The following is a 112,015-nucleotide window of genomic DNA, read 5'->3' on the forward strand; positions in this document are numbered from 1 at the left end:
GTGCGGGCCCGCTCAGGCGCGCTCGACGCGGACCGGACCACCGGGCCGGACGGTGCGCAGCACCCGGGCCTCCCCGTCCAGCGCGCCGAGGACGTTGCAAGGGCCGGCCAGCCGGCACTCGCCGTCGCGCGAGATCGGCGTCGGCCCGTACGGCAACGCGAGGCTGTCGCCGTCGGTCCAGAACGCGACCGTGCCCGGCTCGACGACCTGCCGGGCGTCGGCCTCGCACGGCACGCTGACCGGCGTGCCGAAGTAGACCTCCTCGCCCCAGGTACTCGCCGAGGAGCTGATCGGCAGCTCGGCCCAGAGCGCCTCGGCGGTGGGTGTGCCCGCGAGCGTGGCGGTGGTCTGCCCGGCCGGCCACAGAATGCGAATCCGCATGGTCTTCCTTCACCGCGACGGGTCCGATCACCGATCGGACCCGGTCGTGCCGGAAGCAGCGAACCGCCAGATTCAACAATTTGTCAACGGGCTCCCGAGGGCTGGACCACCCCGGAGCTGGACTGCCTGAGGCTGGACTGCCTGGGGCTGGACCAGCCGGCGCCCGGCGGCTGGGCCCTCAGACCGCCACGGACTCGACCGAGACCGGCCAGCTCATCCGGATCAGGCCACCGTCCGCACCGTTGGTGACCTCCAGGTCCTCGACCAGGCCGGTGATCACGGCGAGGCCCAGGGTGTCCTCGTCCGGGTCCACGCCCTCGGCGGCACCCGCGGCCGGGACGGCGGCAGGGCCGGCCTCGTCCTCGACCTCGATGAGGAAACGCTTCTCCTGATCGGTCAACGCGACCCGGACCGTGCCGCCGATGCCGCCGCGCTGGTGCAGGCCGACCGCGCGGGAGCACGCCTCACCGACCGCGAGCCGCACCTCGTCGAGCACCGACTCGTCGACCCCGGCCCGTCTGGCGACGGCCGCGGCGACCAGCCGAGCCGTTCGCACGTGCTCCGGAAGCGCGCTGAATCGAAGTTCGACGGTTGCCATCTCTCCCCCTCGGGGTGTTCCGACCGGGGCCGGCGATGCGGCCCCTGCGGGCCGGTGGAACCGGCCCTGGAGCGGCCGGGAAGCACCGGGGCCCGCAGGCCCCGGCACCCGGACGCGTGGAGCGAACGGGCCGACCACTGCGGGCCGGCCCGGCCGCGTCAGTCGGTCGCGCTGACCGCGTCGTCCACCGAGGTGTGGATCGGGAAGACCTTGGTCAGGCCGGTGATGCGGAAAATCTTCAGGATGCGCTCCTGGTTGCAGACGAGGCGCAGCGAACCCTCATGGGCACGCACTCGCTTCAGACCGCCCACCAGCACACCGAGCCCGGTCGAGTCCAGGAAGTCCACGCCTTCCATGTCGACGACCAGGTGGTACTTGCCGTCGTTGACGAGCTCGACCAGCTGCTCCCGCAGCTTCGGGGCGGTGTACACATCGATCTCGCCGCCAACCTCGACGACCGTACGATCGCCGACTGAACGGGTCGACAGGGACAGGTCCACGGAACCTCCAGCACCTTGCCTTGCTACGTCATGTGCGATCCTCGGCCGGCCGGCCGCCACCGCATGGTCGCGGGCCCGGGCGCGCCCAGCCACGCGTGGCAAGCCTCGGCGCTGCGACCCACGGCCATCCGGCCGTCACGGCCACATTCAACCACCTGCGACCACGCCTGCACGATGGCTTACGACGATTCTCCGTCACGCCGGTGACACACTGGGTCCTCATGCCGCCCCGACACAGCCCGCCCGAGGCACTGCTCACGACCCTGTCAGCCAGCCGGGGGCGGTCCGACCGGCTCACCCATACGGAGCACCTTCCCGCTCGACCTGCGCGTTATGCGCCATGGCCCGAGTCGATCCGGCCCGAGATCGTGGCCGCCGCGCTCGACGTCGGGGTGGAGCGGCCCTGGGCGCACCAGGCAGAAGCGATGAAACTGGCCAAAAGCGGTCAGACTGTGGTGATCGCCACAGGCACCGCCTCGGGCAAGTCGCTCGGCTATCTGGCCCCGGTGCTCAGCGATCTGCTGGACGGCACCGAGGCCCGCAACGGCCGCGGCGCCACCGCGCTCTACCTCGCCCCGACCAAGGCGCTCGCCGCCGACCAGCGCCGCCGGGCCGCCGAACTCGCGCCGCCCCGGGTCCGGGCCGCCCTCTACGACGGCGACACCCCGCCCGAGGAGCGCGAGTGGGTCCACCAGTACGCCTCGTACGTGCTCACCAACCCGGACATGCTGCACCGCGGCATCCTGCCCGCCCACGCGCGCTGGGCCTCCTTCCTCAAGGTGTTGCGCTACGTGGTCGTCGACGAGTGCCACAGCTACCGGGGCGTGTTCGGCTCGCACGTCGCCCAGGTGCTGCGGCGGCTGCGCCGCGTCTGCGCCCGTTACGGTTCGTCACCCACCTTCCTGCTCGCCTCCGCCACCACCGCCGACCCGGCCGCCACCGCCGAGCGCCTGACCGGCCTGCCCGCCCAGGCCGTCACCGAGGACGCCTCGCCGCGCGGGCCGATGGTCTTCGGCCTCTGGGAGCCGCCGCTGACCGAGAACGTCGGCGAGCACGGCGCGCCCGTCCGCCGCACGGCCACCGCCGAGGCCGCGCACCTGCTGACCGACCTGGTCGAGCGGCAGACCCGCACCGTCGTCTTCGTCCGCTCCCGCCGGGCCGCCGAACTCGTCGCCCTCCAGGCCCAGGACCAGCTCGGCCGACCGCTCGCCGACCGGGTGGCCGCCTACCGCGGCGGCTACCTCGCCGACGAACGCCGGGCACTGGAACGCGCTCTGCACTCCGGCCGGCTGCTCGGGCTCGCCTCCACCTCCGCTCTCGAACTCGGCGTCGACGTCTCCGGCCTCGACGCCGTCCTGATGGCCGGCTACCCCGGCACCCGGGCCTCGCTCTGGCAGCAGGCCGGCCGGGCGGGCCGCGAGGCACAGGGGGCACTGGCCATCCTGATCGCCCGGGACGACCCGCTGGACACCTACCTGGTGCACCACCCGGAGGCGCTGTTCGCGGCGCCCGTCGAGGCCACCGTGCTCGACCCGGACAACCCCCACGTCCTCGCCCCGCACCTGTGCGCGGCCGCCGCCGAACTCCCGCTCACCGACGCCGACCTGGAGCTGTTCGGGCCCTCCACCGCACCGCTGCTGCCGGTCCTGGAACGGCGCGGCCTGCTGCGCCGGCGCAGCGACGGCTCCTGGTACTGGACCCGCCGCGAACGCGCGGCCGACGCCGTCGACCTGCGCGGCAGCGGTGGCAGCCCGGTGCAGATCGTCGAAGCCGACACCGGCCGTCTGCTCGGTACGGTGGACGCCGCGGCCGCCCACACCACCGTCCACACCGGAGCCGTCCACCTCCACCAGGGCCGTACCTTCCTGGTCCGGGAGCTCGACCTGGAGAACTCCGTCGCCCTGGTCGAGCCGGCCGACCCGCCGTACACCACGGCCGCCCGCGACATCACCTCCATCTCCGTGCTCGACACCGACACCACCGTTCCCTGGGGCGAGGGCCGACTCAGCTTCGGTTCGGTGGAGGTGGTCAACCAGGTGGTCGGCTACCTCCGGAAGCGGATCTCCACCGGGGAGATCATGGGCGAGAGCAAGCTCGACCTGCCGCCCCGCACGCTGCGCACCCGCGCGGTCTGGTGGTCCGTCACCGAGGACCAGCTGCTGGACGCGAACCTCCCGCTCGACCAGTTGCCCGGCGCCGCCCACGCCGCCGAACACGCCTCGATCGGGCTGCTGCCGCTGTTCGCCACCTGCGACCGCTGGGACATCGGCGGCGTCTCCGTCCCGTTGCACCCCGACACCGAACTGCCCACCGTGTTCGTCTACGACGGCCACCCGGGCGGGGCCGGCTTCGCCGAGCGCGGCTTCCAACGAGCCGCCGAATGGCTGACGGCCACCCGCGCGGCGATCGCCTCCTGCGAGTGCGAGCGCGGCTGCCCGTCCTGCGTCCAGTCACCCAAGTGCGGCAACGGGAACGAGCCGCTGGACAAGGCCGCCGCCGTTCAACTCCTGGACGTCCTGCTGGCCGGCGCCCCCGCGGCGACCGGCTCCGGGGCGGCAAGCTCCGAAGCGGCGGGCTCCGTGGCGGCAAGCTCCGAGGCGGCGGACGCCGGAGCTGCCGACTCCGAGACTGCCGGCTCCGGGCCGAGGTCCGAACCGGGCGCGGACGATGGACCACCGGTCGGCTCATGAGCCCGCCACCGCCTCGCCTGGCGCCCCGCCGAGGCCGTCCTCGGCGGCGGTGACCGCGGCCCGCACCGGTCCGGCCCGGGCCCTCGCCCGCGCCGGGCCGACCGGCAGGCGCACCGGCAGCCCGCCGACCGCCACCTCGGCCACCACCTCGACGGCGTCCCCCGCCCGGTCCACCGCGCAGGAGACCAGAGCGGCACCCTGTGCGGCGGCGATCCCGGAAGCCCGCCCGCACCCGCCGTCCGGGTCCAGCAGCAGCCGGTCCGCGGCCGCGAGGGCGGCCAGGTCGGCGGCCGACTCGGCCCGGTGCCGGGCGGCGACCACCCCACCGACCGCGATCGTCGCGGCGAAGACCGCCGTGCCCAGCATCGCCAGGGCGAGCAGCCAGACCGTCGCCGAGCCGGTGTCCGGCCCGCGCCCGCCCACAGCGGCCGCCCGGACGGTACGAGCACCCGCCCATCGCCGCGCCGCCGACCTCACCCCGGTCAGGACGGCCATGAACCACCTCCTCCCGCGACCCCCACGAGGGTGTCCTCCCTCGCCGCCACCGCGGCCGCGCCCAGCCGTACCGCGAGCAGTTCGCCGAGCCTGCCCGGCGCCGCGCACGGCGCGTCCACCTCGACCCGCACCACCTCGGCCGCCACCTCCATCCGTACCTGGGCCCCCGGCGGCGCGGCCGCGCGGGCGAGTTCGGCGGCGTCCGCCTCCCCGCGCGCGGCCGCCCTGGCCCCGACCCGGGCCGCGTCCACGCAGCGGATCTGTGCGGCCGCCGCCAGCACCCCCCAGATCAGCATCGCCGCGAGCAGGACGAGCGCCGGCAAGGCCACCGCGGTCTCCGCCGTGGCGAAACCCGCATCGCCACGACGGCCCGGCCGCAGCGACCACGCGTGCCCGCCGCGACATGCCACCGCCCGGCTAGGTCGCATGAAGCGCCCGTTCCAGTACGTCGGTCAGCGCCCCCATGACGGTCGCACTGGTCACCACCTTGTACAGCCCGGCCGCGAGGGCACAGGCGGCCAAGGTGCCGACGGCGTACTCCGCCGTGGTCATCCCGGCGTCCGACCGGCCCCGGTTCCGCGCCACCCCGCGCATCCCGCGGGCCGCCCAGCGGCTCCTGCGCCGCCATGCCCCGGGCAACTGCCGGAGCGGGCGCCCGCCGGCGGGCCTCGTTGCGATCACTGCGGTCATGAATCTCTCCTGTCTCCGATACCGATACCTGTGCCGGCGGCATCTGTGCCGCGCGGTCTCCGGTGCCGACGGCGCCGACGCTCCCGACGACGCCCCGCCGTCGATCCGCCTGGCGCCGCCCCGCGTTCACATGTCCTGGGCGAAGCGGGTGGTGAGGCCGATGACGACCGGCACCACGCCGATCAGGACGAAGGCCGGCAGGAAGCAGAGCCCGAGCGGCGCGGTGGCGAACACCCCCGCCCGGCGGACCCTGGCGTGGGCCGCCCGGGTGGCCGCCGCCCGGCGCCCCTGCGCGAGCCCGATCAACGGCCCAGCCGCCGGAGCCCCACCGAGGCTCGTCCGGACCAGGCACCGTGCCAGCGGTGCCAGCGACGGGTGCTGCTCGCCCAGACGGCTCCAGCACAGCTCCGGCGGTGCGCCCAGGGCCAGTTCGGCACCGATCGCGACCAACCGGGGCCCCATCGGCGCCCCCACGCTCCGGCCGACCGCCGACACCGCCGCCGAGGGCGAGGCCGCCGAGCCGAGGCAAGCCGCCAACAGCTCGGCACTCAAAGGAAGTTGCCGGGCCAACAAATCCTCCTCCAGGGCCGCCCGTCGATCCGTCGGGGACCGCGCCCGGGCCGACCACCGGTGCACGCCCACGGCCAGCAGCGCACCACCGACCACCCCTACGGCGCCGCCGAGCAGCACCGCCGCGCCGGCCCCGGCGCCGACCGCCAGGGCCACCCGCCGCCACCGCCCGCCACCGTCCGAACCCGACGGCCCCACCCGCCTCCTCGCCTCCTCACCCGCTGACACCCGCAGCCGTACCCGTACCAGCCCGAACGCCCGCCGCTGCCGCGCCCGCCGGTCCACCAGCACCACGGCGGCCAGCACCACCGGAAGTCCGACGACCGCCCACTCGACGCTCCGCATCACCTCGACAACACCTCCGCCCGAGCCCGATCCCGCGCCATCACGCGCACGCCCACCCGTGCAAGCCCGCAGCTCCCGCCGCCGTCACCTCCCCGCTCCCCGACGGGCCGCCGGGGAGCCTCCAACCCGCCCTGGGCCGCCGCCCGGACGATGCGCGCCGTCCAGAGCACGCCCAGGCCCTCCAGTGCCGCCCCCACCGCGAGGCAGCCCAACCCGGCCGACGTGTGCAGCAGGACGTCCACCGGCCGGGCCCCGAGTGCCGCGCCCAGCAGCAGCCCGGCGGCCGGCAGGGCGGCCAGGACGGCGATCGTGGTCCGCGGACCCGCCAGTTCCCCGGCGATCTCCTCCGCCAGCGCCCGCTCGCCGCGCAGCGCCTCCGCCACCCGGTCCAGCGCGACGGCCAGCCCCGACCCGCCGTCGGAGGCGACCAGCCAGCAGGCTGCGATCGCCGACGCCCCACTCCCACCCGGCAGTTCGGCGAGCAGCTGAAGCGCGCCCGGCACGTCCCCGCCGTACCGGCCCGCCGCGAGCCGCGCCACCGGCTCCTCGCCGAGCCGGCGCAGCCCGTCCGGATCGACCGCGAGGCGCGCCGTGACCAGGTGCAGCGCCTGTTCCGGCGTCGCCCCGCTGCGCAACTCCCCTGCCAATCCGGCACAGAGCTCCACCACGGCGACCGCCCGCCGCCCGGCCTCCACCGCCAGCCGCCGCCGCAGCCGCCACCTCCGCAGCGGCAGCACGGCCGGCACGGCGGCGAGTACCGGCACCGGCGAGGACGTGACCCACCCGGCGGACAACCCGGCCGGCACCACCAGGAGTTCGGGCGCCAGCCAACCGGGCGGTCGCAACCTGCGGCTCCCGGCCCCCGGCGGGCCCGACGCCGGAACGGGAGGAGGCCCGCTGCCGGCCAGCACCGATCTGCAACGCCGCCCGCCCGGCAGCTGCTCCTGCACCGCGCGCCACCCGGCGACGGCCAGCAGGCACAACACCACGGTCCAGAGGAACGCGATCTGACTGCTCATCATCTCAAAACCTCCCTGTCATCGGCCTTTCCTGCGTCGCGCCCCGAGCAGCACCAGGGCGCCCGTCGCGCACCCGCCCAGCAGCAGGACGAACGCGAGCTCCGCCGCACGCGCGGCCGCACCCGCCAACCCCGCCAACCCCGCCACCGCATCAGCCACCACCGCATCAGCCGGCCCCGCCATCACGTCGGCCCCGCCGGGAGCGACACCCCGCGCACCGCCAGCAGCCCGACCAGCCGGTCCCAGCCCGCCCCGGGAACCAGACCGCCCGCCGCCGGGAACTCCACCGCCGACGTGGTGACGGCCAGGCCGTCGCGGCCGGCGGCCAAGGTGTGGATCTCCGCCACCCGGCGCCGCCCGGAGCCCGGCTCCCGGACCAGGTGCACCACCAGGTCGAGCGCCGCCCGGAGTTGGCTGTGCAGCGCGGGCCGGTCGAGCCCGGCGAGCGAGCCCAGCGCCTCCAACCGGACCGGCACGTCCGCCGCCGTGTTGGCGTGGACCGTGCCGCAGCCTCCTTCGTGCCCGGTGTTCAGCGCGGCCAGCAGGTCCGACACCTCGGCCCCGCGGACCTCCCCGATCACCAGCCGGTCCGGGCGCATCCGCAGCGCCTGCCGGACGAGGTCCCGCAGCGTGAGCTCGCCCAGACCTTCCTGGTTGGCCGGTCTGCTCTGCAACCGGACCACGTGCGGATGGGCCGGCCGCAGTTCGGCGGAGTCCTCGGCGACGACGATCCGCTCCTCCGGCCCGACCAGGCCGAGCAGGGCCGCGAGCAGGGTGGTCTTGCCCGTGCCCGTCCCGCCGGACACCAGCAGCGACAGCCTGGCCCGCAGGATGCCGGCCAGCAGGCCGGCGCCCTCCGGCGGCAGCGCCCCGCCCGCCACCAGTTCGTCGAGCGTGAACGGCCGGGGCCGGCAGACCCGCAGCGAGATGTGCGTGCAACCGGCCGCGATCGGCGGCAGCACGGCGTGCAGGCGGGTGCCGTCCGGCAGCCGGGCGTCCACCCAGGGCCGTGCGTCGTCCAGCCGCCGTCCGGCCGCGGTGGCCAGCCGGTGGGCGAGGCGCCGCACCGCCTCGGCGTCGGCGAACCGGACTCCGGTGGCCCGGTGCAGGCCGCCGCCACGGTCGACCCACACCTCGTCCGGACCGTTCACCAGGACGTCCGTGACGTCGGGCGCCGCCAGCAGCCGCTCCAGCGGGCCCGCACCCACCAGTTCGGCGCGCAGCGAGCGCACGGTGTCCAGGACTTCGTCCCCGCCGAGCGGCGGCCGGGTGGCCCGGAGCACCGCCGCGACCGAACCCGCCGTCGGGGCGGCACCCGACTCGGCCAGCCGCAGCCGTACCGCGTCCACCAGCGCCGCCGTCCGCTCCTCCCGGGCCGTGCGCCCGTACGGGCAGGGCCGGTGCGGCGCCTCGGGCGGCCCGCCGGGCGGCGGCACGCTCCGGAGCGACCGGTGCTCCCGCGCACCGTCGTCCCGATCCGGCGGCCCGCCCGCCGCCCGTGCGGTGGGGCCCGTTCTACGCAGACGGACCATCAGTACACACCTCCTCCGACCGCCGGCACCGGCGGCAACACCTCGTCCAGGAAGGTCTCGCAGAAGCGCGCGAGCGGGCCGCTCTCCCGGATCCCGGGCGGGACGCCCTTCTCGACGTCGTCCGCGAGCCCGGGCTCCGGCTCCAACTCCCCCGCGAGCTCCAGCCGCAGCCCGCGGGCGATCCGATGGGCCGGGAGCCCGAAGGTCCGCGGCGATCGCACCACCGCACGGACGTCCCCGAGCCGCATCCGGACGGCCGCCGCGACCCGGTCGGCGGCGGCCACCGCGCGCAGCTCGGCCGGCACCACCAGCAGCGCCAGGTCGGACTGCTCCAGCGCCTGCCCGGCGGCCGCGTCGAGGTGGCGCGGCACGTCGACGACCACCAGCCCGCCGCGCCGCCGGGAGGCGGCCAGCACGCTGCGCATGGCCTCCGGCGGCACGGTCAGGGTGTCGCCGCGGTCCCAGGACAGGCAGGACAGCGCGGACAGCCGTTTGAGCGCCGGTAGCGCCCTGGCGAGTTCGGCCCCGCTGACCCGCCCGCGCGAACCGGCCAGATCGGGCCAGCGCAGCCCGCGGACCGCCTCGCCGCCGAGCAGGATGTCGAGGCCGCCGCCCAGCGGATCGCCGTCGATGAGTATGGTCCGCCGGCCCGCCCGTGCGGCCGTGACAGCGAGGGCGCAGGCCAGCGTCGAGGCCCCGGCCCCGCCCCGGCCGCCGAGCACGGCGACGGTGAGCGCCGGGGAGCCCACGCCCTCGGCCGCGTCGGCGATCCGGTCGAGCAGCCAGGCCTCGGCGTCGGGGAGGAACAGCACGTGCTCGGCGCCGAGTTGGACGGCTCGGACCCACACCCCGGCGTCGTCCAGGTCCAGCCCGAGCAGCAGCACCCCGGTGCGCCGGCCGAGCCCGGCGCACCGGGCGGCCTGGTCGTCCCCGACCAGCACCAGTGGGGCGCCCTCCCAGACCTCGCGCGGCGGCGGCGCGCCCCGGATCAGCCTCGGTTCGGTGCCGGCGGCCGCGCAGAGCCGCAGCAGGTGCTCGGCCAGGCCCTCGTCCTCGGTGACGACGAGCGGGCCGGTGGCCCCGGGCCCTTCGGTGGTGGCGTGGTCGGCGATCGGCGTCGACATGGCGGGCTCCCCTCTGCGCCACCGGCCGCCAGGGGCGGTCCGGGGCGCGCGTCGGACGGTTCCGGCGAGCGGCCGCCCGGCAGACCTCTGGGAGAGGGAGGTGAGATCCGCCCGGCGACCGCCGCCGACCATCACGGTGGGGGGAGATCCGGATTCCGTCATCCACGTTCCGAATGCCTGTGGATAACTCGTGGGCTGTGGAGGAAAACGTTCACCCGGGCGGGGGGCTATTCGGCAAAGAATTGACGATCGGGGGTCACGGAGATGAACCGGAGGCCCGTCGCACCCCGGGTCGGCCGCCCGCCGAACCGTCTCCCGGCGCCGCGCGGGCACACCATCGCGGCCTCCCGGAGCACCGACCGGAACCAGCCGAAGAACCATGGGCGGCCATGAGCAAACAGCGACGCAGAGTGACGAAAGGTGGTCGACGGACCAGGGTGTCGAGACCCCGTGTAGACCGCCGACGAGTCGGCCGCAGCATCTGCCGCGAAGGGCCTTCAAGCCCTGAAAATGGCCCCGGACGTGCGACGACCCCCGCCGGGGGGGAGAGCGGGGGTCGTCTATCCACAGCCCGACTCGGGGGGGAGGAGCCGGACCGGGTTAGCACGGTCGCGAACGATCCGTGACTTCCATGGTGTACCCGAGCGGCCAGAAACACAAACCCGCACGCCCACGAGTACACCGAATGGCGGCCTGTTTTGCGGCTCCCTCTATCCTCGGTTCCCGTGGACACCACCGAGAACGCCGACGACCGCGCCGACGACTCCCCGGGCGAGGCCACCGGGCCCGAGCAACTCCGCTCACCCGCGGGCCCCCGGGCGGGCGGGCCGCGCACGGCGGCATTCTTCGACCTGGACAAGACCATCATCGCCAAGTCGAGCGCGCTGGCCTTCAGCCGCCCCTTCTACCAGGGCGGCCTGATCAACCGTCGGGCCGTGCTGCGCAGCGCGTACGCACAGTTCGTCTTCCTGGTCGGCGGCGCGGACCACGACCAGATGGAGAAGATGCGCGAGTACCTCTCCTCGCTCACCCGGGGCTGGAACGTCCAGCAGGTCCGCGAGATCGTCGCGGAGACGCTGCACAACCTGATCGACCCGATCATCTACGACGAGGCCGCCTCACTGATCGAGCAGCACCACGCGGCCGGGCGGGACGTGGTGATCGTCAGCAGCTCGGGTTCCGAGGTGGTCGAGCCGATCGGCGCGCTGCTCGGCGCGGACCACGTGATCGCCACCCGGCTCAAGGTCGAGGACGGCTGCTACACCGGCGAGATCGAGTACTACGCCTACGCCGAGAACAAGGCCGCCGCGATCCGGGAGTTGGCCGAGTCCGAGGGCTACGACCTGGCCGAGTCCTACGCCTACAGCGACTCCTCCACCGACCTGCCGCTGCTGGCGGCCGTCGGCCACCCGTCGGCGGTCAACCCCGATCGCGCGCTGCGCAAGGAGGCGCAGGCCCGGGAGTGGCCGGTGCTCGTCTTCGACCGGCCGGTGGAACTGCGGCGGCGGCTCCCGGAGTTCTCCGCACCGAGCGGTTCGGTGCTGACGGCCGTGGCGATCGGGACGGCCGTCGTGACCGCCGGGGTCATCTGGTATCTGGCCCACCGGCGCCGCCCAACGGCCTGAGCCGCACGCCCCGGACGCCCCGGACGCCCCGGACGCCGCGGACGCCCCGGACGCTGCCGAACAGCGCCAGACACCGATGGACACCACCGGACCCTGCCAGCAAATCGGTCATTCCGCACAGACTTCTCATTTCGGGTTCCCCTTTCGCCCGAAACGCGATACAAATGAAGCACGGCCCGCGAGACCCGGTCAGGACCGAAGAGGTCAAACCGACAACGCAGTTAAGGCCCCACGGACCGCGTGTACAGATGACCGAGCACCCACATGCAGCCGACCCGCTGTCGGGCCGCCGGACCAGACGAACGGGCAGGATCCCCGTCTGATCGGCACTTCCGGTGCATGCATGGTCACCCGGGATCTGCACCAGCGGCGGCACCAAGCAGGATCAGGTGCCGCCGCATCTTCATGTCCGGATCTTCGTGTACGGATCCCCAGGTCCGGATCCGCACATCCGGGCCCGCGCACCCGAAGGCGCCTGCCCGAGGGGCCGCTCAGACCATTCCGCGCTGCATCGCCTCGCACACCGCCGTGCTCTCCCGCACGCCGAGCCGCAGCGCCCTGCCGCAGTGCGCGATCCAGGCCGCCATCCCCTCGGGCGTGCCCGCCAGATAGCCGGCCAGGGCCCGCCGGTAGGCGTCGGTGCCGAGTTCCGCCAGCCCGACCTCGGCCGGGCAGATCGACTTCGGGTCGAGCCCCTCGGCGAGCAGCACGATCCGCTGGGCGGCCCGCGCGATCACGCCGTTGTACGCGCCGAACGGCCGCAGCGCGAGCAGTTCACCGTGCACCACCGAGGCCACCACGAGGGCCGGCGTCCCCACGCCCTGGCCCTCCGCGCGCGCCACCAGCAGCCGGGAGAGCTGGTCGAGCCGGGCCGCGACCTCCTCCGCGCCCGGGGCGGGCGGCAGCGCGGGCGGCGGCCCGTCCGCCTGGACGACCTCGACGCTCTCCACCGGCTTGAGTTCCCGCGGGAACAGCTCCTCGGCACCCTCGCCCGCGCGGCGGGGCCGCCCGGCGGACGGTTCGCCGTCGCCGACGGCGAGCAGGTGCAACCGGGCCAGCACCTGGAGCGGCGAGTGCCGCCAGATGCTGAGCAGCTGGCCGGCCTCGGCGGCGATCCGCAGGGCCGCGCCGACGGTCCGGGCCTCGGCGTCCGCGCTGAAGTCGCTGCGGCGCCGGACCTCCTCCAGCGGCCAGTCCGCCCCGGCCAGCGCCGCCGACGCGCGGGCGCCGCGCAGCGCGGACTCGGAGGTGACCTCGGCCGCGCGGCGGCGCATCACCCGGTGGCCGTAGAGCCGGTCGACGGCCTTGCGGACCTCGGCCACGGCGTCGGGCACCCCGGGGAGCTGGGCCAGCGGGGCGAGGGGATCTGTTCCAGTGCTCACCTACCCGAGAGTAATGAACAGCCGGCCCCTCCCGGAACAGCAACCCCGGATCACCCGTTAGAGGCAATCCTCACTTCCCTCCGCCGGGGAGGCCCAAACCCCGGCTAGCATGGCCATTATCGGAGACGATAACTATTTCCAATTAGGGGCGCCTCGGCATGCGCGACCCCTGAGCAGGCGGCCCCGAGCGCGGGCCCAGAGCGAGAGCCGGAGTCCCAGATGAAGATCGCCTTCGTCGGCAAGGGCGGCAGCGGCAAGACCACGCTGTCCGCACTGTTCATCCGCCATCTGGCCGCCGCGGGCCGGCCGGTCATCGCCGTCGACGCCGACATCAACCAGCACCTGGGCCCTGCCCTAGGGCTGACGGATGCTCAGGCCGGCAAGCTGCCCTCGCTCGGCGCGCATCTGCCGGAGATCAAGGAGTACCTGCGCGGCAGCAACCCGCTGATCCGTTCATCCGACGAGATGATCAAGACCACGCCGCCCGGCCGGGGTTCGCGCCTGCTGCGGATCGTCGAGGAGAACCCGGTCTACGCCGCCTGCGCCCGCCCGATCGCGCTGGACGAGGGCTCGGTCCGGCTGCTGGCGACCGGCGCCTTCACCGAGGAGGACCTCGGGGTGGCCTGCTACCACTCCAAGGTCGGCGCGGTGGAACTGCTGCTCAACCACCTGCTGGACGGTCCCGACGAGTACCTGGTCACCGACATGACGGCGGGCTCCGACTCCTTCGCCTCCGGTCTGTTCACCCGCTTCGACCTGACCTTCCTGGTGGCCGAGCCGACCCGCAAGGGCGTCTCCGTCTACCGCCAGTACAAGGACTACGCCCGCGACTTCGACGTGCCGCTGCGGGTGATCGGCAACAAGGTGCAGGGCCCGGACGACCTGGCGTTCCTGCGCCGCGAGGTCGGCGACGACCTGCTCACCACCTTCGGGCACTCGGACTGGGTACGCCGCCTGGAGCAGGGCGCCGAGCCGCCGCTGAAGTCGCTGGAGCCGACCAACCGGGCCGTCCTGGAGGAACTGAGGACCGAGGCCGAGGCCGCGTACGGGCAGCGGGACGCGCGCCGCTACACCGAGCAGGCCGTGCTGTTCCACCTGCGCAACGCGGAGAGTTGGGCCAACGCCAAGGTCGGCGTCGACCTCGCGACCCAGGTGGACGACGCGTTCGTGCTGGGCGGGCTCGCGGCCGACGGCGTGCGTTCCACCCCGGCGGGCGCACACGCCTGACCCCACTCCACCCCGAACGGGCCGTGGCCCTCCCCCTGCACCCGGGGAGGGCCACGGCCCGTTCCGCATGCCCGGGCAACCGGCGCCACCAGCAGATTCCCGGCGGTTCGAACACCACCCGATGGGGTGAATCAGGGGGTTTTCCCCTTCCCTCCCCGGGTGACGCTGTGCAAAGCTTTCATTACCCTCGGTTTACCGAGTCTTGATGGTCCGTCCCGACGGCCCTCGGCGAGACGTCCCGCACCTCGCCCAGGTCCCTGGCGGGCCCTGATGGTCAAGGTCCGGCCGGTGCACCCGTATTCCCCGCCGCGCCCACGCCATCCCGCCACACCGTCGCGACCCACGACAGCCGATCCGCCCCGGAGCCCCACCCCGGACTCACCGCCGGACCTGACTGCGTTCGTTCCCCCGGACAGACGGGAAGACAATGACCCTCGACATCTCCAGCGCACCCATCGCCTCCGACACCACCGACCACGCGCCACCGGGCCCCGGCACCGGCGCCCGCTGGGCCCAGGACCTCTCCGCCTCCCTGGTGGTCTTCCTGATCGCCGTGCCGTTCTCCCTCGGCATCGCACTCGCCACCGGCGCCCCGCTCACCGCCGGCCTCGCCGCCGCGGCCGTCGGCGGCATCGTCGTCGGGCTGTTCGGCGGCACCCCGCTCCAGGTCAGCGGCCCCTCGGCCGCGCTGACCGTGATCACCGCCGGATTGATCGTCCAGTACGGCTGGCGGGCCACCTGCGCCATCACCCTCGCCGCCGGGCTGCTCCAACTCCTGCTCGGCGCACGCCGGGTGGCCCGGACGGCGCTCGCCGTCTCGCCCGCCGTCGTGCACGGCATGCTGGCGGGGGTCGGGCTCACCATCGCCATCGCGCAGCTGCACGGCGTCCTCGGCGGCTCCCCGCAGAGCTCGGCGATCGCCAACCTCATCGCGCTGCCGGGCCAGTTGGCCGGCCCGCACCCGCCCGCGCTGCTGGTCGGCACGGTGACCGTGGCCGTCCTGCTGGGCTGGCCCCGGCTCGGCCGACTCCCCGGCCGCGCGGGCGAGTTCGGCGCCCGGCTGGCCAAGGTCCCGGGCCCGCTGGCCGCCGTCGCCACCGCGACCGCGCTCGCCCTGGCCCTGGACCTGCGGCTCGCCCACATCGGACTGCCCGCCTGGCAGCCGCACGCACTCGTGCCAGCGCTGCCGCACGGCCCGCTCGCCGGGGTGCTGGCCGCCGTCCTCACCGTCACCGCCGTCGCCAGCGTGGAGTCACTGCTGTCCGCCGTCGCGGTCGACCGGATGTCCCGGCGCACCGGCGACCTCGACCGCGAACTGCGCGGCCAGGGCCTGGCCAACGTGGTCAGCGGGCTGGTCGGCGGGCTGCCCGTCGCCGGCGGCGCCGTCCGCAGCACCGCCAATGTGCGGGCCGGCGGCCAGACCAGGTGGGCCTCGGTGCTGCACGGCGTCTGGGTGCTCGCCGCCGCGCTGGCGCTGACCGGCGGGCTGCGCCGGATCCCGCTGGCCGCGCTGGCCGCGCTGGTGCTGGTGGTCGGGCTGCAGATGGTGAGCTTCGCGCACATCCGCAACGTGCACCGGCACCGCGAGTTCCCGGTCTACCTGACCACCATGCTCGGCGTGGTGGCCCTCGGCGTGCTGTGGGGCGTCGCACTCGGCGCCGGCACCGCCGTCCTGCTCGCGCTCTACCGGCTGACCCGCGCCCACGTGGACGTGCTGGCCGGACCGGACGGCTCGGTCACCGTCCAGACGCACGGGCCGCTCACCTTCACCGCGGTCCCCCGGCTGAGCCGGGCGCTGGCCGGCATCCCCGCCCACGCCGAGGTCACGGTGGTCCACGACGGCTCCTTCCTGGACCACGCCGCGTACGAGACGCTGCACAGCTGGCGGACGGGGCGCCAGGGCGCGGGCGGCCGGGTCTCGATGGTGACGCGCCGCAGGGACGACGAGGTGCTCGACCCCGACGGCACCGTCCGGGCGGGCAGTTCACCCGGCCCGCACCGCTGCCGGGCCTGGACGCCCTGGGTCGGCCACCACTGCATCGACCAGCAGGAGGACCCGCACGGCCGCCTGCTGGACGGCGTCCGGGTGTTCCAGCAGCACACCGCCCCGCTGATCCGGCCCGAGCTCGCCCGGCTGGCCCGGGAGGGGCAGACCCCCTCCCAGCTCTTCCTGACCTGCGCGGACTCGCGGATGGTCACCAGCATGATCACCAACAGCGGCCCGGGCGACCTCTTCACCGTCCGCAACGTCGGCAATCTGGTGCCGGCCCCGTACGAGCCCGGCGCGGCCGACGACTCGGTGGCGGCCGCGGTGCAGTACGCGGTCGAGGCCCTGGAGGTGCGCTCGATCACGGTCTGCGGCCACTCCGGCTGCGGTGCGATGAAGGCCCTGCTGGACGGCGTGCACGAGCGCCCCGGGCCGCCCACCGCACTGGCCCGCTGGCTGCGCAACGGCCGCGGCTCGCTGGACCGGCTCCGCCGGGCGCCCGCCGGGTTCGCCGCCCGGCCGGTGGTGGACCTGGTGGAGCAGCTCTGCATCACCAACGTGGTCCAGCAGCTGGACCAGCTGATGGCCAACCCGGCCGTGGAGCGCCGGGTCGAGGAGGGCACCCTGCGGCTGGTCGGGATGTACTTCGACTTCGCGACCGCGCAGGCTTACGTGCTCGACCGGGCCGCCGGGACGTTCAGCCCGGTCGAGGCGCGCGTCGAGGCGGCCCCGGCCGGGCCCACGACTGGCGACACGCCCGAACGGGTGAATGCGGACGGCACGGCCCCCGTCGACGGCGGCGAGGAGGGCCCCCAGCTGGCCGCCTGAGAGCCGGGCCCGTGTCCCCGCCGGGCGGGCCGGGGCACGGGCCCGCCGGCCGCCGTACGGCCTGCCGCCCCCGAGGCGGCGGGCCGTACGGCGCGTCGTTCGACTGTCGGTCAAAGGTCTACACCAATAATCCGAAGCCTCTTGTCAACTGCCCCATTCGCCTGGTGAGCTGTGCGCTGGGACACACGGGACAGTCCCCACGCACGGGATCGTCCCCGATCATGACTCGATAGGGAGTGCGCGTTGAGCAACGAGAGCCTGGCCAACCTACTCAAGGAGGAGCGGCGCTTCGCCCCGCCGGCAGAGCTCGCCGCAGCCGCGAACGTCACCGCGGCGGCGTACGCGCAGGCCTCCGAGGACCGCCTGGGCTTCTGGGCCGAGCAGGCCCGCCGCCTCAGCTGGGCCGTCGAGCCGACCGAGACGCTGGACTGGTCCAACCCGCCCTTCGCCAAGTGGTTCGCCGACGGCAAGCTCAACGTGGCCTACAACTGCGTCGACCGCCACGTCGAGGCCGGCCTGGGCGACCGGGTCGCGATCCACTTCGAGGGCGAGCCCGGCGACAGCCGCTCGATCACCTACGCCCAGCTCAAGGACGAGGTCTCGCAGGCCGCCAACGCGCTGCTGGAGCTCGGCGTCCGCAAGGGCGACCGGGTCGCGGTCTACCTGCCGATGATCGCCGAGGCGGTCGTCGCGATGCTCGCCTGCGCCCGGATCGGCGCCACCCACTCGGTGGTCTTCGGCGGCTTCTCCGCCGACGCCGTCGCCTCCCGGATCGAGGACGCGCAGGCCAAGCTCGTCATCACCGCCGACGGCGGCTACCGCCGCGGCAAGGCGTCCGCGCTCAAGCCGGCCATCGACGAGGCGCTCACCAAGGTCGAGGGCGTCGAGCACGTCCTGGTGATCCGCCGCACCGGGCAGGAGATCGCCTGGACCGAGGGCCGCGACGTCTGGTGGCACGAGATCACCGCGCGCCAGTCCACCGAGCACGCCCCCGAGGCGCACGAGGCCGAGCACCCGCTGTTCATCCTCTACACCTCGGGCACCACCGGTAAGCCCAAGGGCATCCTGCACACCTCGGGCGGCTACCTCACCCAGGCCAGCTACACCCACCACGCGGTCTTCGACCTCAAGCCGGAGACCGACGTCTACTGGTGCACCGCCGACATCGGCTGGGTCACCGGCCACTCGTACATCGTCTACGGCCCGCTCTCCAACGGCGCCACCCAGGTCATCTACGAGGGCACCCCGGACACCCCGCACCAGGGCCGGTTCTGGGAGATCGTCCAGAAGTACGGCGTGACGATCCTCTACACCGCGCCGACCGCGATCCGCACCTTCATGAAGTGGGGCGACGACATCCCCGCGAAGTTCGACCTGTCCTCGCTGCGGGTGCTGGGCAGCGTCGGCGAGCCGATCAACCCCGAGGCCTGGATCTGGTACCGCGAGCACATCGGCGCCGGCAAGACCCCGATCGTGGACACCTGGTGGCAGACCGAGACCGGCGCCATGATGATCAGCCCGCTGCCGGGCGTCACCGAGACCAAGCCGGGCTCGGCCCAGCGCGCCCTGCCGGGCATCGCGGCCACCGTGGTCGACGACGAGGCCAACGAGGTCCCGAACGGCTCCGGCGGCTACCTGGTGCTCACCGAGCCGTGGCCGTCCATGCTCCGCACCATCTGGGGCGACGACCAGCGCTACATCGACACCTACTGGTCGCGCTTCCAGGGCCGCTACTTCGCCGGGGACGGCGCCAAGAAGGACGAGGACGGCGACATCTGGCTGCTCGGCCGGGTCGACGACGTCATGCTCGTCTCGGGCCACAACATCTCCACCACCGAGGTCGAGTCGGCCCTGGTCGGCCACCCGTCGGTGGCCGAGTCCGCCGTGGTCGGCGCCGCGGACGCCACCACCGGCCAGGCCATCGTCGCCTTCGTGATCCTGCGCGGCGGCGTCACCGAGAGCCCGGAGCTGGTCGAGGAGCTGCGCGCGCACGTCGGCCGCACGCTCGGCCCGATCGCCAAGCCGAAGCAGATCAAGGTGGTCGGCGAGCTGCCGAAGACCCGCTCCGGCAAGATCATGCGCCGCCTGCTGCGCGACATCGCCGAGGGCCGCGAGGTCGGTGACACCACCACCCTCGCCGACAGCACGGTGATGAGCCAGATCCAGGCCCAGCTGCCGCCGTCGGGCGGCAACGGCTGAGCCTGCCGAAGCGATGAACCCGTGCCCCGGGCGGTGGTCACCGCCCGGGGCACGGCTGTCAGTCCTCCGCCCTCCCCCGGCCGGCCGCCAGGGTGCGCAGGGTGTCGTACGCGCCGTTCGAGTGCCGTACCGCTGCTCCGCCGGGATGCAGAACCGTCCCACAGGGCTTAAGTCCCTGAATAGGACAATCCGGATGTCACCCGAACGATCCCGTTAGACTGTTAATGACGCATCAAGATCCTTGAGCAGGAGTCCGGGCGTCACAGGGCGCGCCGGGAAGTCTGGTCGGCAACTGCACCACAGGTGTATCCGTTGCCGCTCCCAGCCCCTCAGGAGGTCCCGCGTGACCGACCAGCCGCCCGTCCACGAGCCGACGACCCGCCGCCGGCAGCTTCTCGGCCGGCTCTCCCTGCCCGAGCGGACCTTCGTCACCGACGCCCTGCGCACCGAGACGGTCGGCGGCGTGCTGCTGCTGATCGCCGCCGTGGTCGCGCTGATCTGGGCCAACGCCTGGCCGCACGCGTACGAGAGCGTCCTCGACTACACCATCGGGCCGTCCGCCCCGCTGCACCTGGACCTCACCCTGGGCAACTGGGCCAAGGACGGCCTGCTGACGATCTTCTTCTTCGTCGCCGGGATCGAGCTCAAGCGCGAGTTCGTCGCGGGCGAGCTGCGCACCCCGAGCGCCGCGGTGCTGCCGGTGATAGCCGCCGTCTGCGGCGTCGCGCTGCCGGCGATCCTGTTCGCCCTCGTCAACTCGGGCAGTGGCGGCCACCCCGCCGGCTGGGCCATCCCGACCGCCACCGACATCGCCTTCGCACTCGGCGTGCTGGCCGTGGTCGGCAGCCACCTGCCGTCCGCCCTGCGCGCCTTCCTGCTCACCCTCGCCGTGGTGGACGACCTGATCGCGATCCTGATCATCGCGATCTTCTACAGCTCCGGCATCAAGTTCTGGGCGCTCGGCCTGGCCTTCGCCGGCCTGGTGCTGTTCTGGTTCCTGCACCGGCGCGGGGTGCACGGCTGGTACCTCTTCGTGCCGCTGGCCGTCGTGAACTGGGCGCTGATGCACGAGAGCGGCATCCACGCCACGGTCGCGGGCGTCGCGATGGGCCTGATGCTGCGCTGCCACAAGGAGGGCGACGAGCAGCACTCCCCCGGCGAGCACATCGAGCACCTGGTCCGCCCGCTCTCGGCCGGCCTGGCCGTCCCGGTGTTCGCGCTGTTCGCCGCCGGGGTGACGATCTCCGTCCCGGCGCTGCGCGAGGTGTTCACCCAGGCCACGCCGATGGGCATCGTCATCGGGCTGCTGGTCGGCAAGACGGTGGGCATATTCGGCGGCACCTGGCTGGCCGCCCGGTTCACCCGGGCCGAACTGAACCCGCAGCTCAAGTGGGCCGACATGTTCGCGGTCTCGGTGCTCGCGGGCATCGGCTTCACCGTCTCGCTGCTGATCAGCGAGCTGGCCTTCCCCGGCGACCTGGCCCTCGCCGACCGCTCCAAGACGGCCGTCCTGGTCGGCTCGCTGCTCTGCGCGGCGGTCGCCACCGTGCTGCTCAAGCTGCGCAACCGGCACTACCGCGCGCTGTGCGAGGAGGAGGACCGGGACCTGGACGACGACGGCGTTCCGGACGTCTACCAGCAGGGCGACCCGGCCTGGCGGGCCCGGGTCGCCGAACCGACCCGGCACCCGACCGGCGAGGGGCCCGGAACGGACCGCTGAGGCCTGCCAGGAGCCGCCCGCAGCCGGGACACATCCCTCCGGCGGGGCCCCGGAGTGGTGTGCGGCTGACCGGTAGGGGCATGATTCTGAGCTATCGACAGTCCACTGACGCCTCCGGGCCCCACCGGCCCCCGGAACCGCACCACACGGCGGCGTCACGCCGCACAGCCGCAGAGGAGAACCGCTGATGCCCGCAGGAGCCGCAGACCCGTCCAGCAACGGCCGGGCGCCCTACGAGGGCGAGCGTTCGGTGGGGCAGCTGTTCGCGGCGGCCACCGCCGACCTGTCCGCGCTGGTCCACGACGAGATCGCGCTCGCCAAGGCCGAGATCCGGGCGGACGTCAAGCGCGGCGTCTCCGGGGGCGTCTCGCTGGCCGTCGCCGGCGTGGTGGCGCTGGCCGCCGTCCCGATGCTGAGCGCCGCGGTGGCGTTCGGCATCCACGCGCTGGGCCTGTCGCTCGGCTGGTCGTTCCTCATCGTGGCCGGCGCCTACCTGCTGCTCGCGGTGCTGCTCGGGCTGATGGCCTGGCGTTCGTTCAAGCGGATCGAGAAGCCGCACCGCACCATCGAGGGCGCCCAGAAGACCGCCGACGTGCTGAAGAACGCCCGGCCGCGCCCGGCCACCAAGGAGGAGATCGACCGGGCCCTGGGCCGCATCCCGTAACGGTCCCTCCGGGGGCGGCGCGCGCCGCCCGCCCGGACCCCGCCGGGAGCGAGTGCCGGACACCTGTCCGAGCCGCGGATGTGACACGCTCTCGGTATGCCGCTTGACCAGAAGCCCGAACCCGCGCAGCCGTCCGCCGACTCCGGCCCCGCTCCGGCCCCCGGACGGGAGCCCGCCGAGGAGGGCCCCGGCACCGCCCCCGACGGCGGGGCCGACGGCGGCTCCGACGGCGAGGCCGAGGCCTGGAGCGTCCGGCAGGCCGGCCCGTGGACGCACCGGGACCTCGCGGCCAACGGCGCCCGGTTCCACATCGCCGAGCTGGGCACGGGCCCGCTGGTGCTGCTGGTGCACGGCTGGCCCGAGTACTGGTGGGCCTGGCGCCACCAGCTGACCGCGCTCGCCGAGGCCGGCTACCGGGCGGTGGCCCTCGACCTGCGGGGCATCGGCGGCAGCGACCGCACCCCGCGCGGGTACGACCCGGGCAACCTCGCCCTGGACATCACCGGGGTGATCCGCTCGCTCGGCGAACGCCGGGCGCACCTGGTCGGGCACGCCTCCGGCGGCACGCTGGCCTGGGTGGCCGCCGTGATGCGCCCGTCGGTGATCCAGAGCCTCACCGTGGTCTCCGCCGCGCACCCCCGGGACCTGCGCCGGGCCCTGCTGACCGACCGCCGCCAGGCGGCCGCCTTCGAGCACGTGCTGGGCTTCCAGCCACCGTGGATACCGGAACGCCGCCTGGTCTCCGACGACGCCGCGCAGATCGGCCGCTACCTGGAGGCCTGGACCGGCCCGAACCAGCTGGACGAGGCGACGGTGCACGCGTACCGGCAGGCGATCCAGATCCCCAGCACGGCGCACTGCTCGATCGAGCCGTACCGCTGGCTGCTGCGCTCGATGGCGCGCCCGGACGGCATCCAGTTCGCCCGGCGGATGAAGAAGCCGATCACGGCGCCGACCCTGCACGTCCAGGGCGCGGCGGACCCGGTGCTGCTGTCGCACACCGCGCTCGGCGGCGGGGAGTACGTGGCGGCGCCGTACCGCTGGCGGCTGCTGCCGGGGGTCGGGCACTTCCCGCACGAGGAGGCCCCGGAGGAGTTCACCGCGGAGTTGCTGGACTGGGTCGGCCGCCACAAGGAGTGACGGCCGGGGAGCGGCGGGAGGGGCACGCGGGCGGGGTGCGCGGGAAGGGACGCAGGGGAAGGGCCCTTGGCCCCAACTCCCCTATTGTTAAGCTCATATGACAACCGCATAGGCCAACTTCGCCGTGCAACGGGCGGTTACCCCCACCGGCCCAAGGGCATCCATTCCGGTATGACCTGGATGCCCGATCGCGGCGGCGCCCCGCGCGCCCGACGCCACAACAGCTCCCAGCGCTCCGCCCACCGCCCCGACCGGGCGGACGACCTCGGCCACGACGGCCTCGACCGCCGTCAGCGCCCGGCGCAGCGCCAGCTCGGCATCCCCCGCATCCTCGGTCGACGCGCCCGCTGGGTGGGCGCACGACTGCGGCGCGAGACCTGAGGCCTCGCGCCGCGTCACCCGGCCGGTTCCCGGCGGGTCAGTTCACGATCGTTTCCCGGCGGGGTCAGTTCACGATCGTCGGCGACAGCGCGGTGAACCAGAGCAGGACGAAGGTCGCCACCGACATGATCGGCACCAGCACCTTCGTCTCGACGCTGTTCCCGCTGCGCTTGATCAGCACCACCTCGTAGCGCTCCTTGTGCGGCCAGAGCAGCGGCGCGCCCTTCTTGGTCAGGCAGTCGCCCAGCAGGTGCGCCAGGGTGCCCAGCGCCACCGCGTACGGCAACCAGCCCGGCGAGCTCGGCATCCAGGTGTTCATCCCGAAGGTGCCGAGCGCGGACAGCCCGATGATGGTGATCCAGGCCTCCGGGCCGTCGCCCGGCGGGCAGAGCCGCAGCGCCCGGATCGCGAGCGCGAGCAGGAAGAAGGTCAGTGCGAGGGTGAAGTTGCGGCCCAGGAAGGTGACGCCCGCCCAGGTGCCGGCGCCCATCAGCGCGACGAACAGCAGCGAGTGGGTGGCGTGCCGGTGACCGCCGGAGGCCCAGGCCACGAAGCGGCAGAGCGCCTTGGAGAGCGGGCCGAGGAAGTTGGCGATCGAGCCGTCGTGGTGGTCGAGGTCCGGCAGCAGGGCCGCACCCGCGCACAGCACCGTGCCCATCAGTATGTCCGCCGGCTGCAGCGTGGTGTGCAGCAGCAGCGGGGGCAGGAACGGCGCCGAGGCGGCGTACAGCATCGCCCCACTGACCGCGTGCGAGTGACCCATCATCGGACTACCACGACCTCCCGTAAGACTCACTCCGGGACGGCGCCCGGTTGAGCCGAACGGGTGAGCGCGGCAGAGGCTACCAGGGCGGACTGACGGTGCGACGGATATCGGATGGTAGGACCCGGCGCGTCGGACCGCCGCCGGGCCCGGTCAGAGCGCGCAGCCCTGGGTGTCCACCCGGGTGTTCGCGGTGCTGCCCTTCTCCGCGTCGTCCCGCACCTCGGCCGCGGTCAGCACGTACCCGGTGTCGGCGCTGTCCAGCGACTTGGCGAACACCACGCCGAAGACCTGGCCGTCCGGGGTGAGCAGCGGGCCGCCGCTGTTGCCCTGGCGGACCAGCGAGCGGACCGAGTAGACGTCGCGGACCACCTGGCCGCGGTGGTAGATGTCCGGGCCGTTGGCCTGGATCCGGCCGCGGATACGGGCCGGCTGGACGTTGAAGGCGCCGTTCTCCGGGAAGCCCGCCACGATCGCGCTGTCGTTGGTCTTCGCCTCGCCGGCGAAGGCCAGCGCCGGCGCGTTCAGCTTGGGCACGTCCAGGACGGCGATGTCGCGCTGCCAGTCGTAGCGGACCACCGTCGCGTCGTACAGCTGCCCGGCCCCGCCGATCTGCACGGTGGGCTCGTCGACCCCGCCGACCACGTGGGCGTTGGTCATCACCCGGTGCGGGGCGAAGACGAAGCCGCTGCCCTCCAGGGTCTTGCCGCAGGAGGTGGCGGCGCCGACCACCTTGACCAGGCTCTGCTTGGCCCGCGCCACCGCCGGGCTGCCGGCCAGCGCCGGGTCGGGGGTGTCGACCTGGGTGATCGGCTCGTGCTCGAAGGGGTTGAAGACCTGCGGGAAGCCGTTGCGGGCGAGCACCTTGGAGAAGTCCGAGAACCAGTTCGGCGCGTCGTCGGGCAGCGCGTTCTGCACGCCGCCGAGGATCGCCGAGGAGCGGACCTGCTTGGACACCGTCGGCAGCGACGCCCCGGCCAGCGCCGAGCCGATCAGCCAGGCCACCAGCAGCATCGAGACCACGTTCACGGCCGCCCCGCCGGTCGCGTCCAGCACCCGCGCCGGGCGGCGGTCGATGTGGCCGCGGAGCTTCCAGCCGAAGTGCGCGGTGATCGCCTGGCCGATCGCGGCACACACGATCACCACCACCACGGCCACCACCGAGGCGGTGGTGCCCGGGCTGAGGTGGTCGAGCAGCAACGGCAGCAGCTGGACGGCCAGCAGGCCACCGCCCAGGAAGCCGACCAGGGACAGGACACCCACCACAAAGCCCTGCCGGTAACCCGACACGGCGAATCCCACGGCAGCGGCGATCAGCAGCACATCCAGGACGTTCACCCCGATACCCTCCCACGGCCCTCGACCCGGCCGCGCGGACGGGCCCTCACGAGGTACCGGCGTCGCCGCCCAGCAGCGCCCGGGAGTGGTCGAGGTCGCCCTGCACCAGGGCCAGCGCCTCGTCCGAGAGGTCGACGATCCGGGACGGGTCCCAGGGCAGCTCCAGTCCGCTGTGGTGCAGCACCCGGTCGATCACCCCGGCCGTGAACCCCCAGACCAGCCGCCCGGCCACCGCGAAGGCCGGCCCCACGTGTCCGGACGGGTGCCGCAGCCGGACCCGGTTCGCCGGGTCGACCAGGTCCGCGATCGACACCCGGAACACCGCGCCGGTCTCGCCCTGGTCCACCGGCCGCACCGGCGACTCCTCGCGCCACCAGCCCAGCACCGGGGTCACCACGAACCGGCTGACCGGGATGTACAGCGCGGGCAGCGCCGCGAACACCTGCACCCCGGCCGGGTCCAGCCCGGTCTCCTCCCAGGCCTCGCGCAGCGCCGCCGCGATCGGGCCCGGACCGTCCGGATCACCGTCCTCCGGATCCAGCGCGCCGCCCGGGAAGGACGGCTGCCCGGCGTGCGAGCGCAGCGAACGGGCCCGCTCGATCAGCAGCAGGTCCGGCCCGTCCGGGCCCTCGCCGAACAGCATCAGCACCGCCGCCGCCCGGCCGCCCTCCACCGGCGGCAGGAAGCGGCTCAGCTGCTCCGGCAGCACCCGCTCGGCGGCGTCCCGCACCGGGTCCAGCCAGACCGGCAGGCCGTCCCGCTCGATCACCGGGGCCGCCGACGGCTCCGGTGCCCGCCGCGTCACTCGCCCACCGCCAGGTCCGCGACCCGCCCCTGGTGCGCGGCGGCGTCGGCCCGGGCGGCGGCCTCCCCCGGGAAGTCCCCCGGCGGCCGCAGCCGCTGCCCGGGCTGCCCGCCCAGCTCGTACTTGAGCAGCTTGCGCGCCTTCTCCGGGTCGGTCTCGCCCTCCCCGTACGACGGGCAGAGCGGCGCGATCGGGCAGGCACCGCAGGCGGGGGTGCGGGAGTGGCAGATCCGGCGGCCGTGGAAGACCACCCGGTGCGACAGCATCGTCCACTCCGACTTCGGGAAGATCTCGGCGACGGCCGCCTCGACCTTCACCGGGTCCTCCTCGGCGGTCCAGCCGAACCGCCGGGCCAGCCGCCCGAAGTGCGTGTCCACAGTGATCCCGGGCACCCCGAAGGCGTTGCCGAGAACCACGTTGGCGGTCTTGCGGCCCACGCCCGGCAGCGTCACCAGGTCGTCGAGGCGGCCCGGGACCTCGCCGCCGAACTCGTCGCGCAGGGCGATCGAGAGGCCGATCAACGACTTCGCCTTGTTCCGGAAGAACCCGGTCGGGCGGATGACCTCCTCCAGCTCCTCCGGGTTCGCCGCCGCCATGTCCTCCGGCGTCGGGTACTTCGCGAACAGCGCCGGCGTCGTCTGGTTCACCCGCAGGTCCGTCGTCTGCGCCGACAGCACCGTCGCCACCAGCAGCTGGAACGGGTTCTCGAAGTCCAGCTCCGGATGCGCGTACGGGTACAACTCCGCCAACTCGCGGTTGATCCGCCGCGCCCGCCGCACCATCGCCAGCTGTGACTCCGGCTTCCTCGACTTCACCGCCGCCCTCGTCACGGTCGGCTTCGGCGCCGCCGCCTTCCGGGCCTTGCTCTCTGCCATGCACGAAGGCTACGCCGCCCGGCGGACCCCTCGGGGCCGATCAGCGCGACCGGCGCCCGCCGGGGCGACGGGCGGCCTGTTGTCCGATGAGCACCGCTGTCCGATGAGCACCGCGTGCGGCGTGTTCGGTTGCCCGACCGGGGGCACCCGGGAGGCCCGCCGCTCGTCCCGGGGCCTCCTGCGCATCCCACCATGACCCGTTCCGGTGCCTCCGACGAGAGTGGCGGAGGCACCGGAACACGCCCCTGCCCGCGGCGGAAGAAATCCTCGGCCGGAGCGATGAGTTCCGCGGCGGCGGCCGGTCTACCCCTGTGACCGATCCGTACAAGCGAAGGACCCACCCCATGAACACCGTTGTCTCCGCCGACGGCACCAGCATCGCCTGCTCCGTGGCCGGCTCCGGGCCGGCCGTCGTCCTCGTGGACGGCGCGCTCTGCCACCGGCGTTTCGGCCCGGCTCCCGCCCTGGCCGAGCAGCTCGCGGCGCACCACACCGTCTGGACCTACGACCGGCGCGGCCGCGGTGACAGCGGCGACACCGCGCCCTTCGCGGTGGAGCGCGAGATCGAGGACCTGGCGGCCGTCATCACGGCCGCCGGCGGCTCGGCCGCCGTCCTCGGGGTGTCCTCCGGTGCCGCGCTCGCCCTGCGGGCCGCCGCGCAGGGCGTCGGCATCAGCCGACTCGCCGTCTACGAGCCGCCGTTCAGCGCCGAGGACGGGCAGCGCGCCCGGTTCGCCCAGTACGTGGCCGAGCTGGACGCGGCGCTCGCGGACGGTCGGCGCGGTGACGCCGTCGCGGCCCTCATGACCTTCGCCGGCATGCCGGCGGAGCTGCTGGACGGGCTGCGCGCGGCCCCGATGTGGCCGGCCTTCGAGGCGGTGGCGCCGACCCTGCCCTACGACGCCGCAGCGCTCGGTGTGCACGGCGGCGCGGCCGTCCCGGGCGATGTCCTGGGCCGGGTCGCGGTGCCGACGCTCGTCGTCGACGGCGGCGCCAGCCCGGAGTCGCTGCGGGCGCCGGCGCGCGCGGTCGCGGCGGCCGTGCCGGGCGCCGAGTACCGGACGCTGGCCGGCCAGACCCACGAGGTGGCGGCCGAGGTGCTGGCGCCGGAGCTGGTGAAGTTCTTCGCCTGACCGGCGGGTCCGGCCGAACCGACGGAACGCGGTCGCGGGCTCAGACCCCGGCGAGGAAGGACCGCCAGGCGGCGGCCACCCGCGGCGCGTTCCGATCGTCGGCGAGCAGGTCGAGCAGCAGACCCCGGATCACCGCCAGGGCGAGCGCGGGGTCGACGGGCGAGTCGGCCATCAGGGTACGCAGCGGGGGCAGCCACTCGTCGAGCGAGGCGGCGGCGAAGCCGCGCCAGGGGCCGTCCGGTCCGGGGCCGAGGGCCCGGACGTACCCCTCGAAGAACAGCCTCAGGACGCTTCGGTGTTCGGGGGCGGTGAGCCAGTCCCAGAGCCGGTCGAGGGTCTCGCGCGGGGTGCCGGGCTCCTGCTCGCAGCGGGCCAGCAGGGCCAGTTGCTCCTCGCGGCCGGCGGCGAGCACGGCGCGGATCAGGCCCTCCTTGGAGCCGAAGAGGTAGAGCAGCACCCGGGGGCTGCTGCCGATCGACTCGGCGAGCGGCCGCAGCGAGAGGTCGGAGAGGCTGTTCTCGGCCAGGTAGCGTCTGGTGGCCGCGAGCAGCTCGGTCCGGCGGGCGGAGGGCTGCGAGGTGTCGACAGCGTCAGGCATGCGCCCTAGTCTTCACTGAAACGACTGTTTCAGTGAAGACTGCTGCGGTGGAGGAGGCGGGTGCCGTGCCGGTGGAGATCCGGGAGGCCGACCGGCCGGGCGACCTGGGAGCGGTGGCCGCGCTGCACGGGGTGCTGTACGCCCGCGAGTTCGGGATGGACGCCACGATGGAGGCCCACGTCGCCCTCGGCATGGCCGAACTCGCGCTGGCCCGCGCCGCCGAGGGCGGTGCCGCGCCCGGCCGGCTCTGGGTGGCCGAGCTCGACGGGCGGGTGGTCGGCGCGACCGGGCTGACCCGGGTCGCGGACCGGCCCGGCTGGTGGCAGCTGCGCTGGGTGATCGCCGACCCGGCCGTCCGGGGCCAGGGGCTGGGCCACCGGCTCCTGGACACCGCCCTCGCCGAGGCGCGGGAGCGAGCGGCGCACGGCGTGCTGCTGTGGACCATCGCCGGCCTGGGCGCCGCCCACCACCTCTACGAACAGGCCGGTTTCCGGCTCACGGTCTCCCGACCGGCCCGCAAGTGGGGCGTCGAGACCACCGAGCAGGCCATGGAACTGGCGCTGGCCTGACGCCGCACCGCCGCACCGCCGCACGAAGCACACGACTCGGAGAACGAGGAAGCATGGACCAGCACTTCAAGGACATCCCCACCACCACGCTGGCCGACGTGCTCGGGCGCGCCCAGGTGATGGACATCGGCATCCGTCCGCTCTGGCCGGGGGCGCCCCGAGTGGCCGGCCCGGCGTTCACCGTGCAGTGCCCGCCCGGCGACAACCTGATGCTGCACGCGGCGATCTACCGGGCCGAGCCGGGCGCCGTGATCGTCGTCGAGTCGGGCGACCTGGACTACGCGCTGGCCGGCGGCAACGTGTGCGCCGTCGCGCAGCGCCGGGGCGTCGCGGCCTTCGTGGCCGACGGCCTGATCCGGGATCTGGGCGAGGTCCGGGAGCTGGGCTTCCCGGTGTTCGCCCGTGGCGTGATCCCGATCCCGGGGGCCAAGCAGGCCCTCGGCACGCACGGCGCCCAGGTGCGCTGCGGCGGCGTGTCGGTGGCGGCCGGCGACATCGTGGTGGCCGACGACGAGGGGGTCGTGGTGGTGCCCGCGGCCCGGCGCGCGGAGGCCCTGGCGGCGGCCCGCACCAAGCTGGCCAAGGAGGCCGCCGAGACGCTGGACGACTGGGAGGCCGCGCACCACGCCCGGATCGAGAAGACCCTCGGCGAGCTGGGCTTCACCGGCTGACCCGGCCGACCCGGCTGACCCGGCCGACCCACGCCAGCCCCCGGGAACGCGGTCAGCCCCCGTACAGCCCGTTGAGCTCGCCGAAGCCGAGCGCGCCGTCCAGCTCCGCCAGCGTCCCGGGCCCGAGCAGTTCGGCCGCGGCGCGGCGGGCCACGGTGTACGCGAGCTGGGCGAGGCCGGTGCCGACGCTGACTCGCCGCACCCCCGCGCCGGCGAGTTCGGCGACGGTCGGCCCGCCCGCGACGGCCATGGCGTTCACCGGCAGCGGGGAGCGCCGGCACAGCTCGGCGAGGGCGTCGAGGTCGAGCAGCCCGGGGACGAACAGGCCGTCGGCGCCCGCCCCGGCGTAGGCCTCGACCCGGGCCAGGACGTCGTCGAGCCCGCCCAGCCCGAACAGGAACACGTCCGTACGGGCGTTGACCACCAGCTCGGGCAGGCCGGCCCCGGCCGCCGCCGCCCGGGCCGCCCGCAGCCGGTCGGCCTGCTCGGCCACCGGGAACAGCGGGCCGCCGACGGCCGCCGAGTCCTCCAGGTTGACGCCGACGGCGCCGGCCTCGACCAGCGCCGCCACGGTCGCGGCCACGTCGGCGGGCAGCGGCCCGTAGCCGCCCTCGGCGTCGACCGTGACCGGTACGTCCACGGCCGCGACGATCCGGCAGGCCGCCTCGACGGCCTGGGCCCGCTCCAGCCGGTGGCCGTCGCCGCGGCCGAGCGACCAGGAGACGCCGCCGCTGGTGGTGGCGATCGCCCGGGCGCCGGCCGAGGCGATGACGGCGGCGCTGCCCGCGTCCCAGGCGTTGGGCAGGACGAGCGGGCCGTCCGCGACGAGCTCCCGCAGCCGCAGCGCCCGCTCGCGCAGGGTCGGGGTGGAGGTGGGGGTGGGGGACATGCGGGGTCACCGTCTTCCGTGCCGTCGGGTGCTGCCTCGGTTCCCCCGCATCGTGCGGCCCGTCCCGCGGCGGCCACCACTGATTAAGCTGAGCCCGAATCTTCTGGGAGGGGCCCGGCATGCGGACGGCACTGCACTTCTCCGCGAACGACCTGGCGCTGACCCGCTTCGCCGTCTCCCCCATGCAGGAGGTGGTGACCAGCCTCCGCGCCCTCGCCCACTCCCCCGTCCCCACGCTGCACCGCCGCTGGGCCGACCAGGTCCGCGCCCGGCCGGCCGCCACCGGGCTGGACCGCAGCCGGCTGGCCGTCATGGTCCCGCCCACCGGCCACCTGCCCGACTTCCTCAACCCCGCGCCGACGGGCTTCGCCCCCGCCCTCGCCGACGAGCTGGCCGCGATCACCGCCACCGGCGCCGGGCAGGTCCGGGCCGACCTCGACATCCTCGCCGCCGAGGCCGGCGGCCGCCTGCCGCCCGTCCTGGAGTCCCTGTACCGCGACCCGGCCGGGCAGCTGCCCCGGCTCGCCGCCGAGATCGAGGCGTACTGGCAACTCTCGCTCGCCCCGTACTGGGCCCGGATCCGCGCCCTGCTGGAGGCGGACGTGTTCCACCGCTCCCGGCAGGCCGCCGAGCACGGCACCGCGCGGATGCTGGACGACCTGCACGAGACGGTCCGCTGGGACGGCACCGCGCTGCGCCTGGAGCGACGGCACTGCGCGGTCACCCGGCTGACCGCCGGGGCCGGGCTGCTGCTCCTGCCCTCCGCCTTCGCCTGGCCGCAGGTGCTGACCCGGGTGCTGCCGCCGGACCCGCCGCAGCTGAGCTACCCGGCGCGCGGCGCGGCCACCCTCTGGGAGCCCCGCCCGGGCGGGGCGCCGGACGCGCTGGCCACCGTCCTCGGCCGGTCCCGGGCCCGGCTGCTGGCCGAACTGGACTCCCCGGCCTCGACCACCGAGCTGGCCCGCCGCACCGGCCTGTCCGCCGCCGGCGTCTCGCAGCACCTGACCGCCCTGCGCGCGGCGGGCCTGACCAGTGCCCACCGCGCGGGCCACAGTGTCCTCTACGCCCGCACGGCGGTGGGCGATTCACTGTTCGAGCCATCCGCGCAGGCGTTCGATCCGGTGCCTCCCCCGCGGCGCCCCGGCCGGTGATCCGCCAGTACGAATGGCCCCGCGCAGCACACCTCGGCGCACCCCCTCCTCATATGATCGGAGCGACATGCGCCATGCTTGGTGATGCAGAGCACGGTACGGAACTTGCGCCGGACGGCCCACCCGCCGGACGGCCGAGAAGGAGGAAGCACGTGGACGACGTTCTGCGGCGCGCCGCACTCTTCGCGGCACTCGACGACGAACAGGCCGGCGAGCTGCGCGCTTCCATGACCGAGGTGACCCTCGCACGTGGTGAGTCGCTGTTCCACGAGGGCGACCCGGGCGACCGGCTGTACGTCGTCGCCGAGGGCAAGGTCAAGCTGCACCGCGCCTCGCCGGACGGACGCGAGAACATGCTCGCCGTCCTCGGCCCCAGCGAGATGATCGGCGAACTGTCGCTGTTCGACCCGGGCCCGCGCACCGCGACCGCCAGCGCGCTGACCGAGGTCAAGCTGCTCGGCCTGGGCCACGGCGACCTGCAGCCCTGGCTGCACGCCCGCCCCGAGGTCTCCATCGCGCTGCTGCGGGCCATCGCCCGCCGTCTGCGCCGGACCAACGACGTGATGTCCGACCTGGTCTTCTCCGACGTGCCCGGTCGCGTCGCCAAGGCCCTGCTGGACCTCTCCCGCCGCTTCGGCGTGCAGTCCGAGGAGGGCATCCACGTCGCCCACGACCTCACCCAGGAGGAACTGGCCCAGCTGGTCGGCGCCTCCCGCGAGACGGTCAACAAGGCGCTCGCCGACTTCGCCGGCCGCGGCTGGCTGAAGCTGGAGGCGCGCGCGGTGGTGCTGATGGACGTCGAGCGGCTGTCGCGCCGCTCGCGCTGACACCGCCCCGTCCACGCCGAAGGGCCCGTCCGAGCGGACGGGCCCTTCGGCGTTCTCCCCGGGTTGCACGGGGCTTGCACCCCGGTCAGTCGAGGCCCGGGATCAGCCCGTGCTCCTCCAGGTACTCCAGCTGCGCCCGGACCGAGAGCTCGGCGGCCGGCCAGAGCGTCCGGTCGACGTCGGCGTAGACCCGGGCCACCACCTCCTCCGCGGTCCGGCAGCCGGCCTCGACCGCGGTCTCCACCTGCGCGAGCCGGGTGGCCCGGTGGGCGAGGTAGTAGTCGACGGCGCCGAGCGCGTCCGCGAGCACCGGGCCGTGGCCGGGCAGTACCGTCCGCACGCCGTGCGCGGAGGCCATCGTGTGCAGGTGGCGCAGCGAGTCCAGGTAGTCGCCGAGCCGGCCGTCGGGGTGGGCGACCATCGTGGTGCCGCGGCCGAGGACGGTGTCGCCGGTGAGGATCGCGCCGTCGGCGGGCAGGTGGAAGGTCAGCGAGTCCGAGGTGTGGCCGGGGGTGGCGACCACCCGCAGGTCGAGGCCGCCGACGTCCAGCCGCTGGCCGTTGACCAGGCCCTCGGAGCCCAGCCGGTGCGCCGGGTCCAGGGCGCGCACCTCGGTGCCGGTGAGTTCGGCGAAGCGGGCCGCGCCCTCGGAGTGGTCGGCGTGGCCGTGGGTGAGCAGGGTCAGCGCGACGCGCTTGCCCTGCTGCTCCGCGAGGTCGACCACCCGGCGCAGATGTCCCTCGTGCAGCGGGCCCGGGTCGATCACCACGGCGAGGTCCGAGCCGGGCTCGGAGAGCAGCCAGGTGTTGGTGCCGTCCAGCGTCATCGGCGACGGGTTCGGCGCCAGCACGCACAGCGCCCGAGGGGTGGCCTCGCCGTCGATGGCGGCGGCGGGGTCGCCCGGCAGGAGTCCGCTCACCGGCTGCCCTCGCCGTCGCGGTACAGGGCCCTCGGCGGCAGCGGCCGGACGAGGGACCGCCGGGTCGCCTCGACGAACGGGACCGGGCCCTCGCAGGCCGGGGTGCGGGGGATCAGGCGGCGGGCGGGCAGCGCGGGTGCCGTCCGGCGAGCCACGTCGTTGTGGGTCATCGGGCGTCGGTCCTTTCTGTTCGGCGGCTCTGTTCGGCGTCGGTGGTGCATTGTCGGTGTTCCGCGTCGTTGGTGCTCGATGTCGGTTCTGTTCGGCGTCACCGGTGCTCCGCGGTGGTGGCGTTCGCCGTTGCCGTGCGGTCAGGCGTCCTCGGGGAAGTCCCCGTCGATGGTCAGTTCGTCGTACCCGGGCCAGCGGACCGTCATCCGGTCCCCCCGGACCTCGGCCCGGCCCAGCACCGGCGCCAGCGATCGCCCGGCGGCCGCGGCCAGGGCCTCGGCGGCGGTGCGCACCGGCGACAGCTCGCGCAGCACCGTCACGGTCGGCGGCAGCATCCCGAACCGGCCCTCCTGGTGGCCCCGGACGGCCTCGGAGGGCGTCAGCCAGGCCACCCGGTCGGCCTCGCCGACCTCCAGGGCCGCGCGCTGCCCGGTCGGCAGCGCGGCGACGAAGAACCAGGTGTCGTAGCGGCGCTCCTCGAACTCCGGGGTGACCCAGCGGGCCCAGCCGCCCAGCAGGTCGCTGCGCAGCACCAGGCCGTGGTCGCGGAGGAACTCGGCGAAGGACAGCTCGTGCGCCTCCAGCGCGGCCCGCTCGGCGCTCCAGTCGCGCGGCGCGGCGACGCTGTCCGCGTCCGGCCCGGCCAGCAGGACCCCGGCCTCCTCGAAGGTCTCGCGGACGGCCGCGCAGACCACCGCCCGCGCCGTCCGGGCGTCCACCCCGAGCCGCCGCGCCCACTCCTCGGGCGTCGGCCCGGACCAGCCCGTCTCCACCTCGGCGTCGCGCGGATCCACCCCACCGCCCGGGTAGGCGTACATGCCGGCCGCGAAGGCCATCGAGGTGCGCCGGCGCAGCAGGTACGCCTGCGGCCCGTCGGCCGCGTCGCGCAGCAGCACGACCGTCGCGGCGGGCCTGGGCACCGCCGGGGTCAGCGCGCCGGAGTCGACCGCCCGGATCCGGGCGGGCCAACCGGGCGGCATCGGGAGCGTCGTCGCTCGATGGTCCATGCCCGGATGCTAAGCGCACGAAGGCGGGGTTGGACAGGCCCAACCCCGCCTTTCGCGATCACGGTCAGTTGGTCTTGACCCGCACCTGCAGCTCGACCTCGACCGGGGCGTCCAGCGGCAGCACCGCGACGCCGACCGCGCTGCGGGCGTGCACGCCCGCCTCGCCCAGCACCTTGCCGAGCAGCTCGCTGGCGCCGTTGATCACGCCCGGCTGGCCGGTGAAGTCGGGGGCCGAGGCGACGAAGCCGACGACCTTCACGACCCGCTCGATCTGGTCCAGGTCGCCGATCACCGACTTGATCGCGGCCAGCGCGTTCAGCGCGCAGGTCTGCGCGAGCTCCTTGGCCTCCTCCGGGGACACCTCGGCGCCGACCTTGCCGGTGCTCGGCAGCTTGCCGCCGACGACCGGCAGCTGGCCGGAGGTGAACACGAACTCGCCCGCGCGCAGGGCCGGCACGTACGCGGCGACCGGGGCGGCCACCGGCGGCAGGGTCAGACCCAGGTCCGCGAGCTTCACCTCGACCTTGCTCATGCGTTCTTCTCCCGCTTGAAGTAGGCCACCAGCTGCTCCGGGTTCGGGCCCGGCACGACCTGGACGAGCTCCCAGCCGTCCTCGCCGAAGTTGTCCAGGATCTGCTTGGTGGCGTGCACGAGCAGAGGCGCCGTCATGTATTCCCACTTGGTCATGGCCAGACTCTAGACGAGCCGCCGCGGCGATCGGCGCCGCCCACGGACCGGCGTGTGAGGTGGCCCACAAAGGGGGCATGATTCAGGCCCGGCCCCCCTGGTGCTCCGGGCATCCGGCGCGCTCCCTGGTTACCCTCGCGAGAGGGCACCGGAGATCGGGCCGGCCGACGGAGCGGCCCCCGGCCCACGAGACGGACGGAGACGGAGCGTGGCACGCACCCCCGGCCAGGCGGCCCGGCGCGACCCCGACTGGGAGGGCGTCCGGCTGCACGTGGTCAGCGGCAAGGGCGGCACCGGGAAGACCACGCTGGCCGCCGCGCTGGCGCTGGCACTCGCCGCCGACGGCGGGCGGGTCCTGCTCATCGAGGTCGAGGGGCGGCAGGGCATCGCCGAACTGTTCGGCATCGCCGCCCTCCCGTACGAGGAGCGCCGGATCGCCTCGGTCTCCCGCGCCCAGCTGGGCCTGCCGCCCGACGAGGGGGGCGGCGGTGGCGGCGGCGAAGTGTTCGCGCTGGCCATCGACACCGAGCTCGCGCTGCTCGAGTACCTGGAGATGTTCTACAAGCTCGGCCGGGCCGGCAAGGCGCTGCAGAAGGTCGGCTTCGTCGACTTCGCGACCACCATCGCGCCCGGCGTACGGGACGTCCTGCTCACCGGCAAGGCCTGCGAGGCGGCCCGGCGCAAGGGCCCGGACGGCCGCCGCCGCTACGACGCGGTCGTGATGGACGCGCCACCGACCGGACGGCTCACCCGGTTCCTGAACGTGAACGCCGAGGTCGCCGGGCTGGCCCGGATCGGGCCGATACACACGCAGGCGCAGGCCGTGATGCGGGTGCTGAAGTCGCCGGAGACCGCGGTGCACCTGGTCACCCTGCTGGAGGAGATGCCGGTGCAGGAGACGGTCGACGGCTTCGCCGAGCTGCGCGAGGCCAGGCTCCCGGTGGGCGGGGTGATGGTCAACATGGTCCGGCCGCCGGTGCTGGACGCCGCGGCGGTGGCCGCAGTGGACGGGGACCACCGCGAAGAGGTCGCCCTGGCCCTCGGCGAGGCCGGGCTCGGCGGGCGCTCGCGCAAGACGGAGACCGTCCGGGCGGCGGTGGAGCCGCTGCTCGACCCGCTGCTGGCGCAGGCCCGGGAACACGCCGAGCGGGTCGAGCTGGAGCGTGAGCAGCGCGCCGATCTGCAGCAGCTGCGGCTCCCCACCTACGAACTTCCGCTGCTGGGCGAGGGCGTGTACCTCGGCGGGCTGTACCGGCTGGCGGGCGAACTGAAACGGCAGGGGGCGGCGTGACCAGCAGCGGAACCAGCGGCGGCAGCGGCGGGGCCGGCCGGACCAGCGGCCACGGCGGCAGCGGCGGCCACCACGGCAACGGCGGCAACGGCGTACGCTCCACCGGCAGCCGACTCGCCGTCGACAGGCTGATCGACGACCCGAAGACCAGGATCATCGTCTGCTGCGGCTCCGGCGGCGTCGGCAAGACCACCACCGCCGCGGCGATCGGCCTGCGGGCCGCCGAACGCGGTCGCAAGGTCGTGGTGCTGACCATCGACCCGGCCCGGCGGCTCGCCCAGTCGATGGGCCTGACCGAGCTGGACAACACCCCCCGGGTCGTCAAGGGGGTCACCGGCGACGGCGAGCTGCAGGCCATGATGCTCGACATGAAGCGGACCTTCGACGAGGTCGTGCTCGCCCACGCCGAACCCGAACGGGCCAAGGCGATCATGGAGAACCCGTTCTACCAGTCCCTGTCGGCCGGCTTCGCGGGCACGCAGGAGTACATGGCGATGGAGAAGCTCGGGCAGCTGCGCGCCGCCGAGGAGTGGGACCTGATCGTCGTCGACACCCCGCCGTCCCGCTCGGCGCTGGACTTCCTGGACGCACCCAACCGGCTCGGGTCCTTCCTCGACGGCCGGGTGATCCGGATCCTGACCGCCCCGGCCAAGGTCGGCGGCCGCAGTGCGATGAGGTTCCTCAACGCCGGGATGGGCCTGCTCACCGGCACCCTGGGCAAGATCTTCGGCGCCCAGTTGCTCACCGACGTGCAGACCTTCGTCAGCGCGATGGACTCGATGTTCGGCGGCTTCCGCGAGCGCGCCGACCGCACGTACCAGCTGCTCAAGGCGCCGGGCACGGCGTTCCTGGTGGTGGCCGCGCCGGAGCGGGACGCGCTGCGCGAGGCGGCGTACTTCGTCGACCGGCTCGCCGCGGACCGGATGCCGCTGGCCGGGCTGGTGCTCAACCGGGTGCACGGCTCGGGCGCGCCGCAGCTCACCGCGGAACGGGCGCTGGCGGCCGCCGAGGCCCTGGAGGAGAACGGCTCGGAGCACGCCTCGCCCGAGGCCGAACTGCTCGCGGCCGGGTTGCTGCGGCTGCACGCCGAGCGGATGCAGATCATGGGGCGGGAGCGCCGCACCCGGGACCGCTTCGTGTCGGTGTACCCGGACGTGCCGATCGTGGAGGTCGCCGCGCTGCCTGGCGACGTGCACGACCTGGACGGGCTGCGGGCCATCGGGGACCGGCTCAGCGGCACCGCGTAGGCGCCGACCCGCGCCGGACGCCTGGCACCGACGTATCCGGCGCGGGTGCGCCTGTGCCCCCAGCACAGGTGTGCCCGTCGCCGGTGTGCTCGGCGCCGTCATGTTCGTCGCCGTCGTGCTCGGCGCCGTCATGTTCGTCGCCGTCGCGCTCAGCGCCGGTATGCCCAGCGCCGTCGTGCTCAGCGCCGGTACGCCCGGCGCCGTCGTGCTCAGCCCGCCTGGGCGTAGTCCGTCAGTATCACACCGGTGGCGAGGGACTCCTCGTACTCGGTGCGGGCCGTCTCCAGCAGTCTCCGCCACGACATGACCGTCGGGCGGCGGCGCAGCAGCGCCCGGCGCTCGCGCTCCGTCATCCCGCCCCAGACCCCGAACTCGACCCGGTTGTCCAGTGCGTCTGCCAGACATTCCGTGCGAACGGGGCACCCGCTGCACACCGCCTTGGCGCGGTTCTGCGCCGCCCCCTGGACGAACAACTCGTCCGGATCACTCGTGCGGCAGGCGGCCTGCGCACTCCAGTCGTCAACCCAGCCCATCCCGGCGCCGTCCTCTCCCGTATCGAGGCTCCCCCACGGCGGCAACGGCATACTCACCGTTGCCAGTTGAGGACGTTACGGAAGAACGGCAGCTTGCAACAGCCCCTCCGGGCTCAATCTCGAATGACCCGATTGGACTATGGGTACCGGTCAGCTCACTCGTTGGAGTGATCGCAGGTCGCAAGCCTTGCCAAGCGCGCGGCAGCAACTCTCGCCACGCGCGTCATCACTGAGCGCTACGGTCCACACGGGTACAGCAGGCCACAGCTGCCTCAATAACCGCCCAAGGATGGGCAATTCGGGCAAGTCTCCGCACTCACAAGAGTGAATAGTGTTGACGCACCGAAGCTGTCGCAAGCTTGTGACAAGCGTAGGCGAACACCTGCCCCTATGTGCGGGATTCGGCGACGTAGGGTTCTCCCCATGGCACCGAAGCGCCCCCAGGCACCCCAGCCCCCAGGCAACACCGGAGCTCCGCGCGGCAAACGCCGCGAGTCACCGCTGGACTTCGCGGGACACGGAGTGAAGTTCCTGGGCGTCAGCGTGCTCTCCGGAGTCCTGCTGGCAGGCCTCGCCCTGCCCGCCGTCGGCGCCATCGGGCTGACCGCCAAGGACACGGCGGAGAGCTTTGCCAACATCTCCGACGACTTCAAGACCCCGCCGCTCACCCAGGCGACGCAGATCTTCGACGCCAAGGGCGGCCTGATCGCCAAGGTCTACGAGCGCGACCGCACCGTCCTGACCGCCGACCAGATGTCCACGTACATGCGGCAGGCCCAGGTCGACATCGAGGACGCCCGCTTCTACGAGCACGGCGCCGTCGACCTCAAGGGCGTGCTCCGCGCGATCGGCAAGAACGCCGAGAGCGGCACCGCCTCGCAGGGCGCCTCGACGCTGACCCAGCAGTACGTGAAGAACGTCAACGTCGAGAAGGCCGGCGAGGACCAGGCCGCGGTACTGGAGGCGCAACGCAAGACCCTGGGCCGCAAGATCCAGGAGCTCAAGGTCGCGATCAAGTTGGAGGAGGATCTGTCGAAGGACCAGATCCTCACCAACTACCTGAACATCACCTTCTACGGCCACCAGGCCTACGGGGTCGAGGCCGCCTCCCAGCGCTACTTCAGCAAGAGCAACAAGGACCTGACCATCGCCGAGGCCGCCACCCTGGCCGGCATGGTGCAGAACCCGTCGTCCTTCGACCCGGTGCGCTACCCCGAGAACACGGTCAAGCGCCGCAACGTCGTGATCGACAAGATGGTCGAGAACAAGCACATCACCGCGGACCAGGCCAAGGAGGCGAAGGCCGCCCCGCTGGGCCTGAAGTTCAAGGACCCGCAGAACGGCTGCATCACCGCCCAGGCCGGCATGGGCTTCTTCTGCGACTACGTGCGCCACGTGGTCAAGCAGGACCCGGCGTTCGGCAAGAACGCCGCCGACCGCAAGAAGCTGTGGGACACCGGCGGTCTGAACATCTACACCACGCTGGACCCGGACAAGCAGGCCGCCGCCCAGAACGCCGTCACCAAGAAGGTCAACGTGACCGACTCGGTGTCGGCCGCCGCGACCATGATGGAACCCGGCAGCGGCAAGATCCTGGCGATGGCCCAGACCCGCCCGTACGGCCTGGACCCGAACAAGAACCAGACCGTCGTCAACCTGAACGTCGACGCCTCGATGGGCGGCGGCAACGGCTTCCAGACCGGCTCGACCTTCAAGCCGATCCTGGCCGCGGCGGCCCTGGAGTCGGGCATGTCGGCCACCCAGGCGTTCCCCTCCCAGAACAAGATCGACTACCCGCAGATGTCCACCTGCTCGGGCACCTGGAAGAACACCGACAAGCCGAAGGCCACGGTCAAGAACGAGCAGGACAGCGAGGTCGGCCCGTACGAGCTCAAGGAGGCGATGGCCCGCTCGGTCAACACCTACTTCGTGCAGATGGAGCAGCAGGTCGGCCTCTGCTCGATGAAGCAGATGGCCAACAAGCTGGGCATCACCCAGTCCGCCAAGGGCGACGCCTTCCAGGAGGTCCCCTCGATGGTCCTGGGCACCATGGAGCTCAGCCCGCTGACCATGGCGAACGTCTACGCGACCTTCGCGGCCCGCGGCAAGTACTGCACCCCGATCGCGATCAACAAGATCAGCACGGTCGACGGCAAGGACGTCGCCGTCCCGCAGTCCACCTGCAGCCAGGCCTTCTCCGAGAACACCGCGGACAACCTCAACACCGTCCTCCTCAACGTGACCGAGAAGGGCACCGCGGCCTCCCTCACCCTGGACGACGGTCGGCAGATCGCCGGTAAGACCGGTACCACCGACGAGAAGAAGGCCGCCTGGTTCAGCGGCTACACCCCGTCCCTCGCCACCTCGGTCTGGCTCGGCGGCCCGGCCGGCGGCGTGAAGATGAAGAACATCACCATCGGCGGCCACTACTTCAGTGAGGTGTTCGGCGCCGACGGCCCCGGCCCGATCTGGCAGATGGCGATGAACCAGGCGCTCAAGGGCACGGCCAAGGAGCAGCTCCAGACCGTCAACATCCCGGACCCGGTCAAGACCGACCCCAACGCCGGGGCCACCCCGCCGGCCGACCCGAACGCCCAGCAGCCCGGCGGCAACCCGCCGCCGGCCCAGGGCGGGAACCCGCCGCCGGCCCAGGGCGGCAACCCCGGAGGCAACCCCCCCGGGGGCGCCAACAACGCCGGCGGGATGATCGGCGGCGGGTTCACCTTCCCGCCGGGCATCATCGGCGGCAACGGCAACGGCGGGAACGGCAACGGCGGCAAGCACGGCGGTAACAACGGCTGAGCGGCCTCCGGCACGGCACGCTGAAGGGGCGCCCCCGAGAGTGATCTCGGGGGCGCCCCTTCGGGCTTTGCGGGTCGGGCTCTGTGCCCCCGGCGGGCGAACCTTCGTCGGTGCCTTCGTCGGTACCTTCGCGGGTGCGGCCCTGGTGGGTGCGGCCCTGGTGGGTGCGGCCCTGGTGGGTGGCTCAGCCCGTCAGCGCCGCCTTCACCGCGGCGGCGACCCGGCCGCCCTCCGCCAGGCCGTCCACCTTCGGCTTCACCAGCTTCATCACGGCGCCCATCGCCTGCGGGCCGGTCGCCCCGCTCTCGGCTACGGCGGCCGCCACGATCGCGGTCAGCTCGTCGTCGGAGAGCTGCTTGGGGAGGTACTCCGCCAGCACCTCGCCCTCCGCCCGCTCCCGGGCCGCCTGGTCGGTCCGGCCCGCGGTGTCGAACGCCTCGGCGGCCTCCCGGCGCTTCTTCGCCTCGCGGGCGATCACCTTCAGCACGTCGGCGTCGGACAGCTCGCGCTTCGCCTTGCCCGCCACCTCCTCGCTGGTGACGGCAGCCAGCGTGAGCCGGATGGTGGACGAGCGCAGCTCGTCCCGGTTCCTGATGGCAGCCGTGAGGTCCTCCTGCAGCTGCGCCTTGAGCGTCGTCATGGCCCCGAGTCTTTCACCTGCGGCGTTCGGTCGCTTGCCATTAAGACCGACCGGCACATGGTGGGCGGTCGGTCTAAGCGGTCTGCGGGGTCCTCCCGAGGGTCCGCCGGGCTCTCCCCGCCGCAGTAACCTCTTATCCTGGTTACATGATGGACGGAGACCGAGGCGCCGCCGCCGGGCTGACCCTGACCACCCCCCAAGGCGCCGGCTTCCCCTTCGACCCCGGCGCCCTCTGCCTCGAACTGCTCACCACCGGCGGCCTCGGCCTCTACGCCCGCTACGAGGTCCTGCACCAGCCGTCCGACCTCGCCCGCTGGCTACCCCGCTCCCGGCTGCGGCTGCCCGCCGACGCCGTCCGCATCGACCCCGCCCAGCTCACCGCCACCCGCACCCTGCGCGACGCGCTCTGGCGGCTCGCCGCCGACCGTGCCCACGGCCGCCCCGGCACCGCCGCGGACTACGCCGTCCTCAACCAGGCCGCCGCACACCCGCCGATCGTCCCCCGGATCGCCCCCGACGGCACCGCCACCGCCCCGCTGCCCGCCGACGGCCACCAGATCGCCTCCACCCTCGCCCGCGACGCCATCGCCCTGCTCACCGGCCCGTACGCGGACCGGGTGCGCGAGTGCGGCGCGCACGACTGCCGGCTGATCTTCGTCGACACCTCGCGGCCCGGGCGGCGGCGCTGGTGCTCCATGGAACGCTGCGGCAACCGGCACAAGGTCCAGGCCCTGCGGGCCCGGCGCGCCGAAGACCACCCCGGAGCGGAGTAGTCCGCCGTATCCGCACCCGGCCACCGGACGTTCACCAGCTGATCCCCCGTCTGAGAGCATGGACCGATGCGACCGCTGTACTCCGTTCCCCTCGGCTTCGCCGCCGCCGGCGCCGCCTGCCTCGCCTACTCCGTCGGGTACGAGGTCCGTTCCTTCCGGCTCCGCCGGGTCGAGGTCCCCGTCCTGCCCCACGGCGCCCGGCCCATCCGGGTACTGCAGGTCTCCGACATCCACATGGTGAGCGGGCAGGGCAAGAAGCAGCGCTGGTTGCAGAGCCTCGCCGGCCTGCGCCCCGACCTCGTCGTCAACACCGGCGACAACCTCTCCGACCCGCTCGGCGTCCCCGCCGCCCTCGACGCGCTCGGTCCGCTCATGGACTTCCCCGGCGTCTACGTCTTCGGGTCCAACGACTACTACGGCCCGGCCCGCAGGAACCCGGCCCGCTACCTCCAGGCGATGCGCAGCGGCTCCCACGGCCTGAACAACGCCGACGGCACCGGCCGCCGCGGCATCACCGGCGCCGTCCGCAACCCGTGGGAGAAGCTCCGCGACGGCTTCGACGCGGCCGGCTGGCTCGACCTCACCAACACCCGCGGCCGGCTCACCATCGGCGGCCTCGACCTCGAATTCACCGGCCTCGACGACCCGCACATCCGCCGCGACCGCTACTCCGAGGTCGCCGGCGGCCCCTCCGCCGACGCCGACCTCTCCCTCGCCGTCGTCCACGCCCCCTACCTGCGTGTCCTCGACGCCTTCACCGCCGACCGCTACCCGCTGATCCTGGCCGGCCACACCCATGGCGGCCAGCTCTGCATCCCCTTCTACGGCGCCCTGGTCACCAACTGCGACCTCGACACCCGACGGGTCAAGGGCCTCTCCACCCACCAGGCCGGCGGCCGCCGCTCCTACCTCCACGTCTCCGCCGGCTGCGGCACCAACCGCTACACCCCCGTCCGCTTCGCCTGCCCCCCCGAGGCCACCCTCCTCACCCTCACCCCGGCCCCCCGCTGACCTGCACCGGACGCCCGCCGGGAACCGGATTTCGTGTCTCGGCGAGCGTCCGGTAGAGTTCTACTCGTTGCGACGGAGACAGAGCAACAAACCGCAGGACCGGGGTGTGGCGCAGCTTGGTAGCGCGCTTCGTTCGGGACGAAGAGGCCGTGGGTTCAAATCCCGCCACCCCGACCCAGGTCAGAGGCCCTATCGGAGAGATCCGATAGGGCCTCTGACGTTTCTGCAAACACGAAAGTACAGCAACCGCTCCGCCCCTCCCCGACCGCCGGCAACGCCTGCTGAGGAAGCGTCGGCAGAGCTGGTGGCTCCGCCGACGCCACCGGGTGATTCAGGACACAGTGGGGCTGCGGCGTTCGACGAGGGTGACGTCGCGCCAGGTGCCGTGGTGTTTGCCGATCCGTTCGCGGGTGCCGATGACGCGGAAGCCAGCGCGAGCGTGGAGGGCGAGGCTCGCCGTGTTCTCAGGGAAGATGCCGGACTGGATGGTCCAGATGCCTGCCGTCTCGGTCGAGGCGATCAGGGTGTCCAGGAGGGCGGCGCCGACGCCTCGGCCCCGTCCGTCCGGGTGGACGTAGACGGAGTGCTCGACGACGCCCGCGTACGCGCACCGGTCGGAGACGGCGACGGCGGCGGCCCAGCCGAGGACGCGGCCGTCAGCGTCGAGGGCAACCAGGCGGTGGTCCGGGAGCTTGGCCGCGTCGAAGGCGGCCCACGTCGGGGCGGTGGTCTCGAAGGTCGCGTTGCCCTCGTCGATGCCGAGCTGATAGATCGCCAAGACCTGATCAGCGTGCTCGGGCACCATGGTGCCGATGCGCACGGCGGGGCTCATGCGGCGGCCTCGACGCCAAGGTCGGCGAGCAGGCCGCGGATCCGCTCCTCGATCTCGTCGCGGATCGGGCGGACGGCGTCGACGCCCTGGCCAGCCGGGTCGTCCAGCTTCCAGTCCAGGTACCGCTTGCCGGGGACGGAGGGGCAGGCGTCGCCGCAGCCCATGGTGATCACCACGTCGGACGCCTGCACCGCCTCGACGGTCAGCACCTTCGGGGTTTCGGCGGAGATGTCGATGCCGACCTCGGCCATGGCCTCGACCACGGCCGGGTTCACGGTGTCGACCGGGGCGGAGCCGGCCGAGCGGACCTCGACCCGGTCGGCGCCGAGGCGGGTGAGGAAGGCGGCGGCCATCTGGGAGCGGCCGGCGTTGTGCACGCAGACGAACAGCACGGACGGGACGGCGGGAGCAGTCACGGGTCTCTTCCTTCGGGCAGGTGCGGGGCGGGGGTTCAGCGGCCGGAGGCGGCCGGGTGAAGCTCGCCGTGCGGGAGGACGACGTCCTCGGTGGCGGGCGCGGCGCGGCCGAAGAGCACGACGACCAGGGCGAGGCCGACGGCCAGGCCGACGAGCTGGGCGGCGACGAAGGCCGGAGCGGAGGCTGGGGTGATGCCGGCGAAGGTGTCGGTGAACGCCCGGCCGACGGTCACCGCCGGGTTGGCGAAGCTGGTCGAGGACGTGAACCAGTAGGCGGCGCCGATGTAGGAGGCGACCGCGACCGGGGCGAAGTGCTCGCGGCCGGTCCGGGCCAGGCCGAAGATCAGCAGGATGAGCCCGGCGGTCGCCACCACCTCGCCCAGCCACAGGTGCGGGGCGGAGCGGTCGTGGGTCGACCAGGCGACGAGCGGCTCGGCGAACATCGCATCCGCCAGCACTGCCCCGCCGATCGCCCCGGCGATTTGCGCCGGGACGTAGGCGGCAGCCTCGCGCAGGTTCGGCCCTTCTCCGCCGCGGCGGCCGGTCCACCACGCGGCCAGGGTGACCACCGGGTTGAAGTGCGCGCCGGAGACCGGGCCGAGCAAGGCGATCAGCACCCCGAGGCCGAACACCGTGGCCAGGGAGTTGGCCAGCAGCTGCACACCGACGTCCTGGGACAACTTGGTGGCCTGGATGCCCGAGCCGACCACCACCGCGACCAGCGCACCGGTCCCAACGAACTCCACTGCCGCCCGGCGGCCGAGCGAAGCCATCCCTGTCATCCCGCACCCCCGGCAGCCGCGCCAGCCGGGGCCTGCAGCAGGGAGGAGAGCGTGACCAGGGCAGCGGGCAGCACCCAGTAGTAAACCCAGGTGCCGCGCCGCTCGGAGCCGACCAGGCCAGCCTCGCGCAGCACCTTGAGGTGGTGGGAGATGGTCGGCTGGGAGACGTCGAACGGGCCCGTCAGGTCGCAGACGCATGCCTCGCCGCCCTCGTGCGAGGCGATCAGGGACAGCAGCCGCAGACGGACCGGGTCGGAGAGCGCCTTGAACATCCGCGCCAGGTCGACGGCCGCCTCCTCGCCCAGCGGCTCGCGGACCATCGGCGAGCAGCACACCACGGCATCGTCCTGCCCGAGGACGACCAGCTCTGAATTCGACATATGTCTATGTTGACAGTCATCTAACCAGTGAGCCAAGCTCGCTGTATCGACAGATGTCGATACAAGACACCGGACCGGGGAGGACCACCATGTCCCGTGTCTCCGGCAGCGGGAGCACGGACTCCGAGGCGTCGGTCTTGACCTCGGACTGCAGCCGCCGGCGGCGCGGGCGCTGGAGCTGCTGCTGCTGGACGAGGAGCTCGCCCCGGTCCAGCATGACGTCCAGAGCGGTCAGGGCGTCGCCCTGCGCGGTCGTCACCTGGCGTTGGCCTCGGCGTTCTGGGGGGTGGAGGCGGAGAGGGTGAAGGCGAGCAGGGCTGTGGCGGTGAAGTCGTCTGCGGATTCGACCGTCTGCCAGGCTCCTACGTGGTCCAGGTAGCCGCTGCCGCGTCCGTCGAAAGCCGCGAAGGGGTTGCCCTGGTTCGTCGGGCACTTGCGCATGGTGGGGAAGGAGTTGAGGTCCTTGAGCTTGGCAGCGGCGTTGGGGCCGTTGACGACACCGCCCAGCAGGATGTCACCGTCGCCGTCGAGGTCACCGGCGAGGTTGGCGGCCTGGTGCTCGGGGCAGTGCGGGAAGGTGGTGCCTGCCCCGATGACGAAGGAGGAACCCCAGGCGTTGGCGCCCAGCGTCCAGTTGCGCTGCTGGGTGGCGAAGGCGTCGTAGCGGGAGTCCCCGGTCACGCGGTGGTACAGCTGAGCGGTGGCGGCCAGACCGAAGGTGTGGGGCACGGAGTCGAAGTCGGTGTAGACGGCGCCGGCTCGGAACGGGTCGCGGGCCGCGCGGGAGCTGCCGTCGTCGAGCTGTCGCTTGAGGTCGGCGACAAGCTGGCTGCTGGTCACCTCTGTGCTCGGGGCGCCGTAGTTGAGGAGCTTGGCGAGGTCGGCGTGTGCGAGTGCGCTGACGTCGCCAAGCCCCAGGGTGCCCTTGGTGTCGGAGTCGATGTACTGCTTGGCCCAGTGGCCGGCTTGCTTGATCCAGCCGGCTGCCCGGTTGTCGCCGAGGGCCTGGCCGGCGAGGGCCAGCTCGCTGGCGCCGAATTCCATGTCGTCCTGCCAGGACGCCTCGGGATAGAACCCGTGGGGGAAAGCGGTGACCAGCTGGTCACCGGGTGCCGTATTGGCGAGTTCGTAGACGTGTGCGGCCTTCTCCAGCTCCGCGCGTGCCCGGTCCGGGTTGTCCGCCGCGTCCAGCTGGGCGGCCAGGGCGAAGGTCGCGGCGACGCGCCCGGCGAGGTTGGGGCTGATCGGCTTGCCGGGGGGTGCCGCACGGAAGACCGGCCGGTGCTTGATCAGGTAGTTCGGGTCGCCGGGCTTGACCTGGAGGGCGTCGTCGGCCTCGGGCAGGCGCCAGATGTCGTGATCGGAGCGGATCTTGCCGCTGCCGTCGTCCGTGTCGCCCTTGCCGAGACCGACCTGCACGTAGAGGGTGCGGGACTCGTCGTCCCACATCTTGTCGAGCCAGTCCAGCCCGTGGCGGCTCTCGGTGGCCAGCTCCTTCCCGCCGACGGGCACGGTCCGCTGCGCGAGCAGCAGACTCGCGGTGGAGTAGGAGGCGGTGTGCGTGAACTTGAGGAAGTCACCGGCATCGTTCCAGCCGCCGGAGACGTCGACCGGGCCGTCGACCGGCTTGAGGGGCGCCAGCAGAACCTTCTCGTCCGCGTCGTAGGCGGGGGTGTCGTACACGGTGGCCTGGCGGTCCGCCAGGTGCGAGGGCTTGCGTCGCAGCTCGGTGGGAACGACGTCGGCTCCGTCGCGCTGGGCCTGGAAGAAGCGGACGTTGTCCTGGACGAGCTTGCCGAACAGTTCGTCCGCAGGCGCGATGTGGAACTGCGGGGAGGTCGCGCTCACAGGCCCGGACACCTCCACCCGGTAGTCACCGGGCTCGGTGAGACGGGACAGGTCCAGGGTGTGAACGGCCTTGTAGGTGCTGTTCCACCCGCCGGTGGAGGCCCCGACCTTGCCACTCAGCACTTCCTTTCCGGAGGCGTCCCGCACCCGGAAGGACGCTGTGGACGCGGAGACGGAGGTCATGAGGTAGGCCTGTTTGGCCTCACCGGGCGTGTAGCCGACCTGGTCGACGCGCACCACGGCGCGAGGCGCTGCGGACGCGGAGGCCGCTGCCGTCGCTCCCTGGGCGGACTGGATGCAGCAGACCGCGAGCACGGTGGTTGCCACGCCGACAGCGGTCATGCCGATGACGCCGGTACGTATCTTTGCCATGCCCGCAGGCTGCCAGCGGCTTCATGAGGCGATCATGAGGAAGGCGACGGCACCCGGAGCTCCCCTGCCGAGTCGACGCTCGTGAAGCCGTCTTCGACGGCATCCTGGCGCTTCCATGCCGGTCGAGCGAGGCCGTCCGTCGGCTCGTGTCCCCGCACCTCGCCCAGCTCCGGTGATCGGCGCCGCTCTGCGGGGCCTCGACGGCCTCCCGAGCGCGCACCGGCGACCACCGGTCCACTTCGGGGATGCCCAGATCCAGCAAAGCCGCATAATCCACTCTCATCGCCATGACCCAGGCCTTCGCGATCTTTCCGACCAAGTAGGCTCCCCGGTCATGCGCGTACTGGTCCTTGAGGACGACCCAGAGCTTGGCCCGGCGATCACCAGAGGCCTGCGCGAAGCCGGCTTCGCCGTCGACTTCGCCGGCGATCTCGCCGAGGCCGACTTCAAACTCGCCGTCAACGACTACGACTGCCTGATCGCCGACCGCACTCTGCCCGACGGGGACGCGCTCACCCTCCTCTCCGCTCAGCGCAAGGCGGGCTCCACCCTGCCGGTCCTCCTGCTCACCGCACTGGACGCGGTCGCCGACCGGGTGGCCGGCTTCGAGCACGGCGCCGACGACTACCTCGTCAAGCCGTTCGCGTTCGCCGAGCTCAACGCCCGGGTGCGCACCCTGTGCCGCCGCGGCCAGCCCGCACGGCTGCCCGAGCTGCGCGTCGGCGACCTGGAACTCGACCTCCCCCGCCGCCGGGTGCGGCGAGACGGCGTGCTGCTCACACTGACCGCGAAGGAGTTCGCGGTCCTGGAGGTCCTGATGCTGCGTGCCGGCGAGGTGGTCACCCGCAGTGAACTCATCGAACGCTGCTGGGACGAGCAGGCCGAACCGCTCTCGAATGTCGTCGACGTCCTCATAGGCCAGTTGCGCCGGCGGCTGGGACCACCTGAACTCATCCTGACAGTACGCGGCGCCGGGTACCGCCTCGCCGACCCGGCCACGGGCCTGTGATGTCACGTACTCCAGCCGCCGCGCGCCTGCATCGCGTCCGGTGGGTGATGACTCTGCTCTTCGCAGCGACGACCGCCGTCTGCCTGCTGGTGCTCGCCACCATCGCCGTCCGCACCGACAGCCACTCCCGCACGAACGATCTCGACAACGCCGTCAGCCACCGCGCCGACGGCCTCGCCCGCACCCTCTACTACGACGCCGACGGCACCCTGCGCCTCGACTCGCTGCAGGAGGACGAACTCGCCCGCAGCGCCGAGGCACTCGCGGTCGTCCAGGCGACCCCGAACGCCGGACCACGGATCCGCTACGCGTACCCCTCCCAGGCCGCCCTGCCCGGACAAGCAGAACTCGACGAGATCCGGCAGGAAGTCCAACACGACCAGGAAACCACCCTGGTCACCACCACCGCCGCCAACGGGCGCCAGTACCACTGGGCCGCGGCCCCGGTCTGGGACGGTGACCGGATCGGCGCCACCGTGCTGGTCGGAGCCGACCCCGCACGCAGCCAGGCGGACCACAAGCGGCTGATCCAGTGGCTCGCCCTGGGCTGCGTCGCACTCGTGCTGGCGGCCGCCGCAGTGGGCCACCTGCTGACCGGACGCTCCATGCGCCCCGCCCTCCAAGGACTTGAGCAGCAAGAGCAGTTCCTCGCGGAAGCCGCCCACGAACTGCGCACACCACTGGCCACCCTGCGCCTGGTGGTGGAGAACGGCAGCGCCTCACCGCACCGGGCCCCCGCAGCCCTGGACGAGGCGGTGCGGCTGGTCGACCGGCTGGGCCGACTCGTCACCGGGCTGCTGGCCCGAGCCCGCGTGGAAGCCGGCACCCAGGAAGTCGAACTCACCCCGCTACGCCTCGACCAGCTGGTCGAACAGACCATCGAGGAACTGCCGGACCCCACCGGCGTCACCGTCACCACCGAGGCCGTCATCGTCGACGGGGATCCCGAGCTGCTGGCCCAAGCGGTCCGCAACCTCGTGGAGAACGCCCTACGGCACGGCGGCGGCACTCCGGTCGACGTGACGGTCGCCGCCACCCGGGTCGCGGTCCGGGACCACGGCCCCGGCGTGCCGCCCGAGGACCGGACCCGGGTCTTCGAGCGACGCGTCACCGGGGCCGCCAGCACCGGCACCGGCACCGGCCTCGCCATCGTCCGCTGGGTGGCCGAGCTTCACGGCGGCACCGCCCAGCTCTCCCAGGCCACCGGCGGCGGGACACTGGCAGAGCTGCTGCTGCCAGAGCGCAAGAGCGGCTGACGCGACCTGGCGACGCCCGGCCGTCATCGCCAGGCCACCTCATCCTCATCTCATGCAGCACCGGGCAGGGTGGAGCCGTGTCCACCTTCCCAGCCGGCCCCAAGTGGAGCCTGCGCTCCACCGCACTCCTCGCAACCACCGCGCTCGGCGTCGGCGCAGTCTTCTACGCCCTGCCCGCGGGCGGAACAACTCCCGCCGGGAACCCCGGCCCCGCGGCCCTCACCAGCATCACCCGCGCCATCGGCAAGGCCCACCTCCACCATCTGGCGCTCACTCAGGGTGGCCGACTGGTGCGAGAACTCCGCTCGTAAGGCAGTTCTCGCCGGCCGGGACCACCCTGGCGAGGCCAGGCCGTCCCCGCCAAGCCCCCTCATCTTCGCCTCATACACAACCGAGCAGAGTGAATCCATGCCCACCTTCCCAGCTGGCCTCACCTGGAGCCTGCGCTCCACCGCACTCCTCGCAACCACCGCGCTCGGCATCGGCGCAGTCTTCTACGCCCTGCCCGAGAGCGGGACAACCACCGACGGGGACCCGTCCCAGGCCAGCCCGGCCGCGATCCGGGTCGACCAGGTCGGCTACGCCGTCGGGGAAGCCAAGCAGGCCTTCGTGATGGGGACGGAAGCCGGACTGAGCCGGGCCGGCTACCGACTGGTGGACGAACACGGCACCACCGTGGCCACCGGCCAGGTCGGCAGCCGCACCGGAACCTGGAACAGCAAGTACCCGGACGTCCACACCGTGGACCTGTCGGCCGTCGACGTCCCGGGCAGCTACCGCCTCGAGCTCACCGGCACGGCCTCCGGCAGCTCCCCGAAGTTCCGCATCGCGCCCGCCAAGGACCTGCTCACCCCGCTCATCGAGGACAACGTCCGCTTCTTCCAGGCCCAGCGCGACGGCGCGGACGTCCTGCCCGATGTCATGCACCGCAAGCCCTCGCACCTGGCGGACCGCACGGCAACGGTCTACGCCACCCCGCACTACAACGAGGACGGCACCCAGCTGCTCGACACGAAGCTGACCCCGGTGGGCGGCCCCATCGACGTCTCCGGCGGCTGGTCCGACGCAGGCGACTTCCTCAAGTTCACGCACACCACCGCCTACAGCACCGCCGATCTGCTACTGGCCCTGCGCACCGCACCGCACGCCGCAGGTCTGGCCGACGAGGCCAAGCAAGGCCTGGCCTGGCTGGACAAGATGTGGGACGGCAGGACCGGCACCCTCTACGCCCAGGTCGGCATCGGCGCGGGCAACGACAACGTCCGAACCGACCACGACGTCTGGCGGCTGCCCGAGGCCGACGACAAGCTGGACGTGAAACCGGGTGACCCCGACTACCTGATCAAGAACCGGCCGGTCTTCCGGGCCAACGAGCCCGGCGCAGCGATCAGCCCCAACCTCGCCGGCCGCGTGGCCGCGGTCTTCGCGCTCGCCGCGCAGAGCAGCGCCAAGAGCGATCCAGCCGCCGCCAAGTCCTGGCTGAACAAGGCCGCGGCCGTCTACGCCAAGGCGGACACCGAGCCCGGCGACGAACTGGTCACCGCGTTCCCGCACAACTTCTACCCCGAGGACTCCTGGCAGGACGACATGGAGTTCGGCGCCGCCGAAATGAGCCTGGCAGCCAAGGCACTGGGCGACGGCCGGGCCGCCGGCTGGCAGCAGCAGGCGGGGCACTGGGCCAAGCAGTACATCGGCTCCGACACCAAGGGCACCCTCGGCGTCGCCGACGTCAGCGCCCTCGCCCACGCCGACCTGCTCACCGCCCTGAAGACGGGCGGTGACAGCGGCACGGACAGCGTGACTCCTGCCGATCTGCAGGGCGACCTGCGCCGACAGCTGGACGACGGCGTGAACCGAGCCGCCAAGGACCCCTTCAGGGCAGGCGCGGTGTACACCGACTTCGACTCGGTACCGCACACCTTCGGCCTGGTCGCCACCGCACAGCTGTACGGCAAGGCCACCGGCGACCACCACTACGACGCCTTCGGCGCACAACAGCGCGGCTGGGCGCTGGGCGCCAACTCCTGGGGCAGCACCTTCATGATCGGCGCAGGCGAGGTCTACCCCCACTGCCCGGAACACCAACTGGCCAACCTCGGCGGCAGCCTCGACGGCACGGGCGAGATCCTGCGCGGCGCCGTGGTCAACGGGCCGAACGCCGCAGAGAAGCTCGCCGAACTCAACACCTTCCCCACCATGAAGCGCTGCTCCTCCAACCCCGGCACTGCCTGGACCGACTTCGACGGGGCCAAGGCCCGCTTCCTCGACGACGCGGGCGCCTGGCAGACCGTGGAACCCTCGGTCGACTTCACCTCCACCGCGATGCTGGCCTTCGCCCTGTCGCAGAACTGAACGGTTGACCAGCGCCCGATCGAAGCGGGTACGGAAAGGGATGGGCTCCCCCCTCGCGCTACGCCCTGGCAGGGGACGCCCCCATACGACCCAGTGGCCGGCCCCCTTCCGGAGCCCAGCCCTGAGTGGTTTTCCGGAGCTGCTCCGGAGAGCTGGGTGGGGTGGGGGTCAGAGGGTGGTGGGGAGGTCGGTGCGGGAGGTGATGTCGAGCTTGGGGTAGGCCTTGTAGAGGTGGTGGGCGACGGTGCGGGGGCTGAGGAAGAGTTGGGCGGCGATCTCGCGGTTGGTGAGGCCCTGGGCGGCCAGGCGGGCGATCTGGAGTTCCTGAGGGGTGAGCGGGGAGTGCGGGGTGTCGGTGGGGGCCGGGGCGGGGGTGCCGGTGGCGGTGAGTTCGGCGCGGGCGCGGGCGGCCCAGGGGTGGGCGGCGAGGCGTTCGAAGGTTTCGAGGGCGGCGCGCAGGTGGGGGCGGGCGTCGGTCCGGCGGCGGGAGCGGCGTAGCCACTCGCCGTAGAGGAGGGCCGTGCGGGCCTGCTCGAAGGGGCGGTGGGCGTCCTCGTGCAGGTCGAGGGCGGCGCGGTAGGCGGATTCCGCGAGTTCGTCGGGGCCGAGCAGGGCCTGGCAGCGCAGCCGGAGGGCCTCGGTCCAGGGGCGGTCGGCGGCGGCGGTCCAGCGGGCGAAGCGTTCGTACGGTTCGGCGGCGCGTTCGGGGGTGCCGAGCCGGACGGCGGCCTCGACCAGGTCGGGGACGGCCCGGGTGGCGCTCACGTGGTGCCGGTGGGGGCCGGTGGTGAGGGTGTGCAGGCGGTCGGCGGCGTCGCCGGCGCGGCCGTGGCCGAGGTCGAGCAGGGCGAGCGCCCAGTGCACCCAGGGGCGACCGGCGGCCGGGGCGGCGGTCTGCGGGCCGGTGGCGGCGAGGGCTTCGGCGGCGAGGCGGGTGCAGCGGTCGGTGGCGCCGTCGAGGGCGGCCAGGTGGGCGAGGAGCGCGGTGAGTTGGCTGACCCACTGGTGCTGGCCGGTGTCGCCGGCGAGGGCGAGGGCCTCGGTGGCGGTGACCTCGGCGTCGCGGTGGCGGCCGTGGAAGAGTTCGGCCTCGGCGAGGAAGAACTGCAGGGTGGGCATCACGCCGATGGTGCCCTTGGCCCGGGCCTCGGCGACGAGTTCGCCGCCGAGTTCGGCGGTCTCGTCGTCCCGGCCGAGGATGAGGGTGGCGCCGCAGAGTTGGACGAGGTCGACCGGGGTCTCGGCGCCGGCCTTGCGGGCGGCCGCGGCGGTGTCCCTGGCGGCGGGCGGCCGGGCCGCGGGCCGGCCGAGGGCCGGGAGTACGGCGGCGGGCAGGTGGCGGGCGAGCGGGGTGAGCGGGTCGTCGTCGGCGAGCGGTAGCGCGGCCAGCCGGTCGAGGACGGCGACCACCGGTTCCTCCCCCACGTACCAGGCGGTGTGGAAGGCCTGGAACAGCATCCGGGCGGCGTACGGCGCCTCGATGGCGGTGCCGGCGGCGTCGAGCAGCAGCCGGTACGCGGTCGGGTGGGAGCCGCGCCAGAAGTGCGCGGTGGCCCGGACCTGGTCGAGCAGGGCGTGCGCCAGGGCGTCGTCGGTCCGGGCCCCGGCCTCGTCGGCGAGCGCCTCGGCCTGTGCCAACCTGCCCTCCTCGGTGGCGGCTTCGGCGGCCAGGACGAGGCGGCGGGTGGCGGCGTCGCGGTCCGGGGTGAGCCGGGCGGCGCGCTCGTACGCGGCGGCGGCGCCACCGTGGGCGCCGCGGGCCTCGGCGCGGACGGCGGTGCGTTCCAGCGCTTCGGCGAGGGCGGCGTCGGGCGCGGTGGCGGCGAGGGCCTGGTGCCAGGTGCGGCGGTCGCCGTCCGGCAGCGCCCCGGCGATGGCCTGATGGACCGCCAGCCGCTGGTGGTGCGGGGCGCGTTGCAGGATGGCGGCGCGCAGGAGCGGGTGGCGGAAGGCGATCCGGCGCCCGGGCGTGACGGCCACCAGGCCCGACTCCTCGGCGGGGCCCAGGTGTTCGGCGGGAATGCCGAGGGCGGCCGCGGCGGGCAGCACGACGTCGAGTTCACCGCTCTCCTCGGCGGCGGCGACCAGCAGGAGGGTCTGGGTGGCCGGGGGCAGGCCGGTGACCTGGCCATGGAAGGCGATCAGCAGCCGGCTGGTGAGCGGCAGGCCACCCGGGGCCGGTGCCGACGAGCCGGTGGCGGGCGCCTGCGCACCGGTGGTGACGGGGAGTTCGGTGAGGGCGAGCGGGTTGCCGGCCGCCTCGGTGAGCAGCCGGTCGCGGACGGCGGCGGGCAGGTCGGGGCCGGCCCGGTGCTCCAGCAGCCGGGCGGCGTCGGGCTCGGACAGGCCGGTCAGCCGGAGTTCGGGGAAGCCCGTGTTCGGGAGTTCCGGAGCGGCGCTGCCGGTGCGGGCGGCGAGCAGCAGGGCCACCCCCTCGGCCTGGAGTCGGCGGGCGGCCAGCAGCAGCGCGTCCAGGGAGGCGTCGTCCAGCCACTGCGCGTCGTCAAGGATGCACAACAGCGGTTGCTCGGTGGCGAGTTCGGCGAGGATCCCGAGGGTCGCGAGCCCGACCAGTAGCCGGTCGGCCGGGGTGCGGTCCTCGGCGAGCCCGAACGCCGCCTCCAGAGCGCGTCGCTGCGGCCCGGGCAGGGCGTGCAGCCGGTCGAGGCCGGGCGCGAGCAGCAGGCTCAGCCCGGCGAAGGGCAGTTCGGCCTCGTACTCGACGCCGGCGGCCCGGATCACCCGGAACGGCTCCCCCGCCCGCGCGACCGCGTGGTCCAGCAGCGCGGTCTTGCCGATCCCGGGCTCGCCCCGGAGCAGCAGGACCCCGCTGCGGCCTTCCCGTGCCGCGTCCAACAGCGCCGCCACGACGGACTGTTCGTCTTCCCTCCCGTACAGCATGCCCCGACCCTACCGAGCGCGGGAACGGGCGGCGCCACCGAGGCCGAGCGCACCTGCGTACCCCGTCGCCGAACGCTACGTACCCCCGTACCGATACGTGACCGATTCGCCCGCGCCGCCCCGTCCCTACCTTGGTGAGCAGCGGGAACGAGCCGCCAACCACCCACCAGGACACGGGAGAAGACCATGACCGAGATCACCGCCAGCACCCTCCAGCAGCTCGCCGAGCGCTACCTCGCGGTCTGGAACGAGACCGACCCGGCCGCCCGCCGCAAGCTGGTCGACGAGGTGTGGGCCGAGGACGGCAGCTACACCGACCCGCTGGCCGCCGTCACCGGCCGGGAGGCGATCGACGCGCTGATCGGCGCCGCCCAGGCCCAGTTCCCCGGGCTGGAGTTCACCCTCGGCCCGGTGGACGCGCACCACGACATCGCCCGGTTCACCTGGAACCTCGGGCCGGCCGGCGCCGAGCCGGTGGTGATCGGCTTCGACGTGCTGGTGGCCTCGCCGGACGGCCGGATCGGCTCGGTGTACGGCTTCCTGGACCGCGTCCCGGGCGCCTGACGACAGGCCGGACGGGTCAGGGGCGCCCTCACCGCCCCTGACCGCCGCCCCCAACCCCCTTGAGGAGAGGCCGAGATGAGCACCGCCCTGACCAACCGCTCGGAGACCGCGACCGAGACCGCGACCGCTACCGAGACCGAGGCGACAACCGCGGCGCCGGCCGACGCGACGCCCGAGGCCCCGCGCGGCCTGCTGGCGGTCGTCCTGACCGCCACCTTCATGACCGCCCTCGACTTCTTCGTCGTCAACGTCGCCGTCCCGTCCGTCCAGGCCGACCTGGGCGCCGGACCGGCCGCCGTCCAGTGGGTGATCGCCGGGTTCAGCCTGGCCCTCGCGGCCGGCCTGGTCACCGCCGGCCGCCTCGGCGACCGGTACGGCCGCCGCCGGGTGTTCGGGCTCGGCCTGGCCCTGTTCACCCTCGCCTCCGCGGGCTGCGGCCTCGCCCCCACCGCCGCCGCGCTGGTGGGCGCCCGGGTGGTGCAGGGCCTGGCGGCGGCGCTGATGGGCCCGCAGGTGCTGGCGATCCTGCGGACGGCGTTCAGCGGCGCGGCGCAGGCACGGGCCTTCGCCCGGTACGCGCTGACCATGGGCGTCGGCTCGGTGTTCGGCCAGTTGATCGGCGGGCTGCTGATCCGGGCGGACCTCTTCGGCCTCGGCTGGCGCAGCTGCTTCCTGATCAACCTGCCGATCGGCCTGGCCGCCCTGGCCCTGGTCCGCCGCTGTCTGCCGGAGTCGCGCGCCCCGCAGCGGCCGGGCCTGGACCCGGTGGGCGTGCTGCTGGTCACCGCCGCGTTGACCGGCCTGGTGCTGCCGCTGATCCAGGGCCCCCAGCAGGGCTGGCCGCTGTGGACCTGGCTCTGCCTGGGCGGCTCGGCCGCCCTGCTGGCCGGCTTCACGGTGCACCAGCACCGCGCCCGGGACACCGGTTCCCCGCTGGTCGACACCCGGCTGTTCCGGACCAGGTCCTTCGGTGCCGGTCTGCTCGCCCAGCTCGCCTTCTGGCTCGGCCAGGCCTCCTTCTTCCTGGTCCTCGCCCTGCACCTGCAGCTGGGCCGCGGCCTGGACGCGCTCGGCGCCGGACTGGTGTTCACCGCGATCGGCCTCGGCTACCTGCTCACCTCCAACGCCGCCCACCGCGTCGCCGCCCGGCTCGGCGGACGGCGGACGATCACCGTCGGCGGGCTGCTGATGGCCGCCGGGCTGGGCCTGCTCGCGCTCGCGGTGTACGGCGCGCCGGGCGGGAGCGTCTGGTGGCTGGCACCGGGGCTGTTCGTGGACGGCCTCGGGATGGGCCTGGTGATCGCCCCGGTGACCTCCGTCGTGCTGGCCGGGGTCGAACCGCGGCTGGCCGGTTCGGCGGCCGGGGTGCTGGCCACCGTGCAGCAGGTCGGCGGGGCGCTCGGCATCGCGCTGATCGGCCTGCTGTACTACGGCGCCGGCGACCCGGTGGCCGCGTTCGGCCGCAGCGTGACGGCGCTGGCGGTGCTGGAGCTGGTGCTGGTGGGCCTGGTCCGGCTGCTGCCCCGCAGGGGTTAGCCCCCCAGCGGACGGGGCACGGTCCGGCCACCCCGCGGGGTCGGCGGAACGGAACGGGTGGTGGGCTACGGCCCCCGCCCGTTCCGTTCTGTCCCCCCGATCGGGTTGGATGGTCGGATGAGCGAGGAGAAGAGCGCCGTACCGGCATGGGAGCAGCGGTTCAGGGCGGCCCGGGTGTCACTGCCCGACTGGGCCGAGGACGCCCCCGACCGGGCGCTGTACGTGTCCAACGCGACCGGTACCTACGAGGTCTACGCCTGGGACCGCGCCACCGGCACCCACCGCCAGGTCACCGACCGCCCGAACGGCACCACTGACGCCGAGCTGTCCCCCGACGGCGCCTGGGTCTGGTGGTTCGACGACCACGACGGCGACGAGTTCGGCGTCTGGCGCCGCCAGCCCTTCGCCGGCGGGCCCGAGGGTCGCGAGGCCGACGCCCGCGACGAGGAGGCCGTGCCCGGCCTCGCCGCCTCCTACTCGGCCGGGCTGGCGCTCGGCCGCGACGGCACGGTGGTCGTCGGCCGGTCCACCGACGAGGACGGCACCACCCTGCACCTGCGCCGCCCCGGCGCGGCCGAGGCCGTCGAGATCTACCGGCACGAGGAGTACGGCGGCGTCGGCGACCTGAGCTACGACAGCACGCTGCTCGCCATCGACCACACCGAGCACGGCGACGCGATGCACTCCGCGATCCGCGTCGTCCGTCTCTCCGACGGCTCGACCGTCGCCGAACTCGACGAGGTGACCGGCCGGGACGAACCGCGCGGCGTCGCCTGCCTCGGCTTCGCCCCGGTCGAGGGCGACACCCGGCTGCTGGTGGCCCACCAGCGCACCGGCCGCTGGGAGCCGATGATCTGGGACGTCGCCACCGGCGCCGAGACCGCGCTGCCGCTGCGCGACGAGCGGGGGCGCGAACTGCCCGGCGACGTCTCCGCCCAGTGGCGCCCCGGCGCCGAGGCGCTGCTCGTCGAGCACGAGTACGAGGCGCGCAGCGAGCTGTTCTCGTACACGCTCGCCGACGGCCGGCTGACCCGGCTGGACACCCCGCGCGGCACCGTCGGCGGCGCCACCTCCCGTCCGGACGGCACCGTCGAGTACCTGTGGTCCTCCGCCGCCGAGCCCTCCGCCGTCCGCTCCACCACCGGGACGGTCGTGCTGCGGGCGCCCGGCGCGGTGCCGCCCGGCTCTGTCCCGGTCGAGGACGCCTGGGTGGACGGGCCCGGCGGGCGGGTGCACGCCCTCGTGCAGCGGCCGGCCGGAGCGGGCGAAGGCCCCTTCCCGACCGTGTTCGAGGTCCACGGCGGCCCCACCCACCACGACAGCGACTCCTTCGCCGCCGGACCGGCCGCCTGGCTGGACCACGGCTTCGCGGTGGTCCGGGTCAACTACCGCGGCTCCACCGGCTACGGCCAGGCCTGGACGGACGCCCTGCACGGGCGGGTCGGCCTGATCGAGCTGGAGGACATCGCGGCCGTCCGGGAGTGGGCGGTCACCAGCGGCCTCGCCGACCCGCGCCGACTGGTGCTCAGCGGCGGCAGCTGGGGCGGCTACCTGACCCTGCTCGGCCTCGGCGTCCAGCCGGACAGCTGGGCTCTGGGCATCGCCGCCGTGCCCGTCGCGGACTACCACGCCGCGTACGCCGACGAGATGGAGGCGCTCAAGTCGCTCGACCGCACCCTCTTCGGGGGCACCCCGGAGGAGGTCCCGGAGCGCTTCACCGCCTCCTCGCCGCTCAGCTACGTCGAGCAGGTGCGGGTGCCGGTCTACATCAGCGCCGGGGTCAACGACCCGCGCTGCCCGATCCGGCAGATCGAGAACTACGTCGAGCGGCTGGAGCAGCTGGGCAAGCCGCACGAGGTCTACCGGTACGACGCCGGGCACGGGTCGCTGGTGGTGGAGGAGCGGATCAAGCAGCTGCGGCTGGAGATCGACTTCGTCCGACGTCACCTCGCCGCGGTGGCGGACGCCGGGAACGGGGCCGGGGCTGGCGACGGGGGGTCGGTGTGAGGCGTCGGCTGACGCTCGCGGGGGTGGCGGTGGCCGGGGCCCTGGTGCTCACCGGCTGCTCGGGCGGGCAGGGCACCGAGGCCTCCTGCCCGCCCCCGGCGGGGCCCGCGGTGCCCAGTCCGACGCCGACGGCGGCCGCACCGACCACACCGGCGGCTCCGGCCGCCCCGGCCGCGAGCCCGGTCGTCACGGCGACGCGTGCGAGCGCGCCGGGGGCGGGACCGGGGCCGGCCGTCGTACGGGCGGCCTACGCGCCGGCGGGGGGCGAGGACGTGGTCCAGCTCGCCAAGGGGTCCGGCGGGTCGAAGGGGTCGAGCGGCTCCAAGGGCTCGTCCGGTTCGAAGGGCTCCGGGTCCAAGGGGTCGAAGACCGGGCGCACCGTGCACCACCACATCGACCACTACGACTCGGCCGACACCGTGAACGGCGGCCACGGCCGCTGCCACGACGAGCCGGTGTTCACCGAGTCGCCGACGCCGGTGCCGACCACCCCGACGGCGCCGGGCAAGCCGACGACCGTACCGCCCGTACCGGCGGTCCCGACGGCTCCGACGTCACCGGGCAAACCGGCGCGCTGACGCGAGGCGCCGAGACACCGAGACACCGAGACACCGAGACACCGAGGCACCGAGGCACCGAGGCACCGAGGCGGCGCCGACGGCCGGAGGGTCAGTCCAGGACCGGGTCCAGACCGAGGGCCCGGTCCTGCTCCGCCTCCCCCTCGCGGCGCACCAGGCGGAACCACATGAAGATGACGAAGCCCCCGAAGACGAACCACTCCAGGGTGTAGCCCAGGTTCTGGAAGGCCCGCAGGGTGAGCCCGTCCCCACCCTGCGGCTGGACGGTCGGCACCGGGGTCAGCCCGGCCGGCACCGCGTCGGCGGCCACCCAGCCGTCGTACCAGCCGTCGTACGCCAGCACGTTGAGTAGCGCCGCCCGGTTGATCGTGCCGAGCTGGCCGGCCGGCAGACCGCCCGCCACCGCGCCGTTGCTGCCGCTGCTCTCCCCGGCCTGCAGCCGACCGGTGACGGTCACCTGCCCGGTCGGCGGCGGCACGGCCGCGGACGCGCCCTCGGCGGGCGCACCGGGCTCCCAGCCGCGGACCACGGCGGCGACGTGACCGTCCGCGGTACGCAGCGGGGTCAGCACGTAGTAGCCCTGCCTGCCGTCCACCACCCGGTTCGGGACGAGGAGCTGGTGCTCCGCGTCGTAGCTGCCGGTGACCGTGACGGGCTTGCCGACGGTCTCGGTGTTCACCTGCGGGGCGGCCGGGTTGAGCAGGTCGTCGATCGGCCGGACATCACTCGAAGCGGTGATGGACTGCTTGGTCTCCCGATGCGACGAGAACCGGTCCTCGAACCGGCCGAGCTGCCAGGAGCCCAGCCAGACGCACACCGCCACGGCCGCCACGGCCAGCGCGGTGCCGCCGAGCCAGCGGGGAGTCAGGAGGAACCGGTACACACCCCCCACGGTAACCACTCCTCACACCCGTCCCGCCCCCCGGGGTGCGCCGCCGGCCCGGCCGACCGGGCCGGTCACCGTCACGGGCTGAAGCCCCGCCGGGGCCGGCGCCCCCGTCAGCCCGCCGAGGGCGAGCCCGACGGCTGCGGCGCCGTTGCCCCTACCGGCTGGACGCCGCCGCGGTACAGGGTGCCGGCGCAGGTGATGGGCAGCGTGGCGGTGGCGACGGCGGGACTGCCGGGGGCGGGGGTGTGGGCGATGGTGGCGGTGGCGGGCCGGGTGCTGGGGTTGGCGGTCGGGGTGGCGGTGGGGCTGGTGCCGGTGGTGGGCCCGGCGCTGGGGGACGAGCTGGGCTGGGGGCCGCCGCTGGGGGCCGCCGAGGCGTCCGTCGCCGGGGCGGCGCCGCTGGCGGCGGGTGCCTGGGAGCCGGCGGCGGCTGACTTGGCGCCGCCCTGGCCGGTGGGCGCGGCGGTGGTGGCGGCGCCACCACCGCCGGAGGTGGGGCAGGTCCGGTCGGGGATCCAGGCGAACGGCACCCGGTAGCCAGCCTGCGGGGCGAGGACGGGGGGGTCCGCGTCCATCGCGGGCAGGGCGTCGGCCGGGTCGCCGGCGGTGTGGTCGGCGGTGCGGACGAGGCTGCGGTCGGTGCCGCTCACCACCGTGACGGCGACGGCGCCGGGGCCGCCGAGCCGGCAGCCGTGTCCGGAGACGTTGACCACGGTGAACGAGCCGTAGATCCGGCCGTCGGCGTCGGCCGGGCCGACCTGCGCGCCGCCCTGGCCGAGGTCGGCGCGGGTGCAGAGCGGGACGATCGCGCTGTCGCCGGTGCTGGCGGCGGGGACGGGCGCGGCGGGGGTGCCGTCGGGGCGGGTGGTGCTGGTGCCGGGGCTGGGCGAGGCGGTGGCGGGGGCGGAGGGCGAGGCGGTGTCGCCGGTGCCGCTGGGGCCGGGGCGCGAGGGTGTGCCGGTGCCGGTGCTGCCGCCGGTCCTGGTGCCGGTCGGGGTGGCGACGGACGGGCTGGTGGCGTCGGCCGAGCCGGGGCCGCCGGACAGGCCGAGGTGCTCCCCGTCGTGCAGCGCGGGCAGGGCGACGGCGACGGCGAGGGCGAGGGCGGCGGCGCCGGTCCAGGCCCCGCGCCGGACGGCCCGGCGGCGGGGTACGGCGTGCCGGATCCGCGGCAGGCCGCCGGGCTCGGGCTGGATGTCGGCGACGGCGTGCCGCATGAGCTCGCGGACGGCCCGTTCCTCGGCGGAGAACCCGTCGTCCTCGCCGCCCGAGGGCCGCTGCCCGGCGCCGTCAGCCATGTCCGGCCTCCATCTGGGTGCGCAGGGCGGCGAGTCCGCGCGAACCGTAGGCCTTCACCGACCCGAGCGAGATACCGAGGGTCTCGGCGACCTGCGCCTCCGTCATGTCCACGAAGTAACGCAGCACCAGAACCTCCCGCTGACGGCGTTGCAGACCACGCAGCGCGGCCTTCAACTGGTCGCGCTCCAGCGCATCGTAAGCGCCTTCTTCTGCACTGGCCATGTCAGGCATGGGCTTGGGCAGCAGCCGCAGACCGAGGATCCGTCGGCGCAGCGTGGAGCGGGACAGGTTGACCACGGTCTGCCGCAGGTAGGCCAGGGTCTTCTCGGGCTCGCGGACCCGGCGCCGGGCGGCGTGCACCCGGATGAACGCCTCCTGGACGACGTCCTCACAGGTCGAGAGGTCGTCGAGGAGCAGCGCGGCGAGCCGCAGCAGGGAGCGGTAGTGGGCCTGGTAGGTCTCGGTGAGCAGGTCCTCGCTGGTACCCGCGTCGGTACCGGCACCGGAGTCCGCCGCACCGGGTGCGACCGAGGTCATCTGGTCGTCTTCCGGCCTACTCGCCGGCCACGGGGCACGCGAGAGGAAGGCCACCGCGGCTCTCGCCGGGATGCCCGCCCCTACCCCCACCATCACGTTCGCCACGCCCGTTGGACACTCGATCCCCTGTCATGGTTGCCCAGCCCGGGGGCCATTCTTCCGCATCGGCGGAAGCGGCCTCCAGGGGATTCCATCGGGATTCCGGACAGATTGTGTCGAGGAGCGGACACTCCCTCCCCCGAGGTGTGCCCCTTCCTGCACCTGGGCGCGCCCCTTCCTCCCCTGGGGCGTGTCCCTTCCTGCCCTAGAGCGCGTCCCCCTCCTGCTCCAGTGTCAGCTCGCCGGCCACCAGTTCCGCGATCTGCAGCAGGTTGAGCGCCGCGCCCTTGCGCAGGTTGTCGCCGCAGAGGAAGAGGTCGAGCGCGGCCGGCTCGTCCAGCGCCCGGCGCACCCGCCCGACCCAGACCGGGTCCGTCCCGACCACGTCGTTCGGGGTGGGGAACTCGCCGGCCGCCGGGTCGTCGTAGAGCACGACGCCGGGGGCGTCGCGGAGGATCTGCTGCGCGTGCTCCTGGGTGACCTCGCGTTCGAACACCGCGTGCACGGCCAGCGCGTGGGTGCGGACGACCGGGATGCGGACGCAGGTCGCGGAGACCTTCAGGGCGGGCAGGCCGAGGACCTTGCGGGCCTCGTCGCGGATGCCGACCTCCTCGGAGGACCAGCCGCCGTCCATCAGGAAGCCCGTCCAGGGCACCGCGTTGAGGGCGAGCGGGCCGGCGAACGGCCCGTGCTCGGCGATCACCGCGCGCAGGTCGCCGGTCTGCCGGCCGACCTCGGTGCCGGCCACCAGGGCGGTCTGCTCGCGCAGCGCCGCCTCGCCGATCCGGCCCTCGCCGGAGGCGGCCTGGTAGGAGGCGACGACGAGTTGCGCGAGCCCGTACTCGGCGTGCAGGGCACCGACGGCCGCGATCATCGCGAGGGTGGTGCTGGCCGGGCTGGCGACGATGCCGCGGGCGCGCAGCCGCAGCGCGGCCGCGTTGACCTCGGGGACGACCAGCGGCACGTCCTCGGCGGTGCGGAAGGCGGCGGAGTCGTCGACCACCACGACGCCCTTGGCGGCCGCGATCGGCGCCCACTGGGCGGAGACCTCGGCGGGGACGGCGAACACGGCGACGTCGATCCCCTCGAAGGCCTCCTCCGCCAGCGGGACGACCTCGACCGGCTCCCCCCGCACGACCGGCGTGCGGCCGGCCGAGCGCGGGGAGGCGATGAGTCGGACCTCGCCCCAGACGTCCTGGCGGAGGGAGAGCAGGCCGAGCAGCACCTCGCCGACCGCGCCGGTGGCGCCGACGACGGCGAGGTTCGCCCGCCGGGTCATCGCCCGGTGCCTCCGTAGACGACGGCTTCGTCCGTCTCGCTGTCCAGTCCGAAGGCGCTGTGCACGGCGCGGACGGCCTCCGGCACGTCCTCGGCGCGGGTGACGACCGAGATGCGGATCTCCGAGGTGGAGATCAGCTCGATGTTGACGCCCGCGGCGGACAGCGCCTCGAAGAAGGCCGCGGTGACGCCCGGGTTGGAGCGCATGCCCGCGCCGACCAGGGAGATCTTGCCGATCGCGTCGTCGTAGCGCAGCGACTCGTAGCCGATGCCCTCCTTGACCCGGCCGAGCGCGTCGATGGCCTTCTGGCCCTCGGCCTTGGGCAGGGTGAAGGAGATGTCCGTCAGCCCGGTCGACGCGGCGGAGACGTTCTGCACCACCATGTCGATGTTGACCTCGGCGTCCGCGATGGCACGGAAGATCCGGGCCGCCTCGCCCGGCTTGTCGGGCACGCCGACGACCGTGACCTTGGCCTCGGAAGTGTCGTGGGCGACTCCGGAGATGATGGCCTGCTCCATCTCGCCCCCTTCGGGCTTGTTCGGGTTCTCGTTGCTGACGATCGTCCCGGGAAGACCCGAGAAGGACGAGCGTACGTGAATCGGGATGTTGTAGCGCCGGGCGTACTCCACGCAGCGGTCGAGCAGCACCTTGGAACCGGACGACGCCAGCTCCAGCATGTCCTCGTACGCGATCCAGTCGATCTTGCGGGCCTTCGACACCACGCGCGGGTCGGCGGTGAACACGCCGTCCACGTCGGTGTAGATCTCGCAGACCTCGGCCCTGAGCGCGGCGGCGAGGGCGACGGCGGTGGTGTCCGAGCCGCCCCGGCCCAGCGTGGTGATGTCCTTGCTGGTCTGCGACACGCCCTGGAAGCCGGCCACGATCGCGATGTTGCCCTCGTCCAGGGCGGTGCGGATGCGACCCGGCGTCACGTCGATGATGCGCGCCTTGTTGTGGACCGAGTCGGTGATGACACCGGCCTGGCTGCCCGTGAAGGACTGGGCCTCGTGACCCAGGGATTTGATCGCCATGGCCAGCAGCGCCATGGAGATGCGCTCTCCAGCGGTCAGCAGCATGTCGAACTCACGGCCGGCAGGGAGCGGTGACACCTGCTCCGCGAGTTCGATGAGCTCGTCCGTCGTGTCGCCCATCGCGGACACCACGACGACGACCTCATGGCCAGCCTTCTTGGCGTCAACGATTCGGCGGGCTACGCGCTTGATGCCTTCGGCATCCGCAACGGATGAGCCGCCGTACTTCTGCACGACAAGGCCCACGTGCGCTCCTCGACTTGTGTCGTCTTCCGGGGGCGCCAGGCCCCCGCACCCTCCGGGGGAAGGGGGGTGTGCGGTCGACGCCAGTCTACCGAGCAGGGGTGCCGCAACCGGCGCTTTCCATATGATGAGACGCCCGTTTCAGCAGGTGGTCGGCGAAACGGGCGGCCCACCGGCAGGTCTGCGGGTAATTCGCCGCCGCTCCGAAGAATCGGCGGACGAATGGGCGGCGATCCGGCGGGATTTCTTTTCCGCGCGGAATGCTGAGGCATTCGTCACCATCAGCCGCCGGGGGGCCGGACGCCAGGGCGCCGGGGGCACTCAGCGAAAACCGGGGCGCGCGGCGAAAACCGGGGGCACTCAGCGAAAACCCAGGGCACGCGGCGAAAGCCGAGGGGCACACCGAAACCCGACGCGCCGCCCACGACGCCCCGGACACCACGGGCGCACCGGAAACCGGTGCTACCGCCCGAGGCCCAGCTCGGCCGCCATCAGGTCACCGGCCTGCTGCTCCAGCTGCTCGTCGGTGAGGCCGTCGTCGTCGGTGTCGGCGCCGTCCGGCACCGCGCCGATCGGACTGTCCAGCCTGACGTGCGCGATCAGCGACTGCAGCGCCCGCAGCACCGCCGTGCAGGTCGTGCCCCAGTTGGAGAGGTACGAGAACTGCCACCACCACAGCGCCTCGCTGACCCGGCCCTCGCGGTAGTGGGTCAGCCCGTGCTGCAGCTCGCCGACCACGCCGGCCAGGTCGTCCGAGATCCGGAAGGCGTTCGGCTTCTCCGGCGGGCCGTACGGGTCGAAGACCTCGTGGTAGACGTCGATCGGCGCGAGCAGCACGGCCAGGCGCTCGCGCAGCTGCTCGCCGTCCGGCTCCGGTCCGGTGTCGGGCTCGAAGCGGTCCTCCGGGACGACGTCCTCGATGGCGCCCAGCCGGCCACCGGCCAGCAGCAGCTGCGAGACCTCCAGGAGCAGCAGCGAGACCGCGCTGCCCGGCTCGTCGCCCTTGGCGACCTCGGTGACGGCGAGCACGAAGCTCTCCACCGAGTCGGCGATCTGCACGGCGAAGTCGTCCGGCTCCGAACCGTGCGCGTGGGTGTGCGGGGTGTGGCTCTGCGGCTCCCCGTGCGGCTGCCCCGGCGGCGGCTGGTGGGCCTGCCCGTGGGACGGCTGGTGGGGCGTGTGGGGCTGCTGGTTGATCGTCCGGTCAGACATCGAGCAGTCGTCTCCCTTCGAAGGCGCGGCCGAGGGTGACCTCGTCCGCGTACTCCAGATCCCCGCCGACGGGCAGTCCGCTCGCCAGCCGGGTCACCTTCAGGCCCATCGGCTTGCAGAGCCGGGCCAGATAGGTGGCGGTCGCCTCCCCCTCCAGGTTGGGGTCGGTGGCCAGGATCAGCTCGGTGACCGTGCCGTCCGCGAGGCGCGCCAGCAGCTCGCGGATCCGCAGGTCGTCCGGGCCGACGCCCTCGATGGGGCTGATCGCGCCGCCCAGCACGTGGTAGCGGCCGCGGAACTCGCGGGTGCGCTCGATGGCGACGACGTCCTTGGACTCCTCGACCACGCAGATGACGCCGAGGTCGCGGCGCGGGTCCAGGCAGACCCGGCACTGCTCGGCCTCCGCGACGTTGCCGCAGACCGTGCAGAAGCGGACCTTGTCCTTGACCTCCAGCAGCGCGTGCGCGAGGCGGCGCACGTCGGTCGGGTCGGACTGCAGGATGTGGAAGGCGATCCGCTGGGCGCTCTTGGGCCCGACGCCGGGCAGCCTGCCCAGTTCGTCGATCAGGTCCTGAACCACGCCCTCGTACAACGTCGCGCCTTCCCTCGGATGGTCGGTGGTGCTCCGGTGCCATCATCCAACGAATCGGGCGCCGGACACACCGCCCGACGCCCGACTCCCACATAAATCACATGGGACCGTTGTCTGAACTCCAGAACTTCAGGCCCGCCTGGTCGGCCCCTTGGGCGGGTCGAACACGGGCCCGTGGGCCGGTCCGGGTCGGACCGGCCTGCCGGGTCGCCGCTGAACCCCTACGAGGTCAGAACGGCAGGCCGGGGATGCCGCCGCCCAGGCCCTGGGTCAGCGGGCCCATGCGCTCCGCCTGCATCTTCTGCGCCGACTGGTTGGCGTCCCGCACGGCCGCCAGGACCAGGTCGGCCAGGGTCTCGGTGTCCTCCGGGTCGACGGCGGCCGGGGCGATGGTCAGCGCCACCAGCTCACCGGCACCGGTCACCGTGGCCTCGACCAGGCCACCGCCCGCCGAACCGCTCACCTTCGTCTCCGCCAGCTCCTGCTGCGCCTGCGCGAGATCCTGCTGCATCTTCTGCGCCTGCTTCAGCAGCTGCTGCATGTTGGGCTGGCCACCACCGGGGAACACGGCTCACTCCTCGCTGTCGTGCTCGCGATCCTGCATTGCTGTCCTGCGCGCAGTCCGCTCGCGTCGTCACGGCCGAGCCTACGTGCTGCCGGGGCGGGCCGTCGCTCAGTTGCCGCGGTGGTGGATCTCCTCCAGGACCGTCGCTCCCAGCTCGCGGATGATCAGCTCCTGACCGGAGAACGCCTCCTCGTTGAGGTCCGGGTCGTCCTCCTCCGGGATGTCGTCCTCCGGCGCCACCGCCTGCACCGGGCGGGCGGACGGCGCGGCCACCGGCGACGGGGCCTGGACCGGCGCGGGCGCCACCGGGGCGGCCGGCACCTGCGGCGAGGGCTGCGGCTGGACCGGCGCGGGCGCCGGGGCCGGCGGCGCGGCGGCCGCCGGACGGGCCGGGGCTCCCCAGCCACCACCGGCCGGTGTGGCGGCCGGGGAGCCACCACCGGAAACGCCACCGGAGCTGCCACCCGACGGGTCGACGATGCACTCGATCCGCCAGTCCACACCCAGCGCGTCGGTCAGCGCCTGGCGCAGCACGTCGTCGCTGTTGCTGCCGACGAAGCTGTCCCGGGCGCCCGCGTTGATGAAGGACACCTGGAGCACGCTGCCGTCGAACCCGGCCACCTGGCCGTTCTGGCTGAGCAGGATCCAGGTGAAGCGGCGGCGGTTCTTCACCGCCTCCAGGATCTGCGGCCACAGCTGCCGGACCTGCGCCGCGCCCTGCTGCGCGGCGCCCGACGGCTGCCCGGCAGGGGCGCCCACGGGCGCCGGGGCAGGTGCCGGCGCGGGCGCTACGGGGGCGGGAGCGGGCGCTACGGGCGCGGGGGCGGGGGCGGCCTCGGCCACCGGGGCCGGCGACTGCGGCGCGGGAGCGGCGGCCGGGGCCCCGCCCGCCGGCGGGAAGCTGCGCGGGATCGGCCAGGCGCCCGGCGCGGGCCCGGCGGGCGCCGCCGGGGCGGCCGGCGCGGGGGCTACCGGGGCCGGCGGTGCGACCGGTGCCGTCTGTACGGGCTGGGCCTGCGCCGGGGCGGCCTCGGCCACCGGGGCCGGCGACTGCGGCGCGGGAGCGGCGGCGGGCGGCGCCACCTGCGCACCCAGGCCCACCGGCGCACCCAGGCCCACCGGCGCGGCCAGTCCACCAGCCGCCGCCCGGCGCTCCAGCTTGTCCAGCCGTGCCTGCAGCGACAGCTCGTCGCTGTACGCGCCCGGCAGCATCACCCGGGCGCAGATCAGCTCCAGCTGCAGCCGGGGCGCCGCGTTGCCGCGCATCTCGGTCAGCCCGGTGTTGACGATGTCCGCCGCCCGGCTGAGCTCCGCCGCACCGAACGCGTCCGCCTGCGCCTGCATGATCGCGACCCGGTCCGCCGGGGCGTCGATCAGCCCCTTCTCCCCCGCGTCCGGCACGGTGGCCAGGATCACCAGGTCTCGCAGCCGCTCCAGCAGGTCGGTGACGAAGCGGCGCGGGTCGTGCCCGCCCTCGACCACCCGGTCGATCACCTGGAACACCGTCGCCCCGTCCTGCGCGGCGAAGGCGTCCACCACCTCGTCCAGCAGCGCCGAGTCGGTGTACCCGAGCAGCGCGGTCGCCATCTGGTACGTCACGCCACCCTCGGCGGCACCGGCCAGCAGCTGGTCCATGACCGACATCGAGTCACGCACCGACCCGGCCCCGGCCCGGACCACCAGCGGAAACACCGAGTCCTCGACCTGGATGCCCTCCCGGCCGCAGACCTCCGCCAGGTAGTCGCGCAGCGTGCCCGGCGGGACCAGCCGGAACGGGTAGTGGTGCGTCCGGGACCGGATCGTCCCGATCACCTTCTCCGGCTCGGTGGTCGCGAAGATGAACTTGAGGTGCTCCGGCGGCTCCTCGACCACCTTGAGCAGAGCGTTGAACCCGGCCGAGGTCACCATGTGCGCCTCGTCCAGGATGAAGATCTTGTAGCGGCTGTGCACCGGCGCGAAGAACGCCCGCTCCCGCAGCTCACGCGCGTCGTCCACACCACCGTGCGAGGCGGCGTCGATCTCGATCACGTCGATCGAACCGGGCCCGCCGGTCGCGAGGTCGCGACAGGACTGGCACTCCCCGCAGGGCGTCGGCGTCGGCCCCTGTTCGCAGTTCAGACAGCGGGCCAGGATGCGCGCACTCGTCGTCTTCCCGCAGCCGCGCGGCCCGCTGAACAGGTACGCGTGGTTGACCCTGTTGTTACGCAGGGCCTGCTGGAGCGGAGCGGTCACGTGCTCCTGCCCGATGACCTCCGCGAAGGTCTCGGGGCGGTAGCGGCGGTACAGGGCTAGGGACACACCCCCGACGATATCGGGACGCACCGACAAACGCGTCGCCCCTCACCTCGCCACCGTCCCCGCCCCCCCGGTCCGGGAACGCAAAGACCCCCCGTGCACCCGCCAGAGCCCTCCTACCCTTGCTGCCTTCCGGCCCTGGGGGGGTTCAGAGAGATAACGCCACACGAGGGGCTGACCCCCACACTACCGGATCCGAGCCCCGACGATCCACAGGCCACCCCCACCCTCCCGCCTACGGGATAGCTGGTCGCGACCACCCCCGAACATGTACTAAGCTCTCCCACGGAGGATTCGCCTAGAGGCCTAGGGCGCACGCTTGGAAAGCGTGTTGGGGGCAACCCCTCACGAGTTCGAATCTCGTATCCTCCGCCCCTGCCCAGTAGGGCAGTTGAAGGCCCCGACCGGGTTTCCGGTCGGGGCCTTCTTCGTGTCGTGGTCTCAGTTGGGGTTCTGGGCCTCAGGCGGCGTCTTCGCCGGGCTCCTCTGGGCCAGATCCGACGTCGCCCCACAGAGCCGCGCCGATCTTCCTGCCGACGTCGTTCAGCATCGGCTCGGTGACGTGCTGGTAGCGCTGGGCCATCGAGGTCGAGGACCAGCCCATGATCGCCATGACGATCCGCTCCGGCACGCCGAGCAGGAGGAGGACGGTCGAGGCGGTGTGACGGGCGTCATGGAGGCGGCCGTCGCGGATGCCGGCCTCGCGCAGGAGCCGCTTCCAGTGGTGGTAGTCGGTGCTGGGGTTGAGCGGCTCGCCGGTCTCCGAGGTGAAGACGTAGCCCTTGTCCGTCCAGAGGTGGCGCGCGAGGGCCCGCTCGCGGTCCTGCTCCTCCTTGTGCTGCCGGAGGATCACGACGAGCTGCTCGGGCAGCGGCACCGCACGTCGCCCGGCTCGGGACTTGGTGTCCTTGGTCTCGCGGCGGATCGGCTCCTTCTGCGGGCAGAAGCCAGGCTTGCGCCCGCAGCAATCGCCGCAGCCGTGCCGGTACTCGGGCCGCGTGCCCGCCCCGCCCACCACCTACCCCGCTGCCCGACCCTCGGCGCTATACGCACCGTCCCGACCCTGCGCACCACCGGACGTCCCGCCGGCACCGCCTGGACCTGGTTCGCCATCGCCCTGACCGCCTCCCTCGGCGCGAACGTCGCCACCGCCGGCCTCCTCGACCTCGACCACGTCCCCGCCTGGCTGCGGATCATGGTCGCCGAATGGCCCGCCCTCGCCTTCTTCGGCGGCACCCTCCTCGCCCACCGCGCCACCGCAACCGCGACCACCACCGAACCGAAGCCCGCCGAGCGCGAACTCCCGCTCCGCGAAAACGCCGAGCCTGCACCGGCGACCGAGCCCGCACCGGTGACGGACGCGGAGCAGGATGACCTGCCCGCCGACGAACCGGTGCCCGAGCCCGACGACGACGTCCGGCCCGACAGCCGGGAACGGGTCTGTAAAAAGAACGCCAGCTGTGCGGGGGTGGGTGGTGCCGTAAATGCGTTGAGGGTCTCAGGTGGTTCGTGAATGATCCGCTGCGTGACCATCTATCTGGAGACCGAGCGCCTGACGCTGCGCCGATTCACTGCTGACGACGCGGACCTGTTGATTGAGTTGGACAGCGATCCGGCGGTGATGCGCTTCCTGTCCGGCGGGGAGGGGACGCCTGCGGAGGTCGTCCGCGAGAGCCATCTGCCGAACATCATCGCCGGCTACGAGAGGTGGGGCGGCGAGCTCGGGTTGTTCGCCGCGTTCGAGAAGGACGGCGGGGCGTTCATCGGCTGGTTCTGCCTGCGACCCGAGAAGGACGGCCCGAAGGACGAGGCCGAGCTCGGGTACCGGCTGCGGCAGGCGGCCTGGGGCAAGGGCTACGCCACCGAGGCCTCGCTGGCCCTGCTGCGCAAGGGGTTCGGCGAGCTCGACCTGCGCATGGTCTGGGCCGCGACGATGGTGCTGAACCGCGGTTCGCGCAACGTCATGGAGAAGGTGGGCATGACGTTCTCCCATCCCCTCCCCACCCCGGACGGCATGCTGATGGTCGAGGGCGCCGACCTCGGCGGCGTGCAGTACGAGATCACGAAGGAGCAGTGGGAGCAGCGCTGACCTCCCGCCCTGTCCGGCTATGAGGCGCGGAGGTGGGTGAGGACGGCCAGGACGCGGCGGTTGCCTTCGGTGGGGTCGAGGTCGAGTTTGGTGAAGATGTTGCCGCAGTGCTTCACCACGGAGGCTTCGGTGATGGAGAGCCGCGCCGCGCTGGCCTGGTTGTTGAGGCCCTCGGCCATGTGGGAGAGGACTTCGCGCTCGCGGGGGGGTGAGGCGGGTGAGGGGGTGGGCGGCGGTCTGGGTGCGGAGGAGGATGCGCACGACGTCGGGGTCGATGACGGCGTCGCCGGATGCCACACGGCGCAGGGCGTCGAGGAAGTCGGCGACATCGCCGACGCGGTCCTTCAGGAGGTAGCCGAGGCCCGCGGGTTGGGCGCCGGCGGCGGAAGGAGGCGGGTGGCGTAGGGGGTGGCCACGTACTGGGACAGGACCCGGCCACCCGCTGGATGGCCGCCCGCAGAGCTTCGGTCAAGCAGAGGTCCCGGTAGCGGCAGCCACCCTTGCGCCTGGCCCGCCTATCACGCCGTGGTGGCCGACCATCCGTAGCGGGAGAAGGAGGGACTTCCGTCCCGGTACGCGACCAGAGCCTGCGTAGCTGTCGGGAACGCGGGCTCAGGGAGGCGGTCCCCAGAGACCCACTGGGCAGCCAGGTGTTTGTCCGGCTCGGTATTGGTCAGTTCGCCGGTCCACGTGTCGGTGGCGAAGACGAAGAGGACGAACTGCCCTGCCTGGCCGAAGACCTGTTCGACGTGGATGACGTGGACGAGTACGAGATCGGCCGGGCGGACGAGGAGGCCGGTCTCCTCCTCGAGCCGAGAGCCATCCGCTGGGTTGTCACCGGCGACGGGTTCCAGACCGGACCGTCTTCGAGTACATCGTGCTCGCGCTGGTCCACGGCTCCGGCTACGAACGGATCGCTGGCGCCGGATGCTCCGACCGGACCATCCGGCGCCGCGTCAAGCAGTGGGCTGAACTGGGGATATCCGAGAAGGTCCATGCCCTTGCACTCGAGGCCTACGACCGCATGATCGGCCTCGGGCTGAGCGAGATCTCGGTGGACGGCTGCATCACCAAGGCCCCGTCCGGTGGGGACAAGGCCGGGCGCTCCCCGGTGGACCGGGGCAAGCAGGGGCTGAAACGCTCCGTCGCGTCCGATGCCTGTGGTGTCCCGCTCGGGATCGTCTCCGACGGGGCCGACCGGCACGATTCACCCCTGCTCGGCCCCACTCTGGACGCGGCACAGGCACAGGTCGGCGCGATGCCGGAGACCGTCAACGTCAACCTCGACCGCGGCTACGACAGCGCCAAGTCCCGTCTGCTGATAGCCGGGTTGGGCTTCACTGCCGAGATCGCACGCAAGAGCGTGCCTGCCCCGATCCAAGCCGGAAAACGCTGGGTGGTAGAACGCACCCACTCGTGGATGAACGGCTACGGAAAGCCCCGTCCCTGTACCGAGAGGAGCGGCGAGGTCGTGGACTTCTACCTCTACCTCGCCGCCACTCTCGTCACGCTCCGCATGCTCATCCGACGCTCGACGAGCCGCTACCGCTGGGACGGCCGCCCCACCACCCGACGCCTCAAGTGATCCATTTGCCGGTCGGTCCTAGCCCCAGTTCTGCAGCTGCTGGAGCAGGTCGGCGTCGCCCTCCATCCGCAGCGAGCCGGCCGGGATGCGCATGTACATGAGCAGGGCCATCTCGCTCGCCGTGCCGTAGATGGCGGCGGTGGGCTTGCTCTCGGCGGCCTCCGCCGCGGTGAGGCGGGTGAAGCGGGAACCGGCGGCGTCCACCGTCTGGCGCCAGGAGCCAGCCTCGGCTGCGTGGTAGTCCATGGTGGCGGGCTCGCCCGGCCACGGGACCGTGACGGTGCAGACGGTGGCGAGGAACTCCTCGATGGCGTCGACCGCCTCGGTCGTCGGCAGCTCCTGCGGGGTACCGGAGGCCAGCTGGGCGTCGTAGGTGTGGATCAGCGACTCCGGGACGCGGCGGCGGGCCACGGCGGCCACCGTGTGCGTCGAGGCCAGCGGCTCCCACCAGGCCCAGCAGCCCCGGTCCGGGCCGGCCTCGCGCAGCGCAGTAAGCAGCTGCTCCGTCGAGTCGGCCAGCCAGGTTATGAGGGCCTCGCGCTCCCTGGGCGCCGCCAGCCCGTCCTTGCTCGGCCGCTCGTCGCCCGGCGCGGTGTTCAGCACGATGTAGGCCCAGAAGCGGTCCCCCTCACTGAGGTGGTTCGCCAGGTCGTACAGCGTCCAGCCCGGGCAGGACGGGACGTCGGCGTCGAGGCTGGGGGCCGCGGCGACGGCGGCGCGGAACGCGGCGGACCACCCGTCAATCATCCGCAGCAGGGTGGAGAAGTGGAGATGCTTAGTCACGCAGACCTTGTATCACCCGGACCGGGACTCTCGCACTCGATTAAGACCGACCGGCAAATGGATCACTTGAGGCGTCGGGTGGTGGGGCGGCCGTCCCAGCGGTAGCGGCTCGTCGAGCGTCGGATGAGCATGCGGAGCGTGACGAGAGTGGCGGCGAGGTAGAGGTAGAAGTCCACGACCTCGCCGCTCCTCTCGGTACAGCGACGGGGCTTTCCGTAGCCGTTCATCCACGAGTGGGTGCGCTCTACCACCCAGGACGTCTTCGCCGACCGGGCCGGGCACGGTGTGGACCCGAACGCGGGGAAGGCGGTGCCAGCGTTCGAGCACCGCGTCGTCCAGCGGTGCACCGCAGACCAGGACGTGCAGCGGCTCGGTGATGCGGGCCAGGGCGGCGTCGACGGTGGCGAGGTCCTTGTACGGCCACCAACCGCCGACCAGGCACACGGCCGTCGCACCGGTGGGAATGGTGAAGGCGGAGCGGGCGCCCTGGCGTTCGGCCTCGGTGAGGCGCCGGCCGTCGTCGACCGCGAACGCCCGCACCCGGCCGGGCAGATGGGGGAAGCCCTGCTGGAACTGATCGCGGACCGCAGTGGTCGGGTACAGCGCGACCGCGCGCTTCTCGCCCTGGCCTGCGAGCCGACCCAGCCAGCGGACCGATCGGTCCTCGGTGGTGACGAGCTCGTGGATGAACCGCAGGTGTCGGCCGCCGCCGAGCAGGGCGGCCATGCCGTGCAGGGCCTCGCTCGCGCCGAGAATCACCACCGCCCCGGGCTGCGGGACGAGGCGGCGGGCGGTGCGAAGGCATGCGGCCTCGGTCAGGCAGCGAGCGATCAGGGTGACCTGGTGCGGCAGCCGACGCAGGCCCAACGGCCAGCTGCGCGAGGCGAAGAGCCGCTGACCGGCGGTCGAGACGCGTGCCGCCGCTCGCGCACCGGCCAGCAGAGCCTTCGCCGCCGGGCGCACAGGGCCTGCGGCGATGCAGGCGTCGGCCCGCAGCAGCGGACCGGGCCCGCCTGCGATCCCCTGCGGAGTGATGACCACGGAGCCTGGGCGGGCGGCAGCGAGCGCGGTCAGCGTGCGCTGGTGGTGCCCGCCGCCGAGGTGGGCGTACGGCTCGATCAGGACCAGCGGCCCGGTCCTGGCGCTCATCCGGCGATCGCCTGCTCGTCGTGCAGCGCGGTGAAGTGCCGGTGCAGCCAGGTCGGGTCGTTGAGCGCCTCGAGCCGCTTGGGGTCGCGCGCCGTTAGGTGGGCGAAGTCGCACCCGTCGCGGGCGCCGGCTGCCGCGTAGTGGGCGAAGTCGCCGTCCTCGCTGGCCGTCCAGGCCAGGATGCGTTCCTGGGCGGAGGTGTCGGTCATGCCGTACTCGCTGCCGCGCGCGAGCATCGCGCACTCGCGGAAGCCTGCCTTCCAGGCATGGAACGGGGTCTGCTTGAACAGCGTGGTGCCAGCGGTCTGCTCGCTGAACTCGACGCGTCCGGGCAGCGCGGCCAGCACGTCGACCGCCTGGCCCATCTCGCGCAGCGCGCTGGTGCGGATCAGCTTGAGGCCGCCGTAGCCGTAGGTAAGGCCGTTGACCGGGTTGACGGCACGCCAGACCCGCATCGACACCCCATCGGCCAGCGACTCCACCTCGGCAGCGGGGAACGCGGGGTCGATGGCGAAGTCCCCGTCGGCGAGGAAGAACTGGTCGGTGTCGACCAGTTCGGCAGTCAGTCGGTAGGCGCGTCGCATCCCGCGGACCCCGTGCAGGCGCTTGACGGTGCCGCCCAGCACCCAGGCCAAGCGGGTGTGCAGGGAGCTACCGGCTGACGATGCGCCGGCTGCTGCGGAACACCGGCAGCGAGCCGATCACCCGCTACCTGATCCGCATCAGCGTCGACCGCTACCCCGGCGAGCCGGAGCGCTCCAACGCGCACTACCGCGAACACCCGCTGACCTGGGACGAACTCGCGCTGACCGCGACCTGCCGTGGGGAGGCGATGAACTGGCAGGCCAAGCACGACCGCGACGCGTTCAAGGAGGTCTGGCTGCTCTTCGAGAACGAGCACGGCCGTTTCCCGCTGTACCCGGGCGAGTCGGTACGGATCGAGTACGCCTACTCGGTCGGCGAAGAGAAGTGGGGTCGCTGATTCCAGCGGGCGGTCCGCCTGCCCACCGAGCACCTGGAAGTCGAACTCGCCTTCCCCGCCGAGCTCGACCCGGCGGTCTGGGGCACCGAGACGTCGATGACCGCCGAAGCGGTACCGCTGCGGACCGCCCCGATTCGACGCGACCAGGCCGGTATGCAGGTCTTCTCCTGGAGCACGTCCACGCCTACCCTCCATGCCCGGCACCGTCTGGAATGGCGATTCCGGGCCCGACCCGAACGCGACACGAACCAAGGGGAGTTCAGGTGATCCAGGTGCGGCCCAGCGACCAGATGCGCGACCTCGGTGTCGTCCAGGAGGGCGCGCCCATCCTCGCCGAGCCCGCCCGACCGTTCGACCTGCCCGCCGAGCGCGAAGCCGCCGAGCAGGTCGTCGAGAAGCTGTTCACCGCGATGGAGCGCATCGGCCAGGTCCACCCCTTCGCCAAGGGCATGGGTATCGCGGCACCGCAGATCGGGATCGGCCGGGCCGCCGCCATCGTCCAGCCCGCCGACCCTGACAGCCCGCCGATCGTCATGCTGAACCCGCGCATCACCGACCGCTCCGACGAAGCGGACGAGCAGTTCGAAGGCTGCCTGTCCTTCTTCGACGTCCGCGGCCTGGTCCCCCGGCCACTGCGGATCACCGTGGAGACCACCAGCCTGGACGGCCAGGCGATGGTCACCACCTACGAGCGCGGGCTCGCGCGCCTGCTCCACCACGAGATCGACCACCTCGACGGCCTGCTGTACACCGCACGGATGCGGGTCGACGTCGTGCCCATCCCCGTCGAGCAGTACCGGCAGACCGGCCGCGCCTGGTCCTACGACCAGTAGCGACGAGGGCCCCGCGCTGGTCTCAGTTTTGGTCTCATTCACCCCCGTCCAGCCGGGTTCAGCCGCCGCCCAGCGGTTCGCTCCGCCGCAGGTCAGGATGGGTGTGAACGCTGACGGACGGCGTTCGGGAGAATTGGAAAGCGTGTTGGGGGCAACCCCTCACGAGTTCGAATCTCGCATCCTCCGCCACGGCTGACCAGCCGAAACGAAGACCCCGATCGCGATGCGGCCGGGGTCTTCGCCGTTTCCTGGTCTCAGTAGTCCGCAGGCTTGCTCCCCGCACTCAGGATGCGGACTACGGGACGGGGGCGGGCTCCTCCGGCGCTCGGGTGTCGGTGGGTGTTTCGTCGGGGCCGACGGTGATGCTGCGGCGTTTGGAGATCCACACTGCGGTGATGACGACGGCCAGGGCCACCAGGGCGATAGTCAGCCGGAGGCCGAGGTTGGCGTGCGAGCCGAAGCCGAGTTTGACGATGGCTGGGGCGACCAGAAGGGAGACCAGGTTCATCACCTTCAGCAGCGGGTTGATGGCGGGTCCTGCGGTGTCTTTGAAGGGATCCCCTACGGTGTCACCGATGACGGTGGCGGCGTGGGCGGGGCTGCCCTTGCCTCCGTGGTGGCCGTCCTCGACCAGTTTCTTGGCGTTGTCCCAGGCGCCACCGGAGGTGGCCAGGAAGACGGCCATCAGGGTGCCGGTGCCGATGGCGCCGGCCAGGTAGGAGCCAAGCGAGCCGACGCCGAGGAGGAAGCCCACGGCGATCGGGGCCAGCACGGCGAGCAGACCCGGGGTGGCCAGTTCGCGCAGTGCATCGCGGGTGCAGATGTCCACCACCCGGCCGTACTCGGGCCGCTCGGTGCCGTCCATGATGCCGGGGCGGGTGCGGAACTGTCGACGGACCTCATAGACCACTGCACCGGCGGAGCGTGAGACGGCGTTGATGGCCAGGCCGGAGAAGAGGAAGACGACGGCAGCGCCGAGCAGCAGGCCGACCAGGTCGTTGGGCTGGTCGATGGCCAGGCTCAGGCTCGAGCCGTGGGCGGCCGGGCCGATCTGCGCCTCGGTGGTGTTGATGGCGTCGGTGTAGGAGCCGAACAGCGCGGTGGCGGCAAGCACTGCCGTGGCAATGGCGATGCCCTTGGTGATCGCCTTGGTGGTGTTGCCGACCGCGTCCAGCTCGGTAAGCACCTGCGCGCCGGCGCCGGTGACGTCGCCGGACATCTCGGCGATGCCCTGGGCGTTGTCGGAGACGGGGCCGAACGTGTCCATGGCCACAATCACGCCCACGGTGGTCAGCAGCCCGGTGCCGGCCAGCGCGACCGCGAACAGGGACAGGATCAGGGAGCCGCCGCCGAGGAGGTAGGCGCCGTAGACCGCGGCGCCGATGGCCACGGCGGAGTACACGGCCGCTTCCAGGCCGAGCGCGATACCGGAGAGCACCACGGTGGCCGGCCCGGTGAGTGAGGTCTTGGCCACGTCCCGCACCGGCCGGCGGGTGGTCTCGGTGAAGTAGCCGGTCAGTTGCTGGATGGCGGAGGCCAGCACGATCCCGATGGCCACCGCGGCCAGGGCGAAAAGTCGTGGGCTGCCCGCGTGCCGGGTGATCTCGGCCGGTACCCCGTGCAGACCGGAGAAGTGGGCCGGGAGGAACGCGAAAACCGCGCCGGCCACCAAGGCGAGCGAGACCAGCGCGGAGGCGAAGAACCCACGGTTGATGGCGGTCATACCGCTGCGGTCCCCGGGCCGTGGGGAGACCGCCACGATGCCCAGCACTGCGGTGAGCACCCCGATCCCGGGTACTACCAGCGGGAAGGCCAGCCCGAGGTCACCGAAGGCGGCCCTGCCCAGGATCAGCGCGGCGACCAGGGTCACCGCGTAGGACTCGAACAGGTCGGCCGCCATCCCCGCGCAGTCCCCCACGTTGTCGCCCACGTTGTCGGCGATCGTCGCCGCGTTGCGCGGATCGTCCTCCGGGATTCCCTGCTCCACCTTGCCCACCAGGTCCGCGCCGACGTCTGCGGCCTTGGTGAAGATCCCTCCGCCCACCCGCATGAACATCGCCAGCAACGCCGCACCGAAACCGAACCCCTCCAGCACCTTCGGCGCGTTCGTCTGGTAAATCAGCACCACCGCGGCCGCCCCCAGCAATCCCAGCCCCACGGTGAACATGCCCACCACCCCGCCGGTGCGGAAGCCGATCCGCATCGCGCGATGCGAGACCGTACGCACCAGCGGTGCCGCCGTCGGCCCCTCCCGATCGCCTGCCGCAGGAACCGGCGGTGTTGCCGCCCGCGCCGCTGCCGCTACCCGCACATTGCTGCGTACGGCCAACTGCATCCCCACGTACCCGGTCGTCGCCGAGAACGCCGCCCCGACCAGGAAGAACACCGAACGCCCCACCCGCTGCCCCCAGTTGTCCGCCGGGAGCAGCAGCAGCACGAAAGGCACCACCCCGGCGAACACCCCCAGGGTGCGGAACTGGCGCGCCAGATACGCGTTCGCGCCCTCCTGGATCGCTGCGGCGATCCGCCGCATCGCCGGCGTGCCCTCGTCCGCGGCCAGCACCTGCCTCACAAACACCCAGGCCACCACCAGTGCACCGGCCGCGATCAGCGCGACCACCACCACCAGGGTTCGGCCCGACCCGGTCAGCACAGGTGCCACTGCGGCTGGAGCACCGAGCCGGCTCCGCCCAGGGACAAGCGCGGCGGTGTACTGCACAGCGGATGCGCCGGCGAGAACGAACCCAGCCATTCCGTCCTCCTCGACGTCGTGCTGGTGCGCCGGGCGCACTGAACCGCTCGGCTGCGCGGGCGAGTCGCGCGATCTGCGAATAGCCTGGCTTACTTCGACCGGATCGCTGCCGGAGAATCCCTCTTTGTCGACTCCTGCGGAGTGGCTCTGTCGAACGCGCCACCCGGGGACAAACGCGCCGCCCGGGGACAAAGCGGACGAAGCCCTGTTCAGACAGAGGCTAACCCGGGGCGTTGAAGGTCTGCAGAGCTAGAGAGTGCAACCGGGTGGCCGCGATGCGGCCTCGGCTGATCCGCCGGAGAATGAAGACCTGGAGTCGTCGCGGCACCGGACGCCCGGGATCGCGGAAGGAGGCCGACATGGACTTCGAGGTGATCGTCGAGATCCCCCAAGGCTCGCGCAACAAGTACGAGATGGACCATGCAGCCGGGCGGATCCGCCTGGACCGGATGCTGTTCACGGCCACCCGCTACCCAGCGGACTACGGGTTCATCGAAGACACCCTCGGTGGGGATGGCGACCCTCTCGACGCCCTCGTCCTCGTCGGCGAGCCCACCTTTCCGGGATGCGGCATCACATGTCGCGCCATCGGCATGTTCGTCATGACCGACGAGAAAGGGCCGGACGAGAAAGTGCTCTGCGTGCCCGCTCACGACCCGCGCTTCGCACGGCTGCAGGACATCGACGACATGCCTCCGTTCGACCTGCAGGAGATCACCCACTTCTTCGAGGTCTACAAGGACCTCGAACCCGGAAAATCCGTCGAGGGCTCCCACTGGGAGAACAAGGCCGGCGCCTACGCCGAGATCGAAGCCTCCCGTTCCCGAGCCGCCGCCGCGTAGCGGGTGATCTCCGCCGGTGTCACGGGAAGCTCTCTGGGTCCTCAGTTCAGCAACCCGGCGGGCTTGTGCACGGCCGGCCCCGAGCGGCGATCGCGCTCGGGCAGCAAGAGCGCCCAATCGCAGGTCGGGACGCCCGCACCCGCCCCTGAACAGCCGGACGAACAGTTGGAAAGCGCGTTGGGGGGCAACCCCTCACGAGTTCGAATCTCGTATCCTCCGCAGTGCCTGAGCAGGCAAGACGAAGGCCCGGACCGCTCACAGCGCTTCTTTCACGGCCTCTGCGGCGCCGGCCACTGTCACGTGGCGGTGAGAACCAGCACGGCCTGGTCGTCGATGGTGGAATCAGCTGCGAAGGCGGCGACTGCGGCGGTGACGGTCTCAATGAGGGCGGTGGCGGTGGGGGACGTGGTCCCAAGCGTGACGAGGGCCTCAGCCAAGCGGTCCTCACCGAAGAACTCGCCGTCCGCTGAGCGTGCCTCGGTGATGCCGTCGGTGACCAGGATCAGGGCGTCGCCCGGATACAGGTCGATACTGCAAGCAGACCCGTCGGGGTGGGGGCCGATACCCAGGAGTATGCCCGGTTGGGCGAGTTCTTCGACCGTGCCGTCGGCGCGGCGTACGAGTGGGGGTACGTGGCCGGCGCGAATCAGGTTCAGTGCGAGGTGGGATACGTTCTGCCGCAGTTCGGCGTAGACGAGTGAAACGAAGCGGTCCTCGTCGGCGGTGCTATCCGCCAGAGCGTCGTTGATGGCGGCGACCACCGCCGCCGGGTCGTTCAGGAGACGGGCGGCGGCGCGTGCGGTGTGGCGGACCACGCCGGTGGTGGCGGCGGCCAGAGCACCGCGCCCGCACACGTCACCTATCATGAGCGCCCAGCAGTCGTCGGACAGCGGGAAGACATCGTAGAAGTCTCCACCAACGTCGAGTCCTTCGCCGGCGGGATGGTACGAGGCCGCCAGAGTGGTGCCGGGAATCCTGGGCAACTCGGGAGGCAGCAGGCCTGCCTGTAGGTCGCGGGCCAGTTGGACGCGGTCGGAAAACTGGTGGGCGTTGTCAGCACTGGATGCGGCCCGGCGGGCGAGCTCCTCGGCTAGGGCGACGATGTGGCTGTCCATCGGCCGGTCAGTAGCCAGCAGGGTCAGTACGCCGAAGGTGCCGCCGCGAGTGGCCAGCGGCGCGCACACGTAACCGGTGACGCCGAGCTGCGTAAAGAGACCGCCCGTACGGGCGCCGAAGTGGTCGGTCTCGGTGGTGCCGGAGGCCAGTACACGAGCAACCGCGTTGTCGACCTCGTCGCTCAGTTCGGGGGAGGCGAGGAGGCCTTCCTCGGCGCGGGTGGAGGCGGCCACGGCGATCCGCCGGGTCTGGCCACCCTCGACCACGTGGACGGCACACAGTGGCGCCAAGGTCGGCACGGTCAGCCGGGCCAGGCACTGCAGGCAGTCGAAATAGTGCAGCTCGCGCGTGATGGCGGTGCTGGCGTCCAACACGAAAGCCAAGTCCTCACGGGCCGCTTTCTCACGCTGCTGGGCGGCATGGCCTGCCTCCACCGCGCGGTGGCGTTCGATGGCCAGGGCGGCAATGCGGGTGAACGCGGCGCTGAGCGCCACGTCCTTGTCCTCGGGGGCCTTGGGAATGCGGTGGTATATCGCGAAGGTGCCCAGCAGCCGACCGTCCAGTCCTTCGATCGGGGTGGACCAGCATGCCGCGACCTCAGCCCGCTTTGCCAGGTCGCGATAGCCCTCCCACCGGGGATCGGTGGCGATGTCGGTGACGATCACCGGCGCGCGCAGGAAGGCGGCCGTGCCGCACGAGCCGACGCCGTCGCCGATGGCGATCCCGTCGATCGCCTCGTTGTAGAAGGCGGGCAGGGTCGGGCCGGTGCCGTGCCGCAGGTGTCGGCCGTCGGCATCGACAAGCAACACCGAGACGATCATTTCCGGGGACAGGTCCTCGATGGCCCTGGCCATGCCGCTCAGGATCTCGTCCAACGGGGCGTCGCGCGCGATCTGCTCCAGCAGGATGCGCTGCTCGGCGGCCAGGAGCTGGGCATGGTGGTACGCGGTGGTCTCCACCGCGATCACCACCACTCCGTCGACCTGGCCGACCAGGTCTCGGCGGGGCTCGTAGGTGAAGTCGAAGAACCCCTCCCGCTCCGCCCCCGGCTCACCGAGCACGAGCCGCCTGCCTTGGGCCCGGTACGCGGTGCCGGTGTGGTACACCGCATCGAGCCGGTCGAGGACGCCCTGCGAAGCCAGTTCCGGAATCAGTTCTCCGATCGGCACGCCGGTGCGCCTGCGGTCGCCTCCACAGGCCTCGAAGAACGCCGAATTCGCTGCCTCCAGCACATGCCTCGGGCCGCTCAGCGCAGCGAAAATCACCGGAGCCTGCCCGAACAGGTCCGCGTACTCCCTGCTCCGCCACTGCGGGGACCTGAGATGTGTCGCGGCAGGGCCAAGGTGATCAGGCTGTAGGGACATGACAACTGCCCTCTCCTGCATTAGCCGACCGCGCCGTCGCGCCCTACCCCCACGATGACACACCGCTACGCGGATTCCAGGCCCCGGATTCGACCCGCCCTGAAGATGGGGATCCCTGCGGCTCCGACGGCGAGAAGATCCCGTCGGCTCCGCGAGTCCAGCCGGCCGGCCCGCTGGCGCAACCGTCCCCACACTGCCCCTGCCGACCCGCCTCGCCAAGGCACTGGACGCATCACTGAACATCGGCCTGGACGGCGACACCTCCACCGTCGCCTTCGGACCACACGTGGCCTGACCCCATCCCGGCCTCGGTTTCGGTCTCAGTTCTGGGCTCATTCATCAACGTTCAGCGGCGTCCACAGGCCCCTCCACCGACCTCTCCGCCGCAGGTCAGGACAGTTCCGGACCCACCCGTACACCCGCGTGCAGAATTGGAAAGCGTGTTGGGGGCAACCCCTCACGAGTTCGAATCTCGTATCCTCCGCCGGCAGAAGGCCCGGACCGCACAGCGGTCCGGGCCTTCGTCGTCAGCGGGTCGCCGCTGCCGCGGGTAGTGCGTCGGCGGCTCGCAACCGGCGGTCACTCTCCCGAGTCGGCGATCCGGTAGCCGACCGTGGGCGTGGTGGCGATCACAGGTGGTTCGCCGAGCTTGCGTCGGAGTCTGCCGATGGTCACCGCGACGGTGTTGGTGAACGGGTCGGCGTGCTCGTCCCACACCTGCTCCAGCAGGGCCTCCGCACTGAGGAATGCGGGGCTGGCCTGCAGCAGGGCGGCGAGGACCTCGAACTCCTTGACCGAGAGGTCGAGCCGTCGCCCGTCCCGCGTGGCGGCGCGGCGGACGGGGTCGAGTTCGATGCCGGCCGCGCGGAGCACTCGGGCGCGGGCGTAGGGCCGCCGGCGGGCCAGGGCCCGTAGCCGGAGAACGAGTTCGGGGAAGTGGAAGGGTTTGACCAGGTAGTCGTCGGCCCCCAGACTCAGGCCGCCGACGCGGTCACCGGGCGAGTCGGCGGCGGTAAGCATCAGCACCATCGGCCTCTCGTCCCGGTCGGTGACCATCTGGCAGAGCGCGTCGCCGTGGATGCCTGGCAGGTCGCGGTCCAGCACGATCGCCTCATACGCGGCGGTGTCCAGTTTGGCGGCGGCCTCCAGACCGTCATAGGCGACGTCCACCGCCATGCCCTGGTCGCGCAGGCCCTCGGCCACGAGGTCAGCGAGCACCCGCGCGTCCTCGACCACCAACACCCTCATGCCGTGGCCTCCTGGTTGCCGCCGGCCTGCGGCAGGGTGACGGTGGCCCGCAGACCACCCCCGGAGCGGGCATGCAGCTCCAGCGTGCCACCGTGCGCCTCGGCGACCGCCGCGACGATGGCGAGCCCGAGACCCGATCCGTCGCTGCCGCGGGTTCGCTCCGCGCCGATCCGGCGGAACGGGCGGACGAGCTGTGCCGCCTCGTCCTGCGTCAGCGCCAGTCCGCCGTTGTCCACGACCAGGTGGACGAGCGCGTCGCTATCGGCGTGGACGGCGACGCGTAGCCAGCCGTCGGGCTCGTTGTGCTGCGCCGCGTTGTCGACCAGGTTCTGCACCAGTCGGCGCAGCAGGGTCCGGCTGCCGTACACGCGAACGGCGGAGCCGCTCTCGCGGGTTGCCGTCAGACCGCGGCGAGCGATGGCGTCGGCCCGCTCGTCGAGGGCTTCGGCGGCGAGCTCGTCCAATCGGACGGTCTCGGAACCCGGCAGCACGCCGTGCTGGGCGCGGGCCAGGGTCAGCAGGCCGTCCAGCAGCCGGTCGACCTGGTCGAGCTCAGCGCGGACCCGGCCCGCCAGCCTCCGCGTCTGCTCGGGGAGGGGGCCCGGCTTGGCGAGCGTCACGTCCACTGCCGCCCGCATGGTGGCCAGCGGGGTACGCAGTTCGTGGGAGGCATCGGCGACGAATCGCCGCTGGGCCGTGAACGCGCCCTCCAGGCGCGCCAGCAGCCCGTCGATGGTGTCGCCGAGGTTCCTCAGCTCGTCGCGCGGGCCCTGGACGGCGAGCCGCTCGTGCAGGCTGTCGGCGGAGATCCGGCGGGTGGCGGCGGTCATCGCGCGCAGCGGGTGCAGCACCCGCCCGGCGGCATACCAGCCGAGCACGACCGAGACCACGCCCATCACTGTCAGGCCGACAGCCAAGCCGAGGAGCAGTTGGTGCGTCTGCTGGGTGTGGGCCTCGGTGAGTTGGTGCTCAAGGCTGGCGATCCGCTCCTGGGCACCAGACGGGACGGGCCCGGTCCCGTTGTCCGGGGCAGGCGCGACGGCCACCGAGCCGCCCGCGATCAGCCCGACCACCGCCAGCGTCGTGGCACCTGAGGCCACGAAGAGGGTGGAGTACAGGGTGGTGAACTGCCAACGGACGCTGCGGCGGCGCAGCACCGATGGCGTGAGCAAACCCTGGTCCACCGTCATCGGTCCTCTCTCCCCCGCCACCTGGCTGCCTGATCAGGCTAGGCGAGGCGCCCTAACAGCGGCATGACAGCGCCCGTTCCGCCCGTGTCACGCAGGCGCACGCAACGTGGTGCCCGGAGTCGAAGACTGAGGGAGAGGACGGGCGGCCGCGATGAGGGACGACGTCGGGATCGAGGTGGCGGGCCTGCGGAAACGCTTCGGGGCGACGCAGGCACTGGACGGGATGACGTTCGCGGTCCGGCCCGGTCGGGTGACCGGGTTCGTGGGTCCGAACGGCGCGGGCAAGTCCACCACAATGCGGGTGGTGCTGGGTCTGGACGCACCCGACGCGGGCCGCGCACTGGTCGGCGGCCGGCCGTACCGGAGCCTGCGCAGTCCGTTGACGCGGCTGGGCTCGCTGCTGGACGCCGGAGCGCTGCAGCCCAGCCGGACCGCCCGTAACCACCTGCTGTGGCTGGCGCATTCACAGGGCCTGCCGGCGCGCCGGGTGGATCAGGTGCTGGAGCAGGTGGGGCTGGCCGACGCGGCACGGCGCCGGGCGGGCGGCTTCTCGTTGGGCATGCGTCAGCGGCTCGGCATCGCGGCGGCGCTGCTCGGCGACCCGCCCGCGCTGATGTTGGACGAACCGTTCAACGGCCTGGACCCGGAGGGTATCCGGTGGATCCGCGGCCTGCTCACCTCGCTGGCGGCCGAGGGCCGCGCGGTACTGGTCTCCAGCCACCTGATGGGCGAGCTGGAGGACGTCGCGGACCACTTGGTGGTGGTCGGGCGCGGCCGGGTCGTGGCCGACACCGGTGTGCGCGAGCTGCTGGCCGGGGTCGCGGCCGGCCGGGTGATGCTGCGCACCTCCGAACCGCTCGCTGCCGCCGAGGTGTTGTCGCACACCGGCGCCACCGTGCAGGTGACCGGACCCGGGACCCTCGGCATCACCGGGCTGCCAGGCGAGGCGATCGTCGCACGCCTCACCGCGGCGGCGGTGCCGTTCGCCGAAGTGGCCACCCACCGCGTGACGCTGGAGGAGGCCTATCTCGCGCTCACCGGGGATGCCGTCCAGTACCGGAGTGCCGACTCGGCGGCGGGGGTGGAGCGATGAGGGCGCTGCACGCCGAGTGGACCAAGTTCCGCACCGTGCGCGGCTGGGTGCTGGGCTCCGTCGGCGCGATGCTGGCGTCCGTGCTGTTCCTGCTGGTCGGCACGGCCTCGTCGAACCAGCACCCACAGGGCGTGACAGCGCTCCCGGTCGGCCCCGGCGGCGAGGCGGTCAACGACAGCTTCTACTTCGTGCACCGGGCACTGACCGGCGACGGCAGCATCACAGTCCTGGTGACAGCGCTGACTGGCGTACTGGCTGATCCGGCGGGTGGGCCGGGCGGAAACACGTCCGGCGTCACCCCGTGGTCCAAGGCCGGGATCCTGGTCAAGGAGAGTCTCGACCAGGGTTCACCCTACGCGGCGATGATGGTCACCGGCGCGCATGGGGTGCGGATGCAGAACGACTTCACGCACGACCGCGCGGGCCTGGCCGGAAGCCCCTCGGCCGCCGAGCCGCGCTGGCTGCGGCTCGTCCGGACGGGCAGGACAGTCATCGGCCTTGACTCAATCGACGGCGTGCGTTGGACCGAGGTCGGCGCCGCGCGGCTCCCCGAGCCGGCGACAACGGTGCAGGTGGGGCTGTTCGTCGCCGCCCCGGCGGCGGTACAGGCGAGTGGTGGCGGCAGCAGCAGTCCGGCCACGGCCACGGGAGACTTCCGTCGCGTAACGCTCAGCGGCGCCTGGGGGCAGGCGGCCGGAGGATGGCAGGGCGGGCAGGTGGGCGGCGACGCCGGGACCTCGGGCAGCTACGCGCCCGGCACCATCGGCGGCTGGACGGCGACGACCGGCGAGGGCTTCACCGTCACCGGCGCGGGCGACATCGCCCCCGTGGTCGGCGGGCCGGCGCTCGGACCGGCATTCACCGTGGAGACCTTCCTCGTCGGCACGTTCGTGGGCTTGATCGTACTGACAGTGGTGGCCGTGCAGTTCGTCACCACCGAGTACCGCCGCGGGCTGCTCGGACAGACCCTCGCGGCGACACCGCACCGCAGCAGGACACTCGCTGCAAAGGCCACGGTGGTCGCGACGGTCGCCTTCGCCGTCGGTGCGGCAGCCGCCACCGTGAGCATCCCGCTCGGTGAACTGCGGGCGCACGCCACCCACTTCGCCGTGCTCACCGTACCCACGGCGGTCCAGGCGCGCGCGGCACTCGGCACGGGGCTGCTGCTGGCCGCGACGGCGGTCCTGTCGCTGGCCCTCGGTGTGGTGCTGCGGCGCAGCGCCACAGCGATCACCGCGGTGGTGGCCGCGACGGTGTTCCCGCACCTACTCGCCTTTGGTGGCATGCTTCCGAGCGGCCCGGCCGAGTGGGTGCTCCGGCTCACCCCGGCGGCGGGCTTCGCCGTCCAGCAGACCCTGCCGCGCCACGACCAGGTGCTCAGCGTCTACGCTCCCTCGTCGGGTTACTTCCCGCTCTCCCCCTGGGGAGGCCTCGCCGTGCTCGGTACCTGGAGCGCGCTCGCTCTCGCGGCGGCAGCCATGCTGCTGCGCCGGAGGGACGCATGAGTGGCGTCGACACCATCGGGTTCCGCCGGGCCTGCCGCGCCGAGTGGACGAAGCTCCGCACCGAGGCCGGACACGGCTGGCTGCTGCTCGGCCTGGTTCTCGTCACGGTCGGCGTCGGCGCGGCTGTGTCCGCGAGCGTCCCGTGCCCGGCGTCGGGCTGCGGTCAGGACCAGGTGCGACTCAGCCTGGCCGGGGTGTCGGTGAGCCAGGCGCTCGCCGCTGTCACGGCCCTCCTGCTCGTGGGCGGCGAGTACGGCACCGGCCTGATCCGCACCACGCTTGTGGCACTGCCCAGGCGCGGCACGGTGCTGGCAGCGAAAGCCACCGTGCTCAGCGGAACGGTCCTCGCAGTCGGAAGCGTCGCCGTGCTCGCCTCCATCCTCGCGGGACACCTGCTCCTGCCGGGCGCCGGGTACACCCCCGCCCACGGCTACACCCAGCTCTCCCTCGCCGACGGGCCGACCCTGCGCGCGGCAGCCGGCTCGGTGCTCTACCTGGTCCTAGTGGGCCTGCTCACCCTCGGCGTCGCCGTCGCGGTTCGGGACGCGGCGGTCGCGGCGGGCGTCGTGTTGGCGCTGCTCTACCTCTTCCCGCTGCTCAGCCATGTCGTCACCGAGCCGCACCTGCAGCGGCTGCTGGCACGGCTCGGCCCGATGCCGGCGGGCCTCGCGATCCAGGCGACGACGAACCTGAGCCATCTCCCCATCGGCCCCTGGGCGGGCCTCGGCGTTCTGGCCCTCTGGGCGGCGACCGCGCTGTTCCTCGGGGGCACGATCCTGCGGCTGCGGAACGCGTGAATCCACACGCGTGGCGCCGGCCCGGACACTTCTCGTGCCCGGGCCGACCTCGTCACGGTGGTGAAGTTGCCGCCCGTGGTCTCAGTTCTGGTCTCATTCACCGCAGTCCAGCGAGGTTCAGAGCCTGGGCAGCGCCCCGCTTCACCCCAGGTCAGGACGGGTACGAACCCCGGCGGACAGCGTTCGGGAGAATTGGAAATCGTGTTGGGGGCAACCCCTCACGAGTTCGAATCTCGTATCCTCCGCCGGCAGAAGGCCCGGACCGTTTCGACGGTCCGGGCCTTCGTCGTTCTCCGTCTCGGTCGGCCCCGCCCCGCCAAGGTCGGCATGGTCAGTGTGCGGACGCCAGGAGCCGTCGCACCGCCGTCGGCGTGTGGCCCAGGTAGTGGCGCATGGTCCGGGTCAGATGAGCCTGGTCGGCGTAGCCGAGGTCGGCGGCGAGGGTGCTGAGGCTCTGTTCGCCTGCCTCGATGCGGTCGAGGGCCCTGCCGATACGGACGCGGTGACGGTAGCGAGTCACCGACACGCCCAGCTCACGCGGGAAGGCCCGGCTCAGCCGGTAGGGAGAGACGCCGAGCAACTCGGCCAGGGAGAACAGCGTGTCCGAGGCCGGGTCTGCTTCGGTGATCGCCTCGCGGGCGGCTGCCACGAGGCCCTGGTCGTGTCTGGCGCGCGCTTCGGCGATCGGTGTCCGGCCGGGCGAGATCCGGCCGATGGCGGTCGACAGGAGAGCCAGCAGTTCCTCGGAGAGCGCGTAGTCGACATCTCCCGACTCAGAAGCGGCGAGCAGCCGGCGATGGGTCAGGTCCAGGCTTGGGTCGACGTAGACCGTGTGTGCGGCCTGCCCTGTGATCTCCCCGGCCAGTGAGCGCCACAGCTTCGGCGTCACGCTGATCGCCGTGCAGACGTCGCCGCCGGCGGGGTGGGCGAAGCTCTCCTCCTCTCCCGGGATCCCCACGTAGGCCAGCGTCGCGTCGATCTCGGCGGGCACGCCGGCGGCCATCCTGCGGAACCGGCCTCGGCGCACGAGCACCACGCGGTAGTCGCCCCGGACTTCCGGTACCGACCAATGAGTGTGGTCGTCGCGGCAGGTCACCGAGCTGATGCCGAAGTCGGGACGGGTGGCGACAGGAACGGCAGTGAGCACCCTGCGGACGCTACGCGGCGGGTCTGACAGCAGCGCAAGGATGTTCAAGACGAGGGCCTGCCGCCGGGAGCACGCTGGCGGGGTGCGAGGGGCCGTTTCCTTCGCACCTCGCCAGTACCGACATCAGGAGTCATCGGCATGCCCGTGCTCAAGCAGCTCAGCACTGTGGTCATCGACTGCGTCGATCCGGCCGCGCTGGCCGCGTTCTACCAAAAGGCCACCGGGTGGGAGATCACCTACAGCGACCAGGAGTTCGCGTCGCTGGGCGACGGCGACGGCACCCCGGTCCAGCTCGCCTTCGTCCGCGACGAGGGCTACCAGGCGCCCGGCTGGCCCGACGGCGCCAAGCACATGCACCTCGACTTCACCGTCACCGACCTGGACGACGCGACCGGGGAACTGCTCGGCTTCGGAGCTTCCCGGCCCGAGTTCCAGCCGGGCGACGGTCAGTGGATCGTCCTCACCGACCCCGAGGGCCACCCGTTCTGCCTCACAGCCGCCACCACCCGCAACTGAGCCCGCGCAGAGGAGACCAACCCATGGCATCCATCCACCGCGACATCCTGATCGACGACTCCCCCGAAAACGTCTGGGCCGCCATCCGAGACTTCGGTGAGGTCCACAAACGCCTCGCGCCGGGCTTTGTCACCGATACCCGCGTCGAGGGCGACATCAGGATCGTGACCTTCGCGAGCGGGATCGTGGTGCACGAGCTGATCGTCGACCTTGACGACGAGGCCCGGCGCATCGCCTACGCGGTGGTCGGCGGCTCCCTGGAGCCCACGCACCACCACGCGTCCATGCAGGTCCTCAGCGACACCGAGAGCCGCAGTCACTTCGTCTGGATCATCGACGTGACGCCGGACAGCCTCGGGGAGCCCATCGCCGAGATGGTCGACCAGGGGATCCGAGTGATCAAGCGCACCCTTGATCGAGAAGCCGCTCCGACCCACTGATCAGCAGGCCGTCGACGGCGGTTTCCAGGGGCCTTCGTCGTGCCCGCAGTTCACCGTCCAGGGCAAGCCGCCGGGACGGCTCAGCGCGGAGCGTCCTCACCGGGGAGTCGGTGGCGGAGGGCGTCCTGGGAGTCGACGTACTTGAGCATGAGGCGGGCGAACTCCAGGCGCTCCCGCTCGGTCCAGTCGGCGGTGATGTACTCGAAGGCCGAGCGCTGGTGGCGGCCGAAGCGGGCCATCAGCTCACGGCCGTCGGGGCTCAGTCGGAGGACGGTGCGGCGGCCGTCCTGCTGGGAGGCCGCACGGATCAGATAGCCGGCCGAGATGCAGTCGGAGACCATGCGGCTGGCCACCGACGGGTCCACGCCCAGGTGCCGCGCGACCGCGCCGACGGTGATCTCGCCGGCACCGGGCTGCCCGGCCAGCCCGTTCTCCGGGACGCTCTCCCGGACGTTCTGCTCGGCCTCCAGGACGATCCTGAGTACCAGCGTGCGACTGAGGTCCTTCTGGGAGATCGGGTCCTCGACCTCCAGGAGCGAGGAGCGTCGCAGCTTCCCGAAGGCCGGACCCACGGCGTCCAGCAGCTCGTCCGCCGTCTTCGGCTCGCGCTTCGTCATGACCCCCATCGTACAGACATGGATGACTCCACGAAGGCATGTGTTGACTTACAAATGTGTGCATGGAAGCATGCATATGTCGTTAAGCAGCGAATGGAGCCCCTCATGACCATCCTCATCACCGGCGCCCGCGGCAAGGTCGGCCAGGCCGTCATCGGCCGCCTGCACTCCGCCGGCCTCACCGTCCGCGCCGCCAGCGCCAGCCCCGCCGAACTGACCGTCCCGGCGGGCGTCGAGACCGTCGAGCTCGCCCTCGACCGGCCCGAGACCTTCGACGCCGCGCTCCGCGGCGTCCGACAGGTCTTCCTCTACCCCCAGCCCGCCGGCGTCCACGAGCTGGCCAAGGCCGCCGAGGCCGCCGGCGTCGAGCACGTCGTCCTGCTGTCCTCGTCCTCCGTCCTCGGCCCGGACGCCGAGAACGACCCGATCGCCGGCCACAGCCTCCAGGTCGAGCGCGCCCTCGCCGCCTCCGATCTCACCTGCACGTTCCTGCGCCCGGACGCCTTCGCCAGCAACTCCCTCGGCTGGGCCTACGTCATCGGCCGGTCGATGCCGATCCAGCTCGCCTACCCGGACGCGCACATCGCGCCCATCCACCCCGAGGACATCGCCGACATCGCCGTTGAGGCCCTGACCGGCACCTCCCTCACCGGCCACTCGGTCACCCTGACCGGCCCCGAGTCGCTCACCTTCCGCGAGCAGCTCGCCGTCCTCTCCGACGTCCTCGGCCGTGAGATCCCGGTCGAGCGGATCACCCGCGCCGAGGCCCAGCAGCAGATGGGCGACTACATGCCCGCGCCGATGGTCTCCGCACTGCTCGACCTGTGGGAGGCCGCCGACCACGGTCCGGCGGCCATCGCCGACACCACCGAAACCCTCCTCGGCCGCCCCGCCCGCACGTACCGGCAGTGGGCCCACGAGAACGCCCCCGCCTTCACCCAGCACTGATCCGGACGGGCCCGCACCACAAGGCCCGTCCCTCCACCCGAGGGATTCCATGTCCACGGCCTTGACCCAGGCCCCCGCCACCCCGCAGACCACGACCGACCGCCGCCGCTGGGCCGTCCTCGCCGTCGTCCTCCTCGCCGCCGTCCTCGACCTCCTCGACGCGACGATCACCAACGTCGCCGCCCCGACCATCGCCACCGATCTGAACGGCGGCGACGCCCTCGTCCAGTGGCTCGGCGCCGGTTACGCCCTGGCCATGGGCGTCCTGCTGGTGGTCGGCGGCAGGCTCGGTGACAAGTTCGGACGCCGCCGCCTGTTCCTGATCGGCCTCACCGGCTTCACGCTCGCGTCCGTCGCCTGCGGCCTGGCCTTCGACCCCGCCTCCGTCATCGGCTTCCGCCTGCTCCAGGGAGCCTTCGGTGCCCTCGTGATCCCCCAGGGCTTCGGCATCCTCGGCGCGGTCTTCCCCCCGCACGAACTCGGCAAGGCGTTCGGAGTCTTCGCCCCCTGCCTCGGTCTGTCGGCGATCAGCGGTCCGGTCCTCGCCGGGTTCCTCATCGACGGCTTCGGCTGGCGCTCCATGTTCCTGATCAACATCGCGCTCGGCGGCCTCGCGATCGTACTGGCCACGCGGCTGCTGCCCCGTGACAGCGGCGACCGGACGGTCACCGTCGACGGTCCGGGCTCCGGACTGCTCGCCACCACGATGCTCGGCCTGCTCTACGGCCTGATCGACGGCTCCAGCCACGGCTGGACGCCCGTCCCGATCCTCTCCCTCACCGCCGGAGCCCTGCTCTTCGCCCTGTTCTGCCTGCGCCAGCGAAGCGCCGCCAGCCCGCTCATCGAACCCTCGCTGCTGAAGAACCGCGGCTTCACCTCCGGCCTGATCCTTGGCCTCGTCTTCTACGCGGCGGTCGCCGGCCTGCTCCTCGTCCTGTCCCTCTTCCTCCAGGACGGGCTGCACCGCACCCCGACCCAGGCCTCGCTCGGCCTCGCCCCGATCGCCGCCGGCATCATCCTCGCCTCGATCGCCGCGCACCGCCTGACGGCCCGCCTCGGCCGCACGCTCATCCTCGTCGGGTTGCTGCTCACGCTGGCCGGGACGCTGTCGCTGCTTGTCCTGATCCAGGCCACCACCCCGACAGCAGGGATGCTCATCGCCCCGGTCCTCGTCACCGGCCTCGGCCTCGGCACCTGCTTCGGCACCGTCTACGAGGTCACCCTCGGCGGCGTCGGCCCGAAGGAGTCGGGCAGCGCCAGCGGTTCCCTCTCCGCCGTCGCGCAACTCGCCAACAGCATCGGCGCCGCAGCCATCACCACCGTCTACTTCCACACCCCCGGCGGCTCCACGAACGCAGCCGTCCACAGCCTCGCCGTGGTCGCCGTCGCCACTCTTGCCTGCTGCGTCCTCGTCTGGCTGCTGCCCCGCAACGCCCGACCCCGGCACCACTGACCCACCCGGGAGCACCGCATGAAGCCCATCGGTTACTGGCTCAACCGCACCGACAAGGCCCTCACCACCGCCATGAACTCCGTGCTGGCCGAGTTCGGCCTCACCCGACTCGCTTGGCAGGTCCTCAACGTCGTCGGGGACGACCCGCAGGCCACCGACACCGACGTGCTGACCGTCCTGGCCGCCAACGCCGATGCCACCGCCCTGACCGACGCCATCGGGACGGCCGTCGCCGACGGCTGGGCCGCCCGCCCGGAGCCGGGCCGCCTCACCCTGACCGACGACGGCCGCGCCCGCCTCGCCGAGGTCGCCGAACGCGTCGACGCCTTCCGCGAGCTGTCGACGGCCGGCATCACGCGCGAGGAGTACCGGATCGCCGTCACCGTCCTGGAACGGATGACCCACAACCTGGAGGACGGAGCGGAACGATGACTCCACCCACGCCGCGGCTTCGTCATGGGTAGCCGCATTGCCAGGGCGCCCGATCCGGCCCCGGTTGCGGTCCTGGTTGTGGTTCCGGTTGCGATCCACGGTCTCCGTGTGGTGCGCCATTCTTGAGGTGCCCGGCCGAGGCCGGGACAGGACGGTTCCTACCCGGCGAGGTGTTCCCCATCAGCAAGAAGAACGGATCGACTCTGGCCACGTGGCTGCGCAGCCTCGGCGCACCCGAGTTGGAACGGGTCCTGGCGGCTCGCCCGGACGCTGCGGCGGCTCCGGAGCCGCGATCGGTCGGTGAACTGGCGGACCGCCTTCAGCGTCCGGCGTCGGTGGCGCTGGCGCTGCCCCGGCTCGCGCTGCCGTGCCTTCAGGTGGCGGAGGCCGTCGCCGCGTTGACGGCCGCATCGCGGGACGATCTGGCAGCTCTCCTGGACGCGACGCACGGTGAACGCGCCCACGGATTGGCCGCCGTCCTGGCGGCGCTGGCCGATCGCGCTCTGGTGTGGCCGGCCGGCAACGGCCTGCTGCACATGGCGGCGCCGCTGCGGAACGCGTGGGGCTCGCCGCTGGGGCTCGATGTTCCGCTCGTGCGTCTGCTCGCGGGCTCGAACTCCGACGATCTGGGCCGCATGTTGGCGAAACTCGACGTCAAACCCGCCACCAACCGGAAAGAGCAGCGGCTGGCGGCGCTGATCGACCATCACAGCGATCCGGTTCGGGTCGCCGCCCTGGTGGCCAAGGCCCCTGCGGCCACCCGGAAGCTCCTTGAGCGGCGGGCGGCCGAGGCTCCGGAGCGACCGGCCTTCATCATGTTCGGAAGTTCGCCGGCCGACTCCACACCCGGCGAACAATGGGCGGTGGAACGGGGACTGCTGATCCGGGACCGGCACCGGTACGGGCCGGCCCGCATGCCCGCGGAGGTGGCGCTCGCACTGCGCGGCCCCGACTGGCACGCCCCGTTCACGCCCGTCCCGCCCGGTGTGCGGTCGGTGCCCGCCACCGTCCCCTCGATCGAACGGGAGGCCACGGCCGCCTCGATGGCGTTCGCCGCCCACGCCGCATCCGTCCTCGGGGTGTGCGCCGCCGCTCCACCGGCCCGGCTCAAGGCCGGCGGAATCGGTGCCCGCGAGCTGTCCCGGATCGGCAAGGCGGCGCAGTGCGACGAGATCCTGGTACGCCTCGTACTGGAGGCGGCGAGCGCGGCCGGGCTGCTGGCCCGGGACGGCGACCGGGTCGCGGCGACCGCCGCCTACGACACCTGGGCCGAGGAAGAACCGGCCGACCGGCTCGCCGTGCTCCTCCAGGCCTGGTGGACACTGCCGCTGACCCCAGGCGGGAGCCGCGACGAGGACGGGAAGGCGCTGCCCGTCCTCGCCGGGGCACCGCCCTGCGGAGGCTGTGTCCAGGCCCGGCACGGACTGCTCACCGCCGCGTCACAGCTCCCGGCCGGCGAAGGCGCGGCGGCCCCGGCCGACCTGGGGGCGCTGCTCGTGTGGCTCCGCCCGCTCGCCGACGAACTCCCCCAGGACACCGGACCGTTCGCCACCCTGATCCGGGAGGCGGAACTGCTCGGCGCACTCGCCCTCGGAGCCGTGTCCCCGATCGGGGCCGCCCTGCTCGCCGACGACGCCGACGCGCTGACCGACGCCTGCCGACGGCTACTGCCCACCGCCAGCGGGACCGCCCGGTTCGGCAGCGATCTGACGGCCGTGGTCTCCGGTACACCGTCGGCGCACCTCCTCACCCTGCTGGAGTCCGCCGCGGACCGGGAGAGCGCCGGTGCGGCGTCCGTCTGGCGGTTCAGCCCGGCCAGCGTCCGCCGCGCCCTCGACGCGGGCCTGACCCCCGACGCCTTGACGGCCGATCTGGCCGACGTCGCCGTCGAACCGCTCCCCCAGCCGCTCTCGTACCTGATCCACGACACCGCGCGCAGCCACGGCCGGGTGCGCGTCGTCTCCGCCGCCTGTGTGATCCACGGTGAGGAGCCCGCCCTCCTCGCCGAGTTGGCCGCCCACCGCAAGCTCACCCAGCTCGGGCTGCGGCAGCTGGCACCGACGGTGCTGATCAGCCGGACCCCGCCGGACCAGACGCTCTCGGCACTGCGGTCCGTCGGCTACGCCCCCGTCGCCGAGAAGCCGGACGGGTCTGTCCGGATCGAACGGGCCCAGCGTCACCGCGCGGCGAGCCCGGTCCCGCCCCCGCGCCCGCCCGGCGGCCCGTCCCGGCCACGGCGGACGGAGGCCCGTGCGGCCGACGCCCGGACGACCGTCGACCTGAGCTGCCTCGCCGCCCGACTGCTGGCTGCCCCGCAGGACGTCCCGGAGCCCGATCCCTGGGACGGACGCCCCTACGACAGCGACACCGAGGAGATCATCGCCGGGCACGCGCGCAACCTGTCCTTCACCGACGTCCGCCAGTTGGCCCATGCCGTCAACGACGGTCAGGCCATCACGATCGAGTACGTGGCCACCTCGGGCACCACGACCGTCCGCACGCTCAGCCGACTCGAACTGGATGCTCCCCACCTCCACGCCTGGTGCCATCTGCGGAATGCCGACCGGGTGTTCACCATCTCCCGCATCCACGGGGTGATGCCCACGGAGCGACACGGCTGACTGGTCCCGGTTCCGGTCTCATGCACCCCGGCCCAACGGCGGCCTTCTGCGTTCACCGGCTCGTCCGTCGCCCCGACGATCCCGATCGGGGCGGAAACGGGGCCGCCGGTCGGGGCCGCCGTGCCCGCGAACAATCGCCGGGCCCGGCCCGGCGGCACCGTGGTCACAGCCGGTCGTAGACGGCGGCCAGTTGCCGCAGCACGTCGGTCGCGATGCCCAGGTCAACGGCATCGTGATGCGCGAGTGCGGTGTCGAGCGCCCGGGCCAGGACGGCCTGACGTTCGTGGTGGCGGCGCCGGCCGGCGTCGGTGAGGGTGACCATGACCGACCGCTTGTCGCCCGCAGGGCGTTCACGGGTGACGTAGCCGGCCGCGACAAGGCCGTTGACCAGCTGAGTGGTGGCGGCGCCGGTGGTCTCGGCGGCGGCGGCCAGTTGGCCGATCGGCAGCGGGCCCATCTCGACCAGGACGCGCAGTGCTCGCGCGTGCGTGAGGGAGAGCGCACCGGGCGTGCGGGTGGCGCGTCCGCGCAGGCGGGAGTCGGCGGCGCTGAGGCTGTAGGCGGCACGAGTGAGCTCGTCGAGGGCGTGATCGCGAGTGGGGACGGACTGCGGCTCGGGCATGAGGTGACTTCCGTGGGGCGGGTCGGCGGGTGAGTTGACAACAGTTTAGCCTAAGTACTTAATAGATAAGTACTTAGGCACTGCGCGGCAGCTGCCGGGCACCCCATCGAGAGAGGACATCCGTGATGACTGTTCGTTCGACCGGCCAGAGCTGGGCCCTGGACATCGCCCTCGCCCAGGGCGGTTTCGACGCCCTGCACCCTCAGGCCAAGGGCACCCTGGAGCAGCTCGGCCACGACCACACCGACTTCGACAAGGTCTTCGAGCTGGTGAAGAGCGGCGCGATGCTCCCCAAGGCCTGGGCCACCGTGGCCGGCCAGGCCGAGGAGCGCGCCGCCCACCACGAGCGGGGCGGCTTCGCCCAGACCGCCGCCGACCTGTACGTGCGCGCCGCGGTGATGTGGGGCCGCGCCCAGTACTCCGTCTTCGACGCCACCGACCCGCGCAAGCTCGCCTTCCGCGAGCACGCCGACCACTGCGTGGAGCGCCTTGGCGCGCTGCGCGACAACCGGGTCCGCCGGGTGGTCCTGGACTTCGAGGGCCACCAGGTCTTCGGCCTGCTGCACCTGCCGGCCGGCGAGGTGCGCGACGCCCCTGCGGTGATCCTCGGGCCGGGGATGGACATGATCAAGGAGGACTACATCTACGCAGCCGAGCGGTACTACACCTCGCGCGGGATCGTCGCCCTCTCCATCGAGGGCCCGGGCCAGGGCGAGAGCCGGGCCAACGGGCTCACCGTCGACCTCACCAACTACGAGCGGGCGATCAGCCGCTACATCGACCACCTGGCCTCGCTCCCGGAGGTCGACCCGGCCCGGATCGGCATGTTCGGCATCTCGATGAGCGGCTACTGGGGTTCGCGCGCCGCGGCCACCGACCGCCGGCTCGCCGCGCTGGCCGCCTTCGAGGCAGTCACCGGCGACTTCCGGACGATCTTCGAACGGGCCCAGCCGACCTTCAAGAACAACTACATGTTCATGGCCGGCTACACCGACGAGGACGCCTTCGACCGCGAGCTGGTCGACCGCATGCCGCTCGGCGACCTCGTCCAGGAGATCACCTGCCCGGTCCTGTACGGCATCGGCGAGTTCGACGAGCTGACCCAACTCGAGCAGGCCCTGGCCAACTACGAGCGGATCCGCGCGCCCAAGGAGATCCGCGTCTACGAGAACGAGTTCCACCCTCTGGGCGGGGCCGCCGCCGAGGTGTTCCGCTTCGGTGCCGAGTGGATCGAGCGCGCCCTGAACGGCGCGTTCCACGAGGCCGGCCGCGACGTGCGCCACTACGTGCACCGCGACGGCCGCACCACCGACGGCACCGCCAACCCCACCTGGTGGCTCGGCACCGTCCCCGCCCGGATCGCCGGCGCCCGCCAGGCGTGACGCCGACGCGGACCGGCCGTGGCCGCTCGTCCGGGCGGGCGGCCACGCCGGGGTCGGCCCATGATGGAAGTCCGGGAGCACGCGACGTTCGAGAGCGGCACATGGCTGTATGGCATGTCCGGGACTTCACACCGGACGACCTCGAAGCGGTGGTCCGGCTCGACGCGGAGAGCGCCACCACGGACCGCACCGCCGTCTTCCGCCTCTCCGACGTGGTCGCCGCGTTGCAGGCCCGTGATCCGAGCGTCGTCGTGGTGGCCGACGGACGGGTCGTGGGCGCGGCGGTGGGCCGGGTGGACGGGGACCGGGCGTGGGTGCTGCGCATCGCCCTGCACCCCGGCTGGCGGAACCTGGGCATCGGCACCGCCCTGCTGTCCGCACTGGAGCACCGTCTGCGGGACGCCGGTGCCAGGATCGTCGCAGCGGTGCTGCCCGAGGAGGAGACCGGCGCCACCGCACTGGTCAACTCCGGGTTCCACCCCCACCGCGGGCTCACGTACTTCGAGAAGTCGGAGGTCGTCAGCACCCAGGGCCCGACGGTCCTGGCGGCGCTGGGCGCGGTCATGCCCGAAGCCCACCTCTGGGAGCGGCTCACCGGCATGGCCGACGAGAAGCGGCTCATCGAACGGCGGCTGGTGCTGCCCCTGGCGAACCCCGAGCTGGCGGACGCCCACGGAGTGGAACCGCCCCGCGCGGTCGTACTGTTCGGTCCGCCGGGCACGGGCAAGAGCACGTTCGCCAAGGCCGTGGCCGGTCGGCTCAGCTGGCCGTTCATCGAGCTCTTCCCCTCCCGGCTCGCGTCCGAGGACGGGTTGGCCACCGAACTCGGCCGCCGCTTCGAGGAGGTGGCGCAGCTCGACCACGTGCTGCTGTTCATCGACGAGGTCGAGGAGGTCGCCGGTACGCGCAGCCTCGCCGCCCCCGCGTCGGTCGGCGTGGTCAACGAACTCCTCAAGTCGATCGTGCGGTTCCGTGACCGCGACGGCCGGCTCCTCGTCTGCGCCACCAACTCGGTGGCCGCCCTGGACCCGGCGTTCCTGCGCCACGGCCGGTTCGACTACGTCCTGCCGGTCGGGCCACCCGACGCCGCGGCCCGCGACGCGCTGTGGGCCGGCTACACGGCGAAGACGGGTACCGCCGCCGACACGGCGGTCCTCGCCGAAGCCAGCGAGGGCTTCACTCCCGCCGACATCAGGCAGGTCGCCATGGCGGTCGCCCAGAGCACCTTCGAACACACCCTCGACACGGGGGAACGGACCCAACCCGGCACCCAGGACTATCTGGACGCCATCCACCGCACCCGTCCGACCGTTTCCGAGGAGATGGCCCGGGAGTTCGCCGACCAGGCGATCCGCTACGGGCGGGTCTGAGCGGCCGCCGCCCGTTCCGCCGTGTCCGTCCGAAGGCGCCGGGCGGGGAACCCCACCGCCGTGACCATGCCGGGTCCGGGCCGGACCGAGAGTAGCCTGGACATCACCGAAGGCATTCCGCATGCCGGCACCGGGTACTGGCGTCGTCTCCGGCGAACGGCAATGCCGGACCCGGCCTCACGGGCCGGGCCCGGGGACAGGTTCTTGATCATGACCACGATGCTCGATCGTGCGACGACGCCCGCCGCCCCGGATTCCACCGCACGGCTCTCCCTCACGCCCAGTGGCGTGCGGCCCGGCCGCCTGGACGGGTCCTGGTGGCCCCGCTCGCGTGATCTCCTCCTCGAACTCCCCGCCCTGGCCGCCGCACTCGACGAACGGTGGGGCCGGGTCACCCGGATCACCGTGAACCCCGCGCAGTGGCCCGTCATCCCCCGGCGGATCCCGGTCACCGGGCACACCGTCCACGCGGGCTGGTTCACCACCGAGCAGGACGAGCACACGATCGCGGTGTTCTCGTACGCCCCGCGCCGGCTGAACCTGCTGGTCGTCCCGCCGGAGACGGACGCCGTCGATGCCGCCCGGCTGATGGCCGAAGCCGCCCGTCCCGCGAACACCATGGCCGCGAGCGGTCTGCTCGCCGTGGAGACGGGTGGCGGCACGCAGGGGCCGGAGTCCCGTTCCGACTTCCTGCCGTCGGCCGTCGCTCCGTCCGGCGGCGCCGGTGAGGCCCTCAGGCGGGCGGATGTCGCCCGCAGCCGGGCCACCTCCTGGCCGGTACCCGCGTAGCCGGCGGGGCGGGAGCCGCCCGCCACGGCCGCGGAGCCGGGTGTGTCACTCGCGTGACCATTCGGCTGTGTCACTCGCGTGACCATTCGGCCTCGGCCTGGGGCCGGCCGGCGATGTCGGCCCCGTCCCAGAGGCGGATCCTGATCGCCCGCGGGCCGGGCGCGGGCAGGGAGAGCGTGCGCACGAACACGTCCCGCAGGTGGTTGGCCGCCCGCTGGGGCGGCCCGTCGTACTCCAGCGGATCCGGCATGGGAGCGCCGTCCCGCCGGGACCAGCGGCCGTCGTCGTCCTGCGTCTCCAGAACCCATCGGTAGTGCCGCATCCTGGCCTCCCGTGCCGACGTTCCCGCCCCCGGACACGACGGTAGGGGCGGGGCGGATCGGCCGCGACCGGTGGACCGCGCCCGGAACGGACCGCCGTCAGTACTCGGCGCCGCCTCGCAGGTAGCTGCCGACGACCTGGAGCCACGCCCCGGGGCCGAAGCAGACCTCGATCCGGTACGGCGTGTCCTCGAAGACCCGCAGGACGCGCAGCGCACCGCTCGGATGCAGGTCGTACTCGAAGGTGACGCCGTCCGCACCGTCCTCGTACTGCATGTCCAGCGGACCCTTCGAGGGCTCCTCCGGCGCCCGGGCGTCGGCCGAGAGTTTCACGTAGACGGACATCTCGCTGCCCAGCCTTTCCTGTCTGCCCGAGGAGCCCGGCCCGCGAGGCCCGTCCCTCAGGACCCTTCGCCCGGCGGGTCGGCGCCGATGCCGGTGGCGACGAGGATCTGCCGTGCCGAGTCGGTTCCGTCGGCCTCGACCGCGCGTGCCATCGCGGACAGGGCCGCCTCCTGGCTCGCCTGCGGGGGGACGACGAGCAGGCTGAAGTGATCGCGGTCGCCCCGCGTGACGATCACCGTGTCGTCACCGACCGGGTACCGGTCGATGTGCACCGACCGGCCGTCGACGACCAGCCGGGCCGGCACGTCGTCCCAGGCTTCAGCGTCCAGCCCGACGCTCGCCACGGGGCCGAGGTGTTCGGTCAACGCCCTGACCAGACCTGGCAGTTCGACTCCGATGTCCCGCGAGCGCGGCCACCACGCGCCGTCGAGCACACCCTCGCGCGACTGGGTGGTCTCCAGGCGCAACAGGACCGTCCCCGGCTTCGCGGCCTGCCGGAACCGGTCCGGCAGAAGTCCCGGGAGCGCAGCACCGGTTTCGTCCGACATGGCTCGCCACCTGTCCGTGGACGCACGCCGACCCCACCGAGCGGGGGCCGACCGTTGGGGAGCGGCGGCCGGGCCGCCCCGATATCCCCACGGTACTCCGCCCGCACCGCGCCGATCGGGCCGGTCGGGCCGGTCAGGGGTGCCGGCGCGGGGGTGCCGACCCGCTCAGCTCAGCGCCACTCGATCAGGAACAGGGTGGCGTCGTCGCTCGTGCGCCCGCCCCGCTTCTCCTTCAGGACATGGGAGAGCGCGCGCACCACGGCCCGCACCCCGGCCTGCGAGCGCTCGACCCGGTTGACCCAGTCGATGAGCTGCTCCTCCCCGAACTGCTCCCCGCCGGGCTCGCGCTCCTCGACCAGGCCGTCGGTGAAGCACAGGACCCGGTCACCGTGCCGCAGTACCCGCTCGCTGATCACCGGCTCCTCGCCGCCGAAGCCGACCGGCAGGGTGGTCTCGCTCTCCAGCCGCTCGACGACGACGTGGTCGCGGATCAGCAGCGGCTGGGGATGGCCGGCGTTGACCCACTGCAGGTGGCCGGTCAGGGTGTCCAGGCGCATCATCTGCGCGGTGACGAAGTGGTCCGGCCCGAACTGCTCGGCGATCGCCCGGTCCATGAACGCGTAGATCTCGGCCAGTCCGATGTCGGCGCGCCGGGCGTGCCGGTACGCGCCGATGGCGACGGTCGCCATGGTCGCGGCGTCGAGCCCGTGGCCCATGGCGTCGATCGTGGCCACGTGCAGGAGGTCGTCGTTGAGCGCGTAGTCGAAGCTGTCACCGGCCACCTGGTAGGCGGGTTCGAGGATGCCGGCCACGGCGACCCGGTGGACGGTCATCGACAGCGGCGGCAGCAGCGACCACTGGATCTCGGCGGCCACACCCATCGGTTCGAGGCGCCGGGCCTGGAAGATCCGGTCGGTGTAGCCGCTCTTGGTGACCAGCAGATCGGCAGCCAGGGCGGCGAGGCGCCGCAACAGCCGCCGGTCCTCGTCATCGACGGTATCCAGCGTGAGGGCCAGCACCCCCACCTCGTCGCCGCCGTCCAGCAACGGCAGGTACACCCGCACCCCGTCGGCCTGCGCCTCCTCGACGGAGGCACCGCGCAGGAACGCCGCACCCGCGGGGGAACCGTCGATCGGCACCGGCTCCCCGGCGGCCGACCCCAGCCCCGACAGCGGCGCCAGCACCAGCTGGCCGTAGTCCTGCAGCAGGAGCGCCGGGTCACGGCCGCCGAGCCCGCGCACCACGTCGGCGACCAGCGGGGCGATCAGCTGGGGCGGCAGCTCATGGGCCCGATCGAGCAGCGCGCCCAGCAGACGCTCGCCGCGCCCCTCCGACCAGTCCGGCCCCGCTGCGCCGGACGACCGCTCACCGCGCATCCTCGCTCACCGCCGTCCTCCTCCGGTCGCGGCACTCGGCACCGGCTCGATCGGCCCGACACCCCGGCGCAGTTCGCCGGGGCGGGTCCTTCCATTACGCCCGACGGCAGTGCATCGCGCCCCCGGTCGCCCGCCGGTACGGCCGCCGGGTCGGGCGGAGCACAGCCGGCGGTCCGGGCCTTCGTCGTTCCCAGGGCTGCGGATCACGCTCTTCCTTCCGTCCTCCTGCGGCCTTCTGTCCGGCGGCCGGCGTATGTCATCATCTGAAGACATCAACTGATGACATCGCGCGCTGCGCGCATCCCCGGGATGCCCGGACGGCGGGTGCGGCGTGCGGTCTCCGGTTCAGGCAATCGATCTCCGGCAAGGGAGGGCGCGTCCATGGAGAGCCCCAGCGGACGTGAGCGGGCTCTGGTGCCCGTCCTGGTGTTCCTCAGCGCCGTGGTGGCGGTGATCAGCAGCCTCGGTGCGCCGATGATCCCGACCATCGCGGCCGTCGACCACGTGTCGCTCTCCGAGGCGCAGTGGTCGCTGACCATCACCATGCTGGTCGGGGCCCTCACCACTCCGGTGCTGGGTCGCCTGGGCGACGGCCCGGCCCGGCGTACGGTCACGCTCACCGCGGCCGCGGTCGTGGTCCTCGGGAGCGTGCTGGCCGCACTGCCGCTCGGCTTCGGCTGGCTGCTCGTGGGACGCGCACTGCAGGGTGTCGGGCTCGGACTGACCCCGCTGGCCATCGCCACCGCGCGGGACAGCCTGCCCGCCGCGGCCTCCCGCTCGGCGGTCGCGCTGCTCTCCATCACCACCGTCGCCGGGGTCGGCCTCGGCTACCCGATCACCGGCCTGATCGCCGAATCCTTCGGCATCCACGCGGGCTTCTGGTTCGGCGCCGTGATCAGCGCCCTGGCCCTGGCGCTGGCCGCCCTGGTCCTGCCGCCGACCACGGACCGTGCACGGCGCCCGCTGGACGCGCTCGGCGCCGCGCTGCTCGGCCTGGCGCTGGTCGGACTGCTGCTGGTGCTCAGCGAGGGCGAGACCTGGGGCTGGGCCAGCGCCCGCCTGTGGACGGTGGCCGCCGTCTCCCTCCTGCTGCTGATCACCTGGATATGGCACGAACTGCGCACCGCCCACCCGCTGGTCGACCTGCGCAGCCTGACCAACCCCGTCGTGCTGACCGCGGACGTGGCCGGCCTGGTCGCGGGCGTCGGGATGTACCTGCTGATGTCGCTGGTGATCCGCTACGTCCAGACCCCGACCGGCACCGGCTACGGCCTGGGCGCCTCGGTCGTGGTCGCCGGCCTCGTGCTGCTGCCGTTCTCGGCGCTCAGCCTGCTGTCCAGCAAGGTGGTCCCGGTCCTCGCCCGGCGCACCTCGTCCGCCCTGGTGCTGCCGCTGGGTTGTGCGATCTCGCTGGTCTCGATGCTGTTCTTCCTGTTCGCCCGCGACCACTTGTGGGAGCTCCTGGTGGTGATGGGGATCGCCGGACTCGGTGTCAGCTGCACCTTCGCCGTGATGCCGGGGTTGATCGTCAACGCGGTACCCGCCCACGAGGTCGGCAGCGCGGTCAGCTTCAACCAGGTGCTGCGCTACGTCGGCTACTCCACCGGCAGCGCGCTGTGCGGCGCCGTGCTCCAGGCGCACACCGAGCCCGGACGGCGACTGCCCACTGACGGCGGCTACCGGGACGCGGCGCTGATCGGCTGTGCGGTGTGGGTGGTGATCGGGCTGGTTACGATCGTCCTGCCGCGGCTCAGTGCCGTGACCGCCTCCCGCAGGGGTGCGTGCGTGGACGAGGAGCTGATGGTGGACGAGAGCATCGCCGACGGCGTGGCCGGCGAGGGCGAGGTGCCCGTCCTGCGGGCCGGGGCCGAGCGGTGACCGAGGCCGCCCCCGGGACCGACCCCACCACCCCCGGCGGCGATCGGCCGGAGCCGGGGGCACCCCGACGCCGGGACGCCGCCCGCAGCCGGGAGCTCCTGATCCGGGCGGCGATGGAACTCTTCGCGGATCGCGGTTTCGAGCGCACCACCACCCGGGAGATCGGTGAACGGGCCGGTGTGGACCCGGCGTTGATCGCCCGGTACTTCGGCGGCAAGACACAGCTCTACCTGGCCACCGTCCGCGTCGAGCTGGGCGACTCCGTACCTGCCGACCTCCTGGAGGAGGACCGCTTGCGCGGTCTGCTGGAGCGTTTCTCCCAACGCGGTCCCGGCCCCTCCTTCCAGGCCGCGGTCCTGCCCGGCGACCGGACCGAGGTACAGCAGGCCGCCCGCACCTATCTCCACGAGCGGCTGGTGGAGCCGCTGCGCGACCGCTTCGCCGCCGAGCAGGTGGACCGTCCGCAGTTGCGGGCCGAACTGGCGGCGGCAGCCTTCGCAGGGATCATCCTGGCTCGATCCAGCGGGGCCTTCGGCGAACTCGCCGCGGCCGAACCCGAGGAGTTGCTGCCGCTTCTGCACGACCTGCTGGCCGCAAGCCGCCCGACCCGGTAACGGAGTCCGGCCCCGGATCCAGGCACCACCAGCCGAAGGGCGCGGCGAGCGGCGACCCGCCGGTGGTCCTCAGGCATAGCGAGCCGCGAGGGTGCGGACGGTGGTGGCGATCCGGGCTCGCAGGGACTGCGGTTGGAGGACTTCCAGGTCGGTGCCCAGCTTGAGGAATTCGCCGTGGGCGTGGTCGACCGACTCGATGGGGACGGTCGCCACCGTCCAGCCGTCGGTGTCCAGGGCGCCGGTGGTGGCGACCGCATCGGCAACCGCGTGCCCGAGCTGCTCCCGCACCCGACCGACCCCGCGCGGCGACAAGCGCACCACCGCCTCTCCGGTGTGCAGTCGCGCGTGGAAGTCGGACAGCTGCGCCTGCCAGTGCGCGCCCAGATCGAAGCCAGGAGGCGTCGAGAACTCCTCGTCCAGCAGCCGCAGTTCGAGGATCTTGTCGACCCGGTAGGTACGCGGGTCGCCCCCGCTCGCCGCCACCAGGTACCACCTCCCGGCCTTGAGCACCAACCCGTACGGCTCCAGCCGCCGCTCGACCTCCTCCGGTGCCGTCCACCGGCGGTAGCGAACCGAGATCACCCGTCGCCCCCACACCGCCGCCGCCACTGCCGGCAGGTGCGGCGTCTCGTCGCCGTTCCCGTACCAGCCGGGCGCGTCCAGGAGGAAGCGTTCCTGGATCCGCCCCGCGCGTTCGCGCAGTTCGGCCGGCAACGCGGCCCGCAGCTTCAGCTGAGCGGCCGCCAACACCTCGCCGAGACCCAACTCGGCCGCCGGCCCGGGCAGCGCGGCCAGGAACGCCGCCTGTGCCTCGTCCGCCGTCAGCCCGGTCAGCCGGGTCCGGTACCCGTCGAGCAGCCGGTACCCACCCGCGTGCCCTGCCTCCCCGAACAGCGGGATGCCGGCCGTACCGAGCGCCTCCACGTCCCGGTAGACCGTCCTCACGGAAACCTCCAGCTCCTCGGCGAGCTGCTGCGCGGTCATCCGTCCACGGGTCTGCAACAGCAGCAACAGGGAGATCAACCGGTCGGCACGCATGACGGCAAGTATCCGCCGGTGCTTCTCCCTCACCTGACAGGAGATGTCAGTGAAGTACTCCTACTCTCCACCGCATGGACGACTTCGACTTCCTTCACGGCGTCTGGGACGTGGCCAACCGCCGCCTCGCCGAGCCGCTGTCCGACCGGAGCGACGACTGGCAGGAGTTCCCCGGTCGGGCGTTCGTGCGCCCGCTGTTCGGTGGCGCCGGAAACATCGACGAGATCACCTTCCCGACGCTCGGCTACCAGGGCGTGACGCTGCGCCTGTACGACCCGGAGCGGAAGCAGTGGGCCATTCACTGGTCGGACAGCCGCAGCGGCCGGCTCGACCCGCCGGTGACGGGCTCGTTCACGGGAGACCGGGGTGATTTCCACGGGGATGACGCGTACGGGGGTCGCGCCATCCGGGTCCACTTCACCTGGCTCCGGCTCGGCCACGACACGGCCCGCTGGGAGCAGGAGTTCTCGGCGGACGGCGGTCGCAGCTGGGAGCGCAACTGGGTGATGGACCTCAGCCGTGTCCGGGGAGCGGAAGCGTGAGCATCGTCGAGCTGCGTCAGTACACCCTCCACCCCGGAGCGCGGGACACCCTGGTCTCCCTGTTCGAGCGGGAGTTCGTGGCCGGACAGGAGTCCGTCGGCATCACGCTCGGCGGCCGTTTCCTCGACGTGGACGACCCGGACCGCTTCGTCTGGCTGCGGGCCTTCCCCGACATGGCGGCCCGCGCCCGCGCGCTGAGCGCGTTCTACTACGGTCCGGTCTGGCAGACCCACCGGGACGAGGCCAACGCGACCATGCTCGACTCGGACAACGTCCTGCTGCTCGACGGCCCCGGCTTCACCGCGCCACCGGACGCCGAGGCGGTCACCCTCACCATCTGTCACCCGAGGCAGCCGGATTTCGCCGAGTACTTCACGCGGCACGTACGCCCCGCGCTGGCCGCCGCCGGCCTGCCGCCACTCGGCGTCCACCGCACCGAACATGCCGAGAACAACTTCCCGGCCCTGCCGGTCCGCACCGGCGAGGACGTCCTCCTCTGGTTCACCGCCGGCGCCGCGGCACCCGCCCTGCCCTGGGCCGATGAGCTGCCGCCCCGACTGCACACCGCTCCGCGGCACCTGCGCCTGGAACCGGTCGGATCGACGTGGTGACCGTGGTGACCGGCTGACAGGGTGATTCACCCGGCCGAGGCTCCCGATCGTCCGGTCGGGGTGTCCGATTCGTTCAAGACGAGGCGTTCGGGCGCCGCGTACGCGGGGAGCACGGCGCGTTCAGGGGCCATGGGACAAAGGCTACGGGCCCGGGTACCGGCGTCGCCGCCGGTACCCGGGCCCGCTCCCGACAGGCTCAGCCCGCCGTCTGCACGGCCGGTTCCGCCGCCCCGGCCGCACTCTCAGCCTCGGCCCCGGCCTCGGCCCCGGCCCCGGCCCCGGTCGGGCCGGGCTTGCGGCCGTCCCGCATCAGCACCAGGGTCAGCGCCGCGGCCGCCAGCACGGAGATCCCGCCCGCCGTGAAGGTGACGGAGGTCGCGGTGTTGAAGGCGTCGCGGGCGGCGGCGGCCAGGCCACCGTCCCCGGTGCTCGCGGAGAGGGCCAGCGCGTCCGTGATCGCGTGCCTCCCGGCGGCGGGCGCGTCGGCGGGCATCGCGCCGGTGTAGGTGCTGGACAGGACGGTGCCGAGGATCGCCACGCCCAGCGCGGAACCGGACTGCTGGATGGTGTCGTTGAGCGCGGAGCCGACGCCGGCGTGCTCGGCCGGGATCGCGCCCATCAGCGCGTTGGCCGCGGCCGGCATCCCGACGCCGGAGCCGACGCCCAGCACCAGCATGGCCAGGGCGACCTTGGCGAAGCCGTCGCCGACCGAGAGCGTGGCCAGCAGCCCGAACCCGGCCGCCATGACCAGCATGCCGGCCGAGACCATCACCCGCGGGGCGACCTTCTTGCCGAGGGCGGCGCCGAGCGCGTTGAACACCAGCGAGGCGACGGCCAGCGGGATGAACGCCAGGCCGGTGTCGGTGGGCGAGAACTCCAGCACGAACTGCAGGTACTGGGTGAGGACCAGCATCAGGCCGCCGGTCGCGAAGGCCAGCAGGACGAGCGAGAAGCTGGCTCCGGTGAACACCCGGTTGCGGAACAGCTTGAGCGGGACCATCGGCGACTCGGCCCGGACCTGGCGCACCCCGAACCCGACCAGCGAGACCACCGCGACGGCGAGCGCGCCGAGCGTGCCGGGGCTGGTGATGCCGTCCCGGGGCAGCACGATGATCGACCAGACCAGCGCGGTCATCCCGACCATCGAGAGCAGCATGCCGGGCAGGTCCGGCCGGCGCCACGGCCCCTTGGACTCCGGCATCAGCACGGCCGCCGCGAGGATGGCGACCACCGCGACCGGCACGTTGATCAGGAAGACCGCGCCCCACCAGAAGTGCGCGATCAGCGCACCGCCGAGCACCGGCCCGCCGACCAGGCCGAGCATGGCCACCGCGCTCCACGCGGCGATCGCCTTGGGCCGTTCCTGGTCGTCGAAGACGGTGATCAGGATGGAGAGCGTGCTCGGCATGACCAGTGCCCCGCCGACGCCCATCAGGACGCGCCCGGCGATGAGCTGCCCCGGGCTGTCGGCGACGGACGCGACCAGGGAGGCCGCACCGAACAGCACCAGGCCGATGATCATCACCTTCCGCCGGCCGAACCGGTCGGAGAGGCTGCCCGAGGTGAGCAGCAGGCCCGCGAAGACCAGGATGTAGGAGTCGATGATCCACTGGATGTCCTGCGCCCCGGCCTTGAGGTCCTCCGCGATCTGCGGGATGGACACCGTGAGCACCATGTTGTCGACCACCAGCACCAGGCTGCTGAGACAGAGCACGATCAGGATGAGCCAGCGCCGCGGATGACGGTCCACCGCGATCCCCCTTCGAAGTGAGCGCGCCGGCCTCGGGCCGGGCGGAAGTCTGCGCGGGCACGCCGCGCCCCGTCCCCACGGGTGCGGTGTGCGCCGCTCCGCACACTGTACGGACGCCGCACACCGTTCGCAATGCCGTACACTGTTCGGCGCGGCTTATGCTGAACGGAGCGAAGCCGAGCCGAGCAGGCCGGCGAAGACCGAGAGGAGGGCCTGATGACGGCCAGGCCGAAGGATGCGCCGGGCGCCCTGTGGAGCCGCCCCCAGCCCGCGCGGCGCGAGCAGCCGCCGCTCAGCCGCCGGCAGATCGTCGCGGAGGCCCTCGCGATCCTGGACGGCAACGGCATCGAGGCCCTCAGCATGCGCAAGCTCGGCGCCCGCCTCAACGCCGGCGCCACCTCGATGTACACCCACGTCGCCAACAAGGACGAGCTGCTCGCGCTGGTCGTCGACGAGGTGTTCGCCGAGCTCCCGCTGCCCGCGACGGGCGACGCCCAGCGCCCGGACGCCTGGCGCGAGGCCGTCGCCGAGTGCGCCGAAGGCGTGCGCTCGGTCATCCTGCGCCACCCGTGGATGGTCTCGGTGATCGGCGACGTCGGGATGGTCTACCTCGGTCCCAGCTGGATGCGGCTGTCCGAGGCGGTGCTGACCATCCTG

General features: G+C 72.9%; 105 protein-coding genes, 2 tRNA genes, 1 other RNA gene and 5 pseudogenes (1 of these 113 running past the window's edge). 53 read left to right on the plus strand and 60 right to left on the minus strand.

The features are described from left to right. Positions 1-12 precede the first annotated feature (12 nt). The 3 genes from P3T27_RS00185 to bldG form a co-directional block, all read right to left on the minus strand. On the minus strand, positions 13-381 hold the full coding sequence (locus tag P3T27_RS00185) for a cyclophilin-like fold protein (protein WP_280673370.1): 369 nt from the start codon (positions 379-381) through the stop codon (positions 13-15). A gap of 178 nt (positions 382-559) precedes the next feature. After that, entirely contained in the window at positions 560-979 is a 420-nt protein-coding gene (locus tag P3T27_RS00190; RefSeq protein ID WP_280673372.1) for an ATP-binding protein, read from the minus strand. Positions 980-1,137: 158 nt separating this feature from the next. After that, entirely contained in the window at positions 1,138-1,479 is a 342-nt protein-coding gene (bldG, locus tag P3T27_RS00195; RefSeq protein WP_030240921.1) for an anti-sigma factor antagonist BldG, read from the minus strand. A gap of 221 nt (positions 1,480-1,700) precedes the next feature. On the opposite strand from bldG, the gene P3T27_RS00200 reads away from it, so the two are divergent. Then, complete coding sequence (locus P3T27_RS00200; protein ID WP_280673376.1) at positions 1,701-4,169, plus strand: DEAD/DEAH box helicase; 2,469 nt, start codon at positions 1,701-1,703, stop codon at positions 4,167-4,169. On the opposite strand, the gene P3T27_RS00205 is transcribed toward P3T27_RS00200, so the two are convergent. From P3T27_RS00205 to ssd, 7 genes are all read right to left on the minus strand, one after another. Next, entirely contained in the window at positions 4,164-4,664 is a 501-nt protein-coding gene (locus P3T27_RS00205; RefSeq protein ID WP_280673378.1) for an Rv3654c family TadE-like protein, read from the minus strand. The two genes, P3T27_RS00200 and P3T27_RS00205, sit on opposite strands and share 6 nt — an antisense overlap. Then, positions 4,652-4,993: a TadE family type IV pilus minor pilin gene (locus tag P3T27_RS00210; RefSeq protein ID WP_280673380.1), complete on the minus strand. Its 342-nt coding sequence runs from the start codon at positions 4,991-4,993 to the stop codon at positions 4,652-4,654. The genes P3T27_RS00205 and P3T27_RS00210 overlap by 13 nt, the downstream gene beginning before the upstream one ends. Positions 4,994-5,081: 88 nt before the next feature. Next, complete coding sequence (locus tag P3T27_RS40945; RefSeq protein WP_348534037.1) at positions 5,082-5,354, minus strand: DUF4244 domain-containing protein; 273 nt, start codon at positions 5,352-5,354, stop codon at positions 5,082-5,084. A 126-nt stretch (positions 5,355-5,480) separates the two neighbouring features. Beyond that, a complete protein-coding gene (locus P3T27_RS00220; protein ID WP_280673382.1) occupies positions 5,481-6,269 on the minus strand; it encodes a type II secretion system F family protein in 789 nt (262 codons plus the stop codon). Next, the gene (locus P3T27_RS00225) at positions 6,269-7,291 is read right to left on the minus strand and encodes a type II secretion system F family protein (protein ID WP_280673384.1); all 1,023 of its coding nucleotides are present in this window, start codon (positions 7,289-7,291) and stop codon (positions 6,269-6,271) included. Before P3T27_RS00225 ends, P3T27_RS00220 begins: the two co-directional genes overlap by 1 nt. Before the next feature lie 179 nt (positions 7,292-7,470). Further along, complete coding sequence (locus tag P3T27_RS00230; protein ID WP_280674088.1) at positions 7,471-8,640, minus strand: TadA family conjugal transfer-associated ATPase; 1,170 nt, start codon at positions 8,638-8,640, stop codon at positions 7,471-7,473. A gap of 179 nt (positions 8,641-8,819) precedes the next feature. Further along, on the minus strand, positions 8,820-9,944 hold the full coding sequence (gene ssd, locus P3T27_RS00235; RefSeq protein ID WP_280673386.1) for a septum site-determining protein Ssd: 1,125 nt from the start codon (positions 9,942-9,944) through the stop codon (positions 8,820-8,822). Positions 9,945-10,669: 725 nt separating this feature from the next. Here ssd and P3T27_RS00240 point away from each other — a divergent pair. Beyond that, the gene (locus P3T27_RS00240) at positions 10,670-11,569 is read left to right on the plus strand and encodes an HAD-IB family hydrolase (protein ID WP_280673388.1); all 900 of its coding nucleotides are present in this window, start codon (positions 10,670-10,672) and stop codon (positions 11,567-11,569) included. A gap of 491 nt (positions 11,570-12,060) precedes the next feature. Here the strand turns inward: P3T27_RS00240 and P3T27_RS00245 are convergent, their stop codons facing one another. Then, positions 12,061-12,951: an oxidoreductase gene (locus P3T27_RS00245; RefSeq protein ID WP_280673390.1), complete on the minus strand. Its 891-nt coding sequence runs from the start codon at positions 12,949-12,951 to the stop codon at positions 12,061-12,063. Positions 12,952-13,170: 219 nt separating this feature from the next. Here P3T27_RS00245 and P3T27_RS00250 point away from each other — a divergent pair, with 219 nt between their 5' ends. From P3T27_RS00250 to P3T27_RS00280, 7 genes are all read left to right on the plus strand, one after another. Further along, complete coding sequence (locus tag P3T27_RS00250) at positions 13,171-14,178, plus strand: ATP-binding protein (RefSeq protein WP_280673392.1); 1,008 nt, start codon at positions 13,171-13,173, stop codon at positions 14,176-14,178. Between the two features lie 427 nt (positions 14,179-14,605). Next, positions 14,606-16,993: a SulP family inorganic anion transporter gene (locus P3T27_RS00255; protein WP_280673394.1), complete on the plus strand. Its 2,388-nt coding sequence runs from the start codon at positions 14,606-14,608 to the stop codon at positions 16,991-16,993. A 243-nt stretch (positions 16,994-17,236) separates the two neighbouring features. After that, positions 17,237-19,192: an acetate--CoA ligase gene (gene acs, locus P3T27_RS00260; RefSeq protein WP_280673395.1), complete on the plus strand. Its 1,956-nt coding sequence runs from the start codon at positions 17,237-17,239 to the stop codon at positions 19,190-19,192. Positions 19,193-19,535: 343 nt separating this feature from the next. Beyond that, positions 19,536-20,912, plus strand: coding sequence for a Na+/H+ antiporter NhaA (gene nhaA, locus P3T27_RS00265; RefSeq protein ID WP_280673397.1), 1,377 nt, complete (start codon positions 19,536-19,538; stop codon positions 20,910-20,912). A gap of 187 nt (positions 20,913-21,099) precedes the next feature. Then, the gene (locus P3T27_RS00270; protein WP_280673399.1) at positions 21,100-21,576 is read left to right on the plus strand and encodes a phage holin family protein; all 477 of its coding nucleotides are present in this window, start codon (positions 21,100-21,102) and stop codon (positions 21,574-21,576) included. Between the two features lie 96 nt (positions 21,577-21,672). Next, positions 21,673-22,716 (plus strand): alpha/beta hydrolase, encoded by a 1,044-nt coding sequence (locus tag P3T27_RS00275; protein ID WP_280673401.1) that lies wholly within the window; start codon positions 21,673-21,675, stop codon positions 22,714-22,716. A 171-nt stretch (positions 22,717-22,887) separates the two neighbouring features. Then, positions 22,888-23,097: a hypothetical protein gene (locus P3T27_RS00280; protein ID WP_280673402.1), complete on the plus strand. Its 210-nt coding sequence runs from the start codon at positions 22,888-22,890 to the stop codon at positions 23,095-23,097. 64 nt (positions 23,098-23,161) lie between these two features. Here the strand turns inward: P3T27_RS00280 and P3T27_RS00285 are convergent, their stop codons facing one another. The 4 genes from P3T27_RS00285 to nth form a co-directional block, all read right to left on the minus strand. After that, on the minus strand, positions 23,162-23,863 hold the full coding sequence (locus P3T27_RS00285; RefSeq protein ID WP_280673403.1) for a metal-dependent hydrolase: 702 nt from the start codon (positions 23,861-23,863) through the stop codon (positions 23,162-23,164). A gap of 150 nt (positions 23,864-24,013) precedes the next feature. Beyond that, on the minus strand, positions 24,014-25,198 hold the full coding sequence (locus P3T27_RS00290) for a MarP family serine protease (protein WP_280673404.1): 1,185 nt from the start codon (positions 25,196-25,198) through the stop codon (positions 24,014-24,016). 46 nt (positions 25,199-25,244) lie between these two features. After that, positions 25,245-26,003 carry a CoA pyrophosphatase gene (locus P3T27_RS00295; RefSeq protein ID WP_280673405.1) on the minus strand — a complete coding sequence of 253 codons (759 nt, stop codon included), beginning with the start codon at positions 26,001-26,003 and terminating at the stop codon, positions 25,245-25,247. Further along, positions 26,000-26,878, minus strand: coding sequence for an endonuclease III (gene nth / locus P3T27_RS00300; RefSeq protein ID WP_280673408.1), 879 nt, complete (start codon positions 26,876-26,878; stop codon positions 26,000-26,002). Before nth ends, P3T27_RS00295 begins: the two co-directional genes overlap by 4 nt. 344 nt (positions 26,879-27,222) lie before the next feature. On the opposite strand from nth, the gene P3T27_RS00305 reads away from it, so the two are divergent. Continuing rightward, the gene (locus tag P3T27_RS00305) at positions 27,223-28,011 is read left to right on the plus strand and encodes an alpha/beta hydrolase (protein WP_280673410.1); all 789 of its coding nucleotides are present in this window, start codon (positions 27,223-27,225) and stop codon (positions 28,009-28,011) included. Positions 28,012-28,051: 40 nt separating this feature from the next. On the opposite strand, the gene P3T27_RS00310 is transcribed toward P3T27_RS00305, so the two are convergent. Further along, entirely contained in the window at positions 28,052-28,609 is a 558-nt protein-coding gene (locus tag P3T27_RS00310) for a TetR/AcrR family transcriptional regulator (protein WP_280673411.1), read from the minus strand. Between the two features lie 32 nt (positions 28,610-28,641). On the opposite strand from P3T27_RS00310, the gene P3T27_RS00315 reads away from it, so the two are divergent. Next, the gene (locus P3T27_RS00315) at positions 28,642-29,178 is read left to right on the plus strand and encodes a GNAT family N-acetyltransferase (protein ID WP_280673413.1); all 537 of its coding nucleotides are present in this window, start codon (positions 28,642-28,644) and stop codon (positions 29,176-29,178) included. Positions 29,179-29,231: 53 nt separating this feature from the next. After that, entirely contained in the window at positions 29,232-29,849 is a 618-nt protein-coding gene (locus tag P3T27_RS00320; RefSeq protein ID WP_280673415.1) for an RraA family protein, read from the plus strand. 52 nt (positions 29,850-29,901) lie between these two features. Here the strand turns inward: P3T27_RS00320 and P3T27_RS00325 are convergent, their stop codons facing one another. Continuing rightward, on the minus strand, positions 29,902-30,738 hold the full coding sequence (locus tag P3T27_RS00325) for an isocitrate lyase/phosphoenolpyruvate mutase family protein (RefSeq protein ID WP_280673417.1): 837 nt from the start codon (positions 30,736-30,738) through the stop codon (positions 29,902-29,904). Between the two features lie 119 nt (positions 30,739-30,857). Between P3T27_RS00325 and P3T27_RS00330 the strand changes: the two genes are divergently transcribed. After that, positions 30,858-31,889: a winged helix-turn-helix domain-containing protein gene (locus P3T27_RS00330; RefSeq protein ID WP_280673419.1), complete on the plus strand. Its 1,032-nt coding sequence runs from the start codon at positions 30,858-30,860 to the stop codon at positions 31,887-31,889. A 152-nt stretch (positions 31,890-32,041) separates the two neighbouring features. Next, complete coding sequence (locus P3T27_RS00335; RefSeq protein ID WP_030240972.1) at positions 32,042-32,716, plus strand: Crp/Fnr family transcriptional regulator; 675 nt, start codon at positions 32,042-32,044, stop codon at positions 32,714-32,716. An 85-nt stretch (positions 32,717-32,801) separates the two neighbouring features. On the opposite strand, the gene P3T27_RS00340 is transcribed toward P3T27_RS00335, so the two are convergent. The 5 genes from P3T27_RS00340 to P3T27_RS00360 all read right to left on the minus strand — a co-directional run bounded on the left by P3T27_RS00340 (position 32,802) and on the right by P3T27_RS00360 (position 35,500). After that, positions 32,802-33,635 carry an MBL fold metallo-hydrolase gene (locus P3T27_RS00340; protein ID WP_280673422.1) on the minus strand — a complete coding sequence of 278 codons (834 nt, stop codon included), beginning with the start codon at positions 33,633-33,635 and terminating at the stop codon, positions 32,802-32,804. Further along, entirely contained in the window at positions 33,632-33,805 is a 174-nt protein-coding gene (locus P3T27_RS00345; protein ID WP_280673424.1) for a hypothetical protein, read from the minus strand. Before P3T27_RS00345 ends, P3T27_RS00340 begins: the two co-directional genes overlap by 4 nt. A gap of 141 nt (positions 33,806-33,946) precedes the next feature. Then, on the minus strand, positions 33,947-34,813 hold the full coding sequence (locus P3T27_RS00350; protein WP_280673427.1) for an NUDIX hydrolase: 867 nt from the start codon (positions 34,811-34,813) through the stop codon (positions 33,947-33,949). Positions 34,814-34,877: 64 nt separating this feature from the next. Then, entirely contained in the window at positions 34,878-35,345 is a 468-nt protein-coding gene (locus tag P3T27_RS00355) for a RidA family protein (protein ID WP_280673430.1), read from the minus strand. After that, a complete protein-coding gene (locus P3T27_RS00360) occupies positions 35,342-35,500 on the minus strand; it encodes a DUF4177 domain-containing protein (RefSeq protein ID WP_094743074.1) in 159 nt (52 codons plus the stop codon). Before P3T27_RS00360 ends, P3T27_RS00355 begins: the two co-directional genes overlap by 4 nt. Before the next feature lie 208 nt (positions 35,501-35,708). Between P3T27_RS00360 and P3T27_RS00365 the strand changes: the two genes are divergently transcribed. Together P3T27_RS00365 and P3T27_RS00370 are read left to right on the plus strand one after the other, a co-directional pair. Beyond that, the gene (locus P3T27_RS00365; RefSeq protein WP_280673436.1) at positions 35,709-36,791 is read left to right on the plus strand and encodes an ArsA-related P-loop ATPase; all 1,083 of its coding nucleotides are present in this window, start codon (positions 35,709-35,711) and stop codon (positions 36,789-36,791) included. Between the two features lie 128 nt (positions 36,792-36,919). Beyond that, positions 36,920-38,038, plus strand: a complete 1,119-nt coding sequence (locus P3T27_RS00370) for an ArsA family ATPase (RefSeq protein WP_280674089.1) — start codon at positions 36,920-36,922, stop codon at positions 38,036-38,038. A gap of 209 nt (positions 38,039-38,247) precedes the next feature. Here P3T27_RS00370 and P3T27_RS00375 read toward each other — a convergent pair whose 3' ends face one another. Further along, positions 38,248-38,571 (minus strand): WhiB family transcriptional regulator, encoded by a 324-nt coding sequence (locus tag P3T27_RS00375; RefSeq protein WP_033333275.1) that lies wholly within the window; start codon positions 38,569-38,571, stop codon positions 38,248-38,250. 423 nt (positions 38,572-38,994) lie between these two features. Between P3T27_RS00375 and P3T27_RS00380 the strand changes: the two genes are divergently transcribed. Further along, positions 38,995-41,373: a transglycosylase domain-containing protein gene (locus P3T27_RS00380; RefSeq protein WP_280673439.1), complete on the plus strand. Its 2,379-nt coding sequence runs from the start codon at positions 38,995-38,997 to the stop codon at positions 41,371-41,373. A gap of 184 nt (positions 41,374-41,557) precedes the next feature. Here the strand turns inward: P3T27_RS00380 and P3T27_RS00385 are convergent, their stop codons facing one another. Further along, on the minus strand, positions 41,558-42,013 hold the full coding sequence (locus P3T27_RS00385; RefSeq protein ID WP_280673441.1) for a GatB/YqeY domain-containing protein: 456 nt from the start codon (positions 42,011-42,013) through the stop codon (positions 41,558-41,560). 146 nt (positions 42,014-42,159) lie between these two features. On the opposite strand from P3T27_RS00385, the gene P3T27_RS00390 reads away from it, so the two are divergent. The 3 genes from P3T27_RS00390 to P3T27_RS00400 all read left to right on the plus strand — a co-directional run bounded on the left by P3T27_RS00390 (position 42,160) and on the right by P3T27_RS00400 (position 43,971). Beyond that, positions 42,160-42,786, plus strand: a complete 627-nt coding sequence (locus P3T27_RS00390) for a CGNR zinc finger domain-containing protein (protein WP_280673443.1) — start codon at positions 42,160-42,162, stop codon at positions 42,784-42,786. A 66-nt stretch (positions 42,787-42,852) separates the two neighbouring features. Then, entirely contained in the window at positions 42,853-43,797 is a 945-nt protein-coding gene (locus tag P3T27_RS00395) for a metallophosphoesterase (protein ID WP_280673445.1), read from the plus strand. A gap of 100 nt (positions 43,798-43,897) precedes the next feature. Then, positions 43,898-43,971 (plus strand) — tRNA-Pro (locus P3T27_RS00400). Between the two features lie 157 nt (positions 43,972-44,128). Here P3T27_RS00400 and P3T27_RS00405 read toward each other — a convergent pair. The 6 genes from P3T27_RS00405 to P3T27_RS00430 are packed head-to-tail and all read right to left on the minus strand — an operon-like array spanning position 44,129 to position 48,427. Then, positions 44,129-44,629, minus strand: coding sequence for an N-acetyltransferase family protein (locus P3T27_RS00405; RefSeq protein WP_280673447.1), 501 nt, complete (start codon positions 44,627-44,629; stop codon positions 44,129-44,131). After that, positions 44,626-45,045 (minus strand): arsenate reductase ArsC, encoded by a 420-nt coding sequence (locus tag P3T27_RS00410; RefSeq protein ID WP_280673449.1) that lies wholly within the window; start codon positions 45,043-45,045, stop codon positions 44,626-44,628. The genes P3T27_RS00405 and P3T27_RS00410 overlap by 4 nt, the downstream gene beginning before the upstream one ends. Before the next feature lie 35 nt (positions 45,046-45,080). Further along, a complete protein-coding gene (locus P3T27_RS00415) occupies positions 45,081-45,827 on the minus strand; it encodes an MIP/aquaporin family protein (protein ID WP_280673451.1) in 747 nt (248 codons plus the stop codon). Then, positions 45,824-46,207, minus strand: a complete 384-nt coding sequence (locus tag P3T27_RS00420; RefSeq protein WP_280673453.1) for a metalloregulator ArsR/SmtB family transcription factor — start codon at positions 46,205-46,207, stop codon at positions 45,824-45,826. Before P3T27_RS00420 ends, P3T27_RS00415 begins: the two co-directional genes overlap by 4 nt. Positions 46,208-46,223: 16 nt before the next feature. Continuing rightward, positions 46,224-46,466, minus strand: a complete 243-nt coding sequence (locus P3T27_RS00425) for a hypothetical protein (protein ID WP_280673455.1) — start codon at positions 46,464-46,466, stop codon at positions 46,224-46,226. Beyond that, entirely contained in the window at positions 46,463-48,427 is a 1,965-nt protein-coding gene (locus tag P3T27_RS00430) for a glycoside hydrolase family 9 protein (protein WP_280673457.1), read from the minus strand. Before P3T27_RS00430 ends, P3T27_RS00425 begins: the two co-directional genes overlap by 4 nt. Positions 48,428-48,761: 334 nt before the next feature. Here P3T27_RS00430 and P3T27_RS00435 point away from each other — a divergent pair, with 334 nt between their 5' ends. The 4 genes from P3T27_RS00435 (at position 48,762) to P3T27_RS00450 (ending at position 53,044) form a co-directional block, all read left to right on the plus strand. After that, on the plus strand, positions 48,762-49,436 hold the full coding sequence (locus P3T27_RS00435) for a response regulator transcription factor (protein WP_280673459.1): 675 nt from the start codon (positions 48,762-48,764) through the stop codon (positions 49,434-49,436). 47 nt (positions 49,437-49,483) lie between these two features. Next, positions 49,484-50,692, plus strand: coding sequence for a HAMP domain-containing sensor histidine kinase (locus tag P3T27_RS00440; protein WP_280674090.1), 1,209 nt, complete (start codon positions 49,484-49,486; stop codon positions 50,690-50,692). 77 nt (positions 50,693-50,769) lie between these two features. Further along, on the plus strand, positions 50,770-51,003 hold the full coding sequence (locus tag P3T27_RS00445; RefSeq protein WP_280673461.1) for a hypothetical protein: 234 nt from the start codon (positions 50,770-50,772) through the stop codon (positions 51,001-51,003). Between the two features lie 97 nt (positions 51,004-51,100). Then, on the plus strand, positions 51,101-53,044 hold the full coding sequence (locus tag P3T27_RS00450; RefSeq protein WP_280673463.1) for a glycoside hydrolase family 9 protein: 1,944 nt from the start codon (positions 51,101-51,103) through the stop codon (positions 53,042-53,044). Positions 53,045-53,212: 168 nt separating this feature from the next. Here P3T27_RS00450 and P3T27_RS00455 read toward each other — a convergent pair whose 3' ends face one another. Continuing rightward, the gene (locus tag P3T27_RS00455) at positions 53,213-55,945 is read right to left on the minus strand and encodes a helix-turn-helix transcriptional regulator (RefSeq protein ID WP_280673465.1); all 2,733 of its coding nucleotides are present in this window, start codon (positions 55,943-55,945) and stop codon (positions 53,213-53,215) included. A 186-nt stretch (positions 55,946-56,131) separates the two neighbouring features. On the opposite strand from P3T27_RS00455, the gene P3T27_RS00460 reads away from it, so the two are divergent. From P3T27_RS00460 to P3T27_RS00475, 4 genes are all read left to right on the plus strand, one after another. Beyond that, positions 56,132-56,509 (plus strand): nuclear transport factor 2 family protein, encoded by a 378-nt coding sequence (locus tag P3T27_RS00460; RefSeq protein WP_280673467.1) that lies wholly within the window; start codon positions 56,132-56,134, stop codon positions 56,507-56,509. A gap of 75 nt (positions 56,510-56,584) precedes the next feature. Further along, positions 56,585-58,045, plus strand: coding sequence for an MFS transporter (locus P3T27_RS00465; RefSeq protein ID WP_280673469.1), 1,461 nt, complete (start codon positions 56,585-56,587; stop codon positions 58,043-58,045). Positions 58,046-58,162: 117 nt separating this feature from the next. Continuing rightward, on the plus strand, positions 58,163-60,052 hold the full coding sequence (locus P3T27_RS00470; RefSeq protein WP_280673471.1) for a prolyl oligopeptidase family serine peptidase: 1,890 nt from the start codon (positions 58,163-58,165) through the stop codon (positions 60,050-60,052). Next, the gene (locus P3T27_RS00475; protein ID WP_280673473.1) at positions 60,049-60,630 is read left to right on the plus strand and encodes a hypothetical protein; all 582 of its coding nucleotides are present in this window, start codon (positions 60,049-60,051) and stop codon (positions 60,628-60,630) included. Before P3T27_RS00470 ends, P3T27_RS00475 begins: the two co-directional genes overlap by 4 nt. A 91-nt stretch (positions 60,631-60,721) precedes the next feature. Here P3T27_RS00475 and P3T27_RS00480 read toward each other — a convergent pair whose 3' ends face one another. The 10 genes from P3T27_RS00480 to ffs form a co-directional block, all read right to left on the minus strand. Further along, a complete protein-coding gene (locus P3T27_RS00480; RefSeq protein ID WP_280673475.1) occupies positions 60,722-61,513 on the minus strand; it encodes an SURF1 family protein in 792 nt (263 codons plus the stop codon). Between the two features lie 116 nt (positions 61,514-61,629). Beyond that, positions 61,630-62,817: a hypothetical protein gene (locus tag P3T27_RS00485; protein WP_280673476.1), complete on the minus strand. Its 1,188-nt coding sequence runs from the start codon at positions 62,815-62,817 to the stop codon at positions 61,630-61,632. Continuing rightward, on the minus strand, positions 62,810-63,355 hold the full coding sequence (locus P3T27_RS00490; RefSeq protein ID WP_280673478.1) for a SigE family RNA polymerase sigma factor: 546 nt from the start codon (positions 63,353-63,355) through the stop codon (positions 62,810-62,812). Before P3T27_RS00490 ends, P3T27_RS00485 begins: the two co-directional genes overlap by 8 nt. 304 nt (positions 63,356-63,659) lie before the next feature. Beyond that, complete coding sequence (locus P3T27_RS00495) at positions 63,660-64,733, minus strand: aspartate-semialdehyde dehydrogenase (protein WP_280673480.1); 1,074 nt, start codon at positions 64,731-64,733, stop codon at positions 63,660-63,662. After that, on the minus strand, positions 64,730-66,010 hold the full coding sequence (locus P3T27_RS00500) for an aspartate kinase (RefSeq protein WP_280673482.1): 1,281 nt from the start codon (positions 66,008-66,010) through the stop codon (positions 64,730-64,732). Before P3T27_RS00500 ends, P3T27_RS00495 begins: the two co-directional genes overlap by 4 nt. Positions 66,011-66,469: 459 nt before the next feature. Further along, complete coding sequence (locus tag P3T27_RS00505) at positions 66,470-67,219, minus strand: DUF5063 domain-containing protein (RefSeq protein ID WP_280673484.1); 750 nt, start codon at positions 67,217-67,219, stop codon at positions 66,470-66,472. Then, the gene (recR, locus tag P3T27_RS00510; protein ID WP_280673486.1) at positions 67,212-67,811 is read right to left on the minus strand and encodes a recombination mediator RecR; all 600 of its coding nucleotides are present in this window, start codon (positions 67,809-67,811) and stop codon (positions 67,212-67,214) included. Before recR ends, P3T27_RS00505 begins: the two co-directional genes overlap by 8 nt. Before the next feature lie 229 nt (positions 67,812-68,040). Continuing rightward, the gene (locus P3T27_RS00515) at positions 68,041-68,379 is read right to left on the minus strand and encodes a YbaB/EbfC family nucleoid-associated protein (protein ID WP_063348649.1); all 339 of its coding nucleotides are present in this window, start codon (positions 68,377-68,379) and stop codon (positions 68,041-68,043) included. A gap of 105 nt (positions 68,380-68,484) precedes the next feature. Next, on the minus strand, positions 68,485-70,674 hold the full coding sequence (locus P3T27_RS00520) for a DNA polymerase III subunit gamma and tau (RefSeq protein WP_280673490.1): 2,190 nt from the start codon (positions 70,672-70,674) through the stop codon (positions 68,485-68,487). Positions 70,675-70,756: 82 nt separating this feature from the next. Next, positions 70,757-70,847, minus strand: an RNA gene (gene ffs, locus P3T27_RS00525) — signal recognition particle sRNA small type. Between the two features lie 111 nt (positions 70,848-70,958). Between ffs and P3T27_RS00530 the strand changes: the two genes are divergently transcribed. Then, positions 70,959-71,043 (plus strand) — tRNA-Ser (locus tag P3T27_RS00530). Positions 71,044-71,131: 88 nt separating this feature from the next. On the opposite strand, the pseudogene P3T27_RS00535 reads toward P3T27_RS00530, so the two are convergent. After that, positions 71,132-71,668 (minus strand): annotated as a pseudogene (locus P3T27_RS00535) (tyrosine-type recombinase/integrase); the annotation flags it as partial. Between P3T27_RS00535 and P3T27_RS00540 the strand changes: the two are divergent. Both P3T27_RS00540 and P3T27_RS00545 read left to right on the plus strand, forming a co-directional pair. Then, positions 71,651-72,184, plus strand: a complete 534-nt coding sequence (locus tag P3T27_RS00540; protein WP_280673492.1) for a hypothetical protein — start codon at positions 71,651-71,653, stop codon at positions 72,182-72,184. The pseudogene P3T27_RS00535 and the gene P3T27_RS00540 overlap by 18 nt on opposite strands. 12 nt (positions 72,185-72,196) lie before the next feature. Next, positions 72,197-72,760 (plus strand): GNAT family N-acetyltransferase, encoded by a 564-nt coding sequence (locus P3T27_RS00545; RefSeq protein WP_280673494.1) that lies wholly within the window; start codon positions 72,197-72,199, stop codon positions 72,758-72,760. A 17-nt stretch (positions 72,761-72,777) separates the two neighbouring features. Here the strand turns inward: P3T27_RS00545 and P3T27_RS00550 are convergent. Both P3T27_RS00550 and P3T27_RS40950 read right to left on the minus strand, forming a co-directional pair. Next, positions 72,778-73,191: pseudogene (locus tag P3T27_RS00550) on the minus strand (LuxR C-terminal-related transcriptional regulator); the annotation flags it as partial. 87 nt (positions 73,192-73,278) lie between these two features. After that, positions 73,279-73,689 (minus strand): NUDIX domain-containing protein, encoded by a 411-nt coding sequence (locus tag P3T27_RS40950; protein ID WP_348534047.1) that lies wholly within the window; start codon positions 73,687-73,689, stop codon positions 73,279-73,281. On the opposite strand from P3T27_RS40950, the pseudogene P3T27_RS00560 reads away from it, so the two are divergent. Next, positions 73,575-74,345, plus strand: a pseudogene (locus P3T27_RS00560) (IS5 family transposase); the annotation flags it as partial. The gene P3T27_RS40950 and the pseudogene P3T27_RS00560 overlap by 115 nt on opposite strands. A gap of 18 nt (positions 74,346-74,363) precedes the next feature. Here P3T27_RS00560 and P3T27_RS00565 read toward each other — a convergent pair. From P3T27_RS00565 to P3T27_RS00575, 3 genes and pseudogenes are all read right to left on the minus strand, one after another. Beyond that, the gene (locus P3T27_RS00565; RefSeq protein ID WP_280673496.1) at positions 74,364-75,128 is read right to left on the minus strand and encodes a maleylpyruvate isomerase family mycothiol-dependent enzyme; all 765 of its coding nucleotides are present in this window, start codon (positions 75,126-75,128) and stop codon (positions 74,364-74,366) included. Between the two features lie 62 nt (positions 75,129-75,190). Beyond that, a pseudogene (locus tag P3T27_RS00570) lies at positions 75,191-75,382 on the minus strand (IS5/IS1182 family transposase); the annotation flags it as partial. An 891-nt stretch (positions 75,383-76,273) separates the two neighbouring features. Then, the gene (locus tag P3T27_RS00575) at positions 76,274-76,903 is read right to left on the minus strand and encodes a hypothetical protein (protein ID WP_280674092.1); all 630 of its coding nucleotides are present in this window, start codon (positions 76,901-76,903) and stop codon (positions 76,274-76,276) included. 38 nt (positions 76,904-76,941) lie between these two features. On the opposite strand from P3T27_RS00575, the gene P3T27_RS00580 reads away from it, so the two are divergent. Then, complete coding sequence (locus P3T27_RS00580; RefSeq protein ID WP_280673498.1) at positions 76,942-77,259, plus strand: hypothetical protein; 318 nt, start codon at positions 76,942-76,944, stop codon at positions 77,257-77,259. Positions 77,260-77,522: 263 nt separating this feature from the next. Then, on the plus strand, positions 77,523-78,092 hold the full coding sequence (locus P3T27_RS00585) for a peptide deformylase (protein WP_280673499.1): 570 nt from the start codon (positions 77,523-77,525) through the stop codon (positions 78,090-78,092). A 295-nt stretch (positions 78,093-78,387) separates the two neighbouring features. Here the strand turns inward: P3T27_RS00585 and P3T27_RS00590 are convergent, their stop codons facing one another. Then, positions 78,388-81,036: a sodium-translocating pyrophosphatase gene (locus P3T27_RS00590; protein ID WP_280673501.1), complete on the minus strand. Its 2,649-nt coding sequence runs from the start codon at positions 81,034-81,036 to the stop codon at positions 78,388-78,390. Positions 81,037-81,203: 167 nt separating this feature from the next. Here P3T27_RS00590 and P3T27_RS00595 point away from each other — a divergent pair, with 167 nt between their 5' ends. Further along, the gene (locus P3T27_RS00595; RefSeq protein ID WP_218205006.1) at positions 81,204-81,686 is read left to right on the plus strand and encodes an inorganic diphosphatase; all 483 of its coding nucleotides are present in this window, start codon (positions 81,204-81,206) and stop codon (positions 81,684-81,686) included. Positions 81,687-81,982: 296 nt separating this feature from the next. Here the strand turns inward: P3T27_RS00595 and P3T27_RS00600 are convergent, their stop codons facing one another. Next, positions 81,983-84,067 (minus strand): SpoIIE family protein phosphatase, encoded by a 2,085-nt coding sequence (locus tag P3T27_RS00600; protein ID WP_280673506.1) that lies wholly within the window; start codon positions 84,065-84,067, stop codon positions 81,983-81,985. Between the two features lie 274 nt (positions 84,068-84,341). Between P3T27_RS00600 and P3T27_RS00605 the strand changes: the two are divergent. Further along, a pseudogene (locus P3T27_RS00605) lies at positions 84,342-84,461 on the plus strand (transcriptional regulator); the annotation flags it as partial. Between the two features lie 284 nt (positions 84,462-84,745). Here the strand turns inward: P3T27_RS00605 and P3T27_RS00610 are convergent. Both P3T27_RS00610 and P3T27_RS00615 read right to left on the minus strand, forming a co-directional pair. Next, a complete protein-coding gene (locus tag P3T27_RS00610) occupies positions 84,746-85,414 on the minus strand; it encodes a response regulator transcription factor (RefSeq protein ID WP_280673507.1) in 669 nt (222 codons plus the stop codon). Continuing rightward, on the minus strand, positions 85,411-86,604 hold the full coding sequence (locus tag P3T27_RS00615) for a HAMP domain-containing sensor histidine kinase (protein WP_280673509.1): 1,194 nt from the start codon (positions 86,602-86,604) through the stop codon (positions 85,411-85,413). The genes P3T27_RS00610 and P3T27_RS00615 overlap by 4 nt, the downstream gene beginning before the upstream one ends. Before the next feature lie 151 nt (positions 86,605-86,755). Between P3T27_RS00615 and P3T27_RS00620 the strand changes: the two genes are divergently transcribed. From P3T27_RS00620 to P3T27_RS00630, 3 genes are read left to right on the plus strand one after another with little or no spacing between them, the layout of a single operon-like run. Further along, positions 86,756-87,697 (plus strand): ATP-binding cassette domain-containing protein, encoded by a 942-nt coding sequence (locus tag P3T27_RS00620; RefSeq protein WP_280673511.1) that lies wholly within the window; start codon positions 86,756-86,758, stop codon positions 87,695-87,697. Continuing rightward, entirely contained in the window at positions 87,694-89,202 is a 1,509-nt protein-coding gene (locus tag P3T27_RS00625; RefSeq protein WP_280673513.1) for an ABC transporter permease subunit, read from the plus strand. Before P3T27_RS00620 ends, P3T27_RS00625 begins: the two co-directional genes overlap by 4 nt. Then, positions 89,199-89,999, plus strand: coding sequence for an ABC transporter permease (locus P3T27_RS00630; RefSeq protein ID WP_280673515.1), 801 nt, complete (start codon positions 89,199-89,201; stop codon positions 89,997-89,999). Before P3T27_RS00625 ends, P3T27_RS00630 begins: the two co-directional genes overlap by 4 nt. A gap of 331 nt (positions 90,000-90,330) precedes the next feature. Here the strand turns inward: P3T27_RS00630 and P3T27_RS00635 are convergent, their stop codons facing one another. Next, a complete protein-coding gene (locus tag P3T27_RS00635; RefSeq protein ID WP_280673517.1) occupies positions 90,331-91,146 on the minus strand; it encodes an AraC family transcriptional regulator in 816 nt (271 codons plus the stop codon). Between the two features lie 138 nt (positions 91,147-91,284). Between P3T27_RS00635 and P3T27_RS00640 the strand changes: the two genes are divergently transcribed. After that, the gene (locus P3T27_RS00640; protein WP_280673519.1) at positions 91,285-91,662 is read left to right on the plus strand and encodes a VOC family protein; all 378 of its coding nucleotides are present in this window, start codon (positions 91,285-91,287) and stop codon (positions 91,660-91,662) included. A gap of 23 nt (positions 91,663-91,685) precedes the next feature. Next, positions 91,686-92,102: an SRPBCC family protein gene (locus P3T27_RS00645; RefSeq protein ID WP_280673521.1), complete on the plus strand. Its 417-nt coding sequence runs from the start codon at positions 91,686-91,688 to the stop codon at positions 92,100-92,102. 80 nt (positions 92,103-92,182) lie between these two features. Here P3T27_RS00645 and P3T27_RS00650 read toward each other — a convergent pair whose 3' ends face one another. Continuing rightward, entirely contained in the window at positions 92,183-92,719 is a 537-nt protein-coding gene (locus tag P3T27_RS00650; protein WP_280673523.1) for a MarR family winged helix-turn-helix transcriptional regulator, read from the minus strand. A 105-nt stretch (positions 92,720-92,824) separates the two neighbouring features. Here P3T27_RS00650 and P3T27_RS00655 point away from each other — a divergent pair, with 105 nt between their 5' ends. The 4 genes from P3T27_RS00655 to P3T27_RS00670 all read left to right on the plus strand — a co-directional run bounded on the left by P3T27_RS00655 (position 92,825) and on the right by P3T27_RS00670 (position 98,173). Beyond that, positions 92,825-93,667, plus strand: coding sequence for an NAD(P)H-binding protein (locus tag P3T27_RS00655; RefSeq protein ID WP_280673525.1), 843 nt, complete (start codon positions 92,825-92,827; stop codon positions 93,665-93,667). Between the two features lie 49 nt (positions 93,668-93,716). Beyond that, on the plus strand, positions 93,717-95,120 hold the full coding sequence (locus P3T27_RS00660; RefSeq protein ID WP_280673526.1) for a DHA2 family efflux MFS transporter permease subunit: 1,404 nt from the start codon (positions 93,717-93,719) through the stop codon (positions 95,118-95,120). 18 nt (positions 95,121-95,138) lie between these two features. Continuing rightward, the gene (locus P3T27_RS00665; RefSeq protein WP_280673528.1) at positions 95,139-95,552 is read left to right on the plus strand and encodes a MarR family transcriptional regulator; all 414 of its coding nucleotides are present in this window, start codon (positions 95,139-95,141) and stop codon (positions 95,550-95,552) included. A gap of 170 nt (positions 95,553-95,722) precedes the next feature. Continuing rightward, positions 95,723-98,173: a helicase C-terminal domain-containing protein gene (locus P3T27_RS00670; protein ID WP_280673530.1), complete on the plus strand. Its 2,451-nt coding sequence runs from the start codon at positions 95,723-95,725 to the stop codon at positions 98,171-98,173. Positions 98,174-98,336: 163 nt separating this feature from the next. Here the strand turns inward: P3T27_RS00670 and P3T27_RS00675 are convergent, their stop codons facing one another. After that, positions 98,337-98,795 (minus strand): MarR family transcriptional regulator, encoded by a 459-nt coding sequence (locus P3T27_RS00675; RefSeq protein ID WP_280673532.1) that lies wholly within the window; start codon positions 98,793-98,795, stop codon positions 98,337-98,339. Positions 98,796-98,920: 125 nt separating this feature from the next. Between P3T27_RS00675 and P3T27_RS00680 the strand changes: the two genes are divergently transcribed. The 3 genes from P3T27_RS00680 (at position 98,921) to P3T27_RS00690 (ending at position 102,336) form a co-directional block, all read left to right on the plus strand. Further along, positions 98,921-100,177, plus strand: a complete 1,257-nt coding sequence (locus P3T27_RS00680; RefSeq protein WP_280673534.1) for an alpha/beta hydrolase — start codon at positions 98,921-98,923, stop codon at positions 100,175-100,177. A gap of 101 nt (positions 100,178-100,278) precedes the next feature. Further along, a complete protein-coding gene (locus P3T27_RS00685) occupies positions 100,279-101,547 on the plus strand; it encodes a GNAT family N-acetyltransferase (protein ID WP_280673536.1) in 1,269 nt (422 codons plus the stop codon). A 210-nt stretch (positions 101,548-101,757) separates the two neighbouring features. Beyond that, positions 101,758-102,336, plus strand: a complete 579-nt coding sequence (locus P3T27_RS00690; RefSeq protein ID WP_280673538.1) for a DUF5994 family protein — start codon at positions 101,758-101,760, stop codon at positions 102,334-102,336. 70 nt (positions 102,337-102,406) lie between these two features. Here the strand turns inward: P3T27_RS00690 and P3T27_RS00695 are convergent, their stop codons facing one another. The 4 genes from P3T27_RS00695 to P3T27_RS00710 form a co-directional block, all read right to left on the minus strand. Next, entirely contained in the window at positions 102,407-102,658 is a 252-nt protein-coding gene (locus P3T27_RS00695; RefSeq protein WP_280673540.1) for a hypothetical protein, read from the minus strand. A 97-nt stretch (positions 102,659-102,755) separates the two neighbouring features. Next, a complete protein-coding gene (locus P3T27_RS00700; RefSeq protein ID WP_280673541.1) occupies positions 102,756-103,001 on the minus strand; it encodes a hypothetical protein in 246 nt (81 codons plus the stop codon). A 56-nt stretch (positions 103,002-103,057) separates the two neighbouring features. Further along, complete coding sequence (locus P3T27_RS00705; RefSeq protein ID WP_280673543.1) at positions 103,058-103,549, minus strand: DUF5994 family protein; 492 nt, start codon at positions 103,547-103,549, stop codon at positions 103,058-103,060. A gap of 170 nt (positions 103,550-103,719) precedes the next feature. Continuing rightward, positions 103,720-104,925 (minus strand): PP2C family protein-serine/threonine phosphatase, encoded by a 1,206-nt coding sequence (locus P3T27_RS00710; protein WP_280673545.1) that lies wholly within the window; start codon positions 104,923-104,925, stop codon positions 103,720-103,722. A gap of 381 nt (positions 104,926-105,306) precedes the next feature. Between P3T27_RS00710 and P3T27_RS00715 the strand changes: the two genes are divergently transcribed. Beyond that, entirely contained in the window at positions 105,307-106,803 is a 1,497-nt protein-coding gene (locus tag P3T27_RS00715; RefSeq protein WP_280673547.1) for an MFS transporter, read from the plus strand. Beyond that, positions 106,800-107,417: a helix-turn-helix domain-containing protein gene (locus P3T27_RS00720; RefSeq protein WP_280673549.1), complete on the plus strand. Its 618-nt coding sequence runs from the start codon at positions 106,800-106,802 to the stop codon at positions 107,415-107,417. Before P3T27_RS00715 ends, P3T27_RS00720 begins: the two co-directional genes overlap by 4 nt. A gap of 69 nt (positions 107,418-107,486) precedes the next feature. On the opposite strand, the gene P3T27_RS00725 is transcribed toward P3T27_RS00720, so the two are convergent. Beyond that, positions 107,487-108,455 carry a YafY family protein gene (locus tag P3T27_RS00725; RefSeq protein ID WP_280673551.1) on the minus strand — a complete coding sequence of 323 codons (969 nt, stop codon included), beginning with the start codon at positions 108,453-108,455 and terminating at the stop codon, positions 107,487-107,489. A 74-nt stretch (positions 108,456-108,529) separates the two neighbouring features. Between P3T27_RS00725 and P3T27_RS00730 the strand changes: the two genes are divergently transcribed. Then, entirely contained in the window at positions 108,530-108,997 is a 468-nt protein-coding gene (locus P3T27_RS00730; RefSeq protein WP_280673553.1) for a hypothetical protein, read from the plus strand. Continuing rightward, on the plus strand, positions 108,994-109,608 hold the full coding sequence (locus P3T27_RS00735; RefSeq protein ID WP_280673555.1) for an NIPSNAP family protein: 615 nt from the start codon (positions 108,994-108,996) through the stop codon (positions 109,606-109,608). The genes P3T27_RS00730 and P3T27_RS00735 overlap by 4 nt, the downstream gene beginning before the upstream one ends. Before the next feature lie 196 nt (positions 109,609-109,804). On the opposite strand, the gene P3T27_RS00740 is transcribed toward P3T27_RS00735, so the two are convergent. Continuing rightward, positions 109,805-111,358, minus strand: a complete 1,554-nt coding sequence (locus tag P3T27_RS00740; protein WP_280673557.1) for an MFS transporter — start codon at positions 111,356-111,358, stop codon at positions 109,805-109,807. A gap of 216 nt (positions 111,359-111,574) precedes the next feature. Here P3T27_RS00740 and P3T27_RS00745 point away from each other — a divergent pair, with 216 nt between their 5' ends. Next, positions 111,575-112,015: the 5' portion of a TetR/AcrR family transcriptional regulator C-terminal domain-containing protein gene (locus P3T27_RS00745; RefSeq protein ID WP_280673559.1), read on the plus strand. The gene runs 315 nt beyond the window's last position; the window shows 441 of its 756 coding nt (coding positions 1-441); it begins with the start codon at positions 111,575-111,577; its stop codon lies beyond the right edge, outside the window.

The organism is Kitasatospora sp. MAA19, from assembly GCF_029894125.1.
Taxonomy (GTDB): domain Bacteria; phylum Actinomycetota; class Actinomycetes; order Streptomycetales; family Streptomycetaceae; genus Kitasatospora.

Bases quoted from the DNA above. Each gene is read 5' to 3' on its own strand.
- P3T27_RS00185 (WP_280673370.1), bottom strand. From the start codon at position 381: ATGCGGATTCGCATTCTGTGGCCGGCCGGGCAGACCACCGCCACGCTC.
- P3T27_RS00190 (WP_280673372.1), bottom strand. From the start codon at position 979: ATGGCAACCGTCGAACTTCGATTCAGCGCGCTTCCGGAGCACGTGCGA.
- P3T27_RS00200 (WP_280673376.1), top strand. From the start codon at position 1,701: ATGCCGCCCCGACACAGCCCGCCCGAGGCACTGCTCACGACCCTGTCA.
- P3T27_RS00205 (WP_280673378.1), bottom strand. From the start codon at position 4,664: ATGGCCGTCCTGACCGGGGTGAGGTCGGCGGCGCGGCGATGGGCGGGT.
- P3T27_RS40945 (WP_348534037.1), bottom strand. From the start codon at position 5,354: ATGACCGCAGTGATCGCAACGAGGCCCGCCGGCGGGCGCCCGCTCCGG.
- P3T27_RS00220 (WP_280673382.1), bottom strand. From the start codon at position 6,269: ATGCGGAGCGTCGAGTGGGCGGTCGTCGGACTTCCGGTGGTGCTGGCC.
- P3T27_RS00225 (WP_280673384.1), bottom strand. From the start codon at position 7,291: ATGATGAGCAGTCAGATCGCGTTCCTCTGGACCGTGGTGTTGTGCCTG.
- ssd (WP_280673386.1), bottom strand. From the start codon at position 9,944: ATGTCGACGCCGATCGCCGACCACGCCACCACCGAAGGGCCCGGGGCC.
- P3T27_RS00250 (WP_280673392.1), top strand. From the start codon at position 13,171: ATGAAGATCGCCTTCGTCGGCAAGGGCGGCAGCGGCAAGACCACGCTG.
- P3T27_RS00255 (WP_280673394.1), top strand. From the start codon at position 14,606: ATGACCCTCGACATCTCCAGCGCACCCATCGCCTCCGACACCACCGAC.
- P3T27_RS00270 (WP_280673399.1), top strand. From the start codon at position 21,100: ATGCCCGCAGGAGCCGCAGACCCGTCCAGCAACGGCCGGGCGCCCTAC.
- P3T27_RS00275 (WP_280673401.1), top strand. From the start codon at position 21,673: ATGCCGCTTGACCAGAAGCCCGAACCCGCGCAGCCGTCCGCCGACTCC.
- P3T27_RS00280 (WP_280673402.1), top strand. From the start codon at position 22,888: ATGACCTGGATGCCCGATCGCGGCGGCGCCCCGCGCGCCCGACGCCAC.
- P3T27_RS00285 (WP_280673403.1), bottom strand. From the start codon at position 23,863: ATGATGGGTCACTCGCACGCGGTCAGTGGGGCGATGCTGTACGCCGCC.
- nth (WP_280673408.1), bottom strand. From the start codon at position 26,878: ATGGCAGAGAGCAAGGCCCGGAAGGCGGCGGCGCCGAAGCCGACCGTG.
- P3T27_RS00305 (WP_280673410.1), top strand. From the start codon at position 27,223: ATGAACACCGTTGTCTCCGCCGACGGCACCAGCATCGCCTGCTCCGTG.
- P3T27_RS00310 (WP_280673411.1), bottom strand. From the start codon at position 28,609: ATGCCTGACGCTGTCGACACCTCGCAGCCCTCCGCCCGCCGGACCGAG.
- P3T27_RS00320 (WP_280673415.1), top strand. From the start codon at position 29,232: ATGGACCAGCACTTCAAGGACATCCCCACCACCACGCTGGCCGACGTG.
- P3T27_RS00325 (WP_280673417.1), bottom strand. From the start codon at position 30,738: ATGTCCCCCACCCCCACCTCCACCCCGACCCTGCGCGAGCGGGCGCTG.
- P3T27_RS00330 (WP_280673419.1), top strand. From the start codon at position 30,858: ATGCGGACGGCACTGCACTTCTCCGCGAACGACCTGGCGCTGACCCGC.
- P3T27_RS00345 (WP_280673424.1), bottom strand. From the start codon at position 33,805: ATGACCCACAACGACGTGGCTCGCCGGACGGCACCCGCGCTGCCCGCC.
- P3T27_RS00350 (WP_280673427.1), bottom strand. From the start codon at position 34,813: ATGGACCATCGAGCGACGACGCTCCCGATGCCGCCCGGTTGGCCCGCC.
- P3T27_RS00355 (WP_280673430.1), bottom strand. From the start codon at position 35,345: ATGAGCAAGGTCGAGGTGAAGCTCGCGGACCTGGGTCTGACCCTGCCG.
- P3T27_RS00360 (WP_094743074.1), bottom strand. From the start codon at position 35,500: ATGACCAAGTGGGAATACATGACGGCGCCTCTGCTCGTGCACGCCACC.
- P3T27_RS00375 (WP_033333275.1), bottom strand. From the start codon at position 38,571: ATGGGCTGGGTTGACGACTGGAGTGCGCAGGCCGCCTGCCGCACGAGT.
- P3T27_RS00380 (WP_280673439.1), top strand. From the start codon at position 38,995: ATGGCACCGAAGCGCCCCCAGGCACCCCAGCCCCCAGGCAACACCGGA.
- P3T27_RS00385 (WP_280673441.1), bottom strand. From the start codon at position 42,013: ATGACGACGCTCAAGGCGCAGCTGCAGGAGGACCTCACGGCTGCCATC.
- P3T27_RS00390 (WP_280673443.1), top strand. From the start codon at position 42,160: ATGATGGACGGAGACCGAGGCGCCGCCGCCGGGCTGACCCTGACCACC.
- P3T27_RS00395 (WP_280673445.1), top strand. From the start codon at position 42,853: ATGCGACCGCTGTACTCCGTTCCCCTCGGCTTCGCCGCCGCCGGCGCC.
- P3T27_RS00405 (WP_280673447.1), bottom strand. From the start codon at position 44,629: ATGAGCCCCGCCGTGCGCATCGGCACCATGGTGCCCGAGCACGCTGAT.
- P3T27_RS00415 (WP_280673451.1), bottom strand. From the start codon at position 45,827: ATGACAGGGATGGCTTCGCTCGGCCGCCGGGCGGCAGTGGAGTTCGTT.
- P3T27_RS00420 (WP_280673453.1), bottom strand. From the start codon at position 46,207: ATGTCGAATTCAGAGCTGGTCGTCCTCGGGCAGGACGATGCCGTGGTG.
- P3T27_RS00430 (WP_280673457.1), bottom strand. From the start codon at position 48,427: ATGGCAAAGATACGTACCGGCGTCATCGGCATGACCGCTGTCGGCGTG.
- P3T27_RS00435 (WP_280673459.1), top strand. From the start codon at position 48,762: ATGCGCGTACTGGTCCTTGAGGACGACCCAGAGCTTGGCCCGGCGATC.
- P3T27_RS00440 (WP_280674090.1), top strand. From the start codon at position 49,484: ATGACTCTGCTCTTCGCAGCGACGACCGCCGTCTGCCTGCTGGTGCTC.
- P3T27_RS00450 (WP_280673463.1), top strand. From the start codon at position 51,101: ATGCCCACCTTCCCAGCTGGCCTCACCTGGAGCCTGCGCTCCACCGCA.
- P3T27_RS00455 (WP_280673465.1), bottom strand. From the start codon at position 55,945: ATGCTGTACGGGAGGGAAGACGAACAGTCCGTCGTGGCGGCGCTGTTG.
- P3T27_RS00460 (WP_280673467.1), top strand. From the start codon at position 56,132: ATGACCGAGATCACCGCCAGCACCCTCCAGCAGCTCGCCGAGCGCTAC.
- P3T27_RS00465 (WP_280673469.1), top strand. From the start codon at position 56,585: ATGAGCACCGCCCTGACCAACCGCTCGGAGACCGCGACCGAGACCGCG.
- P3T27_RS00470 (WP_280673471.1), top strand. From the start codon at position 58,163: ATGAGCGAGGAGAAGAGCGCCGTACCGGCATGGGAGCAGCGGTTCAGG.
- P3T27_RS00485 (WP_280673476.1), bottom strand. From the start codon at position 62,817: ATGGCTGACGGCGCCGGGCAGCGGCCCTCGGGCGGCGAGGACGACGGG.
- P3T27_RS00490 (WP_280673478.1), bottom strand. From the start codon at position 63,355: ATGACCTCGGTCGCACCCGGTGCGGCGGACTCCGGTGCCGGTACCGAC.
- P3T27_RS00495 (WP_280673480.1), bottom strand. From the start codon at position 64,733: ATGACCCGGCGGGCGAACCTCGCCGTCGTCGGCGCCACCGGCGCGGTC.
- P3T27_RS00505 (WP_280673484.1), bottom strand. From the start codon at position 67,219: ATGTCTGACCGGACGATCAACCAGCAGCCCCACACGCCCCACCAGCCG.
- P3T27_RS00580 (WP_280673498.1), top strand. From the start codon at position 76,942: ATGCGCCGGCTGCTGCGGAACACCGGCAGCGAGCCGATCACCCGCTAC.
- P3T27_RS00595 (WP_218205006.1), top strand. From the start codon at position 81,204: ATGGACTTCGAGGTGATCGTCGAGATCCCCCAAGGCTCGCGCAACAAG.
- P3T27_RS00610 (WP_280673507.1), bottom strand. From the start codon at position 85,414: ATGAGGGTGTTGGTGGTCGAGGACGCGCGGGTGCTCGCTGACCTCGTG.
- P3T27_RS00615 (WP_280673509.1), bottom strand. From the start codon at position 86,604: ATGACGGTGGACCAGGGTTTGCTCACGCCATCGGTGCTGCGCCGCCGC.
- P3T27_RS00620 (WP_280673511.1), top strand. From the start codon at position 86,756: ATGAGGGACGACGTCGGGATCGAGGTGGCGGGCCTGCGGAAACGCTTC.
- P3T27_RS00625 (WP_280673513.1), top strand. From the start codon at position 87,694: ATGAGGGCGCTGCACGCCGAGTGGACCAAGTTCCGCACCGTGCGCGGC.
- P3T27_RS00630 (WP_280673515.1), top strand. From the start codon at position 89,199: ATGAGTGGCGTCGACACCATCGGGTTCCGCCGGGCCTGCCGCGCCGAG.
- P3T27_RS00640 (WP_280673519.1), top strand. From the start codon at position 91,285: ATGCCCGTGCTCAAGCAGCTCAGCACTGTGGTCATCGACTGCGTCGAT.
- P3T27_RS00645 (WP_280673521.1), top strand. From the start codon at position 91,686: ATGGCATCCATCCACCGCGACATCCTGATCGACGACTCCCCCGAAAAC.
- P3T27_RS00650 (WP_280673523.1), bottom strand. From the start codon at position 92,719: ATGACGAAGCGCGAGCCGAAGACGGCGGACGAGCTGCTGGACGCCGTG.
- P3T27_RS00655 (WP_280673525.1), top strand. From the start codon at position 92,825: ATGACCATCCTCATCACCGGCGCCCGCGGCAAGGTCGGCCAGGCCGTC.
- P3T27_RS00660 (WP_280673526.1), top strand. From the start codon at position 93,717: ATGTCCACGGCCTTGACCCAGGCCCCCGCCACCCCGCAGACCACGACC.
- P3T27_RS00665 (WP_280673528.1), top strand. From the start codon at position 95,139: ATGAAGCCCATCGGTTACTGGCTCAACCGCACCGACAAGGCCCTCACC.
- P3T27_RS00675 (WP_280673532.1), bottom strand. From the start codon at position 98,795: ATGCCCGAGCCGCAGTCCGTCCCCACTCGCGATCACGCCCTCGACGAG.
- P3T27_RS00680 (WP_280673534.1), top strand. From the start codon at position 98,921: ATGACTGTTCGTTCGACCGGCCAGAGCTGGGCCCTGGACATCGCCCTC.
- P3T27_RS00685 (WP_280673536.1), top strand. From the start codon at position 100,279: ATGGCTGTATGGCATGTCCGGGACTTCACACCGGACGACCTCGAAGCG.
- P3T27_RS00690 (WP_280673538.1), top strand. From the start codon at position 101,758: ATGACCACGATGCTCGATCGTGCGACGACGCCCGCCGCCCCGGATTCC.
- P3T27_RS00695 (WP_280673540.1), bottom strand. From the start codon at position 102,658: ATGCGGCACTACCGATGGGTTCTGGAGACGCAGGACGACGACGGCCGC.
- P3T27_RS00700 (WP_280673541.1), bottom strand. From the start codon at position 103,001: ATGTCCGTCTACGTGAAACTCTCGGCCGACGCCCGGGCGCCGGAGGAG.
- P3T27_RS00705 (WP_280673543.1), bottom strand. From the start codon at position 103,549: ATGTCGGACGAAACCGGTGCTGCGCTCCCGGGACTTCTGCCGGACCGG.
- P3T27_RS00710 (WP_280673545.1), bottom strand. From the start codon at position 104,925: ATGCGCGGTGAGCGGTCGTCCGGCGCAGCGGGGCCGGACTGGTCGGAG.
- P3T27_RS00715 (WP_280673547.1), top strand. From the start codon at position 105,307: ATGGAGAGCCCCAGCGGACGTGAGCGGGCTCTGGTGCCCGTCCTGGTG.
- P3T27_RS00725 (WP_280673551.1), bottom strand. From the start codon at position 108,455: ATGCGTGCCGACCGGTTGATCTCCCTGTTGCTGCTGTTGCAGACCCGT.
- P3T27_RS00730 (WP_280673553.1), top strand. From the start codon at position 108,530: ATGGACGACTTCGACTTCCTTCACGGCGTCTGGGACGTGGCCAACCGC.